Annotated in this window: 114 protein-coding genes and 4 tRNA genes (1 of these 118 running past the window's edge); 56 read left to right on the plus strand and 62 right to left on the minus strand. The window is 61.2% G+C overall.

Annotated features, from left to right (window positions below):
- Position 1 precedes the first annotated feature (1 nt).
- Positions 2-1,177, minus strand: a complete 1,176-nt coding sequence (tuf, locus tag BFN67_RS05120) for an elongation factor Tu (RefSeq protein WP_080918571.1) — start codon at positions 1,175-1,177, stop codon at positions 2-4.
- A gap of 175 nt (positions 1,178-1,352) precedes the next feature.
- Positions 1,353-1,426: transfer RNA gene (locus tag BFN67_RS05125), tRNA-Gly, on the minus strand.
- Between the two features lie 369 nt (positions 1,427-1,795).
- Here BFN67_RS05125 and rnk point away from each other — a divergent pair.
- Entirely contained in the window at positions 1,796-2,236 is a 441-nt protein-coding gene (gene rnk, locus BFN67_RS05135) for a nucleoside diphosphate kinase regulator (RefSeq protein ID WP_080918573.1), read from the plus strand.
- A 164-nt stretch (positions 2,237-2,400) separates the two neighbouring features.
- A complete protein-coding gene (locus BFN67_RS05140) occupies positions 2,401-2,973 on the plus strand; it encodes a GreA/GreB family elongation factor (RefSeq protein WP_080918574.1) in 573 nt (190 codons plus the stop codon).
- Between the two features lie 26 nt (positions 2,974-2,999).
- Here the strand turns inward: BFN67_RS05140 and BFN67_RS05145 are convergent, their stop codons facing one another.
- Entirely contained in the window at positions 3,000-5,351 is a 2,352-nt protein-coding gene (locus BFN67_RS05145; protein ID WP_080918575.1) for a cation:proton antiporter domain-containing protein, read from the minus strand.
- Between the two features lie 146 nt (positions 5,352-5,497).
- Positions 5,498-5,582 (minus strand) — tRNA-Tyr (locus BFN67_RS05150).
- Positions 5,583-5,770: 188 nt separating this feature from the next.
- Here BFN67_RS05150 and BFN67_RS05155 point away from each other — a divergent pair.
- Entirely contained in the window at positions 5,771-6,646 is an 876-nt protein-coding gene (locus BFN67_RS05155) for a TrmH family RNA methyltransferase (RefSeq protein WP_080918576.1), read from the plus strand.
- Positions 6,647-6,699: 53 nt separating this feature from the next.
- Here the strand turns inward: BFN67_RS05155 and BFN67_RS05160 are convergent, their stop codons facing one another.
- From BFN67_RS05160 to gcl, 3 genes are read right to left on the minus strand one after another with little or no spacing between them, the layout of a single operon-like run.
- On the minus strand, positions 6,700-7,602 hold the full coding sequence (locus BFN67_RS05160; protein WP_080918577.1) for a 2-hydroxy-3-oxopropionate reductase: 903 nt from the start codon (positions 7,600-7,602) through the stop codon (positions 6,700-6,702).
- A gap of 33 nt (positions 7,603-7,635) precedes the next feature.
- Complete coding sequence (gene hyi / locus BFN67_RS05165; protein WP_080918682.1) at positions 7,636-8,433, minus strand: hydroxypyruvate isomerase; 798 nt, start codon at positions 8,431-8,433, stop codon at positions 7,636-7,638.
- A gap of 24 nt (positions 8,434-8,457) precedes the next feature.
- On the minus strand, positions 8,458-10,239 hold the full coding sequence (gene gcl, locus BFN67_RS05170) for a glyoxylate carboligase (RefSeq protein WP_080918578.1): 1,782 nt from the start codon (positions 10,237-10,239) through the stop codon (positions 8,458-8,460).
- A 211-nt stretch (positions 10,240-10,450) separates the two neighbouring features.
- Here gcl and bhcR point away from each other — a divergent pair, with 211 nt between their 5' ends.
- The gene (bhcR, locus tag BFN67_RS05175) at positions 10,451-11,269 is read left to right on the plus strand and encodes an HTH-type transcriptional regulator BhcR (protein ID WP_080918579.1); all 819 of its coding nucleotides are present in this window, start codon (positions 10,451-10,453) and stop codon (positions 11,267-11,269) included.
- Positions 11,270-11,272: 3 nt separating this feature from the next.
- Here bhcR and BFN67_RS24475 read toward each other — a convergent pair whose 3' ends face one another.
- Complete coding sequence (locus BFN67_RS24475) at positions 11,273-11,440, minus strand: hypothetical protein (RefSeq protein WP_192856764.1); 168 nt, start codon at positions 11,438-11,440, stop codon at positions 11,273-11,275.
- A gap of 138 nt (positions 11,441-11,578) precedes the next feature.
- On the opposite strand from BFN67_RS24475, the gene BFN67_RS05180 reads away from it, so the two are divergent.
- The 3 genes from BFN67_RS05180 to BFN67_RS05195 all read left to right on the plus strand — a co-directional run bounded on the left by BFN67_RS05180 (position 11,579) and on the right by BFN67_RS05195 (position 14,570).
- Positions 11,579-11,654, plus strand: a tRNA-Thr gene (locus BFN67_RS05180).
- 444 nt (positions 11,655-12,098) lie between these two features.
- Positions 12,099-12,872: an NAD kinase gene (locus BFN67_RS05190; RefSeq protein ID WP_080918683.1), complete on the plus strand. Its 774-nt coding sequence runs from the start codon at positions 12,099-12,101 to the stop codon at positions 12,870-12,872.
- A gap of 189 nt (positions 12,873-13,061) precedes the next feature.
- Positions 13,062-14,570 carry a DEAD/DEAH box helicase gene (locus tag BFN67_RS05195; RefSeq protein ID WP_080918581.1) on the plus strand — a complete coding sequence of 503 codons (1,509 nt, stop codon included), beginning with the start codon at positions 13,062-13,064 and terminating at the stop codon, positions 14,568-14,570.
- A gap of 187 nt (positions 14,571-14,757) precedes the next feature.
- On the opposite strand, the gene BFN67_RS05200 is transcribed toward BFN67_RS05195, so the two are convergent.
- The 4 genes from BFN67_RS05200 to BFN67_RS05215 all read right to left on the minus strand — a co-directional run bounded on the left by BFN67_RS05200 (position 14,758) and on the right by BFN67_RS05215 (position 20,779).
- Complete coding sequence (locus BFN67_RS05200; RefSeq protein ID WP_080918582.1) at positions 14,758-15,405, minus strand: YiaD family glycine zipper/OmpA-like lipoprotein; 648 nt, start codon at positions 15,403-15,405, stop codon at positions 14,758-14,760.
- 158 nt (positions 15,406-15,563) lie between these two features.
- Positions 15,564-16,695 (minus strand): peptide chain release factor 2 gene (gene prfB / locus BFN67_RS05205; protein ID WP_139789034.1). Its coding sequence is split into 2 segments (ribosomal slippage): positions 15,564-16,628 and positions 16,630-16,695, totalling 1,131 coding nucleotides; the frame shifts between segments, so codons are not numbered across the junction.
- 174 nt (positions 16,696-16,869) lie between these two features.
- Positions 16,870-19,326 (minus strand): penicillin-binding protein 1A, encoded by a 2,457-nt coding sequence (locus BFN67_RS05210; protein WP_080918584.1) that lies wholly within the window; start codon positions 19,324-19,326, stop codon positions 16,870-16,872.
- 202 nt (positions 19,327-19,528) lie between these two features.
- A complete protein-coding gene (locus tag BFN67_RS05215) occupies positions 19,529-20,779 on the minus strand; it encodes an N-acetylmuramoyl-L-alanine amidase (RefSeq protein WP_080918585.1) in 1,251 nt (416 codons plus the stop codon).
- 615 nt (positions 20,780-21,394) lie between these two features.
- Between BFN67_RS05215 and BFN67_RS05220 the strand changes: the two genes are divergently transcribed.
- Positions 21,395-24,247, plus strand: coding sequence for an Rne/Rng family ribonuclease (locus BFN67_RS05220; RefSeq protein ID WP_080918586.1), 2,853 nt, complete (start codon positions 21,395-21,397; stop codon positions 24,245-24,247).
- Positions 24,248-24,414: 167 nt separating this feature from the next.
- Here the strand turns inward: BFN67_RS05220 and BFN67_RS05225 are convergent, their stop codons facing one another.
- Together BFN67_RS05225 and BFN67_RS05230 are read right to left on the minus strand one after the other, a co-directional pair.
- Complete coding sequence (locus BFN67_RS05225) at positions 24,415-24,648, minus strand: DUF378 domain-containing protein (RefSeq protein WP_080918684.1); 234 nt, start codon at positions 24,646-24,648, stop codon at positions 24,415-24,417.
- 134 nt (positions 24,649-24,782) lie between these two features.
- Positions 24,783-25,931 carry a pyridoxal phosphate-dependent aminotransferase gene (locus BFN67_RS05230; protein ID WP_080918685.1) on the minus strand — a complete coding sequence of 383 codons (1,149 nt, stop codon included), beginning with the start codon at positions 25,929-25,931 and terminating at the stop codon, positions 24,783-24,785.
- Positions 25,932-26,065: 134 nt separating this feature from the next.
- Between BFN67_RS05230 and BFN67_RS05235 the strand changes: the two genes are divergently transcribed.
- From BFN67_RS05235 to aat, 6 genes are all read left to right on the plus strand, one after another.
- Entirely contained in the window at positions 26,066-27,463 is a 1,398-nt protein-coding gene (locus BFN67_RS05235) for a M48 family metalloprotease (protein ID WP_080918587.1), read from the plus strand.
- Positions 27,464-27,507: 44 nt separating this feature from the next.
- Positions 27,508-28,299 carry a DsbA family protein gene (locus BFN67_RS05240; RefSeq protein ID WP_080918686.1) on the plus strand — a complete coding sequence of 264 codons (792 nt, stop codon included), beginning with the start codon at positions 27,508-27,510 and terminating at the stop codon, positions 28,297-28,299.
- A gap of 143 nt (positions 28,300-28,442) precedes the next feature.
- Positions 28,443-28,904 carry a type II 3-dehydroquinate dehydratase gene (aroQ, locus tag BFN67_RS05245; protein ID WP_080918687.1) on the plus strand — a complete coding sequence of 154 codons (462 nt, stop codon included), beginning with the start codon at positions 28,443-28,445 and terminating at the stop codon, positions 28,902-28,904.
- Entirely contained in the window at positions 28,904-29,368 is a 465-nt protein-coding gene (gene accB / locus BFN67_RS05250; RefSeq protein ID WP_080918588.1) for an acetyl-CoA carboxylase biotin carboxyl carrier protein, read from the plus strand. The genes aroQ and accB overlap by 1 nt, the downstream gene beginning before the upstream one ends.
- Positions 29,369-29,379: 11 nt before the next feature.
- Positions 29,380-30,732, plus strand: a complete 1,353-nt coding sequence (gene accC, locus BFN67_RS05255; RefSeq protein ID WP_080918589.1) for an acetyl-CoA carboxylase biotin carboxylase subunit — start codon at positions 29,380-29,382, stop codon at positions 30,730-30,732.
- Between the two features lie 10 nt (positions 30,733-30,742).
- Positions 30,743-31,360 (plus strand): leucyl/phenylalanyl-tRNA--protein transferase, encoded by a 618-nt coding sequence (aat, locus tag BFN67_RS05260; protein WP_080918590.1) that lies wholly within the window; start codon positions 30,743-30,745, stop codon positions 31,358-31,360.
- Between the two features lie 12 nt (positions 31,361-31,372).
- Here the strand turns inward: aat and BFN67_RS05265 are convergent, their stop codons facing one another.
- Positions 31,373-32,032, minus strand: a complete 660-nt coding sequence (locus BFN67_RS05265) for a DUF2155 domain-containing protein (RefSeq protein ID WP_245295161.1) — start codon at positions 32,030-32,032, stop codon at positions 31,373-31,375.
- Positions 32,033-32,145: 113 nt separating this feature from the next.
- Positions 32,146-32,544: an NADH:ubiquinone oxidoreductase subunit NDUFA12 gene (locus tag BFN67_RS05270; protein ID WP_080918591.1), complete on the minus strand. Its 399-nt coding sequence runs from the start codon at positions 32,542-32,544 to the stop codon at positions 32,146-32,148.
- 180 nt (positions 32,545-32,724) lie between these two features.
- Between BFN67_RS05270 and BFN67_RS05275 the strand changes: the two genes are divergently transcribed.
- Positions 32,725-33,462 carry a 2OG-Fe(II) oxygenase gene (locus BFN67_RS05275; RefSeq protein ID WP_080918592.1) on the plus strand — a complete coding sequence of 246 codons (738 nt, stop codon included), beginning with the start codon at positions 32,725-32,727 and terminating at the stop codon, positions 33,460-33,462.
- A 14-nt stretch (positions 33,463-33,476) separates the two neighbouring features.
- On the opposite strand, the gene gatB is transcribed toward BFN67_RS05275, so the two are convergent.
- The gene (gene gatB / locus BFN67_RS05280; RefSeq protein WP_080918689.1) at positions 33,477-34,976 is read right to left on the minus strand and encodes an Asp-tRNA(Asn)/Glu-tRNA(Gln) amidotransferase subunit GatB; all 1,500 of its coding nucleotides are present in this window, start codon (positions 34,974-34,976) and stop codon (positions 33,477-33,479) included.
- Positions 34,977-35,209: 233 nt separating this feature from the next.
- Here gatB and BFN67_RS05285 point away from each other — a divergent pair, with 233 nt between their 5' ends.
- Entirely contained in the window at positions 35,210-35,863 is a 654-nt protein-coding gene (locus tag BFN67_RS05285) for a dihydrofolate reductase family protein (protein ID WP_080918593.1), read from the plus strand.
- 94 nt (positions 35,864-35,957) lie between these two features.
- Here BFN67_RS05285 and BFN67_RS05290 read toward each other — a convergent pair whose 3' ends face one another.
- Together BFN67_RS05290 and BFN67_RS05295 are read right to left on the minus strand one after the other, a co-directional pair.
- The gene (locus BFN67_RS05290) at positions 35,958-36,389 is read right to left on the minus strand and encodes a CBS domain-containing protein (RefSeq protein WP_080918594.1); all 432 of its coding nucleotides are present in this window, start codon (positions 36,387-36,389) and stop codon (positions 35,958-35,960) included.
- A 272-nt stretch (positions 36,390-36,661) separates the two neighbouring features.
- Complete coding sequence (locus BFN67_RS05295; RefSeq protein WP_080918595.1) at positions 36,662-37,408, minus strand: rhomboid family intramembrane serine protease; 747 nt, start codon at positions 37,406-37,408, stop codon at positions 36,662-36,664.
- 395 nt (positions 37,409-37,803) lie between these two features.
- On the opposite strand from BFN67_RS05295, the gene BFN67_RS05300 reads away from it, so the two are divergent.
- From BFN67_RS05300 to BFN67_RS05310, 3 genes are all read left to right on the plus strand, one after another.
- Positions 37,804-38,433, plus strand: a complete 630-nt coding sequence (locus BFN67_RS05300) for a PAS domain-containing protein (RefSeq protein ID WP_080918596.1) — start codon at positions 37,804-37,806, stop codon at positions 38,431-38,433.
- Between the two features lie 104 nt (positions 38,434-38,537).
- Complete coding sequence (locus BFN67_RS05305) at positions 38,538-39,152, plus strand: PilZ domain-containing protein (RefSeq protein ID WP_080918597.1); 615 nt, start codon at positions 38,538-38,540, stop codon at positions 39,150-39,152.
- A gap of 240 nt (positions 39,153-39,392) precedes the next feature.
- Positions 39,393-39,998 carry a transglutaminase-like cysteine peptidase gene (locus tag BFN67_RS05310; RefSeq protein ID WP_080918598.1) on the plus strand — a complete coding sequence of 202 codons (606 nt, stop codon included), beginning with the start codon at positions 39,393-39,395 and terminating at the stop codon, positions 39,996-39,998.
- A 128-nt stretch (positions 39,999-40,126) separates the two neighbouring features.
- Here the strand turns inward: BFN67_RS05310 and BFN67_RS05315 are convergent, their stop codons facing one another.
- The gene (locus BFN67_RS05315) at positions 40,127-40,654 is read right to left on the minus strand and encodes a gamma carbonic anhydrase family protein (protein ID WP_080918599.1); all 528 of its coding nucleotides are present in this window, start codon (positions 40,652-40,654) and stop codon (positions 40,127-40,129) included.
- 157 nt (positions 40,655-40,811) lie between these two features.
- Between BFN67_RS05315 and BFN67_RS05320 the strand changes: the two genes are divergently transcribed.
- Positions 40,812-41,567 carry a hypothetical protein gene (locus BFN67_RS05320; protein WP_080918600.1) on the plus strand — a complete coding sequence of 252 codons (756 nt, stop codon included), beginning with the start codon at positions 40,812-40,814 and terminating at the stop codon, positions 41,565-41,567.
- A gap of 9 nt (positions 41,568-41,576) precedes the next feature.
- Here BFN67_RS05320 and BFN67_RS05325 read toward each other — a convergent pair whose 3' ends face one another.
- Together BFN67_RS05325 and cysE are read right to left on the minus strand one after the other, a co-directional pair.
- Positions 41,577-41,780 carry a DUF3126 family protein gene (locus tag BFN67_RS05325; protein WP_080918601.1) on the minus strand — a complete coding sequence of 68 codons (204 nt, stop codon included), beginning with the start codon at positions 41,778-41,780 and terminating at the stop codon, positions 41,577-41,579.
- A 108-nt stretch (positions 41,781-41,888) separates the two neighbouring features.
- Positions 41,889-42,737 (minus strand): serine O-acetyltransferase, encoded by an 849-nt coding sequence (cysE, locus tag BFN67_RS05330; protein WP_080918602.1) that lies wholly within the window; start codon positions 42,735-42,737, stop codon positions 41,889-41,891.
- A gap of 127 nt (positions 42,738-42,864) precedes the next feature.
- On the opposite strand from cysE, the gene BFN67_RS05335 reads away from it, so the two are divergent.
- Positions 42,865-43,491: an HD domain-containing protein gene (locus tag BFN67_RS05335; RefSeq protein WP_080918603.1), complete on the plus strand. Its 627-nt coding sequence runs from the start codon at positions 42,865-42,867 to the stop codon at positions 43,489-43,491.
- On the opposite strand, the gene BFN67_RS05340 is transcribed toward BFN67_RS05335, so the two are convergent.
- From BFN67_RS05340 to BFN67_RS05350, 3 genes are read right to left on the minus strand one after another with little or no spacing between them, the layout of a single operon-like run.
- Entirely contained in the window at positions 43,486-44,253 is a 768-nt protein-coding gene (locus tag BFN67_RS05340; protein WP_080918604.1) for an alpha/beta fold hydrolase, read from the minus strand. The two genes, BFN67_RS05335 and BFN67_RS05340, sit on opposite strands and share 6 nt — an antisense overlap.
- A 17-nt stretch (positions 44,254-44,270) precedes the next feature.
- Positions 44,271-44,777: a DUF192 domain-containing protein gene (locus BFN67_RS05345; protein ID WP_080918605.1), complete on the minus strand. Its 507-nt coding sequence runs from the start codon at positions 44,775-44,777 to the stop codon at positions 44,271-44,273.
- 44 nt (positions 44,778-44,821) lie between these two features.
- On the minus strand, positions 44,822-45,418 hold the full coding sequence (locus BFN67_RS05350) for a cold-shock protein (RefSeq protein WP_080918606.1): 597 nt from the start codon (positions 45,416-45,418) through the stop codon (positions 44,822-44,824).
- 208 nt (positions 45,419-45,626) lie between these two features.
- Here BFN67_RS05350 and BFN67_RS05355 point away from each other — a divergent pair, with 208 nt between their 5' ends.
- Positions 45,627-46,067 carry a VOC family protein gene (locus BFN67_RS05355; RefSeq protein ID WP_080918607.1) on the plus strand — a complete coding sequence of 147 codons (441 nt, stop codon included), beginning with the start codon at positions 45,627-45,629 and terminating at the stop codon, positions 46,065-46,067.
- A gap of 5 nt (positions 46,068-46,072) precedes the next feature.
- Here BFN67_RS05355 and ilvA read toward each other — a convergent pair whose 3' ends face one another.
- On the minus strand, positions 46,073-47,329 hold the full coding sequence (gene ilvA, locus BFN67_RS05360) for a threonine ammonia-lyase IlvA (RefSeq protein ID WP_080918690.1): 1,257 nt from the start codon (positions 47,327-47,329) through the stop codon (positions 46,073-46,075).
- A gap of 166 nt (positions 47,330-47,495) precedes the next feature.
- Here ilvA and BFN67_RS05365 point away from each other — a divergent pair, with 166 nt between their 5' ends.
- The 5 genes from BFN67_RS05365 to BFN67_RS05385 all read left to right on the plus strand — a co-directional run bounded on the left by BFN67_RS05365 (position 47,496) and on the right by BFN67_RS05385 (position 51,746).
- The gene (locus BFN67_RS05365) at positions 47,496-48,587 is read left to right on the plus strand and encodes an alpha/beta hydrolase (RefSeq protein ID WP_080918608.1); all 1,092 of its coding nucleotides are present in this window, start codon (positions 47,496-47,498) and stop codon (positions 48,585-48,587) included.
- A gap of 132 nt (positions 48,588-48,719) precedes the next feature.
- Positions 48,720-49,883: an alpha/beta hydrolase gene (locus BFN67_RS05370; protein WP_080918609.1), complete on the plus strand. Its 1,164-nt coding sequence runs from the start codon at positions 48,720-48,722 to the stop codon at positions 49,881-49,883.
- 238 nt (positions 49,884-50,121) lie between these two features.
- A tRNA-Leu gene (locus BFN67_RS05375) sits at positions 50,122-50,207 on the plus strand.
- Between the two features lie 94 nt (positions 50,208-50,301).
- A complete protein-coding gene (locus tag BFN67_RS05380) occupies positions 50,302-51,405 on the plus strand; it encodes an NADH:flavin oxidoreductase/NADH oxidase (RefSeq protein WP_080918610.1) in 1,104 nt (367 codons plus the stop codon).
- Between the two features lie 101 nt (positions 51,406-51,506).
- Positions 51,507-51,746, plus strand: coding sequence for a hypothetical protein (locus BFN67_RS05385; RefSeq protein ID WP_080918691.1), 240 nt, complete (start codon positions 51,507-51,509; stop codon positions 51,744-51,746).
- A gap of 126 nt (positions 51,747-51,872) precedes the next feature.
- On the opposite strand, the gene wrbA is transcribed toward BFN67_RS05385, so the two are convergent.
- The gene (wrbA, locus tag BFN67_RS05390) at positions 51,873-52,472 is read right to left on the minus strand and encodes an NAD(P)H:quinone oxidoreductase type IV (protein ID WP_080918611.1); all 600 of its coding nucleotides are present in this window, start codon (positions 52,470-52,472) and stop codon (positions 51,873-51,875) included.
- A gap of 195 nt (positions 52,473-52,667) precedes the next feature.
- Here wrbA and BFN67_RS05395 point away from each other — a divergent pair, with 195 nt between their 5' ends.
- Both BFN67_RS05395 and BFN67_RS05400 read left to right on the plus strand, forming a co-directional pair.
- Positions 52,668-53,420 (plus strand): competence/damage-inducible protein A, encoded by a 753-nt coding sequence (locus tag BFN67_RS05395; protein WP_080918612.1) that lies wholly within the window; start codon positions 52,668-52,670, stop codon positions 53,418-53,420.
- Between the two features lie 118 nt (positions 53,421-53,538).
- Positions 53,539-54,369 (plus strand): universal stress protein, encoded by an 831-nt coding sequence (locus tag BFN67_RS05400; protein WP_080918613.1) that lies wholly within the window; start codon positions 53,539-53,541, stop codon positions 54,367-54,369.
- Between the two features lie 34 nt (positions 54,370-54,403).
- On the opposite strand, the gene BFN67_RS05405 is transcribed toward BFN67_RS05400, so the two are convergent.
- On the minus strand, positions 54,404-54,721 hold the full coding sequence (locus tag BFN67_RS05405; protein WP_080918614.1) for a DUF1634 domain-containing protein: 318 nt from the start codon (positions 54,719-54,721) through the stop codon (positions 54,404-54,406).
- Entirely contained in the window at positions 54,718-55,578 is an 861-nt protein-coding gene (locus BFN67_RS05410) for a sulfite exporter TauE/SafE family protein (protein ID WP_080918615.1), read from the minus strand. The genes BFN67_RS05405 and BFN67_RS05410 overlap by 4 nt, the downstream gene beginning before the upstream one ends.
- A gap of 162 nt (positions 55,579-55,740) precedes the next feature.
- Here BFN67_RS05410 and gpt point away from each other — a divergent pair, with 162 nt between their 5' ends.
- Positions 55,741-56,238: a xanthine phosphoribosyltransferase gene (gene gpt / locus BFN67_RS05415; RefSeq protein WP_080918616.1), complete on the plus strand. Its 498-nt coding sequence runs from the start codon at positions 55,741-55,743 to the stop codon at positions 56,236-56,238.
- Between the two features lie 3 nt (positions 56,239-56,241).
- Here gpt and BFN67_RS05420 read toward each other — a convergent pair whose 3' ends face one another.
- Entirely contained in the window at positions 56,242-56,685 is a 444-nt protein-coding gene (locus BFN67_RS05420; RefSeq protein ID WP_139789035.1) for a hypothetical protein, read from the minus strand.
- Positions 56,686-57,344: 659 nt separating this feature from the next.
- Between BFN67_RS05420 and BFN67_RS05425 the strand changes: the two genes are divergently transcribed.
- Together BFN67_RS05425 and BFN67_RS05430 are read left to right on the plus strand one after the other, a co-directional pair.
- Positions 57,345-61,112, plus strand: a complete 3,768-nt coding sequence (locus BFN67_RS05425; RefSeq protein WP_080918618.1) for a vitamin B12-dependent ribonucleotide reductase — start codon at positions 57,345-57,347, stop codon at positions 61,110-61,112.
- Between the two features lie 26 nt (positions 61,113-61,138).
- A complete protein-coding gene (locus BFN67_RS05430) occupies positions 61,139-61,735 on the plus strand; it encodes a hypothetical protein (protein ID WP_080918619.1) in 597 nt (198 codons plus the stop codon).
- Between the two features lie 105 nt (positions 61,736-61,840).
- On the opposite strand, the gene BFN67_RS05435 is transcribed toward BFN67_RS05430, so the two are convergent.
- From BFN67_RS05435 to BFN67_RS05445, 3 genes are all read right to left on the minus strand, one after another.
- On the minus strand, positions 61,841-62,878 hold the full coding sequence (locus BFN67_RS05435) for a glycoside hydrolase family 25 protein (RefSeq protein ID WP_080918620.1): 1,038 nt from the start codon (positions 62,876-62,878) through the stop codon (positions 61,841-61,843).
- A gap of 238 nt (positions 62,879-63,116) precedes the next feature.
- Entirely contained in the window at positions 63,117-63,326 is a 210-nt protein-coding gene (locus BFN67_RS05440; RefSeq protein WP_080918621.1) for a hypothetical protein, read from the minus strand.
- Between the two features lie 133 nt (positions 63,327-63,459).
- Positions 63,460-63,708: a ParB N-terminal domain-containing protein gene (locus BFN67_RS05445; RefSeq protein WP_080918692.1), complete on the minus strand. Its 249-nt coding sequence runs from the start codon at positions 63,706-63,708 to the stop codon at positions 63,460-63,462.
- 141 nt (positions 63,709-63,849) lie between these two features.
- Between BFN67_RS05445 and BFN67_RS05450 the strand changes: the two genes are divergently transcribed.
- Genes BFN67_RS05450 through BFN67_RS05465 form a run of 4 tightly spaced genes read left to right on the plus strand, consistent with a single transcriptional unit; the run spans position 63,850 to position 67,706 of the window.
- Positions 63,850-65,232: an aminotransferase family protein gene (locus BFN67_RS05450; RefSeq protein WP_080918622.1), complete on the plus strand. Its 1,383-nt coding sequence runs from the start codon at positions 63,850-63,852 to the stop codon at positions 65,230-65,232.
- Positions 65,233-65,236: 4 nt separating this feature from the next.
- Complete coding sequence (gene kce, locus BFN67_RS05455; protein ID WP_080918623.1) at positions 65,237-66,172, plus strand: 3,5-dioxohexanoate:acetyl-CoA acetone transferase; 936 nt, start codon at positions 65,237-65,239, stop codon at positions 66,170-66,172.
- Positions 66,169-66,678, plus strand: a complete 510-nt coding sequence (locus BFN67_RS05460) for a GNAT family N-acetyltransferase (protein ID WP_080918624.1) — start codon at positions 66,169-66,171, stop codon at positions 66,676-66,678. Before kce ends, BFN67_RS05460 begins: the two co-directional genes overlap by 4 nt.
- Positions 66,675-67,706, plus strand: a complete 1,032-nt coding sequence (locus tag BFN67_RS05465) for a histone deacetylase family protein (RefSeq protein WP_080918625.1) — start codon at positions 66,675-66,677, stop codon at positions 67,704-67,706. Before BFN67_RS05460 ends, BFN67_RS05465 begins: the two co-directional genes overlap by 4 nt.
- A 15-nt stretch (positions 67,707-67,721) precedes the next feature.
- Here the strand turns inward: BFN67_RS05465 and BFN67_RS05470 are convergent, their stop codons facing one another.
- Both BFN67_RS05470 and BFN67_RS05475 read right to left on the minus strand, forming a co-directional pair.
- The gene (locus BFN67_RS05470) at positions 67,722-68,789 is read right to left on the minus strand and encodes an aldo/keto reductase (RefSeq protein WP_080918626.1); all 1,068 of its coding nucleotides are present in this window, start codon (positions 68,787-68,789) and stop codon (positions 67,722-67,724) included.
- 244 nt (positions 68,790-69,033) lie between these two features.
- A complete protein-coding gene (locus BFN67_RS05475; RefSeq protein ID WP_080918627.1) occupies positions 69,034-69,474 on the minus strand; it encodes a hypothetical protein in 441 nt (146 codons plus the stop codon).
- A 104-nt stretch (positions 69,475-69,578) separates the two neighbouring features.
- On the opposite strand from BFN67_RS05475, the gene BFN67_RS23880 reads away from it, so the two are divergent.
- Both BFN67_RS23880 and BFN67_RS05480 read left to right on the plus strand, forming a co-directional pair.
- Positions 69,579-69,899 carry a hypothetical protein gene (locus BFN67_RS23880; RefSeq protein WP_139789036.1) on the plus strand — a complete coding sequence of 107 codons (321 nt, stop codon included), beginning with the start codon at positions 69,579-69,581 and terminating at the stop codon, positions 69,897-69,899.
- Positions 69,900-70,014: 115 nt separating this feature from the next.
- Positions 70,015-71,061, plus strand: a complete 1,047-nt coding sequence (locus BFN67_RS05480) for a DUF1176 domain-containing protein (protein ID WP_080918628.1) — start codon at positions 70,015-70,017, stop codon at positions 71,059-71,061.
- A gap of 4 nt (positions 71,062-71,065) precedes the next feature.
- Here the strand turns inward: BFN67_RS05480 and BFN67_RS05485 are convergent, their stop codons facing one another.
- From BFN67_RS05485 to BFN67_RS05520, 7 genes are all read right to left on the minus strand, one after another.
- Positions 71,066-71,908, minus strand: a complete 843-nt coding sequence (locus tag BFN67_RS05485; protein WP_080918629.1) for an alpha/beta hydrolase family protein — start codon at positions 71,906-71,908, stop codon at positions 71,066-71,068.
- Positions 71,909-72,023: 115 nt separating this feature from the next.
- Positions 72,024-73,637 carry an NTP transferase domain-containing protein gene (locus BFN67_RS05490; RefSeq protein WP_080918630.1) on the minus strand — a complete coding sequence of 538 codons (1,614 nt, stop codon included), beginning with the start codon at positions 73,635-73,637 and terminating at the stop codon, positions 72,024-72,026.
- Entirely contained in the window at positions 73,634-74,338 is a 705-nt protein-coding gene (locus BFN67_RS05495; RefSeq protein ID WP_080918631.1) for an XdhC family protein, read from the minus strand. The genes BFN67_RS05490 and BFN67_RS05495 overlap by 4 nt, the downstream gene beginning before the upstream one ends.
- 228 nt (positions 74,339-74,566) lie before the next feature.
- On the minus strand, positions 74,567-74,905 hold the full coding sequence (locus BFN67_RS05505; RefSeq protein ID WP_080918632.1) for an XdhC family protein: 339 nt from the start codon (positions 74,903-74,905) through the stop codon (positions 74,567-74,569).
- 32 nt (positions 74,906-74,937) lie between these two features.
- On the minus strand, positions 74,938-76,194 hold the full coding sequence (locus BFN67_RS05510; protein ID WP_080918633.1) for a vWA domain-containing protein: 1,257 nt from the start codon (positions 76,192-76,194) through the stop codon (positions 74,938-74,940).
- A gap of 7 nt (positions 76,195-76,201) precedes the next feature.
- Entirely contained in the window at positions 76,202-77,131 is a 930-nt protein-coding gene (locus tag BFN67_RS05515; RefSeq protein WP_080918634.1) for an AAA family ATPase, read from the minus strand.
- Positions 77,128-77,655 (minus strand): flavin reductase, encoded by a 528-nt coding sequence (locus tag BFN67_RS05520; protein WP_080918694.1) that lies wholly within the window; start codon positions 77,653-77,655, stop codon positions 77,128-77,130. The genes BFN67_RS05515 and BFN67_RS05520 overlap by 4 nt, the downstream gene beginning before the upstream one ends.
- 192 nt (positions 77,656-77,847) lie before the next feature.
- Here BFN67_RS05520 and BFN67_RS05525 point away from each other — a divergent pair, with 192 nt between their 5' ends.
- On the plus strand, positions 77,848-78,909 hold the full coding sequence (locus BFN67_RS05525) for a branched-chain amino acid ABC transporter substrate-binding protein (protein WP_080918635.1): 1,062 nt from the start codon (positions 77,848-77,850) through the stop codon (positions 78,907-78,909).
- Positions 78,906-79,913, plus strand: coding sequence for a P1 family peptidase (locus BFN67_RS05530; protein ID WP_080918636.1), 1,008 nt, complete (start codon positions 78,906-78,908; stop codon positions 79,911-79,913). Before BFN67_RS05525 ends, BFN67_RS05530 begins: the two co-directional genes overlap by 4 nt.
- Positions 79,914-79,919: 6 nt before the next feature.
- Here BFN67_RS05530 and BFN67_RS05535 read toward each other — a convergent pair whose 3' ends face one another.
- Positions 79,920-80,174 (minus strand): DUF2171 domain-containing protein, encoded by a 255-nt coding sequence (locus tag BFN67_RS05535; RefSeq protein ID WP_080918695.1) that lies wholly within the window; start codon positions 80,172-80,174, stop codon positions 79,920-79,922.
- Between the two features lie 159 nt (positions 80,175-80,333).
- Here BFN67_RS05535 and purB point away from each other — a divergent pair, with 159 nt between their 5' ends.
- Positions 80,334-81,641 carry an adenylosuccinate lyase gene (purB, locus tag BFN67_RS05540; protein WP_080918637.1) on the plus strand — a complete coding sequence of 436 codons (1,308 nt, stop codon included), beginning with the start codon at positions 80,334-80,336 and terminating at the stop codon, positions 81,639-81,641.
- 68 nt (positions 81,642-81,709) lie between these two features.
- Complete coding sequence (locus tag BFN67_RS24285; protein ID WP_158083474.1) at positions 81,710-81,883, plus strand: hypothetical protein; 174 nt, start codon at positions 81,710-81,712, stop codon at positions 81,881-81,883.
- Positions 81,884-81,901: 18 nt separating this feature from the next.
- Here BFN67_RS24285 and BFN67_RS05545 read toward each other — a convergent pair whose 3' ends face one another.
- Complete coding sequence (locus BFN67_RS05545; RefSeq protein WP_080918638.1) at positions 81,902-82,717, minus strand: VOC family protein; 816 nt, start codon at positions 82,715-82,717, stop codon at positions 81,902-81,904.
- A 220-nt stretch (positions 82,718-82,937) separates the two neighbouring features.
- Between BFN67_RS05545 and BFN67_RS05550 the strand changes: the two genes are divergently transcribed.
- Positions 82,938-83,486, plus strand: a complete 549-nt coding sequence (locus BFN67_RS05550; RefSeq protein WP_080918696.1) for an RBBP9/YdeN family alpha/beta hydrolase — start codon at positions 82,938-82,940, stop codon at positions 83,484-83,486.
- Positions 83,487-83,528: 42 nt separating this feature from the next.
- On the opposite strand, the gene BFN67_RS05555 is transcribed toward BFN67_RS05550, so the two are convergent.
- Positions 83,529-84,308: an HpcH/HpaI aldolase family protein gene (locus BFN67_RS05555; protein ID WP_080918639.1), complete on the minus strand. Its 780-nt coding sequence runs from the start codon at positions 84,306-84,308 to the stop codon at positions 83,529-83,531.
- A gap of 107 nt (positions 84,309-84,415) precedes the next feature.
- Complete coding sequence (locus BFN67_RS05560) at positions 84,416-84,736, minus strand: DUF1476 domain-containing protein (protein ID WP_080918640.1); 321 nt, start codon at positions 84,734-84,736, stop codon at positions 84,416-84,418.
- A 278-nt stretch (positions 84,737-85,014) separates the two neighbouring features.
- Between BFN67_RS05560 and purC the strand changes: the two genes are divergently transcribed.
- The 6 genes from purC (at position 85,015) to BFN67_RS05590 (ending at position 89,893) form a co-directional block, all read left to right on the plus strand.
- Entirely contained in the window at positions 85,015-85,806 is a 792-nt protein-coding gene (gene purC, locus BFN67_RS05565) for a phosphoribosylaminoimidazolesuccinocarboxamide synthase (protein ID WP_080918641.1), read from the plus strand.
- A 146-nt stretch (positions 85,807-85,952) separates the two neighbouring features.
- Complete coding sequence (gene purS / locus BFN67_RS05570) at positions 85,953-86,195, plus strand: phosphoribosylformylglycinamidine synthase subunit PurS (protein ID WP_080918642.1); 243 nt, start codon at positions 85,953-85,955, stop codon at positions 86,193-86,195.
- Between the two features lies 1 nt (position 86,196).
- Entirely contained in the window at positions 86,197-86,865 is a 669-nt protein-coding gene (purQ, locus tag BFN67_RS05575; RefSeq protein WP_080918643.1) for a phosphoribosylformylglycinamidine synthase subunit PurQ, read from the plus strand.
- A 37-nt stretch (positions 86,866-86,902) separates the two neighbouring features.
- The gene (locus BFN67_RS05580; RefSeq protein WP_080918644.1) at positions 86,903-87,316 is read left to right on the plus strand and encodes a hypothetical protein; all 414 of its coding nucleotides are present in this window, start codon (positions 86,903-86,905) and stop codon (positions 87,314-87,316) included.
- A gap of 96 nt (positions 87,317-87,412) precedes the next feature.
- The gene (gene purL, locus BFN67_RS05585) at positions 87,413-89,638 is read left to right on the plus strand and encodes a phosphoribosylformylglycinamidine synthase subunit PurL (protein WP_080918645.1); all 2,226 of its coding nucleotides are present in this window, start codon (positions 87,413-87,415) and stop codon (positions 89,636-89,638) included.
- Between the two features lie 21 nt (positions 89,639-89,659).
- Complete coding sequence (locus BFN67_RS05590; protein WP_080918646.1) at positions 89,660-89,893, plus strand: BolA/IbaG family iron-sulfur metabolism protein; 234 nt, start codon at positions 89,660-89,662, stop codon at positions 89,891-89,893.
- Positions 89,894-90,059: 166 nt separating this feature from the next.
- Here BFN67_RS05590 and BFN67_RS05595 read toward each other — a convergent pair whose 3' ends face one another.
- A complete protein-coding gene (locus BFN67_RS05595) occupies positions 90,060-90,848 on the minus strand; it encodes a phosphodiester glycosidase family protein (RefSeq protein WP_245295162.1) in 789 nt (262 codons plus the stop codon).
- Between the two features lie 195 nt (positions 90,849-91,043).
- Between BFN67_RS05595 and grxD the strand changes: the two genes are divergently transcribed.
- Both grxD and BFN67_RS05605 read left to right on the plus strand, forming a co-directional pair.
- A complete protein-coding gene (grxD, locus tag BFN67_RS05600) occupies positions 91,044-91,397 on the plus strand; it encodes a Grx4 family monothiol glutaredoxin (RefSeq protein ID WP_080918648.1) in 354 nt (117 codons plus the stop codon).
- A gap of 95 nt (positions 91,398-91,492) precedes the next feature.
- Positions 91,493-92,731, plus strand: coding sequence for a multidrug effflux MFS transporter (locus BFN67_RS05605; RefSeq protein WP_139789037.1), 1,239 nt, complete (start codon positions 91,493-91,495; stop codon positions 92,729-92,731).
- Positions 92,732-92,754: 23 nt separating this feature from the next.
- Here BFN67_RS05605 and ttcA read toward each other — a convergent pair whose 3' ends face one another.
- From ttcA to BFN67_RS05640, 7 genes are all read right to left on the minus strand, one after another.
- Positions 92,755-93,606 carry a tRNA 2-thiocytidine(32) synthetase TtcA gene (gene ttcA / locus BFN67_RS05610; RefSeq protein WP_425349748.1) on the minus strand — a complete coding sequence of 284 codons (852 nt, stop codon included), beginning with the start codon at positions 93,604-93,606 and terminating at the stop codon, positions 92,755-92,757.
- Positions 93,596-94,309 carry a hypothetical protein gene (locus BFN67_RS05615; protein ID WP_139789038.1) on the minus strand — a complete coding sequence of 238 codons (714 nt, stop codon included), beginning with the start codon at positions 94,307-94,309 and terminating at the stop codon, positions 93,596-93,598. The genes ttcA and BFN67_RS05615 overlap by 11 nt, the downstream gene beginning before the upstream one ends.
- 275 nt (positions 94,310-94,584) lie before the next feature.
- Positions 94,585-95,202, minus strand: a complete 618-nt coding sequence (gene rpsD, locus BFN67_RS05620) for a 30S ribosomal protein S4 (RefSeq protein WP_080918651.1) — start codon at positions 95,200-95,202, stop codon at positions 94,585-94,587.
- 311 nt (positions 95,203-95,513) lie between these two features.
- On the minus strand, positions 95,514-95,699 hold the full coding sequence (locus BFN67_RS05625; RefSeq protein WP_080918652.1) for a DUF3008 family protein: 186 nt from the start codon (positions 95,697-95,699) through the stop codon (positions 95,514-95,516).
- Between the two features lie 89 nt (positions 95,700-95,788).
- Positions 95,789-96,592, minus strand: a complete 804-nt coding sequence (gene murI, locus BFN67_RS05630; protein ID WP_080918653.1) for a glutamate racemase — start codon at positions 96,590-96,592, stop codon at positions 95,789-95,791.
- Positions 96,585-97,424: an RNA methyltransferase gene (locus BFN67_RS05635; RefSeq protein ID WP_080918698.1), complete on the minus strand. Its 840-nt coding sequence runs from the start codon at positions 97,422-97,424 to the stop codon at positions 96,585-96,587. The genes murI and BFN67_RS05635 overlap by 8 nt, the downstream gene beginning before the upstream one ends.
- A gap of 92 nt (positions 97,425-97,516) precedes the next feature.
- A complete protein-coding gene (locus BFN67_RS05640; RefSeq protein WP_080918654.1) occupies positions 97,517-97,906 on the minus strand; it encodes a barstar family protein in 390 nt (129 codons plus the stop codon).
- Between the two features lie 160 nt (positions 97,907-98,066).
- Between BFN67_RS05640 and BFN67_RS05645 the strand changes: the two genes are divergently transcribed.
- A complete protein-coding gene (locus BFN67_RS05645) occupies positions 98,067-99,278 on the plus strand; it encodes an NADP-dependent isocitrate dehydrogenase (RefSeq protein ID WP_080918655.1) in 1,212 nt (403 codons plus the stop codon).
- Positions 99,279-99,416: 138 nt separating this feature from the next.
- Positions 99,417-100,043, plus strand: coding sequence for a glutathione S-transferase family protein (locus BFN67_RS05650; protein ID WP_080918656.1), 627 nt, complete (start codon positions 99,417-99,419; stop codon positions 100,041-100,043).
- Between the two features lie 20 nt (positions 100,044-100,063).
- Here the strand turns inward: BFN67_RS05650 and alaS are convergent, their stop codons facing one another.
- Together alaS and recA are read right to left on the minus strand one after the other, a co-directional pair.
- Complete coding sequence (alaS, locus tag BFN67_RS05655; RefSeq protein WP_080918699.1) at positions 100,064-102,727, minus strand: alanine--tRNA ligase; 2,664 nt, start codon at positions 102,725-102,727, stop codon at positions 100,064-100,066.
- Positions 102,728-102,886: 159 nt separating this feature from the next.
- Positions 102,887-103,984 (minus strand): recombinase RecA, encoded by a 1,098-nt coding sequence (gene recA, locus BFN67_RS05660; protein WP_080918657.1) that lies wholly within the window; start codon positions 103,982-103,984, stop codon positions 102,887-102,889.
- 284 nt (positions 103,985-104,268) lie between these two features.
- Between recA and BFN67_RS05665 the strand changes: the two genes are divergently transcribed.
- Together BFN67_RS05665 and BFN67_RS05670 are read left to right on the plus strand one after the other, a co-directional pair.
- Entirely contained in the window at positions 104,269-105,213 is a 945-nt protein-coding gene (locus BFN67_RS05665) for a carbohydrate kinase family protein (RefSeq protein WP_080918658.1), read from the plus strand.
- Between the two features lie 54 nt (positions 105,214-105,267).
- Positions 105,268-106,185, plus strand: coding sequence for a pseudouridine-5'-phosphate glycosidase (locus tag BFN67_RS05670; RefSeq protein WP_080918700.1), 918 nt, complete (start codon positions 105,268-105,270; stop codon positions 106,183-106,185).
- A 135-nt stretch (positions 106,186-106,320) separates the two neighbouring features.
- On the opposite strand, the gene BFN67_RS05675 is transcribed toward BFN67_RS05670, so the two are convergent.
- Complete coding sequence (locus BFN67_RS05675) at positions 106,321-106,644, minus strand: TfoX/Sxy family protein (RefSeq protein ID WP_080918659.1); 324 nt, start codon at positions 106,642-106,644, stop codon at positions 106,321-106,323.
- A gap of 115 nt (positions 106,645-106,759) precedes the next feature.
- Between BFN67_RS05675 and BFN67_RS05680 the strand changes: the two genes are divergently transcribed.
- Positions 106,760-107,257, plus strand: coding sequence for a GFA family protein (locus BFN67_RS05680; protein WP_080918660.1), 498 nt, complete (start codon positions 106,760-106,762; stop codon positions 107,255-107,257).
- Between the two features lie 15 nt (positions 107,258-107,272).
- Here BFN67_RS05680 and sufA read toward each other — a convergent pair whose 3' ends face one another.
- From sufA to sufC, 5 genes are all read right to left on the minus strand, one after another.
- Positions 107,273-107,659 (minus strand): Fe-S cluster assembly scaffold SufA, encoded by a 387-nt coding sequence (gene sufA / locus BFN67_RS05685; protein WP_080918661.1) that lies wholly within the window; start codon positions 107,657-107,659, stop codon positions 107,273-107,275.
- Positions 107,660-107,747: 88 nt separating this feature from the next.
- A complete protein-coding gene (locus BFN67_RS05690) occupies positions 107,748-108,134 on the minus strand; it encodes an SUF system Fe-S cluster assembly protein (RefSeq protein WP_080918701.1) in 387 nt (128 codons plus the stop codon).
- A 5-nt stretch (positions 108,135-108,139) separates the two neighbouring features.
- On the minus strand, positions 108,140-109,378 hold the full coding sequence (locus BFN67_RS05695; RefSeq protein ID WP_080918662.1) for a cysteine desulfurase: 1,239 nt from the start codon (positions 109,376-109,378) through the stop codon (positions 108,140-108,142).
- A gap of 13 nt (positions 109,379-109,391) precedes the next feature.
- A complete protein-coding gene (gene sufD, locus BFN67_RS05700; RefSeq protein ID WP_080918663.1) occupies positions 109,392-110,657 on the minus strand; it encodes a Fe-S cluster assembly protein SufD in 1,266 nt (421 codons plus the stop codon).
- 10 nt (positions 110,658-110,667) lie between these two features.
- Positions 110,668-110,849 carry the 3' portion of a Fe-S cluster assembly ATPase SufC gene (sufC, locus tag BFN67_RS05705; protein WP_080918664.1) on the minus strand. It continues 574 nt past the right edge of the window, so only the last 182 of its 756 coding nucleotides appear in the window; its start codon lies beyond the right edge, outside the window; it ends in the stop codon at positions 110,668-110,670.

Here is a 110,849-nt window from a genome sequence, read left to right on the forward strand (position 1 = left end):
CTTACTCAACGATTGCGGCGACGATGCCGGCGCCGACGGTGCGGCCGCCTTCGCGGATGGCGAAGCGCAGGCGCTCCTCCATGGCGATCGGCACGATCAGTTCGACGTCAACCGTGATGTTGTCGCCCGGCATCACCATCTCCGTGCCCGCAGGAAGCGTGACGATGCCCGTCACATCCGTCGTGCGGAAGTAGAACTGCGGACGATAATTGGTGAAGAACGGTGTGTGACGGCCACCCTCCTCCTTCGTCAGAATGTACGCCTCGGCCTTGAACTTCTTGTGCGGCTTGACCGAGCCCGGCTTGGCCAATACCTGGCCGCGCTCCACGCCCTCACGATCGACACCGCGCAACAGCGCGCCGATATTGTCGCCAGCCTGACCCTGGTCAAGCAGCTTGCGGAACATCTCAACGCCCGTGCAGGTCGTCTTCGACGTCGGACGGATGCCGACGATCTCAAGCTCTTCGCCAACCTTGACCACGCCGCGCTCAACGCGACCCGTCACAACCGTGCCGCGGCCCGAAATCGAGAACACATCCTCGATCGGCATCAAAAACGGCTTGTCGATCGGACGCTCCGGCGTCGGAATGTACTCATCCACAGCCGCCATCAGTTCGCGAACCGCATCCTCGCCAAGCTTCTTGTCCGAATCCTCCAGCGCCGCAAGCGCCGAACCCTTGATGATCGGCGTGTCGTCACCCGGAAACTCGTACTTCGACAGAAGTTCGCGAACTTCCAGTTCCACCAGTTCCAGAAGCTCAGGGTCGTCAACCTGATCGCACTTGTTCAAAAACACCACAATCGCCGGAACGCCAACCTGACGGGCAAGCAGAATGTGCTCGCGCGTCTGCGGCATCGGACCGTCAGCCGCAGAAACAACCAGGATCGCGCCGTCCATCTGCGCCGCACCCGTGATCATGTTCTTCACATAGTCGGCATGGCCAGGGCAATCGACATGCGCATAGTGACGGTTCGGCGTCTCATACTCCACATGCGATGTCGAAATCGTGATGCCACGCGCCTTCTCTTCAGGCGCCGCGTCAATCTGGTCATACGCCTTGAAGTCACCAAAATACTTCGTAATCGCCGCCGTCAATGACGTCTTGCCATGGTCAACGTGACCAATCGTGCCAATGTTCACATGAGGCTTATTGCGCTCGAATTTACCTTTTGCCATTGCTTCTTTCCTTGGACGGCCTGGACCATAAGTTCAGTCGAATGCGGGGCGATTAGCGACAAAGGCCTTAAAACACAAGTGCCTTTTGGCCCGAACGCCCACCCGACCTCATAGATCGGCCCAGATTGCGGGATGTGACACCAATATAGGCGTATGGCACTGCAATTGGTAGGGCTGGAGCGGGTAGCGGGAATCGAACCCGCACCAAGAGCTTGGAAGGCTCATGTGATACCATTTCACCATACCCGCGAGCGAGCGCCTAGCTATGCGAGGTGAAGGAAAAGGTCAAGAGATTTGGCGTGTGAGTTGTGGCATCGCCGCTCTGGAACCAGCCGTGACAAACGCCAAGGTGGCGCTTGACTTCCTTGAGGTCATACCCAACTATCATGCCATGAACACGGCCATAAAAATCTTTGGCGATTTCCTTTTCCGGGTTTCTCCCATCGCGGGAGCCTAGCCCCCGGCTCGGCCGTTTGCGCCCCCGAGCCGAGGGGCGAAGTATCCAAAATCTACAGAATTAAACGGAACCGCGGTTCCGTAAACGGCGCTCTCTCACATTGTACCGATATTCAGCCCGGCCCATGCTGTTGCCGGCGCATTGCAACCATGAGCATTCAAATGCAGAGCAACATAAAAGCCCGGCGCAAGCCAAACATCCGTATCATGCGCACCGACCACGCCCGCCTGTCGGCCCTAGCCGAGGCAACGGCGGCGCGCAATCCCGACATATCAGACGAGCTTTTCGCCGAGTTGGACCGGGCGCGTGTCATCAACGACGCCGATGCGCCGGCCGACCTGATTCGCATGGGTTCGGTCGTGACCTACAAGCCCGATAGCAGCGAAGCACGCACCGTCACCCTGGTATTTCCGGTCGATGCAGACATCGAGCAGAACAGAATATCGATCCTAACGCCAATCGGCACGGCTTTGATCGGTCTGTCTGCCGGTCAGGCAATCAATTGGATCGCCCGCGATGGTCGCCGGCATGAACTGTCGGTCGTCGCGGTCACACAATCGCAGACGGAAGATAGGCCGCAACCGATCTCCGCACACGCGTAATCGCGCTATGGGTAACGCACTCCGTCTTCTCACACGCGCGGGCAGACTGGCCGCAGGAGCCTGACCCTGCACCGAAGCAGCAGCTTCGGTGCAGGGTCAGGCTCGCGGATCAGATCAATCTTTCATGCCGAGGCAGCACATGCAGCCCGGCGGGAGACAAGCCCATGCCCGGCAAAGACGCCTGTGTGCTCACGACCAAGGACTATTCCATTCTTGAAATGATGCTGGAACGCCAACCAGCCGACACCGCTCTTGCGATGCTTCTGCGGCACAAAATTGACACTGCCCAAATCGTATTCGGACAGGACATCGACCCGGCAATCGTGACGCTCGGCAGCCGCACCACCTATCGCGTCGACGACCAGCCGGCGCAAACCCGTGTCGTCACCCACGACCATATGCGGGGGCTTGTCGGCCTTCTTCTGCCGATCACGAATTTGCGTGGGCTCGCCCTGCTCGGCCTCGCCGAAGGAGAATCAATCACGATCATAAGTAACGACGACAACGAAGAGACGATCACCGTGCAGGCGGTCGTCTATCAGCCGGAGGCATCCAGGCGCGAAGCAGCTAATCTCAAAAAAAAGGGAGATTTCACACAATCTGCCGGGCGGCCATTCCTGCAACTCATTCAAGGATCACTGGGCGACGATCCAAAGCCCGTGAGAGCGCAACGGCTCGTTCACGCCAATCCCGACGGGGAACACGAAGACCCCGACCCCGGCCCTTCGGCGGCTTGACTGCCCCTGTTGCCCGCAGAGGCAATTCACTCGTCTGCCGTAGTCGTCCGCCCGTCGGCGACGCCGCTGCGGCGCGCTTCCGCCTCGGTTTCGTCGAGACGCACGCGCTCTCCGGCGAGAAAGACGACCGCCCCGCGATAGCCGGTCAGGATTGCAGTTGCGGTCTCACCGAAAAGCAGTTCGTCACCGGGCCGGCGCGCCACACCCATGACAAGCAATGAAACGCCTTTGGCCGCCCGCTTGGTTATCGCGGTTCCCGGCTCGCCTCGCGCCTGCATTTCCGTGGAAATCGTCAGCCCGTAGCGTTCGCCCAATTCGACAATGTCCTTCAGCACCGCTTCCTCGCTGCGGTGCGAGATAGACGTGAACGGGCTGTTCTTGCCGCCTTGAGCTACATAAAGCACCTTGATGCGCGCCCGCGTCGGGCGGGCTATGGCGAAGGCCAGTTCGGCCGCGCGCCGGGAAACCTCGGTGCCGTTGACGGGCACGAGGATGGTTGTCCGGCTGTCGAGCCGAGGCAGTTCGGTGGCGCCGCTGCCCGCCTTCATCACCAGGCAGAGCGGGCCGTCAAAACCGGACGCAAGATCGTTGAGCTTTCTGGTGAAGGCTCCCTTGAGCGTCAGCGCCCGGCCGAAGCCGATGAAGAACATGCCGTAACCCTTGCGCGCCTCCGCCGCGATGGTTTCGCCGCTGATCTCCATTTCAGTTCGCGCACTGAGATGCGCTTTCTCTACCGGCGTTTCCTCACCATGCTGCACGGCGGCGGCACTTGCTCGGACCCCTTCCTTGAGCTGTTCCAGATGACTATCGACGCCATTACCTGCTTTCTCCGCGGGCCGACGTACATCGGAGAATCGCAAAAGCGTGGTCGGCATGCCGGAGCTGCCGCCGACAAGGCCAGCAAGATAGGCGGCAAAGGCGCCGACCTTGCTTTCGTCAGCCGCGACGAGAAGCCGCTCGAGCTTGGAGATGAAACCACGCCGGTCGAGTTCCTCACGCTCCACGCGCTGCCTTTCTTCCGACCCCATCGGCAGACGAGCCAGCGCCCAGCGCAACATCGGCGGCATGGCGAGCGTGGTGACTACCGCCATGGTGACGATCATGGTGAACAGGGTCGGCGACAGGATGTTCATGGTCAGGCCGATGCTGGCGACGATAACTTCCGTCGAACCGCGCGCATTCATACCGCAGCCTATGGCGGTCGCTTCTTTCATTGACAGTCCAGCAAGCCGGCCACCGAGAAAAGCGCCACTGAACTTGCCGATGCTGGCAATCAGAACCAGGCCCGCCGTGAGCGACGCCAGTGTCGGATCGGCCAGCACCGTGAGGTCGGCGGATAGCCCGGCCATGCCGAAGAAGACCGGCATGAACAAGGCCGTGATGATGCCGCGCAACTGACTTTCGATATGACCCGACAGGATCGGGGATTCGCCGACCAATATGCCGGCGACGAAGGCGCCGAGAACAGTATGCACGCCAATCATATCGGTGATCAGCGCCATCAGGCCCATGATGATGAGGATCATGGTGATAACCGCGTATTCGCTGCGGAAAACGTCGTTGGTCCAGCGGATCAGGGTGAAGACGATGCGGCGGCCAAGCGTGAAACTGAAGAGCATGAACAGGCCGACCTCGACCACGGTGAGGATAAGCGGCATGATCTCCAGCCTGCCCTGCGTGGCGATCCCGAAGGTAACGGCGATAATCACCCACCCGATCGTGTCCTCGATGATCGCCGAGGAGACGATGATCTGGCCAAGGTTACGGCGCATGAAATTCATCTCGCGTATCACCATGGCGACGATCTTGACGGAGGACACCGAAAGCGCCGTGCCGAGGAACAGGCCGGCGACGATGCGCTCGTCGGGCTCCGGCAGGAGCGACGCCGGCAGGAGCTGCGCCAGCGTGAAGCCGCAAATGAAGGGAACAATGATCCCGGTAGTAGAGATCGAGACGCAAGCCGCACCGACACGACGCACCAGTTTCAGGTCGGTTTCCATGCCGGTGAGCAACAGCAGAAGTAGAATACCGAGCTGGGAAACAGCATCGATCATGCTCTTGTGCGCCGGATCGGCCGGAAAGATCAGATGCTGCGCCGATGGCCAAACCCAGCCGAACAGCGACGGACCGAGCAGGATGCCACCGATCAGTTGCCCCATCACCGCTGGCTGACCGAACCTTTGCAGAATTTCACCGAACCCACGACCCACAATCAGTAAGATCACGATAGTGGCGATGAACGCCCCTTCGCCGGCCCCGCCTACGCCGGACGTTCCGGTTTCAGCGGCCAAAACGGGTACGTCCGCTGCAAGCAGGGCAACCAGGACAGAAATGAGGACGACGAAAAACGGCCGTCCGGGTGCATCGACTCGTTGCATGCAACTCCCTCTACAGGCCGAAATACGCGACTGCAAAAGGCAAAGACAACACTTTGCGTTGCACCGCCATGATTTTCACAAAACCCCGAGGAAGTGTTGCAAGACCCGCGACACTGACGCCGCCCTCGTGCGCTCCGGTCCGGCAGTGGTGGAGGAGGTTGGATTCGAACCAACGTAGGCTAAGCCAACGGATTTACAGTCCGTCCCCTTTAACCACTCGGGCACTCCTCCAGTCTGCCGACGGAGCCTTGCTGCGAGGCTTTCGCGATGCAGGGAGCGATGCCCGCCGCAATCAGCGATGCGCTTATGGCGGGTGGGCGAGTGGGTGTCAACCGCGCACCGGCGCTTTTTCGCAGCTTGTATCGCGACGGTGCCCGCCGGCCATATCCAAAGCCGGCGCGCGAGGTTATAGAGCGGCGATGACAGACAAGAAAAAGCCGGGCACGCCACCCTCAGGAACGCCAAAAGACCAGCATTATGCAAGGTTGCGCCGCACACATCGCGACCAGAAGGCAGGCGGCCCGCCGCCGCACAGGCCGCGCGAGCGGATAGCGCCGGGCGGAATGCCAGCCGATGGACTGGTGCGGCTCTACGGGCTGCATACGGTGCGTGCCGCTCTCGACAATCGCAATCGCAAGGTTCGCCGCATGGTGGTGACGCGCAACGCGGCCGAGCGGCTCGATCTGCGCGACCTTGCCGCCCTGCCCTTTGCGGCCGAGATGGTCGAGCCCCGCGACATCGACCGTATCACGGGGTCGGATGCGGTCCACCAAGGGGTTATGATCGAAGCTGAACCGCTCAAGCCAAAGCCGCTTGACGCGCTCAGCGAGGCGAATCTGGTTCTGCTGCTCGATCAGATCACCGATCCGCACAATGTCGGCGCCATATTGCGTTCAGCCGTGGCCTTCGGCGCGGGTGCCCTGATCACCACGGCACGCCACAGCCCACAGGAGAGCGGGGTTCTGGCGAAATCCGCTTCCGGCGCGTTGGAACATATCGACCATATCGAGGTGCGCAATCTCGCCGAAGCCCTGCACAAGCTGCACGACGCAGGCTTCCAGACGATCGGTCTCGATTCGAATGGACCGGCAGAACTTGAAAAGACCTTTTCGGGCAAAAAGATCGCGCTGGTGCTGGGCGCGGAGGGCAAAGGCCTGCGTCAGAAAACACGCGAGACGGTAACCGCCCTCGCACGGCTCGACATGCCCGGTGCGATCCGCTCACTCAATGTGTCGAATGCCGCCGCGGTCGCGCTTTATGCAGCGGGAAAATTTTTGGACGGCAGTCGGCAATAGACAGATCGGCAGTAGAAAGGCCGCTCCACGTCACCATCCATGTTTTCGACTGCCTATTGCCGATCTGCCGACTGCCCGATTTCATGCCCCGCCATGCGCTCCAGCGCGCGCACCAGTGCCGAATGATCTTCCTTCGCGCCGCCATTGCCCGCGCAGGAGTTGAAAAGCTGCTGTGCGAGAGCGGTACTGGGCAGGGCAACGCCCAGCGATCGCGCGCCCTCCAGCGCCAGGTTCAGGTCCTTCTGATGCAACTCGATGCGGAAGCCCGGCGCGAAGGTGCGCCTGATCATGCGCTCTCCATGCACTTCGAGGATGCGCGAGGACGCCAGCCCACCCATCAGCGCCTGCCGCACCCTGGCCGGGTCCGCGCCGGCCTTGGCGGCAAACACCAATGCCTCGGCAACGGCTTCGATGGTCAGCGCCACGACGATCTGGTTGGCCACCTTGGTCGTCTGACCGACGCTGTTGCCCCCGACCAGCGTGATGTTCTTGCCCATTTTTTCGAAGATCGGCCTCGCCCGTTCGAACGCCTCTTCCTCGCCGCCAACCATGATGGTCAGCGACGCCGCCTTGGCGCCAACCTCGCCGCCGGACACCGGCGCATCGAGATAGGCACAGCCGAGATCATTGATCTTCTTTGCGAAGTCCTTGGTGGAAATCGGCGAAATCGAGCTCATGTCGATCACCAGCTTGCCCTTGGAAAGGCCTGAAGCAACACCATTTTCGCCGAACAGAACCTCCTCGACCTGCGGCGTGTCCGGCACCATGATGATGACGATATCCGCCGCCCTGGCGACAGCCGCGCTGCCGGCGACTGCCTTGAGCCCCTTGGCGACGAGATCAGCCGGCAACGGCGTATGGTGATCCGTCGAGATCACTGAATAGCCCGCGTCGAGCAGATGTCCCGCCATCGGCGTGCCCATAATGCCTAATCCGATGAAGCCGATATTTTCCATTTTTTGTCCTTCCAAATGACTGTGCGGCCACACTCAGGCTGCGGCGCTGTCCCTGCCGGCGAAGGGCTTGAACCAACCCAGTCCCGCCTGCGTACCGGCCTTAGGCTTGTATTCAGCCCCGACCCAACCGGCATAGCCGATGCGGTCGAGGTGGTCGTAGAGGAAGGGATAGTTGATCTCGCCCGTCCCCGGTTCGTGACGGCCGGGATTGTCCGCAAGCTGGATATGCGCGATGCGGTCGAGATTTTTCTCGATGGTTCGGGCGAGATCCCCCTCCATGACCTGCATGTGGTAGATGTCGTACTGAAAATAGAGGTTTTGCGAGCCGACACGGTCGATAATGCGCAAGGCCTGCTCCGAATTGGCCAGGAAGAAGCCAGGAATGTCGATGGTGTTGATCGCCTCGATCAGCAGCTTGATGCCGGCGTACTCCAGCCTGTCGGCGGCGAATTTCAAATTCTCCACGAAGGCATTCTCGATAACCTCCGGCGCGGCGCCTTTCGGGGCGATACCGGAGAGGCAGTTGACCTGGCTGCACCCGAGCGCCTTGGCATAGGTGATCGCAGTATCGACGCCGGTGCGGAACTCCTCGACGCGGTCCGGCAGGCAGCCGATGCCGCGCTCTCCGCCAGCCCAGTCGCCGGCGGGCAGGTTGAACAGCACCTGCGAAAGCCCGTTCTTCTTCAGGCGCGCGGCAACGGCATCGGGCGCGTGGTCATAGGGACCGATATATTCGACGCCCTTGAAGCCGGCCGCGGCCGCTGCATCGAAACGATCGAGGAAATCGTGCTCGGCGAAGAGCATAGAAAGATTGGCTGAAAACCGTGGCATGGCCATATTCCCTGATAAAATGAATCAGTCGAGCAGAGCGATTGCTGTGGGTGCATCCTCGTTGCGCTCGGCAAGGTCCTCGAATTCGGTGATATTGTCGATCTCCGTCCCCATCGAGACATTGGTGACGCGCTCGAGAATGAACTCCAACACGACGGGAACGGAAAACTCCTTCATCAATCGCTCGGCTTCCTTGAAGGCCCCGGCGAATTCCTCGGGCTTGGTAACGCGCACGGCCTTGCAACCCATGGCCTCGGCGACCGCGACGTGATCGACGCCGTAACCGGCTTCCCGGTCATCCTTGCGGTTGATATTCTCGAAGGCGAGGCTGACTTCATAGTCCATCGAGAACCCGCGCTGTGATTGGCGGATCAGGCCGAGATAGGCGTTGTTCACGACGACATGGATGTAGGGCAGTTTGTGCTGCGCCCCTGCCGCCAGTTCCTCGATCATGAACTGGAAGTCGTAATCACCGGAAAGCGCGACGATATTGGCTTCCGGCCGGGCAGCCCGAACGCCCAGTACTGCCGGCAGTGTCCAGCCGAGCGGGCCGGCCTGGCCGCAGTTAATCCAGTTGCGCGGCTTGTAAACATGCAGGAACTGCGCGCCGGCGATCTGGCTTAGGCCGATAGTCGAGACATAGGTGGTGTCGCGTGGAAAAGCCCGGTTCATCTCCTCATAGACGCGCTGCGGCTTGAGCGGAACATTCTCGAAATGCGTCTTGCGCTTCATGGCTTTCTTGCGCGCCTGGCATTCCTTCGCCCAGCCCGACCAATCGTGCAGTTTGCCGGCGGTCTTCCATTCGGTGGCGACATCGAGCAACATCTTCAACGCCGCGCCGGCGTCGGAAACCACGCCAAGGTCCGGCGCGAAGACACGACCGATCTGCGTCGGCTCGATGTCGACATGAACGAATTTTTTGCCCTTGGTATAGGTCGCAACTGATCCCGTATGACGGTTGGCCCAGCGGTTGCCGATACCGAAGACGAAATCGGCTTCCAGCATGGTGGCATTGCCATAGCGGTGCGAGGTTTGCAGGCCGCACATACCGGCCATCAGCCGATGATCGTCGGGGATCGTGCCCCAGCCCATCAGGGTCGGAACGACCGGGACTCCGGTGATCTCGGCGAATTCGATCAAAAGGTCGGACGCATCGGCGTTGATGATGCCGCCGCCGGCAACGATGAGCGGCTTATCGGCCGCATTCAGCATGGCCAACGCCTTTTCGGCCTGGCCTCGCGTCATTGCCGGCTTGAAGACAGGCAACGGCTCATAGGCATCGATGTCGAACTCGATCTCGGCAAGCTGAACGTCGATCGGCAGATCGACCAGAACCGGCCCCGGCCTGCCCGAGCGCATGAGATGAAACGCCTTCTGCAAGGTCATCGGAACCAGATAAGGCTCCATGACGGTAACCGCCCATTTGGCGACCGGCGAAGCGATTGCCGCGATATCGACCGCCTGGAAATCTTCCTTCGTCAGCCTGGCACGCGGCGCCTGGCCAGTAATGCAGAGAATGGGAATGGAATCGGCAGACGCCGAATAAAGCCCGGTAATCATGTCCGTGCCAGCCGGCCCGGACGTGCCGAGACACACGCCGATATTGCGGGCGCTGGCGCGGGTATAGCCCTCTGCCATATGCGACGCCGCCTCGACATGCCGGGCCAGCACATGACGGACGGTTCCCCTCGCCTTTAGCGCGGAATAAAGCGGGTTGATCGCGGCGCCCGGAACGCCGAACGCGGTCGAGACACCTTCCTTTTCTAGAACGAGAACCGCCGCATCAACGGCGCGCATCCTGGCCATGTCAGCCTCCTGCCGGCTAGATCGTTGTTGATGCAGCGACCTTGCCAGCGGAGCGAAGATTTATCAATTTTTTCAAAATATTTTTTCATTTTCAAAATTTTATCTCTACGCATTGATTTTACATCGATTACCGTTTTCCGAGTTTTCATAAGATGCACCCGTCAAAATATTTTTTCATTGCATTCAAACCAAATTTCACCAGTATCGCTGCATGGAACAGTCTGAAAAGCGGCAGCGCGGCCGACCCCGCGCCTTCAACGGGCCAGCCGAGCCGGCATCAGTCCAGTCGCTCGACCGCGCCTTGCGCATCCTTGCTCTTGTCGCGGAAGACAATGGCCTGTCCCTCAGTGAGATCGCCACGGCTTCAGGCGTCCCTGCGCCTACCGCCTATCGCATGCTGACCACACTGGAGAGCCACGGCATGGTCGAGTTCGACAAGGCCGGCCAACTCTGGTCGATCGGCGTCGAAACCTACCGCATGGGCTCCGCCTTCCTGCGCGGCCGCAAGCTGGTCGACCGCGCACGCATTGTCATGCAGGAATTGATGGAAAAAACCGGCGAGACCGCCAATCTTGGCGTGACGGAAGACGACTGCGTGGTTTTTGTCAGTCAGGTTGAAACCCACCAGGCGATTCGCGCCTTCTTCAGACCGGGCACGCGTAGCCCTCTCCATGCCTCTGGCATCGGCAAGGCCGTGCTGGCTCATCTGGATGCCGCCCGGGTGGCCATGATCATCAACAAGACCGGATTGCAGATATTTACGGAAAAAACCCTGACCACCCTGCCGACATTGACGCGCGATCTGGCGCAAACGAAGGTCCGGGGTTGGTCCGTAGATGACGAGGAACGCAATATCGGAATGCGCTGCGTGGCCGCGGCGATCTTCAACGAGTTCGGCGAACCTGTCGGCGGTGTTTCGGTTTCCGGGCCGACGGTGCGGGTGACGCCTGAACGCCTTAACCAGATAGGCCCTCTGGTGCATGAAGCCGCACAGCAGGTGACTATCCTGATCGGCGGCGCCGCGCCTTAAGCACTAGCCAATCCCCGTGATGTGCCGGAGCCAGAAGGCTATGGCAATAAAGCCGACAGCGAATGTCACGCCGGTCCAGTCGATCGCCGCGCCGCGCGCCCATCGGAGCAGCCTCGACAAAATCAACCAAATCGCAATAGCAATCAGAACGACGAACAGAAGCCGGATCATGCCCTACTCCCTGCCTGTGGAATGTCCTCCGCGAATATGGGGAGCGGTTCAGGTGTTAAAAGCGCGCCATGGCCAATCGCAACCAATCCGCTGACAATTTGCTTTACTGGCGTGCCAGATATGCTAACGGGGCGCCAAGCCCTTGTAGCTCAGCTGGTAGAGCAGCGGTTTTGTAAACCGAAGGTCGCGGGTTCGATCCCTGCCGGGGGCACCAGTTCCAGCAAACGAATTCGTCAACCAACCGGCTCCTGCCCTTTGCCAGGCGCGCTCTACATCATCGTCGCGCGAGTCGGACAAGGTGTCCCTGCGGCCTCGCCGCAGCTCGCCTCATTCGTCTGGGGCCGCTCGCTCAGCGCGTCGGCCTGATGCACCAATACAGAAAACGCGGCAGCGAAGCCGCCGAGCATCAAGACAACAATGAACATTCGAAGAAACGGCAATGGTTGACCTGCCTTTGCTTGGCCCCACACCATCCATTCCCGCAACTAGCATGAATGCCACAGGTTGACGAGGGTTTAAGAGAATTCTTAACCGGACAAATTCGAACTCGGCGCCGCTTTCGCGAGACATGCTTCATGTCGACTTTGCACCTGGCGTAAGCCCATGCTACCTGCTCGCCCAGGCGACCAGCGGAGGAACCGTCGCCGCTATGGGAGCCATGAGACAAGCCACCAGCCGTTTCGCTTTCATTTCATCCGAAACGAGCGATGCAGATGCAGCGCTCGAAACTCTGTCGGCGCGTTACGGACAGGCCAGCGTCGACGAGGCCGATATCATCGTCGCCCTCGGCGGCGATGGTTTTCTTTTGCAAACGCTGCGCGAGACGATGGGAACCGGCAAGAAGGTGTACGGGATGAACCGTGGCACAATCGGCTTCCTGATGAACGAATACAGGGCGACAGGCCTACCGGAACGTGTCGCCTCGGCGATCGCCGAAACCATCCGCCCGCTGGAGATGCAGGTGGTCACCACCGCCGGCGAAAGCGTCAAGGCTCTCGCAATCAACGAGGTCGCGCTTTGGCGGCAATCCTATCAAACCGCCAAGATACGCATAACCGTCGATGACCAGATGCGCATGGCTGAATTGAGTTGCGATGGAGTGATGGTGGCAACGCCGGCGGGCTCGACCGCCTACAATCTTTCCGCGCACGGACCTATATTGCCGCTGGACGCGCCGCTGCTGGCGCTGACGCCGGTCAGTCCGTTTCGGCCAAGAAATTGGCGGGGCGCGCTTCTGTCCAACAAGGCTACCGTGCGCTTCGATATACTGGAGGCCAAAAAGCGACCGGTGAACGTGGCGGCGGACCACACCGAAGTCAAAAATGCGGCCTCGGTGACAGTGCGGGAATCCCCGGACCAGACCGCGACATTGCTGTTCGATCCCAGTCATTCCTGGAACGAACGCATCCTCACCGAACAATTCAGATATTGAAGGCACGGCGTCCTGCCTCCATATTAAGGTTCAAAGTTAAGGTTACGAGCGCACAATCGCGGCATTATAGCCCGTTTGTGTTGACAAATCGCGGCCTTGCGCCTATCGCCATCCACGATATTGCAGGCGCGAGGCGCTTGCCGCGACGGTAGCCGCCGCGCTTTCCGAACAGCCAAAGACAGCAGCAATTTGTCCTCAGACATACAGACCGCCGAAAAGGCGTTGAGTTTCGCAGAACTGGGCCTTTCGCAAAAGGTGCTTTCAGCAGTCACCGACGCCGGATACACCCAGCCGACCCCCATCCAGGCAGGCGCCATCCCCTATGTTCTTGCCGGCAAGGATGTATTGGGCATTGCCCAGACCGGCACCGGCAAGACCGCCTCCTTCGTGCTGCCGATGCTGACGCGCCTGGAAAAGGGCCGTGCCCGCGCGCGCATGCCGCGTACGCTCATTCTCGAACCGACGCGCGAACTCGCCGCACAGGTCGAGGAAAATTTCAACAAATATGGCAAGAATCACAAGCTCAACATCGCGCTGCTGATCGGAGGCGTCTCCTTTGACGAGCAAGATCGCAAGCTGGAGCGCGGTGCTGACGTGCTGATTGCCACACCCGGCCGCATGCTCGACCATCGCGAGCGCGGCAAGCTGCTTCTCAATGGCGTGGACATCCTGGTCATCGATGAAGCCGACCGCATGCTCGACATGGGTTTCATCCCCGATATCGAGCGTATCTGCGAGATGATTCCCTTTACGCGTCAGACGCTGTTCTTTTCGGCCACCATGCCGCCCGAAATCACCAAGCTTACGGAAAAGTTCCTGCAGGCGCCGGTTCGGGTCGAGGTCGCGCGTGCCGCGACTACCGCGGAAACCGTCACCCAGAGGCTCGTCAAATCCGGCACAAAGCCGTGGGACAAGCGCGCGGCCCTACGCGACCTGATCCAGGAGGAAGATGAAAGTCTGAAGAATGCGATCATCTTCTGTAACCGCAAGGTCGATGTGTCCGAACTGTTTCGTTCGCTGACCAAGCATGATTTCAATGCCGGTGCATTGCACGGTGACATGGATCAGCGCGCGCGCATGACCATGCTTTCCAATTTCCGTGACGGTAAGTTGAAGCTACTGGTTGCGTCGGATGTCGCGGCGCGCGGCCTCGATATTCCCGATGTCAGTCATGTCTTCAATTACGACGTGCCGATCCACGCAGAAGACTACGTCCACCGCATCGGCCGTACCGGCCGGGCCGGCCGCTCCGGCAAAGCGTTCACCCTTGTGACACGCGCCGACGCCAAGCATCTCGACGCCATAGAACAACTTACGGGGCAGGCGATCGAATGGAAAAGCGGCGATCTTTCAACGCTCGCCGTCACCGACAGCGAGGATGAAGCGCCTCGCCGCGGCCGAGGTAATGCCAAGCGCGGTGGTAGGCGCCGGAGCGACAATGAACGCCATGCGCGGCGCGGAACAAAGAGCACCGAAGCGGCAGAACCGGTCGCCGCCCGACCGGATGATGCCGAGAACGAACGGCGGGGGCGCAAGGACGCTATCCGCTCCCACAATGACGAACGCAAGGCCACTAGGGGCGAGAGCAAAGCTCGTGGCGCAAAGCGCCCTGCCCGCAATACCGATGACGATCATGAAATCGTGCTCGGCTTTGGCGACGACGTGCCGGCTTTCATGCGCATTCCGGCTAAGGTTTGATCGCGTCCCGAGCATCGGATCGGAAAATGGAAGCCGGTTTGCGGCTATTCCGATCAGTGTTTAACTCATTTATCGGCAAAAATGTCTCGCGTTCGGAACGCGGAAGCAAATGGATAGGATGCGGTCCATCTACATGAAACGGCCCCGAACGGGGCCGTTTTCAGTTTGGGATGAAGCTTTCGCCAAGTCAGGTGAGCGGCGAGAGTTGGATCTCCACACGGCGGTTCTTTGCCCGCCCTTCTTTCGTGTCATTGGAGGCGATCGGGCGCGTCTCGCCGAAGCCGGTGACGGCGAAGCGACGTGAATCCACACCTTGGCTGCCGAGATAATTGGCGACCGATATCGCCCGGCGCTGTGAAAGATCGAAATTGTGCTGCTCGCTGCCGGTGGAATCGGTATGGCCATAAACGTCAACCAAGGTTGACTTGTACTTCTTGAGAACGAGAGCCACCGAATTCAGGACCGGGTAGAAATCCGCCTTAACGGCGTCCTGATCGACATTGAAGGTGATGTCGGACGGCATGTTGAGGACGATCTGATTGCCGACGCGCGTCACGCTGACGCCCGTGCCCTGCAACTGGGCGCGCAATTCAGCTTCGTTGCGGTCCATCACCGAGCCGACGGCACCACCGGCAAGCGCGCCGATGCCTGCGCCGATCAAGGCATTGCGGCGGTCGTTACCGCCAGCAAGCGTGCCGAGCGCTGCACCTGCGAGACCGCCAAGCACCGCGCCGCCGGCTGTATTGGAAACCTTCTGCTGGCCGGTATAGGGGTCTGTCGTACATCCAGCCACAGCGAAAGCAACGGCCACAACCGCAAGCACGGTCTTCTTCATGAAATATCCCTCTCTTGATCCTCTGCCGATTCGGCGGAGCTATGGCCCCTCGCGGCGCCTTGTAACATGAAATGCTGCAAAAAAGCGGAGCCTGAACGCACGCTGATTCGGTCCTACTATAACAAAAGGGCGCTTCGTGCGCGCCCCAATGGCCTCAGCTAATCGATATCTGCGATCGGCTCGCCGCTGCCACCCTCAATGCGTTGTGACAGCGAGGCCTCCATGAAGTCGTCGAGGTCGCCGTCCAGCACATTCGATGGGCTGGTGGATTCCACCCCGGTGCGCAGATCCTTCACCAATTGATAGGGTTGCAGAACATAGGAACGAATCTGATGTCCCCACCCAATGTCGCTTTTGGAAGCCTCGGTCGCGCTGGCGGCGGCTTCGCGCCGCTTCAACTCTTCTTCATAGAGACGCGAGCGAAGCATTTCCCAAGCCTTGGCGCGGTTCTTGTGCTGTGAACGTTCTGCCTGGCAGGCGACGGCGATGCCGCTTGGAATATGGGTAATGCGCACGGCCGAATCGGTAGTGTTGACGTGCTGACCACCGGCGCCCGACGAGCGATAGGTATCGATCCGCACTTCCGATTCAGGAATATCGATGGCGATCGAATCGTCGATCACCGGATAGACCCAGGCACTGGCAAACGAGGTGTGGCGCCGCGCATTGCTGTCATAGGGAGAAATGCGCACCAGACGGTGAACGCCCGATTCTGTTTTCAGCCAACCATAGGCATTGTGACCCTTGATAAGAACCGTCGCGGACTTGATGCCGGCTTCCTCGCCGTCATGGATTTCCAACACCTCGACCTTGAAGCGCCGCCGCTCGGCCCAGCGTGTGTACATACGCAGCAGCATGGAGGCCCAGTCCTGACTCTCCGTACCGCCGGCACCGGCATGGATTTCGAGATAGGTGTCGTTGGCATCTGCCTCGCCGGAGAGCAGCGTCTCGATCTGCCGAGCCTTGACCTCGCCCTGCATGGAGCGCAGCGCCGCCTCGGCCTCGAAGACGACGCTTTCGTCGCCCTCTTCCTCGCCAAGGTCGATCAGCCCGATATTGTCTTCGAGGCCCTGTGTCAGGCCCTTGACCGCGCCGATGCCTTCCTCAAGGCTCTGGCGCTCGCGCATGAGTTTTTGGGCCTCCAGGGGGTCGTTCCAGAGGCTCGCGTCCTCGGCGCGAACATTGAGGTATTCAAGCCGCTTTACAGCCTGATCCCAGTCAAAGATGCCTCCTCAGCAGGGTGATGGCCTGCCTGATCTCGTCGATGATAGTTTGCGTTTCCGCGCGCATGAAAAGCTGTTCCTGTTCGTCTTTGCCGTTATGTCGGCGCGATACATAGAACATCGGACCGAAAAGTGGAATCCGGTTTTCGGATTATTCCGATGCTCGCTCCAAGTGTCGGGCCGGCCGCGCCTGTAGCCGAGCGGGCCGGCCTGAAGCCGCCCCACCGATCGATGCGAAAGCTCAGTAAAGACCGCCGCCGCCTGACTGGATGGCCTGGTTGGCCTGCGGCGACAGTGATCCGCCGTAGCCATTCGAGCCGTCTTCTCCCATGCCGATCACCCAATAGCTGTCGGCAGGCCCGGTTCCGGGCTTGAAGGCTTCGATGATGGTATTGGGATCGCCGGGGTGCGCACGCATGCCGGTCTTGCGGTCGATGGCGATGAGTTTCATGCCCGCCGGCACCTTGAAGTCGACATCAGGCTTGCCATCGAGAGCAACGCGCATGAAGTTCTTGAAAACCGGCGCGGCCAAGCCGCCACCCGTCGCACCATGGCCGAGACCTTTGGGCTGGTCGTAGCCGATATAGAGGCCGACGACGAGATTCGGCGTGTAGCCGACGAACCAGGCATCCTTTTCATCATTGGTCGTGCCGGTCTTGCCGGCGATGTGACGGCCAAGTTCGCGGATGGTCGCTCCCGTACCGCGCTGCACGACCCCCTCCATCATGGAGGTGATCTGGTAAGCGGTCATCGGATCGAGAACCTGCTCGGAATTGTCGATCAGTTCCGGCTCTGGTTGTTCGTGCCATTCCTTGGCATTGCAGCCCTCGCAGGTGCGCTCGTCATGCTTGAAGACGGTCTTGCCATAGCGGTCCTGAATGCGGTCGATCAGCGACGGCTTGATGGATTTGCCGCCATTGGCCATGATTGAATAAGCGGATACCATGCGCATCACGGTCGTTTCGCCCGAACCCAACGCCATAGGCAGATAAGGTGCGAGATGGTCATAGAGGCCGAAACGCTCCGCATATTCCGCCACAAGTTTCATGCCCATGTCGTTGGCCAGCCGCACGGTCATCAGGTTTCGCGACTTTTCGATGCCGGAACGAAGAGTCGAAGGACCGGCGCTACGCCCGCCATAGTTTTTCGGCGTCCACACCGTATTGCCGGACTTGATGGTGATCGGCGCGTCCATGATGACGGAAGCCGGCGTGTAGCCATTGTCGAGCGCCGCCGAATAGACGATCGGCTTGAAGGCCGAACCCGGCTGGCGCATGGCCTGGGTGGCGCGGTTGAATTGCGAGACCGAATAGGAAAAGCCGCCGACCATGGCCAGCACGCGCCCCGTATGCGGATCCATGACCACCATGCCGCCCTCGACCCTCGGCACCTGGCGCAACTGGTAGGCGCTATCGGAATCGGCCTTCTTCTCGACATAGATGACGTCGCCAGGCTTGAGTACGTCCGCCGGGCTCTTGGCTTTCAAGGTCTTGCCATCGACGATGTGGCGCATCGCCCAAGCCATATCCTTCTTGCTGACGGCGCCCTCGACCCGCTCCTTGACCTGCGTGCCGGATTCCTGGCGTGCAGGCTGCAAACCGATGGTCAGGCCGTCGGCATCGCTGGAAAGCACGACTGCAACCTTCCATTCGGGGACGTCCCCGAGATCATCGACCTCCCCGAGCGGTTTGCCCCAGTCACCAGAAATATCGACGGTCTTGATCGGTCCGCGATAGCCGCGCAGCGTATCGTATTTGATAAGGCCGCCCTGCATGACCTTGCGGGCAAGGCGCTGGAGAGACGGATCGAGTGTGGTGCGGACCGAAAGTCCGCCCTCGTAAAGTGCCGTCTCGCCATAACGAGCGATGATTTCACGGCGCACTTCCTCGGTGAAATATTCCGAAGCGAACAGATAGGTGCCGCCGCGGCGCAAATTGACGCCAAGCGGTTCGGCCTTGGCCTTGACGCCTTCTTCCGATGTCACATAGCCATTGTCCACCATCTGGCCGATGACCCAATTGCGGCGTTCAAGCGCGCGTTCGGTATGCCGGAAGGGGTGGTAGTTGGCAGGCCCCTTCGGCAACGAAGCCAGATAAGCGGCTTCGGACACGGTGAGTTCGTTCACCGATTTGTCGTAATAGGTGAGTGCGGCTCCGGCGATACCATAGGCGCCCATGCCGAAATAGATCTCGTTGAGATAAAGCTCGAGGATACGATCCTTGGAATAGGCCTGCTCGATGCGGAAGGCCAGGATCAGTTCCTTGATTTTGCGCTCATAGGTCTGGTCGGATGACAGCAGGAAGTTTTTCGCAACCTGTTGGGTAATCGTTGAGGCGCCGACCTGTCGCCGCCCCGTGCCAAAATTCTGCAGATTTGTAATCACGGCACGCATCAGGCCCGTGATGTCAACACCGGGATGGTTGTAGAAATTCTTGTCTTCGGCCGAAAGGAACGCCGCCTTGACGCGGTCTGGGATAGCCTGGATCGGCAAATAAAGGCGCCGCTCATGAGCATATTCAGCCATCAAGGAACCGTCCGAGGCGTGGATGCGCGTCGTTACCGGCGGCTCGTATTTGGCCAGCACCTCATAATCGGGCAGATCCTCCGTCAGATGGCTGACATAGATCGCAGCACCTGCGGCCACCAGAAGAGCCAGCATCGTGCCGATACCGAAGAAATAACCGATAAGACGAATCATGCTTGCTCCAGCCGGAAGTCCAGACCTGTCCTAAACCATGCGGCATAGCGCGCAAGGTTTGCCAACGGTCCCATCCGCAATCGTGCACCCATGTCGCCCTCATGTGGGCAAAATGCGGCAAGGCCCCTTTTTGGCTTCATGCCGCTCCGAAACAGGGCCGCTGTTGCGCTGCCGCCACGCCAATGGGCGCATCAACACCCTCTCAGCCGCCCATCGCAGTCCGGCGCGTGGCGAACAACGCAATCGCGTCGGCAATGCTTTGAGCCGTCTTGTCGCGCCATGCCGGATCGTTCAATTGCGCCTCATCCTTGGCATTGGACAGATAGCCGAGTTCGACCAGAACCGAGGGAACATCAGGCGCCTTGAGCACCCTGAAGCCCGCATAGCGGTGCGGATTGTTGATCATCCCGATGACGTCCGACAGTTTGTGGACCAGAGTATCGGCAAACCGCATCGAGAATTTATGCGTCTCGCGACGGATGAGGTCGATCAGGATATCCGCGACTTCCCGTCTTTCCTCTTTGACCTCGATGCCCGCAAGCTGGTCGGAAAGATTTTCACGATTGGCCAAGGCTTCCGATTCCGCATCGGACGCCTTGTCGGAAACGGTATAAACTGTGGCCCCGCGCAGGCTTTTCACACGGATCGTATCGGCATGGATGGAGATGAAAAGATCGGCGGCGTGCCGGCGCGCAATGTCCACGCGTTCGTCGAGTCCGAGGAAAATATCGCTGTCGCGCGTCATGAACACGTCATATCGGCCGGTCGCGGCGAGCTTGTCGCGCAACTGAGCGGCAAATGCCAGGGTGACATCCTTCTCGATCGTCCCGTCGGGGCTTTCCGCGCCCCCGTCGATGCCGCCATGACCGGGATCGATGACGACGGTAAAGCGATGACGCTCGTCCGCAGCCTTACCGATGCGAGCACCCTTATCGGTCGAAACGGTCGAACCGGTGGTCTGCGCCTGCACCGAAAGCGCTTCGGCGAACTCACGCTCCGACGCGGCCTTGATGTCGGCCGTCACACGATAACCGGAGTCGTCCTCATTCTTCAGTACATCCACCCGATCGACGACGAATGGCCCCTCGCCGGTAATAATCAGCCGGGACGCGCCATGGGCGACGGTGCCGTAGCGCACCGTCTTGATCAAACCGTGAGACTTGAGAGCTTTCGGATCCAGCGCAAGCCTTGTATCGGGCAGATCGATGACCATACGGTGCGGAGCGCGTAGCAGAAACCAGCGAATATTCGGCTCACGGTCGAAATTCATCGCCACGCGCATGCGGCTGGCATCTCCCGTAATGCTAAAGGCGGTGCCGTGAATCGGCGCTTCGGCGGCACTTGCCGACGCGCAAAAGGAAGCAAACAGGGCCGTGATCAGGCAAAGCATGGCGGCCAGGCGCAATAAGCCACCCGGGCGTCCATCCTTGTTAACGATCGCTGTCAACCCCATCTCCAAAGTGGTCGCTTCATTGTCGGTGCCATATCTCCATCGCCCGGAGCAGCGGATCGCCAATGCGATTAACGATCCGTAACCAGAGAAGGTTAACCAAGCCTTTTCATTTACCCGGCATCGGAAAACGGGTTGCCTTCGATCCCGCCAAATCATAAAAGCGACATCGGACCACTGCAATGCTGGAACCGCCTTGTCCGCAGCTTCCTGCATCATGCAGGCCGGACGAGAAGAGGGTCGCTCTTCATATCGACGGTTAACATTGCCGGTGGCCATATTGATTTTCGCAGCCGTGATCCCGTGGCGGGGGAAATGGTTGCGTCAGGAAAACGGCGAGGGACAGCCCCGCGCCGGCTCTTGCTCAGAGCAAACAAGCTGGCCCGGCTTCCGGGCTTTGGTTCAAAAGGTTTCGCTGGGTGACGATCGCTCTAGACGCAAAAAAGATGGAAAGATCCGCATTGAACCGCGCCGTTTCGGCTGCGGGCGGCACCGTCATCGTGTCAGAACGGCGACCAGCGAACATTCAATTATCCGGCATCCATTTCCTTACAGTCCCAGGACGGCGGGCCTTGCCCGACCGGTCATCGCTGACGGCTGCCGGCAGGAAACATCATAATGCCCAACAAAATGCTCATAGACGCCTCCCACCCGGAGGAAACACGCGTTGTCGTCGTTCGCGGTAACCGTATCGAAGAATTCGACTTTGAATCTCAGGACAAGAAGCAACTTAAAGGAAATATCTATCTCGCCCGCGTAACTCGGGTCGAACCATCCCTTCAGGCCGCTTTTGTCGAATATGGCGGGAACCGGCACGGCTTTCTCGCCTTCAGCGAAATCCATCCAGACTATTATCAGATCCCGATCGCGGACCGTCAGGCGTTGCTGCGCGCCGAGGCTGAAGAGGCCGAAAACGACGATCATGACGAGCATGACGGCGAGGAGCGCCATGAGCGCGGCCGTGGCAGGCGCGGGCGCCGGCGGGGCAGCAAGGCACGGCCCACAAGCGACGACGAGACAAATGTCGAAGCGCAGAACGCCGATTCCAACCCCGATGAAGTGACCGGCGAAGGCGAATCGGATGCCGCAGCCGCCTCGGAACATGCCGAGGGTGCGACCGAGGATGCTCAAGACGCGGCTCCCGACGCCGAGCACGACACGACCATAGCCGCGAAAGCCGATGCCGATGTGGTATCGGAGGAGCCCGGCGAGGACGCATTCGAGGCCAGCGACGAAAACCAAGCCAGCGACAATGGCGAGAACGGCCACGACGGCAATGGATCCAACGACAACGGCAACGACCATCACGAGGTCGAATCCGTCGGTGCCGAGGACGCTTTGGACGAAGCGCGCAGCCGTCGCAAGCCGCTTCGTCGGCAATACAAAATTCAGGAGGTTATCAAGCGCCGCCAGATTCTTCTGGTGCAGGTGGTCAAGGAGGAGCGCGGCAACAAGGGGGCGGCGCTCACCACCTATCTGTCGCTTGCCGGCCGCTATTCGGTTCTGATGCCCAATACTGCGCGCGGCGGCGGCATCTCGCGCAAGATCACCAATGTGCAGGATCGCAAACGGCTGAAGGAAGTGGTCGCCGATCTTGAAGTTCCGCAGGGTATGGGCGTCATCCTGCGTACCGCCGGCGAAAGCCGCACCAAGGCCGAGATCAAGCGCGATTACGAATATCTGATGCGGCTATGGGAGAATGTGCGTGGTTTGACGCTGCACTCCACCGCCCCTGCCCTCGTCTATGAGGAAGGTTCGCTCATCAAGCGGTCCGTGCGCGACCTCTACAACAAGGACATCAACGAAATCCTGGTCGCCGGTGAAGACGGCTATCGCGAGGCCAAGGATTTCATGCGCATGCTGATGCCGAGCCACGCCAAGGTGGTGCAGCCCTATCGCGAGGCAACCCCTATCCTTGTGCGTAGCGGCATCGAGGCGCAACTCGACCGCATGCTGCAACCGCAGGTGACGCTGAAAAGCGGCGGCTACCTCATCATTAACCAGACCGAGGCGCTGGTTGCCATCGACGTCAATTCCGGTCGCTCCACCAAGGAACACTCCATCGAGGAGACCGCGCTTCACACCAATCTGGAAGCGGCCGAGGAAGTGTCGCGCCAGTTGCGGCTGCGCGACTTGGCCGGGCTCATCGTCATCGATTTCATCGACATGGAAGAAAACCGCAACAACCGGGCGGTGGAAAAGAAGCTCAAGGATTGCCTGAAGAACGACCGGGCACGCATCCAGGTCGGTCGCATCTCGCATTTTGGATTGATGGAGATGAGCCGCCAGCGCATCCGCGCCTCGGTGCTGGAATCGACCATGAAGCCATGCCCACATTGTGGCGGCACTGGTCATGTGCGCTCCGATTCCTCGGTGGCGCTGACTGTAGTGCGTGGCGTCGAAGAGTTCCTGCTGAAAGATTCACACCATCACATCGTTGTGCGCACGCCCGCGGCAACGGCTCTCTACGTGCTCAACCACAAGCGCAGCACATTGGTCGAACTGGAAAATCGCTTCGGCCTGACAATCTCCGTCGAAGCCGACGAATCGGTCGGCTCGCAATATTATGTCATCGCCCGTGGAGCGGTGGCGGAAAAGCCTGAGGGCTTCGTCGCGACACCCGCCCTGCCCGTCTATGACGAGCCTGAGGAGCCCGACGTCGCGGTCGAAGAGGAAGAAGACGAGGTGATCGCCTCGGATGAACAGCCACGGCAGACGCGCTCAAGTGAGGATGGCGAAAGCAGGGATGGCGAAGGCAGAGATCGCAAGCGTCGCCGTCGGCGCAGGCGCCGTGGCGGTAAGGACCGCGATCACGATGCCGCCGCGCAGAATGAAGAAGGAAACGCCGTTTCGGAAACTGTAGAGGCGAATACGGCCGAGACGGGTGCCGCAGGTGAAGCCGAACCGGAAGGTGAAGCGACGGATGCGGCCGCCGCCGATACCGATGGCTCCGAAGCCAACCCCACCAAGAAGCGGCGGCGTGGCAAGCGCGGCGGCAAGCGCAATCATCGCGAAGGCGAAGACGAAGCGGTCGTGAGCGAAACGGCAACGGGCGAAACCGATACTGACGCGGAAGTCAGCCAGCCTGTCGCTGAAGTTGCGGAAGCTACCGCACCGGTGGCGGCGCTCGAAGATCAGCCCGTCGAGGAGCCGGCCGAAGAAAAGCCGAAGAAGCCGCGCCGAACCCGCTCGAAAAAAGCGGCCGCCAGCACCGAAACTGGTTCAGAACCGGCAACCGGACAGCAGGCAGAGGCCACGCCAGCCACCGAGAATGGCGCGGCTGTCCAGCCAAAAGAGGCGGAAGCAGCCGAAACTGAACCCGCGAAGCCGCGCCGTACGCGCCGCAAGCCTACGGCAGCGGCATCCGTGGAGCCGGTCGTCTCCTCGATCACTGTCGGAGAGCCGGAAGCCAAGCCGGCCGAAGAAAAGCCGAAACGCGCCGGTTGGTGGCAGCGCAAGGGATTCTTCTAACATTATATTACGAATGCAAATCGGGGCGGCGGCATAAAATGCCGCCGCCCTTTTTCATTGCAGGTAAGAGCATCGGGCCGAAAAATGGGATCCGGTTTTCGGGTTATTCCGATGCTCCATCAAAGTGTTAGAGCGTCCTTTGTGCGTCCAGTTGAACGCACGGCGCTCTAATGGTGAGCATGACGTTCCGCCGAGACTTCAGTTTCGGTGAAGCTTTGGACGAACGGCATGAGTTGCCATATCGCCGACAGCCCGATGATCACATAGGCAATGCGGGCCACCGCATCCCCGGAGCCGCCGAAAATGGCACCTAGAATGTCGTAGCCGGCCAAGCCCATCGACAGCCAGTTCAGGCCACCGATGATGATCAGGATGAGAGTAATCAGGTTCATCGCGCGCATGTTTGCCTCCGCGAGTTGTGTTACCTGCATTGAAAATATGATTCTTTTCGCGGGCTTCCATGGCAATCGCGAGATTGTGACAAGCCTTGCCTCACCGTGACGGACCGGCTTGTTTCCCCGCGTAGAAAATCGACTCAGGACAGCCAGCGTTCGATACGAGCCAGAGCCTCGCTCATGTCGTCATGGGAGCCGGCATAGGAAAAGCGCATGGTTCGATGCCCCTGCAGCGGGTCGAAGTCCCGGCCGGGCGTCGCCGCGACATGCGCCTCGGTCAGCATTTTGCGTGCGAAATCCATGCTGTCATTGGTGTGCCGCGTGACATCGCAGAAGGCGTAGAAGGCGCCATCCGCCGGTGCGGCAAGCGGCAAACCGAGTTCCGGCAGTCTTTTCATCAGGAGATCGCGATTCCAGGCGTAACGGGCCTTGATCACGTCCAGCTCGTCCGTCGCGGAAAAGGCCTCGATAGCGGCAATTTGCGAAAGCTCCGGCGCCGAGATGTAGAGACTCTGGCCGATGCGCTCCACCGCCCGCACCAACGGCTGTGGCAATACCATCCAGCCAACACGCCATCCGGTCATGCAGTAATATTTGGAAAACGAGTTGATGACCGTGACACCGCTGCCATAGGCGAGCGCGGACGTATCGGGCGCACCGTAGGCGAGCCGATGATAGATTTCATCCGAAATCACTGCAATGCCGAGGCTTTCGGCCGTCTCGACCAGTGCCTTCAGTTCAGCCGGCGGGATGACCGCGCCGGTCGGATTGGCGGGGCTGGCAAACAGCACGCCCTTGAGCGGCTTTTCTTCATGGGCGGCGCGCAGATGGCCGGCATGCAGCCAGGCATCCTTGCCAAGCTCGATCTCGACCACCTCGATGCCGAGTGCCGCCATGATGTTGCGATAGGCTGGATAACCGGGCGCGGCGATGGCGACACGGTCGCCGGCATCGAACATGGCGAGAAAGGCAAGATTGAATGCCGCCGATGAACCGGTGGTCACCGCAATGCGCTCGGGCGCGATGTCGAGATTGTAATGCTCGCCATAGTGGCTGGCGATCGCGCGCCGCAATTCGGCAAGGCCGAGAGCGTCCGTATAGCCAACACGGCCATGCTCCAGTGCCCTGGCCGCAGCCCGGCGCACACGCTCAGGCGCGGGATCGGACGGTTGGCCGACAGCCATGGAGATGACCGGCACGCCCTGCGCCTTCAGGCGATTCGCCTGAGCCAGAACATCCATGGCGTGAAACGGCTCGACCTCGCCGCGCCGTGAAAGCGAAACAACCATGGAATACCGATCCTTGTCCGTGCTGCTATGGCCTGCGCCGCACAAATGCCTGATTGGTATGAGGATCACAAGTTCAGGAAGTTTTCGCGGCCGCCTTTCCATCAAGCACGGCGTCGGCTACGAGTGGACAAATCATGTTGAGCTTGTCACGACCCGCAACCCCATTCGGAAGGGCCGCGCGCACGCTGGCCACGCTCTCGTTCGGCCTGGCGATGGTTTTTGCCGCCGCGCTGCAGGCAGCGGCGCGAAATGTGCCAATTGTGCGCGACGCCGAAATCGAGGCACTGGTACGCGACTATGCGAAGCCGATTTTCAAGGCTGCTGGCCTTTCCAACGCCGGCATCCGTATCGTGCTGGTCAACGATCCGAGCTTCAACGCCTTCGTCGCCGGGCGGCGCCTGTTCATCAACACCGGCGCGCTGATGCAGGCAGAGACACCGAACGAGATCATCGGCGTGATCGCGCATGAGTGCGGGCATATTGCCGGTGGGCATCAGCAGAAACTGCGCGACCAGTTGGAGCGCTCCAAAACCATGGCGATCGTGGCCACGTTGCTTGGTGCAGGCGCGATTGCCGCCGGAGCCGCCAGTCACAGCCGTGGCCTGGCCGGGGCCGGCATGGGGCTGGCGACAGGCGGCGGCGAGTTGGCGCAACGCAGCCTCATGCACTACCAGCGCGGCGAGGAAATGACCGCCGACCGCTCGGCAATCATCTATCTCAACGCCACCGGTCAATCCGGCAAGGGCATGCTGGATACGTTCGAGCGCTTCCAGAGCGCCCTCTCCCTCTCCGGCGCCCAGATCGACCCATACCGCATCAGCCACCCGATGCCGCGCGAGCGCATCTCCAATCTCCAGGCGCTCGTGAAAAAGAGCCCATATTACAACAAGACCGATTCGGCTTCCCTGCAACAGCGCCACGACATGATGCGCGTCAAGATTGCCGCCTTCACCGATGGTCAGGGCGCGGTCTCCCGCCTGACGCGCAAACAACTCGATCCTCTGGCGTTGAAATACAGCTCCGCGCTGATGGCCTATCTCTACGGCGATCCCCGTTCCGCGCTGACGAAGACGGAAAGCCTCATCAAGACACAGCCCAAGAACCCGTATTTCCGGGAGTTGCGCGGTGACATTTTGATGAAGGTCAACAGGCCGAAGGACGCAGCCGGTGCTTATGCCAAGGCGGTCAATCTCGACCCGGCCGGCTCGGGCCTGCTGCCGGTGTCCTACGGGCAGGCCTTGCTCGCCGTTGGCACGCCCAGTTACGTCAAGAAGGCGATTGCCCAGATTTCCAAGGGCTTGCGGCGCGACCGCGAGAATGTCGCCGGTTACCGCTATCTGGCCCAAGCCTATGGCGAACTGGGCGATGTGGCCGATGCGGAACTGGCCACGGCCGAGGGCCACTATTATGCCGGCGCCTACAAGGACGCGAAGATTTTCGCCATGCGGGCGCAACAAAGAATGAAACGCGGCACACCGGGATGGGTGCGCGCGCAGGACATCATCAACACCCGACAAATCGGGCGAGAATGAATGAGATACCGGCAGAACTGACCGGCAGTCAAAAGGACAGGACCATGAAGAAGGCAAACTTGCTCGCAACCGGAGCCGCCCTTGCCATGCTCACGCCCGGTTTCGTGGCGGGCACGGTGCGGATCGCCAATGCCGACGGCGCAGCAACGACCCAAAGCGCGACAGGCACCAAGATCGACCGCAAGGAGGTCGAAGGCATTATTCGCGATTATCTGCTGAAGAACCCGGAATTGCTGCTGGAGGTGCAGGACGCTTTGGAGACCAAGCAGCGCGAAGAGCAACGCCTGGCCAGCGAAGGCGTCATCGAGGAAAACAAGGCGGAGATATTCAACTCGACCTTCGACGGCATTGTTGGCAACCCGAACGGCAAAACTACCATTGTCGAGTTCTACGATTACAATTGCGGTTTCTGCAAACGCGCCATGGAGGACATGCAGGCGCTGACCAAGGCCGACCCCGATCTGCGCTTCGTGCTGAAGGAATTCCCGATCCTGAGCCCCGACTCGCAGAAGGCCAGCGTGGTTTCCATGGCCTTCCACATGATGCATCCTGAAAAATACGGCGAGTTCCACAAGGCGCTGCTTGGCGGCCAGGGCCGCGCGACGGAAGCCACGGCCATCAAGGTGGCGCTGTCGCTCGGGGCCGATGAAAAGGACCTGCGGGAAAAGATGAAGGACCCTTCAATCCCCGAAGCCATTTCCAAGACCTATGATCTTGCCAACAAGCTGATGATCACCGGCACGCCGTCTTATGTGATCGGCAACGAAGTGGTGTTCGGCGCGCTCGGCGAACAGGTTCTGGCCGAGAAGATCGCCAGCGTCAAGGCGTCGCAGTAAAGCGGACGTTCGCTTTTTGCGCCTCTCGCTGTGGACAGAGGCGGGAATGGTCTTGCGCTCTTTTCGCAGCGGCCTATGCCCGCTATAGAGAACCTGCGCCTCGGCCGGATTCTATGGCTTGGAGCGCGGAAAAGGTTTGTGTTTTGTCAACGGTTTTCGTCCTCAACGGTCCCAACCTCAATATGCTCGGCAGGCGCGAGCCCTCCATCTATGGCGTCGCCACGCTTGAGGATATTGCCGAAGATTGCCGCAAGGCTGGCGCCTCGCTTGGGCTGACGATAGATTTCCGACAATCCAACCATGAAGGCGAACTGGTAGGATGGATCCAGGAGGCGGCGGAGGGCGCCAGCGGGATCGTGCTCAATGCCGCCGCCTATACGCACACATCAATTGCCATCCACGACGCGATCCGGGCAGCAGCCCCCCTGCCGGTCGTCGAGGTGCATCTTTCCAACATTCATGCGCGGGAACCTTTCCGTCATGTTTCCAAGGTCGCTCCGCACGCTGTCGGCATGATCTGCGGCTTCGGCCCGCTTGGCTACCGGCTTGCGCTGCAAGCGCTTGCCGCCCGCTTCGCAGCGGACGGAGAAAAGAAGGAAGTATAATGAGCACGAAAAATTCTGGTGTTGACCAGCAATTGATCCGCGATCTTGCGGGCATATTGAACGACACCAATCTGACCGAGATCGAGGTTGAACTGGGCGACCTCAAGCTGCGCGTGTCGCGTCATGCGCCGGCGGTTCACGCCGTCGCCGCGCCGCAGCCAATGCCTGCCCCGGTGGCGGCACCGCAACCGGTGGCCGCAGTGGCGCCAGCGCCCGCGGCCGAGCAATCGAAGAACGCCGTGCCGTCGCCGATGGTCGGCACCGCTTATCTGGCTCCCTCGCCCGACGCCAAGGCCTTCATCGAAATCGGCCAGCAGGTCAAGGAAGGTCAGACCCTGCTTATTATCGAAGCGATGAAGACGATGAACCAGATTCCCTCGCCGCGCTCGGGCACGGTCAAGGCCGTTCTCGTCGAAGACGCGCAGCCGGTCGAATTCGGCATGCCGCTCGTCGTGATCGAATAGGCCGAAGCGGGATGTTTCAGAAAATCCTTATCGCCAATCGGGGCGAAATCGCACTGAGGGTGCTGCGCGCCTGCAAGGAACTCGGCATTCAGACAGTCGTGGTGCATTCGACCGCCGACGCCGACGCCATGCATGTGCGCCTTGCCGACGAAAGCGTGTGCATCGGCCCGCCGCCTTCGCGCGACAGCTATCTGAACATCCATCAGATCGTCGCGGCCTGTGAAATCACCGGCGCGGATGCCGTGCACCCCGGCTACGGCTTCCTGTCGGAAAACGCCAAGTTCGCCGATATCCTCGCTGCCCATAACATCACCTTCATCGGCCCATCCGGCGATCATATCCGTGTCATGGGCGACAAGATCGAGGCCAAGCGCACGGCAAAGCGCCTCGGTATTCCGGTCGTTCCGGGTTCGGAAGGCGCGGTCACCGATGAGAAGGAAGCCAAGCGCGTCGCCGCCGAAATCGGCTATCCCGTCATCATCAAGGCATCCGCCGGTGGCGGCGGCCGCGGCATGAAGGTGGCGCATTCGGAAGACGATTTGGAAGTGGCGCTGGCGACGGCGCGCTCCGAAGCCGGCGCCGCCTTCGGTGACGACGCCGTCTATATCGAGAAATATCTGGAAAAGCCGCGTCACATCGAATTGCAGGTGTTCGGCGACGGTGCCGGCAAGGGCGTGCATTTCGGCGAGCGCGACTGCTCCCTGCAGCGCCGGCACCAGAAGGTTTGGGAGGAGGCCAATTCGCCGGCCCTGAACACGGAGGCGCGCGCGCGCATCGGCGGTATCTGCGCCAATGCGGTTGCCGATCTAGGCTATTCGGGCGCTGGAACGGTCGAGTTCCTTTATGAGAACGGCGAATTCTACTTCATCGAGATGAACACGCGTCTGCAGGTCGAGCACCCGGTGACGGAAGCGATCACCGGCATCGATCTCGTGCATGAGCAGATCCGCGTCGCCTCCGGCGGTGGCCTGTCCGTCACCCAGGACGACATCAAGTTCAACGGCCATGCCATCGAATGCCGAATCAATGCCGAGGATGCGCGCACCTTCGTTCCCTCTCCCGGCACGATCACCCATTTCCACACGCCGGGCGGGCTCGGCATCCGCGTCGATTCGGGTGTCTATTCCGGCTACAGGATCCCGCCTTACTATGACAGCCTGATCGGCAAGCTGATCGTGCATGGCCGCAACCGTGTCGAATGCATGATGCGGCTGCGCCGGGCGCTGGACGAGTTCGTCGTGGACGGCATCAACACCACGCTGCCGCTGTTCCGCGATCTTGTCGGCAATCCCGACATCGCCAATGGCGACTATGATATCCACTGGTTGGAGAAATATCTGGCCGCGGAAGCCGCAACGCACTGAGGCGAAATCCATGACCCGCCCGTTTGCGCCGGGTTACAGCATCCCGACCGACCTGTTGCTCAAGGCCTACGCCACGGGCGTATTCCCGATGGCTGAAAGCGCGGCCGACCCGGAAGTCTTCTGGGTCCGGCCGGAAAAGCGCGGTATCATCCCGCTCGACGGCTTCCATGTGCCGAAGAGCCTTGCCAAGACGCTGCGCAAGGGCCTGTTCGACATCCGTTTCGACTTCGATTTCGAAGCGACCATCGACGGTTGTGCCGAAAAGCGCACCGAACGCGCTTCGACCTGGATCAACGCGCCGATCCGCGAGGCCTATATACGGCTTTATCGACTGGGCCACTGCCATTCGGTCGAGGCATGGCAAGGCGATCAACTCGTCGGCGGACTTTATGGCGTGACGCTGGGCCGCGTTTTCTTCGGCGAAAGCATGTTTTCGAAAAAGACCGACGCCTCCAAGATCTGCCTGGTGCATCTTGTCGAGAGATTGAAAGAACGCGGCTTCGCGCTTCTCGATACCCAGTTCACCACCGAGCATCTGAAACACTTCGGCGCGCTAGATGTGCCGCGCGCGAAATATGAAATCATGCTGGCAGAGGCACTGAAAGGCGAAGCGCGCTTCTACCCGTAAGCGGCAATCGTCTCAATTGGCCTTGGATGCGTCGTCATTCACCGTTGTGGTGGCCGGCGCCGCATCGTCGGATGCCTTGGCCGACGTCGGCGGCGGCACCTTGGACTTCTGCTTGCAGTCCTTCAGCCATACGTCATAGACGGGATGCTCGACGGCATTGAGGCCGGGACTCTGCGCAAACATCCAGCCGGTGAAGATACGGCGGATCTTGCGATCGAGAGTGATCTCATCGACCTCGACGAAGGAGTCGGTTTTGGCGACCTCAGCTTCGGGCCGCGAATAGCAGACGCGCGGCGTCACCTGTAAGGCGCCGAACTGCACCGTCTCGTTGATATAGGCATCGAAGGTGATGATACGGCCGGTGATCTTGTCGAGCCCGGTAAATTCGGCAACCGGGTTGGAAACACGCTCGACCTTGGGTTCGGGCGCCGGCTTCTCGGTAATCACGTCCTGATTCTGTTGCTCGTCCTGACTCGCCGCCGGCGGCTGCGTTTGTGCCGGCGGGGTCTCTGGTGGTGGGGTGCCCTGATCGTCCGGCAGAGAATCCCAGTCCTGCACATTCCACGTCGGGTCTTGCCCCTGTACATCCTGCGCAAGAAGCACCGTCGGGAATATGAAAGCCGCAGCAAAAGCGGCCGCCGCGAGGATCGTGCTATGGCTGAAACGTGTCATGCGGCTACCGGTCGTGCGTCTCGGTTGATTCGCGATCGCCCAAGCTAAAGCACGCTAGGCGTGCCAACCAGCTAAACGGCAATTGTGGCGATAAAAGACCCGGCAGCAGCGCCTCAGGCACCCGGCGTCCAGGCGTCATAATCCCCGGTCACCTGCGGGCGATGCTGGTTGCCCAGCACCGAACCCTTCGGTCGGTAGGCGGCGGGTGTGCCGGTCAAATTTGGCTTATGCGGCTTCTGCCATTCGCGCGGCGCATAGTTTTCGTCCGAAGGCGCCACGTCTACACGATGATGCATCCAGCCGTGCCAGCCGGGCGGAATGGCAGAAGCCTCGGAATAGCCGTTATAGATCACCCAGCGCCGCGTCTGGCCGTCGGAGTTGATTCCGCCCTCGTAATAGACGTTGCCGGCGGCGTCCTCGCCGACCTTCTTGCCGTGCCGCCAGGTGTGGAAGCGCGTGCCCCAGGTCTGGCTGTTCCACCAGGTGAAAAACTGTACGATCAACGTCTTCATCGCTATACCCGCGGCGCGAATGGCTTTGCCTGCTTATGGCGTCCGATGGCTGCAATGGCAAGGGTTTTACCGTCAGCCTTCGCCTGAACTCCCCGAACTGCCGCGAAGTTGAAAGCAGGAAACGGGTGGGCCGCCGACCTCAACCTTCCTAGATTTCTCCTTCAGATCTACGGAGGCAGCATGGACACCCAAGCCGACACCATTCCCCTCGCCCAGGCCGATGAGCGGATCAGCCGCTATGACTGGCCGCTGCTGGCCACCGACCTGGACAGCCATGGCTGCGCGATGCTCCAAAATCTTCTTACCGCAGACGATTGCGACCGAATTGCCGGGCTTTACGACACCCCGCAGCATTTCCGCAGCCACGTCGTGATGGCGCGGCACGGCTTCGGCAAGGGCGAATATCGCTATTTCAGCTATCCGCTGCCGTCGCTGTTGGACGACTTGCGCACCGCGCTCTATCCAAGGCTGGCACCCGTCGCGAACGCATGGAACGAGCGCATGGGCATTACCGCCCGCTATCCGGGCTCGCATGAAACGTTCCTCAAGCTCTGCCACGATGCCGGCCAGGTGAAGCCGACGCCGCTTCTGCTGCGCTACATAGCCGGCGATTTCAACTGCCTGCACCAGGACCTTTACGGCGACCTCGCCTTTCCCTTGCAGGTGGCCATCCTGCTTTCCCGGCCGGGCGAGGATTTTTCAGGCGGCGAATTCGTGCTGACCGAACAGCGCCCGCGCATGCAAAGCCGCGTCGAGGTGGTGCCGTTCAGCCAGGGCGACGCCGTGATCTTCGCCGTGCATAACCGGCCGGTCAAAGGCACGAAAGGCAATTACCGCGTCAACCTGCGGCACGGCGTCAGCCGCATACGCTCCGGCCAGCGTCATACCGTCGGCATCATCTTTCACGATGCGAAATAGGCTGCCGCCTGCGGCTATTCGAGCCCGAGCTTGGTCTTGACCAGATCGTTCACGGCTTGCGGGTTGGCCTTGCCGCCGGTCGCCTTCATCACCTGCCCGACGAACCAGCCCGCCATTGTCGGCTTCGCCCTGGCCTGCCCCACCTTGTCCGGGTTGGCAGCAATCACCTCGTCCACCGCCTTTTCGATAGCGCCGGTGTCGGTGACCTGCTTCATGCCGCGCGCCTCGACGATTTCCTTCGGATCGCCGCCTTCGTTCCAGACGATCTCGAACAGATCCTTGGCGATCTTTCCCGAAATCGTTCCTTCCCTGATAAGGTCAACCACCGCGCCGAGTTGGTCGGGCGAAACCGGAGTCTCTTCAATGGTTTTGGCGGATTTGTTCAACGCCCCCAATAGATCGTTGATGACCCAGTTGGCCGCGAGTTTGCCGTCGCGCCCACTCGCGACCTTCTCGAAATAATCGGCAATGGCCTTTTCGGAAACGAGGATCGAGGCATCATAGGCCGACAGGCCGAGTTTCTCGATCAGCCGCGTCCGCTTGTCGTCGGGAAGTTCCGGCAAGTCCTTCGCCAGTTCATCGACATAAGCCTGGTCGAACTCCAGCGGCAAAAGATCGGGGTCGGGGAAATAACGGTAGTCGTGTGCTTCTTCCTTGGAGCGCATCGAACGCGTCTCGCCCTTCACCGGGTCGAACAGCCGCGTTTCCTGATCGATCTGGCCGCCGTCCTCCAGAATGGCGATCTGGCGACGTGCCTCGGCCTCGATGGCCTGGCCGACAAAGCGGATGGAATTGACGTTCTTGATCTCGCAGCGCGTGCCGAATTCGCTGCCCGGCTTGCGCACCGAAACATTGACGTCGGCGCGCATGGAGCCTTCATCCATATTGCCGTCACAGGTGCCGAGATAGCGCACGATGGTGCGCAGTTTGGTGAGATAGGCCTTGGCCTCGTCGGCCGAGCGCATATCCGGCTTGGAAACGATCTCCATCAGCGCCACGCCCGAGCGGTTCAGATCGACATAGGACATGGTCGGGTGCTGGTCATGCATCGACTTGCCGGCATCCTGTTCCAGATGCAGCCGCTCGATGCCGATCTCGATATCCTCGTATTCACCCTTCTTGTCCGGACCGACCGAAACGATCACCGTACCCTCGCCGACGATCGGCTGCTTGAATTGCGAAATCTGATAGCCCTGCGGCAGGTCGGGATAGAAATAGTTCTTTCGGTCGAAGACCGATTTCAAATTGATCTCGGCCTTCAATCCAAGCCCGGTGCGGATCGCCTGCTTGACGCATTCCTCATTGATGACGGGCAGCATGCCGGGCATCGCCGCATCGACCAGCGACACGTTGGCGTTGGGAGCGGCGCCAAAGGCGGTCGAAGCGCCGGAAAACAGCTTGGATTGCGACGTCACCTGGGCATGTACTTCCAGCCCGATGATGATTTCCCAATCGCCTGTGGCGCCGGGAACGAGGCGCTTGGCTTCGGGCGTGCGGGTATCGATGATGGTCATGGCGGCCTGCAAACAGCGAAGATAACAACACCCGCTCGATGGCAATGCCCCGAACGGCTTGATCGTCTTTCGCTAGTGCAAAGCGGCCCGATAGGCAAGCGCGCCGGCCTTTCGCTATGAAGCCGCCCGCCGGTAAACGACCGCAAGTTCGCCGCTCAATGCGGCACTGGTTTTCCTGATTGCAGACATTAGTTCTGCAAGGCAGCATGTTGTAAGCAGTCGAGGAGGCTAGGATGGGACGTGTCAGAGTCGCAGGGTTTTCGGTGTCCCTGGATGGGTTCGGAGCAGGCCCGGAACAGAGTCTTCAGGATCCTCTGGGAAAGCGCGGAAAGGAACTCCACAGTTGGTTCTTCGGAACCAAGACGTTCAAGGCCATGTTCGGCGAGGGCGGCGGCTCGGAGGGCGTGGACGAGACCTTTGCCCACCGCTCGATGGACGGTTTCGGTGCCTTCATCTTGGGCCGGAACATGTTCGGCCCTGTGCGTGGGGAGTGGCCGGACGACAGTTGGAAGGGCTGGTGGGGAGACAATCCGCCCTATCACGCTCCGACGTTCGTCCTGACGCACCATGCCCGCGAGCCGATCGTGATGGAGGGCGGCACCACGTTCCACTTCGTCACGGACGGAATCCAGGCCGCGCTCGACCGCGCCCGCGACGCCGCGGGAGCACGCGACGTCAAGATCGGAGGTGGCGTATCGACCGTTCGCCAATACCTGCAGGCCGGCCTGATCGATGAACTGCACTTTGCGCTTTCGCCTGTGCTACTCGGACGAGGCGAGGCGATGTTCGAGGGCCTGGATTTCCCTGCTCTCGGCTACCGCGTGATGGAATCCACGGCCACAGACCTCGCGACGCACGTCGTTCTCGGACGCGAGGCGCGCGAATGAACGTCCGCTTCTGCGACATCCTTGCCTTGGAACTGCCGGGCAGTTTCCCACCCGGTCACGCCCAATCTATGGGCTCAAAGCCTGATATGGCCCGTCAGGCCGTCGCGATATAGGCCTTGATCTCCTCGGCCTCGCGCTCGGCGTCCTGAATGCGTCTCTTGACCACATCGCCAATGGAGATGATGCCGTAAAGCATCCCGTCCTTTTCCACCGGCAGATGACGGAAACGGCCTGCCGTCATGATCTCCATCAACTCGTTGACCGTATGGTTCTCGTTGCAGATATTGACCTTCGGCGTCATGGCGGTGCGCACGGAGCGATCCAGCGCGCCCGCGCCTTCCCGGTCGATGACGCGCACGATATCGCGCTCGGAGAGGATGCCGACGATCTTCCGGTCCTCATTGGTGATGACCAGCGCGCCGACGCGATTCTCGGCCAGGATGCGAATCGCAACGGACAATTTTTCGTTCGGCCCAAGCGTCAGTACGTCATGGCCTTTGCTGTCGAGTATGGCCTTAACAGTCATGGCGTCCTCCTCTGTGCTGTCAGACCGCCCTCCCGGCGTTCGCTCTGGTAACGATATCGTGCGCCGCACCGGAGCCGTTTTCAAGAGCGGCTCAACTCCTCAAAACGCACCAGCGCGACAAACGATCCGCGCAGAACAAAGCAAGCGGATTCAAATTTCTCTATTGGACTTTGGCACTGTCCGGTCGTTTGACGCATTTCCGGACGCAAAACTGCTACACACTTTTGCTGGAAATGCTCTGTTGTTGTGACGCATTTCCGAACGCGAAACCGCTACACACTTTTGCTGGAAATGCTTGACCCACGGTCAAAGAACCGCAGGCAGAAGAAGCCGATCAGGAAGCCGCCGATATGCGCTTCCCAAGCGATCTGCGCATCGTTGCCCGGCGCGAAACCGATCACGCCGGTGACCAGATTGATGACCATCCACACCGCCAGAAAGGCAACGACGGTGCGTGAGCGAAAGGTCAGGGACATCGGGATCGGCGCACCGGCGAAGGCCGGCCTGCCGGACGAGCGGTCGATGTGGAAAGCAAAGCGCGCGGCTGCTCCCATCATACCCGAGATCGAACCGGAAGCGCCGACCAGCGGCGATTGTGAGAGCGGATGTATGGCCCAGAACAGCCCCGCCGCTGCCACGCCCGTGACAGCATAAAACAAAGCAAAGCGAAGCGCGCCGAAGCGATTGGCGAGCGGCGACCCGAACGCAGCAAGCCAGATCATGTTAACGGCAAGATGGGCAATGCCGCCATGCAGGAAGGTGTAGGTAAATGGGCTGGAAAATGACCAGAAATCAAGAATATACTGGCCAGAGTAACGAACCGGGATGAAGGCTGTGGCAATCAGAAGCTCAAGATCCTGGCCCGGCGTCAACAGATAGGTGCGCAGCACATGCACGCCGACGCACAAGCCGATAATCGCCAGCACGACGGCGGGCATATTGAACATCGGCTCGCGCCGGCGCGGCGGCGTGGAATATGGCTCCTGCTCATCGATAAACGGGCCTGCAGGTTCGTTCATGGCTTTTCATCCCGTGTTTCAGCCGCATGTAAGGCCCCACCGGGCGATTCACAAAGCACCTTCGCCACAGCCCTGCCGATTCGCACCTGAATGATACAAAGAAGCCGCCCAGGGTTTCCCCGGACGGCTCTGGTCGAGTCCCCACTCTCCCCGAAAACTTGACTGGAAGTCCGCCGCAGGGTGGCGAACAGCCAAAATCGAAGTGTTTTCAATATCCCACAGGCGCGCGCGCCCGACAATGTAAACCATCTGTTAACCTTAACGGCCCCGAACGGTGAACAAGGCGTTAACGAAGCTGGCACGCATCCTGCTCCGACCTGCATGTAGATGATCAGGGCGCACCCTTCTGTTCCTCTATGGGACACTGGAGCGCCGGGGTACGAAACGGAATGAGCATGAGACTGAATGGATCGATCGCACTGTTCCAATACTGGAATCGGCTGCGCGACGGACGACCGGCACCCAGGCGCAACGAAATCGAACCGGCCGATATCAGAGCACTGCTTGCCGATACGTTCATTCTCGAAAAGGACACGCGCGGCGAAGCGGTGTTCCGACTGGCGGGCACGCGCCTGTGTGCCTCGTATGGGCGCGAGCTGAAAGGCTTCTCCTTTCCCTCTCTTTGGCGCGAGCGGGACCGGCGCGTGGTTGCGCGACTGGTGCAAGAAGTTTTCGACCGGAAATCCCTTGTATTGGTGTCCTTTGAAGGCATCAGCCTGGCCGGGCGTTCGGCCAATTTCGAGTTGCTGGTGCTGCCGCTCGACGGCGGCACTTCGCATCCGCGCTGCCTCGGCGTGGCCTCGACAGCGGACCGGCCGTTCTGGCTGGGCAGCGACCCGATCGTCGACGCGGTGATCGACGCCGTGCGCACGGTCGATCCGAACGAGAAAACGGCAGCGCGCGTCGAGATCGCCGTGCCCGCGCTGGACCCGAGTGAACCCGGCGCGCCGCAGGCCATAGAGGATTATGGGCGCGCGCGTCGTATTCGCCACCTTCTCGTGCTTGACGGCGGCCGTGAGGAATAGACCGTCACCGACGTGTCGTTTCCCGGTTGTTAATCTTTCTTGACGTAACTTGCTCACATGTTTCCCCGGCAGGGCCGGGAACGACCAACGGGGTGTGAGCGGCTATGGGATCAACGGCGGTCAATCATGCGCCGTTACGGACCGAACGGCGCAATTTTTCGCGCGTTCGGGTGAAGATTTATGGCCGTTTCATGTTGGAAGACCGCACCGAGCATCCTTGCCAGGTGATCGACATGTCACCGGGCAGTGCGTCCCTGCGCACGGATCGCAGCGGCGATCCCGGTGAAAAGGTGATTGCCTATATCGATCATATCGGCCGCATCGAAGGCGTCATCACGCGGGTCCTGCAGGATGGATTCGCCATCACAGTCATTGCGTCGGAGCGCAAGCGCGACAAACTCGCGGCGCAATTGACCTGGCTCGCCAACAAGCACGAACTCGACCTGCCCGAGGATCGCCGCCATGAGCGCGTCGCGCCACGCAACCCGCTGAGTGTCCTCCACCTGATGGATGGGCGGCAATACCAGTGCCGCATCGTCGACCTGTCGCTGTCGGGTGCGGCCATCGAAACCGCGGTCAAGCCCGCCATCGGCGTGCAGGTGATGCTCGGCACGATGCGCGGCCAGGTGGTGCGCCATTTCGAAGATGGCGTGGCGATCGAATTCGCTGCCGTCCAGCGTCCCGACACGCTGGATGAATTCAACAAGCCGCACAACTGATCACCTTATCGATTGTCTCGTCGTGGCCGGCACCGGCACGAATGCGAGACCTTGCGCATGCATTCCGGCAATAAGTAAACATCGATTAAGTTGCGTTATAGATTCATTTAAAAACTGTTCAAAATTCCATAATTCGTCTGGTTTAAAATCTATTCCAAGTTTTATTTAAACTCTACAGCGCAGCTTTGCGTCAAATAAATCCCGCCGTGTCATTGTCGTCTCAAACGGGGAGACGACATAATGATCCGGAGATGGGGAAAGCTGTTGCTTCTGGCAATAGCGATGCAGTTCGGTGGCTTCGGGGCAGCCAATGCCGGCGCATCCTTCATGCCCACGGGAAGCCGCACGACACAGCCGGTCGGCCATTACGAATTCTGCCGCCAGCAGCCGCAGGAATGCAGCCAGAAGACATCGAAGCGGGCACCGATCGAACTGACCCGTAAACTGTGGGCAAAGATCATCGACGTCAATAACGCGGTCAACACAAGCGTTGCCCCACATACGGATATAGAAATCTGGGGCAAGGAAGAAGTCTGGTCCTATCCGGCCAACGGCCTGGGCGATTGCGAGGATTACGCGCTGGAAAAGCGCCGCGAACTGATGCGGGCCGGCGTGCCCGCCGGCGACCTTCTGATGACGGTTGCCCGCCAGCCGAATGGCGAAGGCCATGCGGTGCTGACGGTTCGTACCAGCATGGGCGATTTCATTCTCGACAATCTGGAACCCAAGGTGCGGGCGTGGAACGACACGCCCTACACTTACCTCAAGCGCCAATCGACGACCAATTCAGGCGTGTGGGTGAGCATCAGCGACGGACGCGCCGAGGCGGTCGCCAGCGTTCGCTGAGGGACAATCTCCGACACTTATCAAAACAGAAAACCCGGTCGAGTCCCCCCCGTCCCCACGACCGGGTTCCAGGAGCCGGCTCTTCCCCAGGGTCGGCTCCGCCATTTTCCGACATCGGCAAACGCGCGTCAGAGCTTTTCCAGGCCGGCCCTGAAGCGCTGGCCGTTGGCGACATAGTGCGCCGCCGAGGCGCGCAGCGCGGCAACCGACGCCTCGTCCAATGTACGCACCACACGCGCCGGTGAACCGACGATCAGGGAATTGTCGGGGAACTCCTTGCCTTCGGTCACGAGCGCCCCTGCCCCGACAAGACAGTTCCTGCCGATCCGGGCTCCGTTCAGGACAATCGCGCCCATGCCGACCAAACTGTTGTCGCCGATGGTGCAGCCATGCAGCATCGCACGATGACCGATCGTGCAACCGGTGCCGACAGTCAGCGGAAAACCGACATCGGTGTGCATGACGACATGCTCCTGCACATTGGTGTCGGCGCCGATGACGATCGGGTCGTTGTCGCCGCGAATGACGACGCCGAACCAGAAGCCGGCGTTGCGGCCGATGTCGATATCGCCGATCAGCACCGCGTCAGGCGCAATCCAGTTGCTGGCTTCATCCTCGAAGCGTGGTCTCCTGCCGCCGATGGCGTAGATGGGCATGACTGTTCCGATCTCTCGTTGAATATCGCGACGACTCTAAAGGACTCATCGCCAGCGGCGCAACGCCCATGCAGATCGCCGATTTACCGTTCATTTACCATGACGCAGCAAAGTCCAGAGGCGGCGACAGACCGCCTTTTTGAGCCGGGAAACCGCCATGTACGATACCCAAACCGCCAGCGAGCCCGACTTCAGGGTCGTCGATTCGCGGTTGATGGTAAAAGTGTTCATCTGTTTCGCCGTTCTGGCATTGCTATCGGTCGCGATCGCGCTCGGCGGCAAATGGGTTGGTCACCGGGTCGCCATGGCCGGCAACACCACCGACACGACGCAGCGCGAGATCGTTATCGGCAACAATGTCATTGCCGTGCCCTCCAACACCATCCGCTTCGCCCAGGCGCGTCGCGACGGCATTGCCCAACGCCTCGACCTCTATCTGCGCTATCCACAGATGGACGGTTACAGCGAGATCGCCAGTGACGCCTTCAACCACGCCAATGGCGCGCGCAAAACCATCCTGTTCCTGAGCTTCGCCGAGCAGGCGATGTCACACGACATGAGCGGCCGCTTCGCGCCCATCTACAGCAAGCTGATCGAAAAGCCGGGCACGCCGGGGCCAGCCGGCATCACCTTCTACGACTTTGCCGAAAAAACGGGCTATCTGAACGAGAGACTTGCGGTGGCGGAAAGGCCTGGTGAAGAGCCGTTCGTCGCGCGCTGCCTTGCCGAGCTCGAGGCCGAAGATTCGCTCGCACCGTGCGAGCGCGATGTTCTGGTGGGCGACGGCCTCAGCCTGACCTACCGCTTCCCGCTGGAACTCCTCGGCGACTGGAAGGCGCTGGATGCGGCGCTTGCCGCCGAAATGCGGCGCATTGTCAGGACCGGCGCGGAACCGCGCACGCCGGCCGGATGAGCCTGGCTCTTAATCGAGGTCCACGTCGAGGATGGCCATCGAGAAATTGTAGTCGCCGTCGTCCTCGTCCTTGAAAACGATGCCGAGGAACTCGTCGCCGACATAGACTTCCGCTGAATCGTCCTTGCGCGGCCGTGCCTTGACCTCAAGCCGCGGGTTCTGGAACACGCGTTTGAAAAAGGCATCGAGCTTTCTGATTTCGTCAGGCTTCAAAGGTCTTCTCCAAGTACGATAAAAACGAATGCCATGAAGCAGTCGCTCGGTTCGCTGCTTCTGGCATGCGAAAGACTGACCTGTAAAGCCGGTCTTGCGGCCGGTTGTTCAGATGTCGAAGGAGACGACCTGATCCATCGCCTGCGATGGCAGCAGTTGGTCCATCTGCCGCGAAGGCTGTTCGCAGCCGCTCTCGCCGACCACGCGCGCCGGAACCCCGGCAACGGTCTTGTTGTGCGGAACCGCCGAAAGCACCACCGAACCGGCGGCGATCTTCGAGCAATGACCGACCTCGATATTGCCGAGGATCTTGGCGCCGGCGCCGATCAATACGCCGCGCCTGATCTTGGGATGGCGGTCGCCGCCGGCCTTGCCGGTGCCGCCAAGCGTGACGCCATGCAGGATAGATACGTCATCCTCGATCACGGCCGTCTGCCCGACGACGAGCCCGGTAGCATGGTCGAGGAAGACGCCCTTGCCGATGCGCGCTGCCGGATTGATGTCGGTCTGGAAGATCGACGAAGAACGGCTTTGCAGGTAGAGCGCGAAATCCTGCCGGTCATTGTTCCACAACCAATGCGCCAGACGGTGCGTCTGGATGGCGTGAAAGCCCTTGAAATAGAGCACTGGCATGATGAAGCGGTCGCAAGCCGGATCGCGGTCGTAATAGGCCTGGATATCCACCCGCATCGTGTCCGACCAGGACGGCTCGTCCGCCAGCATCGCCTTGAATGTCTGGCGCAAAAGATCGGCGCCGATGTCCTGATGCGCGAGCCTTTCGGCAAGCCGATGGATCACCGCTTCTTCCAGGCTTTCCTGGTTGATGATGGTCGAATAGAGAAAGGCAGCTAGCAGCGGATCACGACTGACCGCATCGAGCGCCTCCTCGCGAACCGAGCGCCAGATCGGGTCAACGGGCTGCACAGCACCATGGCGCGCAACGGTGATGCTGTTCATCAACGGCCTCCGCCTGTCGGCTTGATTGTCATCGGGTCGCACCTATAAGCCAGATGGTAGCATGGGTGAATTCAATTTTCCTTAGTGCTTCGTCAAATGGCCATGAATACCCGAGATTCAACCCGCTATGGAAAATGAAGGCTTGATCGACACGGCCCTGAAAAATGAGCTTCGCGCGTTATATCGCGCCAAGGACCGGCATTATCACGGTCTTGCTCATATCGAGGCGCTGCTGGAACTGGCGCGCGAATATCGTTCCGCCGTCTCTGATCCCGAGGCGTTGGAAGCGGCGATCTGGTTCCATGACGCGATCTACGACAGCCGCGCCAAGGACAATGAGGCCAAAAGCGCCGAACTGGCGAGAACGCGCCTCGCCGGGAAAACGACAGTAGCACGGTTCGAGCGCATTGCCGCGATGATCGAGGCAACCGCGACGCATATCGTTCCCGAACTCACCGATGCCGGCACGAAAAGCGATGCCGCGCTGCTGCTCGACATGGACCTTTCGATCCTTGGCGCGGCGCCGGCCATCTATGACGCCTATGAACAGGCGGTGCGCCGCGAATATGGTTGGGTGGATGAACCGGCATGGGGGATCGGCCGCGCCACCGTGTTGAAGACTTTTCTTGCCCGTCCGCATATCTTCCACACGCAGCCGTTTCGCGAGCGCTACGAACGCCGGGCGCGAGACAACATGCAGCGATCGCTGGAACAGTTGACGACTCCCCGCGAAGGGAAGGAGAAAAGCCTATAGCGGGTGCTCGGCGTAGAACTCCAGCACACGCGCCTTGAAGGTCTTGTCGCCGACAGACAGCATATGATCGCGGCCTTCGATGGGGAATGCGGTGGCGCTCGGCATCAAGGCGGCCAGTTCTTCGGCCGATCCGGCGATGTCGTCTTTGGTGCCAACGCCGATCAGAGTCGGCTGGGCGATACGCGCCACGTCGTCTTCCGGCAGTTCGTCACGCGAACCAATGATGCAGGCGGCAAGCGCGCGCCTGTCGCTGCGCGTCTGGTCGGCGAAGGCGCGGAAAGTCCGTCCGCGCGCATGCGCGATCGACGCCGGATCAGGCGCCAGCAATGCGTCGGCAATCGGGTCCCAATCGCCCACGCCGTCGACCAGGCCGATGCCAAGGCCACCCAGTACGAGAGTTGCCACCTTGTCGGGATCGGACAGCGCCATGAAAGCCGAGACGCGCGCGCCCATGGAATAGCCCATGACATGTGCGCGGCCAATGCCGAGATGATCGAGAAGTGCCGCCGCATCCGAGGCCATCTTGCCCGGCGTATAATCGGTGCCTTCATAGCTTTTGGTGGAGGCGCCGTGGCCGCGATTGTCGAGCGCAATCACCCGATAGCCTGCATCGTTCAACGTCTTGAACCAGCCGGGAGAAACCCAATTGACATAGTGGCTGGAGGCAAAGCCGTGGATCAGCAGCACCGGATCGCCATGGCCGGAATCCGGGGCGCGGTCGAGAAACGCCAGATCGAAGCCATCGTGAGTGAAGAACTGCATGGTCCGTCGAAAATTCCTCAATTGCCGCTGAGCGCCGGATGGCGGACAAGATCACCCCTGGCGATGCCGCCGCGTGCGGCGGTCCCGGCTTTCAGTTCCAGAACGAAACGCACCGGCTCGCTTGAGGGTATGATCGCCACCGACTGCGGCTCACCTTGGCGAATGGTCTTTACCCGGCCGTCGTCGCCAATGAACAGCAGATCGAGCGGCATGGGCGTGTCCTTCATCCAGAAGGTGACATCATGTGTCTTCTCAAACACGAACAGCATGCCACGATCGTCGGGCATCGCCGTGCGATACATCAGGCCGGCTGCTCGTTCATTCGGCGCTCTGGCGATTTCGATCTGAAAGCTGCGCTCGCCACCGGTCGTGACCACCACCAGCGGCGTTGGATCGACCGGCAAGGCCATTGGCTGGCCATCGGCGATGGCGCGCCCCGGCACAGTGGAAAGCGCGAATGCGACGAGAAATGCGGCAAAAAGGGTAAAAAGACGTGGCACTGCCGGCAAAATCCTGCGGGTCATGACATCACCTCGCCGGCAATTCTTGAAAACCAATAATTGGCAGTTCAATGCGAGACCGGCAATGTGCCCATATCGGGGTGAATTTCGGCAGCCATAAGGCCTTTCTCGCCCTTGCCGAAACGCACCAGAACCACCTGCCCCGGCCGCAATTCGGTCACGCCATAGCGGCGCAGCGTTTCCATGTGGACGAAGATATCCTCGGTGCCCTCACCGCGTGTCAGGAAGCCAAAGCCCTTGGTGCGGTTGAACCATTTCACCAGCGCGCGCTCCAACCCGCTTTCGGCCACCACAGAAACATGGGTGCGCGGCTCCTGCATTTCGGCCGGATGCACGGCCGTCGTAAGGTCCATGGAAACAACGCGGAAAGCCTGCATTCCACGTTCGCCCTGCCTGGCGAGGCAGACCACGCGCGCGCCTTCGGGCGCCGTCTGAAAGCCATCGCGCCGAAGGCATGTCACATGCAGCAGCACGTCCCCGGACGTGCCACGGTCAGGAAGTATGAAGCCATAGCCCTTGGCGACATCGAACCACTTGATGGCGCCCGAAACTTCGACGACGCCAGCGGCCTCGCCGGTTTCGTCATGTGAGGCGGTATCGCCAAGGGTCGTGTCCCGCCCCATAGAAGCGGCTTTTTCCCCCATCAGACGCCCCCTTTCGCGAACATGCTGCAAATGATTCTTCAGCCAAGATTAACACTTGCCTTTCGGCTGTGCGCAAGACCCGGCGTGCCTTTTTTCACGCCTCACTCAAACAACGGCCGATCCGCATTCCGGTTGCCTGCCGGCGTGTTTGGCGGTTGCCGTCACGCCGGCCCGCCCCTATGTTGCGCCCACAAGCCGGAGAAAAGACATGCGCTATCTGCACACAATGGTCCGTATCGCCGATATTGACCAGTCGCTCGACTTCTATTGCAACAAGTTCGGTCTCAAGGAAGTGCGGCGCCACGAAAGTGAGCAGGGTCGTTTTACGCTGATCTTCCTGGCGGCCCCCGGCGACGAACAGAGCGGGATCGCGGACAAGGCGCCGCTTCTGGAACTCACCTACAATTGGGACCCGGAAGCCTATCAGGGCGGCCGCAATTTCGGCCATCTTGCCTATGAGGTTGACGACATCTATGCCACCTGCCAGCACCTGATGGATCAGGGAGTGACCATCAATCGGCCGCCGCGCGACGGCAATATGGCCTTCATCCGCTCGCCCGACGGCATTTCCATCGAATTGCTGCAAAAGGGACCGGCGAAGGAAAAGGCCGAGCCCTGGGCCTCGATGGCGAATACGGGAAGCTGGTAGGCTGGCTAAATAATAAACTCCGCCAACGTCTCGTTGTCGGTAATGTCCTGATATTGTACGCCCTCGGCCTCGAAGCTGGCGACCAGCCGGTCGAAATTGCGGCGGTCTTTCGTCTCGATGCCGATCAGCACCGAACCGAAATTGCGCGCCGATTTCTTCAGATATTCAAAGCGGGCGATATCGTCGTCCGGGCCGAGCATTTCGAGGAAATCGCGCAGCGCGCCGGGGCGCTGCGGAAACCGGATGATGAAATATTTCTTCAGGCCGGCGAAACGCAGCGCCCTCTCCTTCACATCCGGCAGGCGCTCGAAATCGAAATTGCCGCCCGAGACGACGCAGACGATCGTCTTGCCCCGAAGTTCCTTCCGTGAAAAATCCTTCAGCGCATCGAGCGCCAGCGCGCCGGCCGGTTCCAGCACCACGCCCTCGATATTGAGCATCTCGAGCATGGTCTCGCAAAGCCGGTTTTCCGGCACCAGCCTCACGCTTTCGGCTGAAAAGCCTTTCAGCAGGCGCAACGGTTCGCGGCCGATCTCGGCCACGGCAGCGCCATCGACGAAATTGTCCACCCTGGGAAGCTTCGCACGCCTGCCGGTGGCAAGGCTCCGCTCAAGGCTCGGCGCTCCGGCCGGTTCGCAAAAGACGAAACACGGCTTCTGTAACATCCCGGCCATGTAATGGGTGACGCCGGCGGCAAGCCCGCCGCCGCCGACCGGCAGCATGACCAGATCAGGCAGAACACCGTCCGGCATCTGCCGGGCAATCTCGAAGGCAACAGTGGCCTGCCCCTCGATAATGTCCTTGTGGTCAAAGGGCGGAACCATATGCGCGCCCTGCTCTTCCGTAAATGCCTGGGCAGCCGCGAGGCATTCGTCGAAGAAATCGCCGACCAGCCTGATCTCGACGAATTCGCCGCCGAACAGCCGCGTCTTGTCGATCTTCTGCTGCGGCGTCGTCACCGGCATGAAAACCACGCCCTTGCGGCTGAAATGGCGGCAGACGAAGGCAAAGCCCTGCGCGTGGTTGCCGGCTGAGGCGCAGACGAACAATTCGGCGCTGTTGCCGGCGGCAAGCGCCTTGCGGAAGAAATTGAAGGCGCCACGGATCTTGTAGGAGCGCACCGGCGTCAGATCCTCGCGCTTCAGGAACACATGAGCGCCGAACTTCCTGGAAAGATAGGCGTTTTTCTGCAGCGGCGTTTCGGGGAAGATACCGCGCACGGCCTCGGCGGCGTTGCGGACGCTGTCGGCGAAGCTGGTCATGATGCGGTTTCCGGTTTCTCGATGCCCGTTCCTGCCGCGATTTCGGCTTTCGCGCAACACCTGGCCATAACCGGCGTGAAAGAGCCCCGGTTTGCCGGGCATTGACTTACTTCCGCCGCACTCTCCTGCCGGAAGCCTTTCATACCCTGTAAAAGTCCGGTGTGCCTTGAAACTCCTGCTTGTCACCGCGCTGGCCCTGCTCGTCGCAGGCTGCGTCAGCCAGAAAACCGATGAAATCCTCGGCAGCGCCATTGTCACGGCTTCCGTTTCGGATATTGCCGGCAATCACTCCATCTTTGTCGCCACCACGCGGCAGCGTTCCAAAGACCCCGGCAAGGTGTTTGACGGCGGCCGGGCGGGCGATCTGAATTTCGCCCGCGTCAATGTGACGGTGCCGAAAGCGCACGAGACCGGCGAGATCGAGCGCCGCAGCCGCGGCAATTCCGACGATCCGGCGAAATATTTCATGGCAACCGATGTCGCCGGCTACGACAGTGAGCCGACATTCCAGGCCGCGCTGAACAAGGACATCAGCGCGCGCGGCGATCGCGTCATGGTTTTCGTGCATGGCTACAACACGAGCTTTGACGACGCGGTCTACCGCCTGACCCAGATCGTGCACGACACCGGCTATGCCGGCACGCCGGTACTGTTCTCATGGGCCTCCGGAAACAGGATGCGCGACTATGTGTACGACAAGGAAAGTGCGGCGGCGGCGCGCGACAAGCTGGAAGAGACGCTGAGAATGCTGGCGCGCACCAATGCGCGGCGCATCGACATCGTCGCCCATTCGATGGGCACATGGGTGACGATGGAGGCGTTGCGGCAACTGGCGATCCGCGGCAATCGCGACCTCGGCGGCAAGCTCGGCGACGTGATCCTGGCGTCTCCCGACATCGACGTCGATGTGTTCAAGAGCCAGATGGAACGCTATGGCAAGCCGGACAAGCCGTTTATCGTGCTGTTCTCCGACGATGACCGCGCCCTGCGGCTCTCCGGCCTGATCGCCGGCGCCCAGCCGCGCCTCGGCGATTACAAGAAGGCCGGCGACCTGGCCAGGTACGGCGTGATCGTCGTCGATCTGTCCGACGCCAAGAGCGCCGACCGCTTCAATCATTCCAAATTCGCCGACAATCCGAAACTGGTGAAGGAACTGGGGCAACGCCTGCGGCAGGATAGTGGCTTTGCCAGCAGCCATGAAGTGACCGACCGTATCAGGCTGCTGAACGCCAATCTTGGCGGCGAAACGGCAATGTAGCTTTAGTGGCGAATTGGCGACAGCCCGTCGCAACCTTGCATGCCGGGTTCGCATAGCAGGGTGGACCGCAGGCGCTTCTGCCTCTATTCCATGATGCGTCGTTCATCGACGCCGTGAGGGAGTGTACCGGTCGTGCGTCCAGGGGCCTTGTTCGTTATCGCCACCGCCCTGCTTGTTGCCGGTTGCGCCGGGCCGCGCACGCATGATCTCCTGAACAAGACGGCCATCGAAGCGCCGCAGTCGGCAATTGCCGCCACCCACGAGATTTTCGTCGCGACAACGCGCGGCAAGGCAACCAAGGACCCGCGCCGGGTCTTTGACGCGCAACGCTCACTTGCGACCAATTTCGCCAGCATCGAAATGACCGTGCCGAAGATCCACAAGGTCGGCGAGATCGAGCGGGCGAAAGGCCGGGCCGCCAGCGATCCCGCAAAAGATTTCGCGGCCCGGCGCGTCACCTTCTATGGCGATGCGGCACAGTTCGAGAAAGCCGTGAACGCCGATATCGCCAGGCGCGACGGCCGGGTCCTGGTCTTTGTCCACGGCTTCAACAATGGCTTCGACGATGGCGCCTATCGGATCACACAGGTCGTCCACGACATGCAATATCCCGGCACGCCGGTGCTGTTTTCCTGGGCTTCGGCGGGCACGGCGACCGGCTACATCTACGACAAGGAAAGCGCCAACGCGGCCCGCGACAACCTTGAGGCGACGCTCAAGATGCTGGCCGGAACGAAGGCGAAAAGCATCGACATCATCGCCCATTCCATGGGTACATGGGTGGCGATGGAAGCGTTGCGCCAGCTTGCCATCGAGGGCAATCGCGATCTCGACGGCAAGCTCGGCTATGTCGTGCTTGCATCACCCGACATCGACGTGGACGTGTTCAAGAAGCAGATGGAGCGTTACGGCAAGCCGGACGAACCATTCACCGTGCTGCTTTCCGGCGACGACCGGGCGCTACAGATTTCCAGTTTCATCTCCGGCGCCAAGCCGCGCGTCGGCGATTATGGCAATGCGAAAGATCTCGCCGGCCTTGGCGTCACGGTCGTGGATCTGACCAACGCCAAGGGCAGCGACCGGCTGAACCACGCCAAATTCGCCAACAATCCGTTGCTGGTGCAGTTGATGGGCGAGCGGCTCAGCGTGCCCGCCAGCCTTTCCTCCAACCATCTGGACGGCGACAGGGCGATCGAAACGCTTGGCAGGGGCATCGGCCAGACCGTCGGTTCGGTCGCCGAAATCGTGATCACCACACCGTTCAAGGTGCTGACGGTGGTGGCCGGTGGAGAATGAATGGGCCCGCACAGTTCCGGCGTGGTTAAGGTTAAGCAATGGTTTCATTGGCGCGCGTGCTGCGTTTGCGCCACAAGGAATCGGGGCGCGGGGTGACCGGCGAAGAGCATAGGGACCAGAGGGGTATGCCCCCAGTCGCTCCGCGTTCCACTTTCCCGCAATGTTCAACGTCGACGCCGGATCGCCGACGCATTGCGGGCTTGCAATCCCGGCAGGCTCGATTACGAGTGCGCACCATGCGGACGTGGCGGAACTGGTAGACGCAAGGGACTTAAAATCCCTCGATCCATGATCGTACGGGTTCGATTCCCGTCGTCCGCACCACAACGAGATCTCAGATTCCCCTTGTATAGCGACGACAAGCCGTCATCTTTAAGGGGCTTTTTCGACCGCAGATTTTCCCGCCCGGAGCCATTTCATGACAGCACCGCTTTTCCAGCCGATTTCGCTCGGCAATCTCGACATGCCCAACCGCATCGCCGTGGCGCCGATGTGCCAGTATTCCGCCGATGACGGTTCGGCGAGCGACTGGCATTTGCAGCAGTGGATGAGCTACGCGCTTTCGGGAGCCGGCATGGTCACGCTCGAAATGACCAATGTCGAGCGCCGCGGCCGCATCTCGCATGGCTGCCTCGGCCTTTACTCCGATCACAATGAGGCGGCGGCCAAGCGCGCGCTCGATGCCGCGCGCCGCGTCGCGCAACCCGGCACGAAGTTCGGCACCCAGCTTGCCCATGCCGGCCGCAAGGCCTCCTGCCAGCGGCCATGGGAAGGCGGCGGGCCATTGAAAGCCGATCAGGACCCGTGGCAAACCGTGTCGGCCTCGGCGCTGGCCTATGACGAGGGCTGGCATGTGCCGCATGCGCTGGAAGACGAGGAAGTGCTGCAAGTCATCGAGCGTTTCGCCGATGCCGCGCGCCGCGCCAAACGCGCCGGGTTCGATTTCATCGAACTGCATGGCGCGCATGGCTATCTGATCTTCCAGTTCCTCTCCCCGCTTTCCAACCAGCGCACCGACCGCTGGGGCGGCAGTCTGGAAAACCGTATGCGCTTCATGGTTGAGGTCGCCCGCGCGGTGAAGAAAGCCGCGCCCGGACTGATGCTCGGCGCCCGGCTCTCGGTAAAGGACTGGGTCGATGGCGGGTTCGACACCGACGAAGCCATCGAAGTGGCCAGGGTGCTCAAGGCCGAAGGGCTTGCCTATCTGTGCTGCTCCAGCGGCGGCAATTCGCCCTTGCAGAAACTGCCGACCGGCGCCGGCTATCAGGTGCATCTGGCCGAAGCGGTCAAGGAAGGGGCCGGCATCCCCGTCCGTGCTGTCGGCCTCATCGACAATCCGGCACAGGCCAATTCCATCGTCGCCGATGGCCGGGCCGATATGGTCGCGCTGGGACGAGCCTTTCTGGCGGATCCGCGTTGGGTATGGCGAGCGGCTGCGGAACTCGGCGAGGAGATTCCGGCCGCGCCACAGTTCGTTCGTTCGGAAACGACCATCAAGCACTGGATGAAGGCAGCCGGCTGATCCTTGTCAGGGCATGCAACCAACTGCATTGTGCGGCATTGTTGGTTGCAAGCCACAGCCACGCGCCCATGCGCGCCAAGCCATTATCACCGGAGGACCTCATGGCGAAACTGACCTACAAGATCATCGAGCATGATGGCGGCTGGGCGTACAAGGTCGGCGACACGTTTTCCGAAACCTTCCCGAGCCACGCAGATGCGTTGCGCGCGGCCGAGATCGCTTCGGCCGAGCAGCAGGTCGCCGGTAACACCGATGGCATCCAGTACGAGGATTCCGAAGGCAAATGGCACCAGGAACTGGCAGATGGCCGCGACCGGCCGCAGACCGAAATCTCGGACTGATCTTTTCCCAACGCGCGAACTTTTCTGCAAAAACGGGAGGGCGTTGATAGCCCTCTCCGTAAGTCCGCCGCTCAGGCTTCCGCGCATGATCTTGTCCGAAAAGTCTGCAACTTTTCGGGATCAGGCTTAGCCGTGCAGCTTGGCCGCGATTTCCGCCACCCGCTTGCCCTGGAAGTGCGCGCCTTCCAGTTCCTGCGCCGAAGGCTGGCGCGAGCCGTCGCCGTCGGAGGTCGTGGTCATGCCGTAGGGCGCGCCACCGCGCACCACGTCATTGCCCATCTGGCCCTGATAGGCATAGGACAACGGCACGATGATCATGCCGTGATGCTGTAGCGATGCCTGAGTCGAAAGCAGCGCGATTTCGGCGCCGCCATGCTGGGTGGCAGTGGACACCATGACCGATCCGACCTTGTTCAGCAGCGCGCCACGCGCCCAGAGCGGACCTGTCTGGTCGAGGAAATTCTTCATCTGCGAAGCGATCGCGCCGTAACGGGTCGCGGAGCCGACAATGATGGCGTCGTAATTTTCCAGTTCCGCCGGGTCGGCGATCTGCGCTTGCTGATCGAGCTTGTAGTGCGAAGCCTTGGCGACGGCCTCCGGCACCAGTTCTGGAACGCGCTTGATGGTGACGTCCGCGCCCGCTTCGCGCGCGCCTTCGGCCGCCGCCTTCGCCATCTGTTCCATATGACCGAAGCTCGAATAATAGAGCACCAGAACCTTTGCCATTTCATTCTCCTTGATACGAAACCTGTCGGCCTAGATCGCCGCCCTTCTTATGTAACGGGTACAACGTTCACCGGAAGTCACCCAATGCAGCACAGATCGTTCACTATCCTGCGCGGAACCGGCGGGCGCATTGCGGCATTGCCGCCCGCCCGCAGCGGGGCTATGTGAGAAGAACCTTCCCGCCGGAGTTTTTCCATGACCGAAATCGTCACCGCCGCCATGGTCGTCATTGGCGACGAAATCCTCTCCGGCCGCACGAAGGACAAGAACATCGGTCATCTGGCCGATATCATGACCGCAGTCGGCATCGACCTGAAGGAAGTGCGCATCGTGCCCGACGAGGAGGCTGAAATCGCCGCTGCGCTGAACACGGTGCGTGCCCGCTATACCTATGTGTTCACCACCGGCGGCATCGGCCCGACGCATGACGACATCACCGCCGATTCGGTCGCAAAGGCTTTCGGCGTCCCGTGCGAATACGATGCGAAGGCCTATGCCATGCTGGAAGAAAGCTATGCCAGGCGCGGTATCGAATTCACCGAAGCGCGCAAGCGCATGGCCCGCATGCCGCGCGGTGCCGAACATATCGACAACCCGGTCTCGCAGGCGCCCGGCTTCCGTATCGGCAACGTGCATGTGATGGCCGGCGTGCCGTCGATATTCCAGGCAATGCTCGACAATGTGGTGCCGACATTGAAGACCGGCACCAAAATGCTGTCCGCGACGGTGCAATGCCCGTTCGGCGAAGGCGTCATCGGCGGGCCGCTGGCCGACATCCAGAGACGGCATCCGGACACGATCATCGGGTCCTACCCAAAATATGGCGAAGGCCGGTTCTGGACCGAACTGGTGGTGCGCGCCCGCTCCGACGAGGCGCTTGAAGCGGCGCGCGCCGAGGTCGAGGCCATGGTTGCCGGACTTGCCGCCGCATCAGGCGAAGCAAGCTGAATAAGGCTCGCGCATTGGAACCGTAATCCTTGCCCGCCCGTTTTCTTTCATGCGAACGTCAGGCCATCATGACGAAGCCGCTGTGACTGCGGCTAACGCCGAAGGAGGGAACAGAGCCATGGATTTCAAGACAATCGCCGCCATTCTCCAGACCGAGCAGGATGCGGGGCGCGTGCTGGACTGTGTCGTGCCGCTGGCAAGTGCGTCCCGGAGCCATGTCGTCGGCATCCATGCCGAGGCCGTGCCGGTGCCCTATACGTCCGCTACCGGCTTTCCCGATACCGAATTCCTGCAGGTTTCGTCCGAACTCAACAAGGAACGCTCCGACAAGCTCAAGGCGCTTTTCACGCAACGCACGCAAAGCGCCGGTCTCGGCTCCACCTGGCAGGGGCTTGAAAGCTTTTCCGGCGACAGCGGGCTGTCCGGCCTTGCCAGTGTGCGCGCCTCCGATCTGGTGATCGCGGCACAGCGCGAACAGGGCGACGGCAGCGCCGATATCGGCGCGCTGGTCTACGATGCCGGCAGGCCGGTGCTCGTCGTGCCGAGCGACGGGCCGATCGTGACCAGTTTCAAGCGTATATTGCTGATATGGAACGGCAGTCGGGAGGCCGCGCGCGCCACCTTCGACGCCCTGCCCTTCATCGTCAAGGCCGAGCAGACCACCCTGTTGATCATCGATCCGCCGGAAACGTTCGACGAGAGTTCCGATCAGGCCGGCGCCGACATTGCCGCCAGTCTTGCGCGCCACGGCGCAAATGTAAGCGTCTCGGTGCAGAAATCGAACGGCGACTCGGTCGAGGATATCATCCACAGCCGGATGGATGCCAGCGGCGCCGACCTGATCGTGCTTGGCGCCTACAGCCAGTCCTGGTTGCGGCGGCTGTTCTTCGGCGGCGTCACCAATTCCGTGCTGCGCTCCGGAAAGGCGGCGGCGTTCCTGTCGCGCTGAGACCCTGCGCAGCCGTGAGAAGAACGGTCGTGCGTCAAAGGGCGACGAGGACACCGACTCCGATGATCGCCAGAACGAGTGCCGAAATCGCCGTGTAAACATAGTCGCGCTCACGCAGGAAAATGACCAGCATCAGCCCTACCCGCGCGATCGGCAGCAGGATAAAGAGCGCAACACCCGCTTTCACGACATCATAGCCGCTGAGAGCGAAACCGGGCGCGATGCCGGCCTTCTCCAGCATGGCGAGAGCGATGCCCGCGGCGATGACGGCTGAGGCAAGCCATGTGCCGTACCACAAAAGGCCGGCAATGAGCTGTTCGCGGCGCTCGTAATTGTCGGTCCCAGACCTCACGCCGAACCTCCGGGAAGATCAATACCGAGGGCGCTTAGCAGCATCTGGACAGCAAGCAGCGCGAGGACGACGACAAAGAAGAGGCGCAATCTTTCGGCGGGAAGCCCCATCAGGAGGCGCGCGCCGACGAGTGCCCCGATGACAGAACCGAGCGCGACAGGGCCGGCAACGTCGATGTCGATATCGCCGCGCACGAAATATGCGCCCGCGCTCGCGGCAGCCGTCACCCCGATCATGAAATTCGACGTGGCGGAAGAGACCTTGATCGGCAACCGCAGGGCGGTGTCCATCGCGGGGATTTTGAGCACGCCGGAACCGATGCCGAGCAAGGCCGAGATCAGGCCCGCGCCATACATCAAGGAGAGGCCGAGCGGCACGCGACCGACCCGATAGGGTACGTCCTTCCCCGAAGTCCGGTCGGGAAAGCTCGAATGCAGGCGCAGCACTGTCGCCCAACTCCTGTCATCGCAAGGGCTCGCATCGACCGTCTCACGGCGGCGTGCCAACATCTGCTGCGCGGAAACGGCCAAAATGACGGCAAACAGGCCGTAGAGAAAAGACGTCGAGACGATGCCTACGAGAAACACGCCGCTGAGCGCGCCAAGCGTGGTCGCCGTTTCCAGGACGACGGCGAGCCGGATATTGGTCAGGCGGCCTTTCAGGAACGGGGCCGCACTTCCGCAGGAACAGGCGATGACCGAGACGATGCTTGCACCGATCGCAACATGAATGTCGATGCCGAACAGCAAGGTGAGGATCGGCACGATGAAGATGCCGCTCGCCATGCCGAGCACGCCGCCGAGGGCGCTCGCACCGAACGCCGCGACGAACAGCCAGAGAATCGTTGAGGTTTCCATTGCGACAACCCGGTCGCGTCCGCGGGCGTGATTGTCAAGGCGCCGCCATTATCGAGATGACGCACCACTTCCACCCTTGCCAACCCCCGGCCTTTCCGGTTAATTCCGCCCGCATTCCCTTCAGCTTAGCGCGACTGCCGCGCGTTTCGGAGTGCGCAAGCAATGTCCCTTCCCGACAAAGCCTTCCCGGTATCCTGGGACCAGTTCCATCGTGACGCGCGGGCGCTGGCCTGGCGGCTTGCCGGGCAGAACACCCCATGGAAGGCGATTGTGTGCATCACCCGTGGCGGGCTGGTGCCGGCAGCCATCATCTCGCGCGAGCTTGGCATCCGCGTCATCGAAACGGTGTGCGTCGCCTCCTATCACGACTACAGTTCGCAAGGGCAGCTCACCGTCCTCAAGGACGTGACCCCGTCCCTGCTCGTCAATGACGGCGCCGATGTGCTTATCATCGACGACCTGACCGACACCGGCAAGACCGCCGGCATCGTGCGCGCGATGATGCCCAAGGCGCATTTCGCCACCGTCTACGCCAAGCCGAAGGGCCGGCCGCTGGTCGATACATTCGTGACCGAGGTCAGCCAGGACACCTGGATCTACTTTCCGTGGGATATGGGCTTCACCTACCAGAAGCCGATCGCCGACGATCACGCCGGCTGATCGTCACCGGCCCAGCGAAGCGATCATCGCGCGGGCGGCACCAGCCAGCGGCTTCCAGTCCAGCGTGCCGTCGGCGCGCGACAGATCATCCTGCCATTGCTGGCTCAGGACCGCGTCTTCCAACCCGCTTCCGGCACTGGCTTCGTCGAGCGGCCATGTCGCCCCGGTCGCGGCAGGCACCAGCAGGCCGCCCGTATGAACCGGCGCATATTCGCAGACCGTCGGGTCACAGCACTCGTCGACGAGCGCCGCCAGCAGCCCGAGCGAGGGGGCGGCGAAAAGGCCCACGACCTCGCGGCCCGCTGCCTTGCGAACGAAATATGTCTTCAAAGCCGTATGCAGGCGTGAGGCGCGCCTGATCCCCAAAACGATGGCGAGCCTGTCTTTCACCCAGACGAGCGCGCCGCAAATCACCAGTTCGTGAAGATAACGCGGCTTTCGTGGCATTGCCAACATGCCAAGCCGCTTTTTCCGCCATTGCCAAGGCGCCCACTCTCGCGGCGCTGAATAGCGGTTTTCCGGTGCATGAACGGGTGCCGGTTTTCGCGACAGGTTCTCCCCGTTATCCACATGAGTGACACACAACATATTGGGGGTCACAAAAACTACTTAAACGAATCCTTGACGGTTGGAACCGAGTCGCTTTTTAATCGGGCCTACGCTCCTGTTGCGGGCGTGGCCGGTAAGTCTGGTCGCCGGTCTTTTTCCCGGATTTGTGCGTTTCGCTCGTGTACCGCCTGTTTACGAGGCTGGTGGTGTGCAAGCATTTCAGTGCTTGAGAACGGCAAAAAAGGAGAATTGTCGGACTGGAAAAAATCATCTGTTAACACTACATTTAGTGTTTGCAGTTAAGTTCGACGCTAGATAGTGTGGATTTCGCCCGGTCGCTGATCGCGGCAAGTTTCAAGTACAACGGACCTCCGGTCCGCGTCGCAATCCGGGTCAGCGCGCTTGTCGCGCGTGAGGCCGGCAGGCATGGCGGGAACCGGAAACAGGAGAGAAAACCGGGCGTGCAAGAGCACGTTCGGAACAGGCGGACTTGCGCATTTCGACAGGCTGGGACCAGCCGCAGGAAATGTGCTACATATAGACATAAGGACAGACCGATGCGCATCGAGCGGCATTTCACCAAAGCGGGCCAATCTCCCTATGCGGAGATCGAATTCCGCAAGGCGCTTTCCGAGATCAAGAATCCGGACGGCTCGGTGGTGTTCCGCCTCGACGATATCGACGTGCCGGTGCAGTTCTCCCAGGTCGCGGCCGACATTCTGGCCCAGAAATATTTTCGCAAGGCAGGGGTGCCGGCGCGTCTGAAGAAAATCGAGGAGAACAGCGTCCCCTCCTTCCTGTGGCGGTCGGTGGCCGACGAGGCCGAACTCGCCAAGCTGCCGGAAGACGAGCGCTATGGCTCGGAAACCGATGCGCGGCAGGTTTTCGACCGGCTTTCGGGCACCTGGACCTATTGGGGCTGGAAGGGCGGCTATTTCGCTTCCGAAGACGACGCGCTGACCTTCCGCGACGAGCTTGCCTATATGCTGGCCACCCAGCGCGTCGCGCCCAATTCGCCGCAATGGTTCAACACCGGCCTGCACTGGGCCTATGGCATCGACGGCCCCGGCCAGGGCCATTTCTACGTCGATCCCTTCACCGGCAAGCTGACCCGGTCCAAATCGTCCTATGAACATCCGCAGCCGCATGCCTGCTTCATCCAGGGCGTCGGCGACGACCTCGTCAATGAGGGCGGCATCATGGACCTTTGGGTGCGCGAGGCGCGGCTGTTCAAATATGGTTCGGGCACCGGCTCCAACTTCTCGCAGCTTCGCAGCGAGGGCGAACGGCTTTCGGGCGGCGGCAAGTCGTCGGGCCTGATGAGCTTTCTGAAGATCGGCGACCGCGCCGCCGGCGCCATCAAGTCCGGCGGCACGACGCGCCGCGCCGCCAAGATGGTGATCGTCGATGCCGACCATCCCGACATCGAATCCTTCATCGACTGGAAGGTGAAGGAGGAGCAGAAGGTCGCCGCGCTGGTGACCGGCTCCAAGATCGTGCGCAAGCATCTCGACGCCATCATGAAGGCCTGCGTCAATTGCGAGGGCGAGGACGGAGATTGCTTCGATCCGGCGATCAACACCGCGCTCAAGCGCGAGATCAAGGCGGCGAAGAAGAACGCCGTGCCGGAGAACTACATCCAGCGCGTCATTCAGTTCGCACGCCAGGGCTATACCTCGATCGAGTTCAAGACCTATGACACGGACTGGGATTCGGAGGCCTATCTCACCGTTTCGGGCCAGAACTCCAACAATTCCGTCTCGTTGAAGGACGATTTCCTGCGCGCGGTCGAGAATGACGGCGACTGGAACCTGATCCGCCGCACCGACGGCAAGGTCGCCAGAACGATCAAGGCCCGCGATTTGTGGGAAAAGATCGGTTACGCCGCATGGGCCTCGGCCGATCCGGGCCTGCACTTCAACACCACGATGAACGACTGGCACACCTCGCCGGCGGCCGGCCCGATCCGCGCGTCCAACCCGTGCTCGGAATACATGTTCCTCGACGACACGGCCTGCAACCTCGCCTCGATCAATCTGCTGCCGTATCGCAACGCCGACGGCACCATCGACATAGCGGCCTATGAGCATACGGTGCGGCTGTGGACCATCGTGCTGGAAGTCTCGGTGATGATGGCGCAGTTTCCGTCGAAGGAAATCGCCAGGCTCTCCTACGAATACCGCACGCTCGGCCTCGGCTACGCCAATATCGGCGGCCTTTTGATGACCGCCGGCATCCCCTACGATTCCGACGAGGGCCGCGCGCTGTGTGGCGTGCTGACCGCGCTGATGACCGGCGTTGCCTATGCCACCTCGGCTGAAATGGCCTCCGAACTCGGCGCCTTCGCCGATTACGACCGCAACGCCACCAATATGCTGCGGGTGATGCGCAACCATCGCCGCGCCGCCTATGGCGACAAGGATGGTTACGAGAAGCTGGCCGTCAACCCGGTGCCGCTCGAGGCATCGCATGTGTGGCAGCAGGATCTCGTCACCCATGCCCGCGCCGCTTGGGACCGCGCCATCGAGCTTGGCGAGGAGCACGGCTATCGTAACGCGCAGGCCACCGTGATCGCGCCGACCGGCACGATCGGCCTCGTCATGGATTGCGACACCACCGGCATCGAGCCCGATTTCGCGCTGGTGAAATTCAAGAAGCTGGCCGGCGGCGGCTATTTCAAGATCATCAATGCCGCCGTGCCGGAAGCGCTGCGCACGCTGGGCTATTCCGAGAGCCAGATCGCCGAGATCGACGCCTATGCCGTCGGCCATGGCAATCTGAATCAGGCTCCCGGCATAAACCCTTCAACGCTCAAGACAAAAGGCTTTACCGACGAGAAGATCGCGGCGCTCAACGCGGCGCTGAAATCGGCCTTCGACATCAAGTTCGTCTTCAACCAATGGACGCTGGGCGCGGATTGGGTGAAGGAAACGTTCGGCTTCACCGACGAGCAGCTCGCCGATTTTTCCTTCGAAATGCTGCCGGCGCTGGGTTTTTCGAAGAAGGAAATCGAGGCCGCCAATATCCATGTCTGCGGGGCGATGACGCTGGAAGGCGCGCCGTTCCTGAAGGAAGAGCACTATCCGGTGTTCGATTGCGCCAATCCGTGCGGCAAGATCGGCAAGCGCTATCTTTCGGTCGAATCCCACATCCGCATGATGGCCGCTGCCCAGCCCTTCATTTCTGGCGCCATTTCCAAGACCATCAACATGCCGAACGAGGCGACCGTCGAGGACGCCAAGAACGCCTATCTGCTGTCGTGGAAACTGGCGCTGAAGGCCAACGCGCTCTATCGCGACGGTTCCAAGCTGTCGCAGCCGCTCAATGCCTCGCTGATTTCCGATGACGACGAGGACGAAGACGATGCCGTCGAGCAGCTTGTCGCAGCACCGGCCGCGAGCCAAGCCGTGCAGGTGACGGAAAAGATCGTCGAGCGCGTGGTGGAGCGCCTCTACCGCGACCGCGAAAAGCTGCCGAACCGGCGCAAGGGCTACACCCAGAAAGCGGTCGTGGGCGGCCACAAGGTTTATTTGCGCACCGGCGAGTTCGACGACGGGCGGCTAGGCGAAATCTTCATCGACATGCACAAGGAGGGTGCTGCCTTCCGCGCGATGATGAACAATTTCGCCATCGCGATCTCGCTCGGCCTGCAATATGGCGTGCCGCTGGACGAATATGTCGAGGCCTTCACCTTCGTCAAATTCGAGCCGGCCGGCATGGTGCAGGGCAACGACGCCATCAAGAGCGCGACCTCGATCATCGACTATGTGTTCCGGGAACTGGCGATCTCCTATCTCGGGCGCAACGATCTCGCTCATGTCGAGACCGACTTCTCCAACACCTCGCTCGGCCGCGGCATTCACGAGGGCAAGGCCTTCGCCTTCTCGAAGGGCCTCACCCGCGGCGTCTCGCCGGTCAAGCTGGTGTCGGGCATGGGCAACGAACCGAAAGGCCTTGCCGGGGGGGCTGCGACAGAGAAATCCTCCCCTCAGCGCGCGGCCCCCTCGGCCTTTTCGGGTTCCAACGTGCTGGCCCTGAAACCGGCCGGCGACGAAGTCACCGCCTACAAGCGCGATTATGAGGAGCGCGCCCGCGAACTGGCCGAGGAAGCGGTGGCCGAGGAAGCGGCAGCGACGGACCTGTTCACCGATGCGGCGGCCAAGGAGGCGGCGGATGCCAAGGCGCTCCACGCCGCGCGGCGGCAGCAATCGCTGATGCAGGGCTATACCGGCAACGAATGCTCCGAATGCCACAACTTCACCATGGTGCGGAACGGGACATGTGAGAAGTGCGACACTTGCGGCGCGACAAGCGGGTGTAGCTGAGGGAGCAAAGCGACAACAGCAGCAGAATGGTCATATCGAGTGATTCCCAGCGCGACCTGTTCTCCGACACAGGCGCACTGGGTTTTGTTCAGATTCTGCTTGCCGAAATGCATGACGATCTCCTCGGCAAGGTCGCTCGCTTCCGACAACTGACAGATTTATCAAAGACGCTCGGTCCAGGTGGCACCATGATACATGGTGGCGAGGTTGCCTATACGGCTTGGACTGAAGCTCGAAACAGTTTCATTCATGGCAATTACATCGCCACTGTCATGCTATGTCAAAGCTTGGCAGAAAATCTCCTAGCCGCCTATATCGACACAGATTTGGAAGCTGAAAAATTACCAAAACGCGTTTCATTCAATGACACTATACGACGCTGTGTCTCCAAAGGGGTCTTTGATAAATCTTTTTCGGGCGAACTCATCACTATGATGAATATTCGCAATCCATTGTCGCATTATCGAGATCTAGAAGATCCTAGTAATCTTTCACGTCGCGTTTTGGATAGCCGGCTACCCGCAATTGCTCACCTTATGGGCGATGCATCTTTTGCATTGGCGATTGCCATCAAACTATTATCTCTCCCACCTTTTTGGCTCAGTGGAGAAACGCTCAAATAGTTGTTTCCATTGCCTCTGCGGATAATGGAAAACTGCCCTGCAAAGGAAAGTCCCTTTGGTGTATGCCTCTACCCTTTGGCTCTCGCACTTAGGGTGGCAGCCTCTTCAATCCGCGTCGGCCACTATCAGGCTGCCGCCATGGCTGTGGCGGTTGAGCCAGCGCCACCAGTCGGATTCCGTGCCGTTGAAGACGTTCAGGTCGATGCGTCCGGTCACGCCGTGCGACAGGCCGGAGCCGGAATACTGCCAAAACACCCAGTCGCGATCGCCATAAACCTTGGAAGGATGCTCCGCCGTCGAGCGCAGCCAGAACGGATAATCCTTGAAGGCGCCTTTCAGATTGTCGGCATAGAAGTCGGGCGAGGTGTAGATGATCGGACGCTGGCCGTAATGCCGCTCCAGCCTGTCCATGAAGACCTGCATCTTTTCCAGCACGGTCGCGCGCGACGGATTGCGCTTGCAACTGGACTGGTGGTTCCACTCCACATCGAGCACCGGCGGCAGAGCGCCGGGCACCTTCGGCACATTGCGGATGAACCAGTCGGCCTGCGAACTGGCCGTGCGGCACCAGTAGAAGAAGTGATAGGCACCGCGCTTCAAGCCGGCCTGCGCGGCATCGCGCCAGTTTTCACGGAACATCGGATCGAGATGATCGCCGCCGTCGGTGGCCTTGATGAAGACGAAATTGGCGCCCTGCCGGCGCAGCTTGTTCCAGTCGATATCGCCTTGCCAGCGCGAGACATCGACGCCGTGCACGGCCAGATGCTTGGGAGAGCGCTTGCCGAAATTGATCGGATGGGCGTCACGGAAGCGCCGCTCATGGACGACGCCGCGCCGCGCCGGCGGCGCGGACGGCTTAGCCATGGGGATGGCGGCCAGCATGTCGAGCGCCGGGCGGGCCGTATTGCCGCCGCCGCTGGGCTCGGAGCCGGCCAATGCCTCGATCTGCGGGGCCCCGACCGGAAAACCGGCATCGGCGCTGACTGTCGATGCGACCTCACGCACCGGCACGTCGGGGCGCGGCCCGATGGCGCTGGTCGTTTCCATCGACGGACGCGGCACCAGATCTTCAAGCCCGGCGCTCGACGAGCAACCGGCGGCAAGGCAAGCCAGAACTGCAGCGAAAACGCCCGACGAACGCATCCTGGAACCCGTACTCGATACAAGCGGGCCGACGGCGGTTGCCGCCGGAACAACAACGCGCTTTATGAACGGGCAATTACCAAGAAAGATTGAATCGATTCGTAAATGTCAGGGTGAAAGCGGCACAAGCTCTTAACAGATGCGGATTTTCCCCGCATTGCGCTGAAACGAAACGCGCCCCGAAAGCGGTGTTTCGAGGCGCGCACAACCCGTTGCGGAGAATTGGGGAAACTGCCAGTTACCGGCACAGCCAATTGGGGCAGCGGCTTTCGGCGATGACATGAGCGGGCGGAACGGCGGGTTCCTCGGCCTCGACGGCAAGCATCGGTTGCGCTGCGCGTTCGAGCATGAGGCGCAATTCGGTCGGCTCGACACGATCGCGTTCCATCACCAGTTGGACCATAGGGTCGCCCAGCAGCTCGTCCAGTTTGCTTGTCGTCTCACTCATATCGCGCCTCCTTCGTCTTTCGTACCATGTGCTTTAGATAGGAACGCGATGATGGCCTGCCAATGATGGTTCGGCGGCTATCTTGTGGCGATTGTTGGAATTTTCGTCCAAACGGGCGGGAAAACCCGGCGTTTCAGTGCTTTCTGGCCTGCACCAGATAGGCCTCGATTATTTCCTCGCCGAGCCATTTGGCGGCTTCCATGCGGTGCAGACCCTCGACCAGCACATAGCGCTTGCCGTCATGGCGCACCTGGATCGGCGTCTTCATGCCGTTCTCGACAATGTCCTCGGCCAGATGCCGCACTGTCTCAGGATGCAGCGTCTTGCGCCGCGCCGCCGGCACATAAATGTCGTCGAGCCTGACCTCCACCACGCGCAGCATGCCCACTCCTCTCTGATTGCCTCTGTCATAGATAAGGGCATCCGTGCGCACGGCCAAGTGCGGTTTCGCTGGACCGATGGTTTCCGGTTGACGCCTTGCGCGCAGGCCGTTGAAATGCCGACCGATTGAACGGAACACCTCATGCACGCCAAAGCCCCCTCGCCGATCGCCCGGACTGAACAGCCGGCCTCGCATCTGTTTTACGGGTCGCGCCAACGCCGGCCGCTGGTGGAGCGCGCCGAAGGCATCTATGTCTGGACGCAGGATGGGCGGCGCTTCATCGACGGTTCGAGCGGGCCGATGGTCGCCAATATCGGCCATGGCAACCGCAACGTCATTGCGGCGATGCAGCGGCAGATGGAAAAAGCCACCTTCGCCTACCGCCTGCATTTCGAGAACGAGCCGGCGGAAGAGCTGGCGCGGCTTCTGTCGCAAAAAATGCCGGGCGATCTCGACCGCGTGTTCTTCGTTTCCGGCGGCTCGGAAGCGGTGGAATCGGCCATCAAGCTGGCGCGGCAATGGGCGGTCGCCACCGGCCAGCCGAAACGCTGGAAGGTGATTTGCCGCATGCCCTCCTACCATGGCGGCACGATGGGTGCGCTGGCCGTGACCGGCGATCTGGCGCTGACCGAAACCTTCGCGCCGCAGACCCTGGCGATGCCCGCCATTCCCGCGCCAACCGCCTATCGCGACCGCGACAACCTCTCCATGGAGCAGCGCGGCATCCGTTATGCCGACATGCTGGAGGAAAAAATCCTGGCGGAGGGGCCGGAAAGCGTCGCTGCCTTCATCATGGAGCCGATCGGCGGGGCGGCCACCGCCGCACTCGTGCCGCCGGACAGCTATTTTGCCCGCATTCGCGAAATCTGCGACCAATACGGCATTCTCTTGATCCATGACGAAGTGATGAGCGGGGCCGCGCGCACCGGCAAATATCTCGGCGGCGACCACTGGGCCTGCCGGCCGGACATCATCACCATGTCGAAGGGCATCGGCTCCGGCTATGCCCCGCTCGGCGCGATGATCGCGTCGCGCCGGGTGGTGGAGCCGGTGCTCGACATGGGCGGCTTCCAGCACGGCTATACCTATGCCGGCAATCCGCTGGCCTGTGCCGCAGGCCTTGCCGTGCTCGACGAAATGGAACTGCTGGGCTGCGAGGAAAACGCCGCCGCCATGGGCGATTTGCTGATCGCCGAATTGCAGGGCCTGACCGAGCGTTTCCCCTTCATTGCCGGCGTGCGCGGCAAGGGCCTGCTGATCGGCGCCGACATGGTGGCCGACCCGCAGGATTTTACGCCGTTGCCGAAGGACAAGCACGCCAACCAGCGCCTGCTCGATCTCGCCTATGAGCGCGGGCTGATCGTCTATTCGCGCCGCATCCGGGGCGACGGGCTCGGGCTCGACAATTTCATCCTCGCGCCGCCGCTCATCATCACCAAAGAGCAGGTCGGCGAGATGGTCGGCGTGCTGGGCGATTCGCTGGAAGCCTTGGCGAAAGAACTCGACCTGCCGGTACGAGGCTGAAGGCATGGCATCCGCGCCCCGCAAGGTCATCATCACCTGTGCCGTTACCGGCTCGGTTCATACGCCGACCATGTCACCGCATCTGCCGGTGACGCCGGACCAGATCGCAGCGGAGGCCATCGCAGCGGCCGAAGCCGGGGCCTCGATCCTGCACCTGCATGCCCGGGACCCCAAGGACGGCCGACCGACCGCCGACCCCGCCGTGTTCATGCAATTTTTGCCGCGCATCAAGCAAGCGACCGATGCGGTGGTGAATATCACCACCGGCGGCTCCTCGCTGATGACACTGGAGGAGCGCCTGGCCGCGCCGCTGCAAGCGCAGCCGGAAATGTGCTCGCTCAATATGGGATCCATGAATTTCGGCCTGTTCCCGATGCTGGACCGCCCGCGCGAATGGCGGCACGAATGGGAACCGAAGCTGTTGGAGGCGACCCGCCACACCATCTTCAAGAACACCTTTGCCGACATGGAAACGATTCTCGAAAAGCTCGGCAAGAGTTGCGGCACCCGCTTCGAATTCGAATGTTACGATGTCGGCCATCTCTATTCGCTGGCGCATTTCCGCGACCGCGGGCTGGTGTCGGGGCCACTGTTCATCCAGTTCGTGCTGGGCATATTGGGCGGCATCGGCGCCGATCCGGAAAACCTCGTCCACATGAAGCGGATTGCCGACAAGCTGTTCGGCGACGATTACCGCTTCTCGGTTCTGGCCGCCGGCCGCCATCAGATGCCGCTGGTCTCGATTGCCGCAAGCATGGGCGGCAATGTGCGCGTCGGGCTGGAGGACAGCCTCTATGACGGGCGGGCATTGGCCAAATCCAACGCCGATCAGGTGCGCCGCATCAGGAGCATTGTGGAAAACCTGTCGCTGGACGTCGCCACGCCCGCCGAGGCACGCGCCATGCTGGCCCTGAAAGGCGGCGACCGGGTGGCGTTTTGAGGGATCCAAAACTCGCCATTCGCCCGGCGCGCGCCGAAGACGCCGACAATATCCTTGCAGGCCTGCGCGGCATCGCCGAAACCATCGGCAAACCGCACAAGGTCAAGGCGACGGCGGACGACATTCGCCGCTGCGGCTTTGGCGACAGGCCGGCTTTTTCGGTGCTGATTGCAGAAACCGATTCAACATTCGCCGGCATGTGCCTGTATTTCCCGATTTTTTCGAGTTGGCTGGCGCAGCCCGGCGTTTATGTGCAAGACCTTTTCGTCGATGAAAAATTCCGCGGCCTGAATATCGGGGAGAAGCTGCTGCGTCATCTGGCACGCAACGTCGCCGCGCAAGGCGGCGCCTATCTGGAACTGGTCGTCGATAGCGAGAATTTTCGCGCGCAACGCTTCTACGAGCGCATCGGCCTGCCGCATCGCGATGACGACCATGTGCACCGGATCACGGGCGAAGCCTTTTTGGATTTCGCCAATAACGACAAGCCCGAGGGAGAACAATGAAAGCCTTTTATGCCGACGAACAGAAACGTCACAATCCGAAGATGTTTTTGTCCAGCGGCGCGCAGAAGCCCAACCCGGAACAACCGGAACGCGTCGAACGCCTGAAAGCCGGCGCCAAGGCAGCCGGCGTCACCATCGAGCGTCCGCGCAACCACGGCCTCGGACCGGTTTCCGCCGTGCATACGCCCGAATATCTCGATTTCCTCGAACATATTTTTATTCGCTGGCAGCGGATCGAGGGCGCATCCGAGGAGGTCATCCCCAATATCCACGCACTCGCGCGCGGCGGCTCATATCCGGCTTCCGCCGTCGGCCAGGCCGGCTATCACATGGCCGACACCGCCTGCCCGATCTCGGCCGAGACATGGGAAAGCGCGCTGTGGAGCGCATGGAGCGCCGTGGAGGCGGCGGAGACGGTGATGGCGGGTGCGCCCGCCGCCTATGCGCTGTGCCGCCCGCCCGGCCATCACGCCTTCACTGACGCCGCCGGCGGCTTCTGCTTCATCAACAATTCGGCGGTGGCCGCGCAATCCTTGCGCAAATCCGCGGCGCGGGTCGCGATCCTCGACGTGGACCTGCACCACGGCAACGGCACGCAGGGCATCTTCTATGCCCGTCCGGATGTGCTGACCGTCTCGCTGCATGCCGATCCGGTGCGCTTTTATCCGTTCTTCTGGGGACATGCCGACGAGCGTGGTGAAGGCCCCGGCCTCGGCTACAATCTCAACCTGCCCTTGCCCCGCAAATCCGGCGACGAGGCGTTTCTCGCTGCGCTCGAACCGGCCTTGCGCCGCATCCGCGCCTTCGCGCCCGACGCGCTGGTCGTGGCGCTGGGGCTGGATGCCTTCGAGGGCGACCCATTCGGCGGGCTTTCGGTAACGACGCCCGGATTTTCCCGCATGGCCGAGGTAATTGCCGGGCTGGGCCTGCCAACGGTAATCGTGCAGGAAGGCGGCTATCTGTGCGATGCGCTGGGCGACAACCTCACCGCCTTCCTCACCGGCTTCGGCAGCGCGATGAAAACCTGAGCGCGCGCCGCTACCTTACGGACAGGGATTGCCGACCCGCTGGTGCACGGCATCCACCGCCGTCTGCATCTCCTCGGTCCAGGTCACGTCGGCCGCCGAAAGCGCCACTTCCAGTTGCGCGATGCTGGTCGCGCCGATGATGCTGGACGCAACGAACGGCCGGTTCAGCACAAAAGCACCAGCAAACAGGGCCGGCTCCATGCCGAAGCTGCGCGCCAGTTCGTTGTATTCGAGCAGCACCTCGGCGGCATTGGGCGTCTCATAGCGCGCGCCTCGGTTGAACAGTTGCGTGCGCGATCCCTCCGGCCGCGCGCCGTGGTCATACTTGCCGGTCAGATAGCCTTGTGCCAGAGGCGAATAGGCAAGCAGCGCGACGTCCTCCCGCTCGCAGGCTTCGGCCAGATTCACCTCGAAGGTGCGATTGACGAGATTGTAGGCGTTCTGGATCGACACGGGGCGCGGGCCGATGCCCTTCCCGGCCTCGGCAGTAAAGCGCATCAGGCCCCAGGTGCTTTCATTGGAAAGCCCGTAATGCCGGATCTTTCCGGCCTTCACCAATTCGTCGAACACCGAAAGCGTTTCGGCAATCGGCGTTTCGCCCGCCGGCGCGGCCACGGCATCGGCACGCGGCGGCACCGCGCCGATCCGGTTGGGATTGGCGCCCCATGGCGTGTCGCGCTCCGGCCAATGAATCTGGTAAAGATCGATATAGTCGGTCCTCAGCCGCTTGAGCGACTTCTCGACGGCATCAAAAATATCCGCGCGCACCAGCTTTGACGGACGTCCGCCGCGAAACCATTCATTCGCCGTGCGCCCGACCACCTTGGAAGCCAGCACCACCTTGTCGCGATTGCCGCGCGCCTGCATCCAGCTTCCGATGATCTCCTCGGTGCGCCCCTGCGTCTCGGCCTTGGGCGGGATCGGATAAAGTTCGGCCGCGTCGATGGCGTTGACGCCGCGCGCGAAAGCCAGGTCCATCTGCGCATGGCCCTCGGTCTCGCTGTTCTGCTGGCCCCAGGTCATGGAACCGAGACAGATGCGCGAGACAAGAAGATCGCTCCGGCCAAGGCGGCGTTTGTGCATTGAAGTGCTCCGGGATTGTGGGCGCGCGCGGCGCGGGGAAGGAGGGCGAACATAGCCATAGGCCGCATGTGCGCCAACCCCTGACGCAACAAATGCGCTCAACAATCAAGCCAACAATCGGTTATGCCAAAAATCGGGCCAGCAAGCCGCGATCAACGCCTTGAAGCAGCCGAAACCTTGGCGAATCCCGCATCGATCGGCTGGATTGGCGCATATGGCCCAACAATCGAAACAACAATGCGATTCAGCGCCTCGCGGCGGACAAGGCCTTGCGGCGCGCCTCGTCGATCAGCATGTTGGCGATCTGCATGCGCACCGCCGCGCGCTGGCGCAGATGCGGCGAAACCCGGTCAGGATGATTGGCAAAGGCGAAATCGCGCCGCAGGCGCTTGAGATCGGCATTGGGCCGGTCAAGACCGAGTTCGGCGGCGATCGTATGGGGATCGACGGACGGCAAGGCCTCGTGGTCATTGCCGGGACCGGACAGGTCGGCATCCGCCAAAATGGCTGCAAAATCAGTGGCAAGGCCGGCTCCGGACTCGCGATAGTGCTCGGCCAGCACCTCGCCCGACACCTTAATTCGCCCCGAATGAAGCTCGTCCACCACGGCCAGATAATCGAAGGGAATAGACGGCTTCGCCGCGCCCTCCTCTCCTTTGGAGGCGACGAACAGGTCGTCCAGCAAAGACGCAAAATCCTGCTTCGGTCCGGTAGCGATCCTGGCCTCCTGCCTGCTTCTTCGCCTGATCCACAGGCATTTCGGCGGACCATAAAAGCGGCGCGTTAAAAATGAATGCCCGCAGCGAATCCAGTTTTAGAAACTGGCGCGGCGCAGGTGCGGCGAAAAGAACCGGTGGCCATCGCCAACCGCGACGATGTTGCACCGCACAATCGTCGCAAATCACCTATATGCAGCATGAGGGAGGACAAACACGGGGCCTGATCATGGGGTTCTTTACTGAAATGTTCTCTCGTCCACGTCCGCAGGAGTCTGTGCGCACCGGCGTGGTGCTTGTCCTGCAATATGCGATGAGCCATGGCGAGCGCCGCGAAATCACCGTCAAACCGGCGGATTTCCCGCGCATCGCCCGCGCGCAAGCCTTGCGCTGATCCGGCGAACCGATGGGCTTCCCGGCAAAGCCGGAGGCCGATTTGCAGCCGCTTTCCGCACGCCACCGCGCCGCCTTATTCCATGCTAGACTCTTCGCATCGAACGGAGATTTTGATGCGAAACCCGCTTTTTGCCGCGACGGTCTCAACCGGCCTTGTCGTGCTTTTGAGCAGCACGGCAATGGCAGCCGAGGCGCCTTACATCGACAACCGGTCAGACCCGGCCGCCGTGGTACGCTCGCTGTACAGCGCCATCAACCGGCACGAATATGCCCGTGCGTGGAGTTATTTCAGCGATCCGAAACCCGCCAAGGACTTCGACACGTTCGTCAAGGGCTATGACGGCACCGACCATGTCGAGGTCGATATCGGCAATGCCGGCGAAGAGGGTGCCGCCGGCAGCATCTATTACCAACTGCCCGTCGCCATCCGCGCCACCGCCAAGGACGGGAGCCAAGCGGTGTTTGCCGGCTGCTATACGCTGCGACAGGTGAATGCGCAGATCCAAGGGCCGCCCTTCAATCCGATCCATATCGAAAAAGGTTCGCTGAAGCCTTCCAAGGCACCGTTCGAAAAAGCGCTTCCCGAAAGCTGCGGCGACGGGCCGCCGCCGCCGAAAAAGGATACGTCGCTGGATGCCGCACGCGCGCAGTTCATGCTGGCCTATGGCGGGCAATGCCAGGACCCTCCGGATGGCCCCAAGGGCGAGCCGCAGGCCTATGCGATCCCGTACCAGAATGCGGAAAGCGACACCAATCAACCCGAACGCACAATGCGCCTGTTCCGCTTCTTCTGTTCGATGGCCGCGTATAACGAGAGCGCCGTCTACTACATCGACGACAGTAGCGGCCATGTCAGGCAATTGCAGTTCACGGTGCCCGAACTCGATATCCGCTACGCAAATGGCGACACGCAGGGCGAGGTCGAATCTGTCAATGTCATCGGCTTCCAGACCGAGGACCGGCTGATCAATTCAGGCTATGACGAACAGGCGCGCACCATCACCTCCGACGACAAATGGCGCGGTGTCGGCGATGCGTCCTCGCAAGGCACCTATCTGTTGCGCGACGGCCATTTCTCCCTGGTGCAGTATGATGTCGATGCCTCCTATGACGGCCAGGTCGATCCGCAAACGGTGATCGACTACAACACACCGCCCTGAGACCTTACCTCGAAACCGACAGCATCCAGTTGAGCGCCTCACGCCAGTCCGCCATGCGGATCGGCGTGCCGTGCGTACCGGTTTCGAAACGCACGAAGCGGGTCGGATAGCCCGGCGACTTGGCCAGAATGGAGCGAAAGAACGCTTCCTGATGCTCCACTGGAAACACCTTGTCGTGGCTGCCCTGCGCGAAAAACACCGGAATGCGCCGCTTGAAAGCCGGGCTTTCAAAGAAGCTCTGATCCCACAGAGAACCCAACAACAGCAACCCGTCGATGCGATTGCCGGTATCCTTGCGGCCGGCTAGTTTCCAGCATATCGCGCCCCCCATCGAGCCGCAGGCGACGAAGATTTCCGCCTTGGGCGACTGCGCGGCGTAGTGAGCGATTAACGCGGCGATTTCGGCGGTGCCCCTGTCGCCGAAATCGGAGAAATCCGGCGACAGATAAAGCCCGCCATTTTGCGCCATCAGATTCTTGATGCGGTTGAAATTGCCGCCAAAGGTGAAATCGTCCACCCCCTGCCGGCGCGAACCGCCCTGCCCGTGCAGGTAAATCGTGATGATGGCAGCGCCTTCTGTCTTGCCCACCGCGACGTGGCGGATGGAGCCGGCGTCTGTTTTCAGCACCAGATCCTGCTGCACGCCGCGCACCCCTGTCGAGACGTATTTCGCCTGCACGCGGCGTTCTGGAATCTGGTCGCGGCCATTGATATCGCGCATCTCGCGATAATCGAAGACGCGATAGAGTTTTCCCTTCTCCGACGAAAGCAGCGCCGGATAGGCAAAGAGTTCGTCCTTGAAGGGCTTGAGGGTGAGGGTTCCGGCGGCCATGGCAGGCCAGGCCATGATTCCGGCAGCCAATATGAGGACCGCACAGAATCGCGAAATCCGTGAGAAACAGCCTGACCAAATCATGTCCAAGGCATGGATTGCTTCGGCATGATTTGTCAATGTGGAGGCGTCAACCCTGCGGCACCCCACCGGCGCGCGCCAGCGCCTCGGGCGTATCAACATCGACGGCGGCACCCGCACCGATCTCGACATCCACCACGTCCAGCCCCTCGGCCTCGACCAGATGGCGCGCGCCCGTATCGCCTTCCAGCTTTGCGACTGCCGGAAACAGCGAGCGCGGCAAGATGACCGGATTGCCGCGATGGCCTTGATGCGCGGCCCGCACCACGGCAAGACCGCCGGATTTGCGGAACGCTTCGATCAGCAGGTCAAGATCGGCACTTGAAACGTCCGGCATGTCGCCCAAAACGACCAGCGCGCCGGCGGCCTGCTGGGGAAGCACCGCCACGCCGGCCTTGAGCGAAGACGCAAGACCGATCTCAAAACCGGGATTGTCGGCCATGGATACGGCAAGGCCGGACAGGGCCTCCCGCACACGCGTGCTTTGATGGCCGGTGACCACTACCGTTCCTGCCGCCGTGGATGCAAGCGCACGCTCGGCGGTGCGGCGCACCAGCGGCTTGCCCTCGAACAGCGCAAGCAGTTTATTCGGGCCGCCCATGCGGCTGGAGCGCCCGGCGGCGAGCAGCACGACATGAATTTCGGGATGCAGCGGAACCGGTGCCGGTTCGCGCGGTTGCGGCCGGGTCGGAATTTCCATCAACAGGCCGCCGACTCCCATGCCGGCAATGTCTTCCTTGGTGACACCGACGCCAGAGACGATGCGGTCGAGCACCCAGTCGAAGCCGTTTTCCTTGGGACTTCTGGCGCAGCCAGGCGCACCGAGCACCGGCTTGCCGGCGCGCTCGCCGAGCACGAACAGATTACCCGGATCGACCGGCATGCCCGAGCGAAAAACTTCACCGCCGGAAGCGCGGATCGCGGCGGGAATCACGTCCTCGTCCGGGTCGCTCATGGCGGACGCGCCGAAGACCAGTACCATGTCGCTGTCGGCGGCCAACTCGGTAATCGCCTTAGCCACCTCCGCTGCGGCATGCGGGGTGCGGATTTCGTTCGAAACACTGCTGCCGGTGCGCCCCAGCCGCGCTTCGGTGACACGCAGCGTCTTGTCCAGAACACTGTCCTTGATGCTGGGCAGGACGGTTTGCACCACCCCGACGCGAAACGGCTTGTAGGCGTGCATGCGAAACGCCTCGTGCTGGCGGGCCAGCGCCAGCACCTGTTCAAGCACAGCCTCCGAAATGGCGAAGGGGATGATCTTGATCGTCGCCACCATCTGGCCTTCCACCATCGGCGCGAAGGGTGGCATGGTGGCAACCGTGATATCGGGATCGACCGTATTGACGGCGTCGATCAGCGGCTTGTCGACGGTGAAGATTCCCGAAACCGTGGCATGCAGATTGACCCGGCCCGTTGCAGCCGGGCGAGCCTCGATACCGGCGAAATGCAAAGCGCCGGCGATGCGCTCGGCGGCGGTATTTTCGTCCACGTCATCGTCGGCCAACGTCGCGACGATGACCTCTTTCAGCCCGACGGCACGGAAGGCGGCGATATCGTCGGAGCTGAGCCGGATTGCCTTGCGCAACCTCTTGTCTCCAACAACAGTGGAGTGCGCCAATATCGCGCCTTCAGCTTCATCGAGTGGAACGGGACCGAATTTCATGCTGCTGCCTCTTGTGCCTCCATGCCACGCTCGTGGAAGGCACGGATGATCTGCGCCAGCACCGCCACTGCGATTTCGGACGGGCTTGCCGCGCCGATCTCGATGCCGATGGGAGCATGAATGCGCTGGATTTGTTCTTGCGTCGCGCCAAGGGCGGCAAGCCGGTCAACACGCTTTGCATGCGTTTTCCTACTGCCCAGAGCGCCGACATAGAAGCACCCGGCATCAAGCGCGGCCTTCAGCGCGAAGTCGTCGATCTTGGGATCATGGGTGACGGCAGCTATCGCGGTATAGCTGTCGAGCGGGCGGCGCTCCAGCACCTCCTGCGGCCATTCGGCATAAAGCGTGGTGTCGGGGAAGCGATCTTCGGTGGCAAAGGCGGTACGCGGGTCGATGATTTCGACCGGGTATCCGGCGATCCTCGCCATCGGCGCCAACGCCTGGCTGATATGAACCGCGCCGATCACCACAAGGCGTGGCGCCGGCAGATGGGCGTTCAGGAAAAACGTCTTGCCATCGGCCTCGACCGAACCGGAGCGGCCGGTCTGGAAGGCACGCATAATGGCCGTGCCAAGTTCGCCTTCGACACTTTCACCCGCATGCACCAGCCTGTCGCCGCTATCGGCAAGGTCGGTGACAAGCACGACGGCGCGGCGTTCGCGGCGCGCCGCGTTCAGGGCTTCAAGGGTCTTGAGATTCATTGGTATGTGCCCTCTGTTGAAGGCTGGCGCCCAAAATTACCCCTCTCTGTCCTGCCGGACATCTCCCCCACAAGGGGGGAGATCAGCAATTTCAGCCACACCGCCCCTTCTGCAACCTTGAAGATTGGCGAAAGATATGAAGCAGGCCGTTCTCCCCCCTTGTGGGGGAGATGTCCGGCAGGACAGAGAGGGGCAACGTAGAGAGGCAAACCGACAAAATTATCCATTTCAGCCAAGCCGCTCGACATAAACCTTGATCTTGCCGCCACAGGAAAGCCCCACGCGCCAGGCCGTTTCGTCGGCGACGCCGAACTCCAGCAGGCGCGGCTTGCCGCTGCCCAGCACGTCCATGGCTTCGGTGACCACCGCCCCTTCGACACAGCCGCCTGAAACCGAGCCATGGAAATTGCCCTCGGCATCGATGACCAGATGGCTGCCGGTCGGGCGCGGTGCCGAGCCCCAGGTTTCAACAACCGTGGCAAGCGCGACCTCGCGCCCCTCTTTCGCCCAGGCCTCGGCGATAATCAGCGGATCGCGAGCCGCATCGAGATGAACATCGTTTTGCATCTTCGTTTCTCCCTACGCCCCTTCCTATATGGTCACGCCGCGCGCGACGTGCCAGCCTCCAGCCAACGGCGCGGGTCGGCGGCATGCGGTGACGCCCCACCCAGCGAGGCGACAAGATCGGCCAGCGCATCCAGATTGTGAACCGCGCGAAACTCATCGACATGGGGCAGCATGGCCACCACGCCGCGCGCTTTCGCCTCAAAACCGTCGAAGCGCAGCAATGGGTTGAGCCAGATCAGCCGGCGGCAGGATTTTTGCAACCGCTCCATCTCCTGCGAAAGCCCGGTGATGTCGTCGCGCTCCAGCCCGTCGGTGATGAGCAGCACCACCGCGCCCTGCCCCAGCACACGGCGCGACCATAAGCGATTGAACTCGCCCAGCGTATTGCAAATGCGCGTGCCGCCCGACCAGTCCTGTACGGCAGCCGCGCAATCCGCCAGCGCCGCGTCCGGATCGCGATGGCGCATCTGCCGCGTGATATTGGTGAGCCTTGTGCCGAAGACGAAGGCATGGACACGCCGGCGTTTTTCGGTCAACGCATGCAGGAAATGCAGGAAAATACGCGTGTACTGGCTCATCGAGCCGGAAATGTCGGCCAGAACGACCAGCGGCGGATGCATCTCGCGCGGCGAACGGAATTTCGGCAGGATCAGTTCGCCGCCGGTGCGGGCGGCCGCGCGCATCATGGCACGCGGGTCAGCCCGCCGACCACGCGGATCCGGCCTGAAGCGGCGCGTCGCCACCCAATCGAAGGGCAGGCGCAGTTCGGCAATCGCCTTACGCGCTTGAGCAAGTTCAGCCGCGCTCATTTGCGCGAAATCCTTGGCCCGCAGCACCTCATTTCCGGAAACCGCGAAGCGCGCGTCCACCTCGATCTCGGGAATCTCGCGTGGCGGGCGGTCCTTCTGGTGGCCCTCGAACAACGCCTGGCTGACCCGGTTTTCAGCGGCGCGCGGTTTCTGCTTCTCGCGATGGTCGGGCGCGATCGGAGAGAACATGGCCAGCATCTTCTCGACCAGTTCGCGCGACTTCCAGAACAGCCGGAAAGCCTCGTCGAACGTCGCGTGATCCTCGTGCCGCGACACCAGGACGGCGTGCAGTGTCCAGTAGAAATCGTCTCTGCTGCCGATGCCGGCGGCCAGCACCGCCTCGATGGCCTCCTTGACCGAGGCCGGGCCGACACGCATGCCCGCCTTCCGCAACGCTCGGGCAAAAAACACGATATTGTCGGCGATGCGGCCTTCCGGTGGGGCCGCCGCAGTCACGACTGAACCAGTGGAAGAAGTCATGGCGCTGCTACTCGGCCGCTGCGAGCTCGGCCTTGACCTCGTTGAGGATGCGCCGGCCCTCGCCCTGCCCGATACGGGCGATATCGTCCTGATACTTCAAAAGCACGCCAATCGTGTCGGAAACGGTTTCGGGATCGAGCGCGATCTTGTCGAGTTCAGTCAGCGCGCCGGCCCAGTCGATGGTTTCGGCCACGCCAGGCACCTTGAACAGTTCGATCTCGCGCAATTTCTGCACGAAGGACACCACCTCGGCCGAAAGCCGGCTGTTGGCCTGCGGCACCTTGCGGCGCACGATCTCCAGTTCGCGTTCGGCATCGGGGTAATCGACCCAATGGTAAAGGCAGCGGCGCTTCAGGGCGTCGTGAATCTCACGGGTGCGATTGGTTGTGATGATTACGATCGGCGGTTCTTTCGCCTTGATCGTGCCAAGCTCGGGCACCGTCACCTGAAAATCCGACAGGATTTCGAGCAGGAACGCCTCGAACGCCTCGTCCGTGCGGTCGAGTTCGTCGATCAGCAGGACCGGGGCGGCACCCTTCTTGCCGGTCAGGGCATCCAGCACCGGGCGGCGTATCAGGTATTTTTCGGAAAACACGTTCCGCTCCATGGCGGAACGCTCGACCTTGCCGGCGGCTTCCTCCATGCGTATCTCGATCATCTGCCCGGCATAGTTCCACTCATAGACGGCCGAGGAAACGTCGAGGCCCTCATAGCATTGCAGGCGGATCAGGCGGCGACCGAGCGAATTGGCCAGCACCTTGGCAATCTCGGTCTTGCCGACGCCCGCCTCGCCTTCGAGGAACAGCGGCCGCTGCATACGCAACGCCAGAAACAGCACCGTCGCCAGCGCACGATCCGCGACGTAATCCGCCCCGGTCAGGAGATCGAGCGTCTCGTCGATCGTCCCCGGCACGGCGCGCGGTTTCACCTCGGTCATTCCTTCTCCGCAAATGCAGGCACACGCCCGGTCAGCACATGATAGGCGCGGTCGTGATAGATGAGCGGCTCGAGGTTATCGCCGGTGCGCAAGCCTGTCACCTTGCCAAAAAGCACACGATGGGTGGCAATATCCTTGGTGTCCATCAATTCGCAGTCGAATACGGCAAGCGCGTCAGTGAGCGTCGGTGCGCCGGTGGAAATGGTCTCCCATTGGCCAAGCGCAAAACGTTCATCCGGTGCAAGGCCGGTCAGGCCGGAAAAAGCGACCGAAAGCGGCCTGTGGTGCGAGGCCAGCGTGTTAAGCGCGAAACGGCCATTCTTGAGGAAGGCGTCATTCTTGATGTTTTCGCGGTTGAGGCAGACGAGGATCGTCGGCGGCGTGTCCGACACCGAACAGGCCGCGATCACCGTCGCGCCGCGCCGGCCTGCCGGCCCGTCGGTGGTGACGATATGCACATGACCGGCGAACTGGCTCATCGCGTCGCGATAGGCCTGCGGCCCTATGTCGTTTTTCTTCAGCACCGACAAATTCCCATATCCCTGCTCCGCAGGTCCAAAACCAACCATACCGCTATATATGGCCGTATAATCTATGCCACAAGCAAGCGGGCGATGCGGCACGGCCGATTGGCCATGTTGCGTCGCCCACGCCCAGCCTTTAGGTCTTGAGCGATATGATGAAGTGTGCGCGGTGAAAGGGGCTACGTCCAGCGAATGCGACTCGTCGTCTTAACCGTAGCCGCGCTGGCAGCCTTGTGCGCCGATAGCGCCGCCGAGGCGTTGACCATCGGCGTATCCGCACCGCTGTCGGGGCCGAGCGCCATTCTCGGGCGGCAGATCGATGCCGGCTCAAGGCTTGCCGCCGATGCCGGCGGCGCATCGCTGAAAGTGGTGGACGATGCCTGCACAGCCGAGGGCGGCGCGGCAGCGGCAAGGGAATTCGCAACGGAAAAAGCCGACGTGGTTGTCGGATTCCTGTGCAGTGAAGCCATCGAGGCGGCGCTGCCTATCCTGAAAGACGCGGGCATCCCGGTCATCACCGTTGGCGTGCGCACCGACAGCCTGACCGATGGGCGCGACAAGACCGGCTGGCCGATCTTCCGGCTGGCGCCACGCGAGGATGCCGAGGGTCGGGCAGTAGCCGAGATGGTGACACGGCAATGGCGCAACGACTTCTTCGCCATCGTCGATGACGGCACCATCTATGGCCGGGGCATAGCCGAGACGGTGCGCGCGGCGGCTGAGCGGAGTGGTTTGAAACCGGTCTTCATCGATACGTTCCGGCCGGGCATGGACAACCAGATCGGCCTGATCGGCCGGCTGAAGAAGGCAGGCGCTGCCCGCGTGTTCGTTGGCGGTGACGGGTCCGATATCGCCATCATGGCCCGCGACGCCGGCAAGCTCGGTGCGGACATGGTGTTCGCCGGCGGCGAAAGCCTGCGCATCGCTTCCGGCGACGTTGCCTACACGCAAGGCACGCTGATGGTCGCCCTACCCGAATGGAGCCAGACAGCGGACAAGGCCGCGCTGGACGCCTTTTCTGCCGCCAAGATCATTCCGGACGGCTATGCCCTGCCGGCCTTTGCCGCGGTGCAAATCGCCACGCAGGTTGGTGCGGAAGCCTCGGGGACGCCGCTGGGCGAGGCATTGACCGGGCATGACTTCAACACCGCAATCGGCCCCATACGCTTCGACGACAAGGGCGACCTTGCCCAAAATCCCTACCGGGTCTTCCGCTTCGATGGCCAGAATTTCGTGCCGCTGGAGGAAAAATGAGCTTTCGCGCCGCCCCCCGCAATCTCATCACCGACGTCGCCGGGCTGAAAATCGGCAATGCGCAGGATGCGCGGCTGAAATCCGGTGTCACGGCGGTTCTGTGCGACGAACCGGCGGTGGCCGGCGTTCAAGTGCTGGGCGGTGCGCCCGGCACGCGCGAGACCGACCTGCTGGAGCCACACAATCTGGTCGAGACGGTCAACGCCATCACGCTTTCGGGCGGTTCGGCCTTCGGCCTCGACGCGGCGTCCGGCGTGCAGGCCGCATTGCGCGAAAAGGGCATCGGCTTCAACGCTTTCGGCCATATCGTGCCGATCGTACCGGCGGCGATCCTGTTCGACCTCGCCAATGGCGGCGACAAGGATTGGGGCCGCTATCCGCCCTATCGCGAACTCGGCTACGAGGCCGCGCAAAACGCCGGGCTGGACTTCACGCTCGGCACGATTGGCGCCGGAACCGGCGCCACTACCGCCGGCCTCAAGGGCGGGCTGGGCTCGGCTTCGACGGTGCTTGCCAATGGCATCACCGTCGGCGCGCTGGCCGCCGTCAACGGCGTCGGCTCGGCCACGGTCGGCACAAGCCGGAATTTCTGGGCAGCGGCGCAGGAGATCGGCACGGAGTTCGGCGGCCTTGGCTTGCCGCATCCTCTGCCGCCCGAAAGCCAGGACATCGTGCTGAAACATCGCCGCAACGGCCCGGTGGAAAACACGACGATCGCCGTCATCGCCACCGACGCCGTTCTGACCAAGGCCGCCGCCAAACGGCTGGCGATCGCCGCGCATGACGGCTTTGCGCGCGCCATATGGCCGAGCCACACGCCGTTCGACGGCGATCTTGTTTTCGCGCTGGCCACCGGGAAAAGCGGCATCGCGCCAGATCCGATCGCGGCCATCGAACTTTATGCCGCCGCCGGCGCCACCATGGCCCGCGCCATTGCGCGCGGCGTCCATGCGGCCACGCCGGCCGAGGGCGATCTTCTGCCGGTATGGTCAGCGCGAATGTAACTGAGGTCAAACCGGATCGGATTTTTCCTCTTCGAACATCACCGCCACGTCCGAATTGGCGGACAGGCGCACCCTGTCCCCCTCGACCTCGGCGACGAGACTCAAGGGGATGTAATGGTGATGGCCTTCATGGCGACCCTCGCCGCTGTCCTTCTTCGTCAGCTTGATGCGCTCACCTTCCACGCCGTCCACCGTGCCGACATGGACGCCATCGGCGCCGATCACTTCCATATGTTCGCGAATTCGTGCCGTATCGTTCATGATGCTTCTCCATTCGATGCCCACCACAACGAACGGGGTGGCATTTGGATGCGCCGCGCATTTGTGAAAAAGCGAGTTTCAACGGCGTGTGCGCTACGTTGAGCATTGCGCCCCGTTCTGTTAGGAGGCGGCATCTTCCGCTGCAATCAGGACTGATCGATGATCCCTCGCTATTCGCGGCCCGAAATGGTCGCCATCTGGTCGCCCGAGACCCGCTTCCGCATCTGGTTCGAGATCGAGGCGCACGCCTGCGACGCGCTGGCCGAGCTTGGCGTCATACCGAAGGAGGCCGCGAGGACGATCTGGGAAAAGGGCGGCGCTGCGGAATTCGATGTGGCGCGCATCAACGAGATCGAGGCCGTCACCAAGCATGACGTGATCGCCTTCCTCACCCATCTGGCCGGATTCGTCGGGCCGGACGCCCGCTTCATCCATCAGGGCATGACGTCGTCGGACGTGCTCGACACCTGCCTTGCGGTGCAACTCACCCGCGCCGCCGACCTTCTGCTCGCCGACATCGACGCCCTTCTGGCGGCGCTCAAGCGCCGCGCCTTCGAGCACAAGGACACCGTCACCATCGGCCGCAGCCACGGCATCCATGCCGAGCCGACGACGTTCGGCATAAAACTGGCCGAAGCCTATGCAGAATTTTCGCGTGCCCGTGAACGGTTGGTGCACGCACGCGAAGACATCGCCACCTGCGCCATTTCCGGCGCGGTCGGCACGTTCGCCAATATCGACCCTTACGTGGAAGAGCATGTCGCGAAAAAGCTCGGCCTGAAGCCGGAGCCGGTTTCGACGCAGGTCATCCCGCGCGACCGCCACGCCATGTTCTTTGCCACGCTCGGCGTCATCGCTTCGTCCATCGAACGGCTTTCCATCGAAATCCGCCATTTGCAGCGCACCGAGGTGCTGGAGGCGGAAGAGTATTTCTCGCCCGGCCAGAAGGGCTCGTCGGCCATGCCGCACAAGCGCAACCCGGTGCTGACCGAGAACCTCACCGGTCTGGCACGCATGGTGCGCGCCTATGCCATGCCGGCGATGGAGAATGTGGCGTTGTGGCACGAGCGTGACATTTCACACTCGTCCGTCGAACGCATGATCGGTCCGGATGCCACGATCACGCTGGATTTCGCACTGGCGCGGCTGACCGGCGTCATCGATAAATTGCTCGTCTACCCGCAGAACATGGAAAAGAACCTCAACAAGTTCCGCGGGCTGGTGCATTCGCAGCGCGTGCTTCTGGCCCTCACGCAAGCTGGCGTTTCGCGCGAGGACGCCTACCGCCTGGTGCAGAGAAACGCCATGAAGGTGTGGGAGGAAGGCAAGGATTTCCTTGAGGAATTACTTGCTGACAAGGACGTGACAGCGGCGCTATCGGTGGCCGATATTCGAGAAAAATTCGATCTCGGCTACCACACCAAGCATGTCGATACCATATTCAGGCGGGTATTCGGCGAGGGTTAGGCTCAGCGCCATCGTCGGAACCCGCATCACCTGCCCGCGTTTAAGGGCACCTTGTGTGAGAACTGAACATGGCTGAACACGAACTCGATCACGACAATAGTCGCGGCCACGCAGGCTGGTTCATGCGCGGCTTCGCGACGGCGGTGCTGTTATGTGCCGCCCTTCTCTATTTCGGCGGCTTCTTCGATCCGGCCGGGTCGCAGGATCTCGATCATTCCCGCACCATTATCGTCGGCAAATAGCCGGCGCGGCAGGCCGCCTCAACCGGGCTGCCCCGGCACCGTCCTGATGACCGTGCCCCACGGATCCTGTGTTGCCGTTTCTTGCTTTGCCGTCGCGGAGCGCATCTCGACCCAGGCAAGACCGCTGCGACCGGGATCGCGGTGATCCGCACCGGCACTCTGCCAGGCATTGGCGCCGATGTGGTGATGGTAGCCTCCAGACGACAGGAACACTGCCTGCGCACCGTAGCGCGCCACCGTATCGAAGCCGAAACTGTCATGCCACCAGGCCTCGGCCTGCCTTGGATCGCCGACCCGCAGATGGACATGGCCGACAACGGTGTTTTCTGGCGCCCCTTGCCAACCGGCATCGCCAGCCGGAACGCTGCCGACGACCGCGGGAATATCCATCCGTTCGGTGCTCATTGCGACCTGCGAACCGTTCCATGACCAGCTTTCACGCGGGCGATCGACATAGATTTCAATGCCGTTGCCTTCCGGATCGGTCAGGTAGACGGCCTCGCTGACAAGGTGATCCGACGCGCCTTCTATAGCGATACGGTGTTCGACGGCATGGTTGATCCAGCGGCCGAGATCGGCCCGCGAAGGCAAGAGAAAGGCCGTATGGAAAAGGCCCGCAGAGCGCGGGGCGTCCGGCCTGGCTGCCGGATCGTTCTCCAGCAACAACAAAGGCCGGTTTGCAGCGCCGAGTGTGATCGTCTCACCGTCCCGGTTCAGTTCATCGAGCCCGACGACGGTGCGGTAATAAGCCGCCAGCGCGTCAGCATTTCGGGCTTTCAGGCCGACACGGGCGACGCTGATAGGCGTGGTGGCGGCAAAAGGCAGTTCACTCATCGAGCTATTCTCCTGGCAATTGGATTGGGCAGCCGGCAATCGGAAGGAACCTTTCAACAAGTTCCCGCTGCCGATCGCCTTTCGCCTGCTGCCATAGAAAATCGTCGCTTAGCATCGTTCACACAAGTACGCATTATATGAACATCATGTTCATTATTTGTGACCTATGGTCGACCAAGCGGCGTTGCAACACGCTATCTTCGCGGCTACATGCGGCACCATGAAGGTCAAGGACGCAGATATTCTCATCGTGCCGGGCTACACAAATTCCGGCCCCGATCATTGGCAAAGCCGATGGCAAGCCAGGCTGTCCACGGCCCGCAGGGTCGAGCAGGCGGAATGGTCGAAGCCGGTTCGCGAGGACTGGACCGCCAGCGTGGCGAAAGCCGTCAACGAAGCCAGCCGGCCGGTGGTCTTCGTCGCCCATTCGCTCGGCGTGGCAAGCGTCGTGCAAGCGATGCAGAATTTCCGCAACCGGGTCGCCGGTGCTTTCTTCGTCGCGCCGCCGGATGTGGCCAATCCAAAAATCAGGCCAAGACACCTGATGACATTTGGGCCGTACCCGCGCGATCCGCTGCCCTTTCCGTCGATCACCATAGCCAGCCGAAACGACCCTTACTGTCCGTTTCCTGTCGCGGAGGATATTGCGTCGGCATGGGGTTCGCTGTTCATCGATGCCGGCGAGGCCGGCCATCTCAATGCCGAATCCGGCCATGGGCCATGGCCGGAAGGCTCCATGACTTTCGCGCAGTTCATGACACGGCTGTGAACAGAAGGGCAGTTGGCAATCGAAGCAATTTGCTCCGGTTGGCTACTGCCGATTGCCGATCGACTTCTTTACATCGGCCAGCAGGACCGAGGCGCCCAGCGCAATCAGCGCATGCTCGGAACCCATGGCAAGCAACTGGTAGCCCATCTTTACCACCCGTCCCGCGACGGCTGGGTCGACCACAAAAATAGCCGCGTATTTGCCGGCCGCGTGGGCACGCGCCGCCACGTCCGCGATCGTCTCCATCATGTCCTCATGCGTGGAATCGACCGTGCCGCCCTTGGTCCAGGCGATGGAAAAATCCGACGGCCCAAGGAAGATACCATCAATGCCGGGCGTTGCCAGTATCCCGTCGAGCACGTCGAGCGCCGCGCGCGTCTCGATCATGGCGAAGGCCAGTGTGCGCTCGTTGCTCTTGCGCAGCCAGTCCTGCTGGCTGCCTTGCCCATGGCGGGGGAAGGCATAGGTCGGCCCCCAGGAGCGCGCGCCAACCGGCGGGTATTTCATCGCTGCAGCGAACTGCCTGGCGTCCTCGACGGAGTTGACCATCGGTGCGATCACCGCCTCGGCGCCGAAATCAAGCGCCCGGCTGGCCATATCGAAACGGCCGACCGGAATGCGCACCAAAGACGGCTTGCCGGCGGCAAGCACCGGTGCCAGACCGCGCAGAACGCTGTCCTCATGATGGCCGCCATGCTGCATGTCGAGCGTCACGCAGTCGAAGCCCTGTTGGGCGACGAGTTCGACCGTCAGCGCATCGGGCACCCCAGACCAGGCGGTGCAAAGCGTCTCGCCGGCGGCAAGGCGTGATTTCAGTGACATTGGCACGCTCCTCATTGATCGATTCCAGTTTCAACCGGGAACCGCTGAGAAGGCAAAGGAAAAGCCGCCGCACAGGCCGCAGCCGATTGGTCCAGCGGCTTGAACCGTCAGGCGCCTCGGGCCTGCTCGATGGCCTTGGCCATCAGTTCATCCATGGTACGCCGGATCTGGTGATCCGACTGCTCGACGCCGGCCGCGTCGAAATCCTTGCGGATCTTGCGGAAAACATCGTGATCGCCGGCCTCCTCGATATCGGCGACGACAACTTCGCGCGCATAGGCCTCGGCATCGGCGCCGGCCTTGCCCAGTTTCTCGGCTGCCCACAGGCCAAGCGCCTTGTTGCGCCGGGCCATCGCCCTGAACCGCAACTCCTCATCGATCGCGAATTTGCGTTCGAACCCTTCTTCGCGGTCTTTCAGATTATTCATCGTTTCCCTCCAGAGTCGGATGCCGATTCGGCGACGGTGAATTAAGTTGCGATGACGCTCAAATCAAAAGGACGTGGGTCGGTCAATATCCTTTCCCCCTGTTGAGACAGGTCTTGCGGCATTTCCATGGCGAAAGCGGTTGACCGGCCATATTTGTCGATTGAGCAAAGCCCGCGATTGCGCTAGAGACCCGGCTTGAGACCCATGGTGGCCGCCGGTTGCGCGGCAGAAAGAGGCCGGTTGCCGCCGCCTGCCCCTACAACCAGAGAAAAAATCCGATGAAATCACGCCGCCGCATCTATGAAGGCAAGGCCAAGATCCTTTACGAAGGGCCGGAACCGGGCACGCTGATCCAGTTCTTCAAGGACGATGCGACTGCCTTCAATGCCAAGAAGCATGAGATCGTGGACGGCAAGGGCGTGCTCAACAACCGCATCTCCGAGCACATATTCAACCATCTGAACCGCATGGGCATCCCGACGCACTTCATCCGCCGGCTCAACATGCGCGAGCAACTGATCAAGGAAGTCGAGATCATTCCACTGGAAGTCGTGGTGCGCAACGTCGCCGCCGGCTCGCTGTCGAAGCGCCTCGGCATCGAGGAAGGCACGGTGCTGCCGCGCTCGATTATCGAATTTTACTACAAGGCCGATGCGCTGGACGACCCGATGGTGTCGGAAGAGCACGTCACCGCCTTCGGCTGGGCCAGCCCGCAAGAGATCGACGACATCATGGCGCTGGCCATCCGCGTCAACGACTTCCTCTCCGGCCTGTTCCTCGGCGTCGGCATCCAACTCGTCGATTTCAAGATGGAATGCGGCCGCCTGTTCGAAGGCGACATGATGCGCATCGTCGTCGCCGACGAGATTTCACCCGACTCCTGCCGGTTGTGGGATGTCGCCACGCAGGACAAGCTCGACAAGGATCGGTTCCGCCGCGACATGGGCGGACTGGTCGAAGCCTATCAGGAAGTCGCGCGGCGTCTCGGCATCATGAACGAGAACGAGCCGCCCCGGCCGACCGGCCCCGTGCTGGTCGCCTCCACCGACCCGAAGACCACCAAGCATTGAGGTAGAACAGTGCGTCCTTCGAGGCTCGCTCCGCTCGCACCTCAGGATGAGGAAGGTCGGTTGCTCTGTGGTCCTCATCCTGAGGTGCGAGCGGAGCGAGCCTCGAAGGACGCACAACCGGAATGCAACGGAGAAGCCGAAACCACATGATCAAGGCCCGTGTCACCGTCACCCTCAAGAACGGCGTGCTCGATCCGCAAGGCAAGGCGATCGAGCACGCGCTGACCGGCCTCGGTTTCGACGGCGTCGGCCAGGTACGGCAGGGCAAGGTGTTCGACCTCGAGCTTGAAGGTGCCGATAAAGCCAAGGCCGAAGCCGACCTGAAAGCCATGTGCGACAAACTGCTGGCGAATACGGTGATCGAGAATTACGCGGTGGAGATTGCCTGAGGTGAAATCCGCCGTCGTCCTCCTTCCCGGCCTCAACCGCGACCGCGACATGATCGCGGCGCTAACCAAGATTTCCGGCCATGCACCCGTAACGGTGTGGCAGACCGACACGGAAATTCCTGACGTCGATCTCATCGCCATTCCGGGCGGTTTTTCCTTCGGCGATTATCTGCGCTGCGGCGCGATCGCCGCGCGCTCGCCCGTCATGCGGGCGGTGGCCGAAAAGGCCGCCAGGGGGGTCATGGTCGTCGGCGTGTGCAACGGCTTCCAGATTCTGGTCGAGGCCGGCCTGTTGCCCGGCGCGCTGATGCGCAACGCCTCGCTGAAGTTCGTCTGCCGCGAAGTGAAGTTACAGGTCGTCAACGCCAACACCGCGTTTACGCGCGGCTATCGGCCCAATCAGGTGATCCGCTGCCCGGTCGCGCATCACGACGGCAATTATTTCGCCGATGCTGAAACGCTGGCCCGCATCGAAGGCGAAGGCCAGGTGGTGTTCCGTTATGCCGAAAACACCAATCCGAACGGCTCGATCAACGACATTGCCGGCATCGTCAGCGCGGGCGGCAATGTTCTCGGCCTGATGCCGCATCCCGAAAACCTCATCGAAGCGGCACATGGCGGCAGCGACGGGCGGGCTCTGTTCGAGGGCGCGCTGGAGCTGGCCGCCTGATCTTTCCCACGCTTGCCGAAGCCGGAGCCTGGATGCCATGTCGAAACCTCTTTCCATCGCCGGCGCAATTGCCTTGGGTTTCGTGGCACTTGGCCTGGCTGCCTGCCAATCCGGTTCAAAGAACGACGCGCCTTCGGGCAAAAGCGCCTCGCTGCGCGCCATGGAGCAGGTGGCGATCGCGGCGCACAAATGCTGGATCGCCAGCAAGGACCCGGCGTTCAAACCGTACCAGATGGCCAACGAACTCAACAATTTCGGCGGCACGCCGCGCTTCCTTCTGGTGCCGGCGAAGCATTATGGCGGCAAGCCGCTGCTGGTGGTGCAGGCCACCGGCAATTCCAGCCGGGTCGAGGCATTCGGGCCGTTGATGGGCGAGACGCTCGGTTCGCGCATCGGCGCCGACATTGCCCGCTGGCAGAGCGGCGACGGCACCTGCGCGGCTAAAGCCTGACAGACCGGTTTCCTGTTCCTGCAATGCCGCAATCCTTGCGGATCGCCGCATTTCAGGCTTTAGGAAAGCCTACATTGGTGGAGCGACTGAAGTTCGATGACCGTTTCCAACACCCGCCCGATCACGCCCGAACTGATTGCCGCGCATGGGCTGAAACCGGAAGAATATCAGCGCATCCTCGAACTCACCGGGCGCGAACCGACCTTCACCGAACTTGGCATCTTCTCGGCGATGTGGAACGAGCATTGCTCTTATAAATCATCGAAGAAATGGCTGCGCACCCTGCCGACGACGGGCGAGCGCGTCATCCAGGGTCCCGGTGAAAATGCCGGAGTGGTCGATATCGGCGATGGCGACTGCGTTGTCTTCAAGATGGAGAGCCATAACCACCCCTCCTATATCGAGCCTTATCAGGGGGCTGCGACCGGCGTCGGCGGCATTTTGCGCGACGTCTTCACCATGGGCGCGCGTCCGATCGCGGCGATGAATGCGCTGCGCTTCGGCGAGCCGGATCACCCCAAGACGCGGCATCTGGTGGCCGGCGTGGTTTCCGGCGTCGGCGGTTATGGCAATTCCTTCGGCGTGCCGACAGTCGGCGGCGAAGTCAATTTCGACCGCTCCTATAACGGCAATATCCTGGTTAATGCCTTTGCCGCGGGCCTTGCCAAGACCGATGCCATTTTCTTGTCGCAAGCCAAGGGGGTCGGCCTGCCGGTGGTTTATCTCGGCGCCAAGACCGGCCGCGACGGTGTCGGCGGCGCGACCATGGCTTCAGCCGAGTTCGATGACAAAATCGATGAAAAGCGCCCGACCGTGCAGGTCGGCGACCCGTTCACCGAAAAATGCCTGCTGGAAGCCAGCCTCGAACTGATGGCGTCGGGCGCAGTCATCGCCATTCAGGACATGGGGGCCGCCGGCCTCACCTGCTCGGCCGTGGAAATGGGCGCCAAGGGCGATCTCGGCATCGAACTCGATCTCGATACCGTGCCGGTGCGCGAGGAGCGGATGAGCGCCTATGAGATGATGCTGTCCGAAAGCCAGGAACGCATGCTCATGGTGCTTCGCCCGGAAAAGGAGGCCGAGGCCAAGGCGATCTTCGTCAAATGGGGATTGGATTTCGCCATTGTCGGCAAGACCACCGACGATCTGCGCTTCCGCGTCCTGCACCAGGGCGAAGAGGTCGCCAATCTACCGATCAAGGAACTGGGCGACGAAGCGCCGGAATATGACCGGCCATGGGCGGAGCCTAAAACGCACAAGCCGCTTGCGATGGACGACATTCCGCAAGCCGATATTGCCGATACGCTCCTCAAGCTGCTTGCCGGGCCGGACCTTTCTTCACGGCGCTGGGTATGGGAGCAGTACGACACGCTGATCCAGGGCAATTCGCTGCAACGGCCGGGCGGTGACGCCGGCGTCGTGCGCGTCGAAGGCCATGCGACCAAGGCGCTGGCCTTTTCCTCCGATGTCACGCCGCGCTATTGCGAGGCCGACCCGTACCGGGGCGGCAAGCAGGCGGTCGCCGAATGCTGGCGCAATCTGACAGCCACCGGCGCTGTGCCGCTGGCCGCAACCGACAATCTGAATTTCGGCAATCCGGAAAAGCCGGAGATCATGGGGCAGCTTGTCAAGGCCATCGAAGGCATCGGCGAAGCCTGCCGCAAGCTCGATTTCCCGATCGTGTCCGGCAACGTCTCGCTTTACAATGAAACGAATGGCCAAGGCATCTTGCCGACACCCACCCTCGGCGGCGTCGGGCTGATCGACGATTGGTCGAAAATGGCGCGTGTCGGCTTCGCTGCCGAAGGTGAGATGATCCTGCTCATCGGCGCGCCGTCAAGCTGGGGCACCCATCTCAGCCAGTCGATCTATATGCGCAACATCCATGAGCGCGTGGACGGCCCTCCGCCCTCAGTCGATCTCGACCACGAAAAGGCGGTTGGCGATCACGTGCGCGGCCTGATCCGGTCGGGTGTGGCAACGGCCGTGCACGATCTGTCCGATGGCGGGCTGGCGGTGGCGCTGGCAGAAATGGCGATGGTTTCCGGCATCGGCGCAACCATCGGCGCTCCGGAAGAATCCGACCCCGTCCCCGTCTTCTTCGGCGAGGATCAGGGGCGTTATCTCGTCACCATCGCGCTGGACCCGCAAAGCGCCGAATGGCACGCTTTGCGCAAGCAGCAGGAGAAGCTTGGCATTGCCTGTGTGCAAATCGGCTCCACCGGCGGGGCCGATTTGAAACTGGGTGAGGCGCATGCCATATCTGTAACGGACTTGAAGGCCGCCCACGAATCCTGGTTTCCACGCTTCATGGAAACCTGAGACGGAACCAAGGAATACAGCATGGCAATGGACGCGCGCGACATAGAAAGCCTGATCAAGGAAGGTATCCCGGACGCCAGGGTGACGATCCGCGACCTTGCCGGCGACGGCGAGCACTATGCCGCGGAGGTGGTGGCCGAAAGCTTCCGTGGCAAGACCCGCGTGCAGCAGCACCAGATGGTTTACAACGCCCTGAAAGGCAATATGGGCGGCGTCCTGCACGCCCTTGCCCTGCAAACCAGCGCGCCGGAATAAGACCCCGCCGCTTTCCCCTGCGTGCTTGGCCGCCCTGTGTCGTTCGAGGCGGCAACTCACGCTGCTTCCTCAAACAAGAGGAGCGTTCTTTGAAATGGCCAGGGCCGCAAGGCAGCGTGGCAACGGTGAAGTATAGCCTCGCCTCGCCACCACGGGTCCATGCAGCCTACTGCCGCGCCCGCACGGCCAGTATCGGCCCGACCGGAAATCTGCCGCCCACGATCAGCCGGCGACCATTGGACAATGCCGAAATCGCGCCGTCGAGGAAGAGCGCATCGGGACATGCCAGTTCGTCGCGAAACAGCCGCGCAAAGCTGCCGAAGCTAACCGGCGTGCGCGAGATCGCCAGCACGACCGTGCCGTCCGCGCGCACGCCGACGCCGTTGCGGACATAGCGCGAGGCACCGTCTTCCTCGAAGCGCGGATGCAATTGCCCGCCGATGACCAGCATCGGCCCCGATTGGGTGGCGAGTTCAGCTTCGGGCTGGTGCTGTGCATAGACCGTACTTTCCATCACGACCGCACAGCCGGCGCGGTCGATGAAGAACACGCCGTTGGGCTTCATGAAGAAATTTCCGGCGCCTTCGGAAAGATTGAGCGGCGCCGTCTCGTGGCCGTTCTCGACAAAAAGCCCGACCGGCGAAAAATCCTTGTGATACATGCCGGCATTCATGGCCAGCAGTACCGGCGTGCCGCGCGCAGCCATGTCTGTGTCGAAGGCCTTCAGCGTGCCATAGGGCTTGCCATTGGCATCCGTGCGCGCCAGCGTAATCTCGTAGGTCCTGAGGTCGATCTCGCAGGTGACATAGCCGACGCCTTCAAAGACGCTATCGTGGCAAGGTGGTGGCAAGGCTTCCGATGGCGGCGTTGCCGACCGCCGCAACCACAGCGCCAACGCCAGCCCGGCGATAACCAGAATGCCGATGAGAATTGCCATCGAAAGCCGTCGCGTCATCCGTTCATGCGCTCATCGGGTGGGTAGAAACATCGGCATGCTCTCGCCTGAACCGGCCCTGGATTTGGCCCACTACGGCACCATTCTTTGCGCCATTTCCGCGAGAACCAGGCAAGCGTCTTGTTTCGGACGGCATGGCGGGCTATTTGAAGGGCATGCTTCGGCCTGCAACGAACGGGCGTGAAAGGATTCTCCATGAGCGGTATCAACGACTACATCAACGGCGAAGTGAAGAGCAATGACGTGGTGCTCTTTATGAAGGGAACACCTGATTTTCCGCAGTGCGGTTTCTCCGGACAGGCCGTGCAGATCCTCGATTATGTCGGCGTCGATTATAAAGGCATCAATGTGCTCGCCTCGAACGAGCTTCGGCAGGGCATCAAGGATTATTCCAACTGGCCGACCATCCCGCAGCTTTATGTGAAGGGTGAGTTCGTCGGCGGCTGCGATATCCTGCGCGAGATGTTCCAGGCCGGTGAACTGCAAGGTTTCTTCTCGGAAAAAGGCATAAGCGCCAAGGCGCAGCCTGAAGTACGATCCGAGGCTTAACGCCTCGGAACTTCTTTCTCCGGCCTGGCCGGGGCTTTGAATGTCAATGCGCCGGTTTTCCGGCGCATTTCTTTTCAGTATCGGATTTTTTATACATGGAACAGAAATCAGAACCGCAGACATTGAACCTGCGCATTCCACGGTGGGAATTCATTGCGTTGTGCGCGGCCCTGATGGCGCTCAACGCTCTGGCCATCGACATCATGCTTCCCGCCTTGCAGCAGATCGGCGGCTCGCTCGGCGTCGAGAACGCCAATCATCGCCAATTCGTCATCACGGCCTACATCGTCGCGTTTGGCATCGCACAACTCGGCTTCGGCCCGATCTCCGACCGCTTCGGGCGGCGCCCGCCACTGATCGTCGGCCTGCTCATCTATATCGTCGGCGCGTTGGCGGCGGCCGTCGCGCCCAGTTTCGCCACGCTGCTCATCTGCCGTTTCGTGCAGGGCATAGGTGCCGCCGCAACCCGCGTGATCGCCATCTCGGTCGTCCGCGATTCCTTCGGCGGCCGGCGCATGGCCGAGATCATGTCGCTGATCTTCATGATTTTCATGGCAATTCCGGTCGTGGCGCCAGGGCTTGGCCAGGTCATCGTGATGTTTGCAAGCTGGCACCTGATTTTCGTCGCCATGGGCGTCGGGGCGCTTCTAGTCAGCCTGTGGGTGCTATTTCGCCTGCCCGAAACACTGCATCCCGAATACCGGCGCAGCCTCACCGTACAGTCGGTGACGGGTGGCTTTCGTATCGTGCTCTCGAACCGCATCGCCCTTTGCTACACACTGGCGTGCATGTTCATCTTCGGCGCGCTGTTCGGCTTCATCAACTCGGCGCAGCAGGTCTATGTCGATGTCTACGGACTCGGCGTCTGGTTTCCCGTCGTATTCGCCGCGATCGCCAGCATGATGGCGCTGTCCAACTACCTCAACTCACGGCTGGTGGGCGCGATCGGCATGCGCCGGCTTTCGCAGGGCGCGCTCGTCGCCTTCATCGTCGTCAGCACGATCTGGTTCGCGCTTTCGCTTGTCGGGCCGGTATCGTTCCCCATCTTCATCACACTGTTCACGCTCGATATGTTGCTGTTCGGCCTGCTCGGCTCGAACTTCAACGCGCTGGCGATGGAGCCGCTCGGCCATGTTGCCGGCACGGCCTCCTCCGTGCTCGGCTTCACCCAGACTTTTGGCGGCGGCATCATCGGCACGGTCATCGGCCAGGCTTTCGACGGCACGGTCATGCCGCTGGCGGCCGGTTTCTGCGGCGTATCGATCGTGGCGTTGCTGATGGTCATCATCGCGGAGCGTGGCAAGCTGTTCCTGCCGCACAATGCACCAGTATGATGGGCACCGGTGTGATCGCCTTCTCAGCCGGCGGCTGAAAGTGCGGCGAAATCGAACAGCTTGCGGTCGAGCAGATGCGAGGGGCGCACATTGGTGAGCGCCCTTATCATCGTGTCCTTGCGGCCCGGCATGCGGCGCTCGATATCGTCGAGCATCGCCTTCATCATGTTGCGCTGCAATCCGTCCTGACTGCCGCAAAGGTCGCAGGGGATGATCGGAAACCGCATCGCCGTGGCAAATTTCTCCAGATCGGCCTCCGCGCAATAGGAGAGCGGGCGCAGCACCATGACGTCGCCTTCGTCATTGAGCAGTTTCGGCGGCATGGCGGCCAGCCGCCCGCCATGGAAGAGGTTCAGGAAAAAGGTCTCCAGAATATCCTCACGATGGTGGCCGAGCACCAGCGCCGAACACCCCTCCTCCCGCGCCACACGATAGAGATGCCCTCGCCGCAGCCGCGAACAGAGCGAACAATAGGTGCTCGCCTCCGGCAGCTTGTCTGTGACGATCGAATAGGTGTCCTGATATTCGATGCGGTGGGCAATGCCGTTGGTGTCGAGGAAATCGGGCAGGATATGCTTTGGGAAATTGGGTTGGCCCTGGTCGAGATTGCAGGCAAGCAGGTCCACCGGCAGCAGGCCGCGCCATTTGAGGTCCAGCAAAAGGGCCAGCAGCCCATAGGAGTCCTTGCCACCGGAGAGCGCCACCATCCAGCGCTGGCCCGGCGTCACCATCGCGAAATCGTCAATTGCCTGGCGCGCCTGGCGCAGAAGCCGCTTGCGCAGCTTGTTGAATTCTACAGACGCGAGAACCTCCCGAAACAGCGGATGGCAACCGCTTTCCGGCAAACCCGGCTCTATTGATGCTTCATGTTTCAAATTTTCGATCCGTAGCATCCCGACGCGTGCCGAAATACGCCCAGATTGCCAGGAAGGCAAATACGGGAATGCCCAGTTCGAGCGTTTCCTCGAGCGCGCCAAGCCAGTTGATGGCGGGGCGATCGAGTGTGATGCCGACCATCGCCAGATAACGCCGCGCGCCGTCGAGCCATTCGGACGACGCGATCAGCATGAGAGCGATGACGGTCGCCAGGCTCGTCGGCTCCAGGCGCATCATGCCCTTCAAGACCGGGCGTGCGTAGGTGCGCAGGAGCGCAAGCACGAGCCATACCAACAGCCCGAGCACGATGACACCTGCAATTTTCTCATGCAGAGGCACCGTATCCGAAATATAGAATTTCATCTTGGTGATGCTCATCGTGGTGAAGCGGGCATGGAAATCCAGTTCCCGCAATGTGAGAACCAGCAGCATCAGGAGCAGGCTGCGCCCGCGTGTGAGGCCAAACCGAACGCCGCCCATGCCGAGGATCAGCAGGATGCAGGCGCCGTAGAGGACCGGCGAAAGCTGTTCGACCAGTCCATCCTCCTTGAAAAGAGGGTTCTGATGGCCATCAATGGTGGTGGGATTGAAAATGACGATCGCAGCCAGCGCCGCAAATGCCAGCCCCATCAGGGCGAAATAACGTCCGGCGCCATCCGAGAACCGGCGGCTTTCAGCGAATACCAAGGGAGAATCTGTCATACGAGCAGCATAGAATTATTGCATTTTTAGTTGTTTATCCCCATTCGCCGAAGAGCTGCTGGGGCATGTCATCTCGAAGGCGTGCACGGTTCGAAGCAAAGACATGCGAAGTCGGCAAACTAAAGCGCAGGGAGCGCGTCCGAAAGATCAGGATGGGCTCGAATGACCCAATTCCACAATTTTCATCCGGGCCGCCAACCTAAAAAAGAAGCCACCCCGGAAAACTTCCCTCCGGGGTGGCTTACTGGTGTTTGCAACCGAGGCGCGGGCGCGGATCAGCGCGAATAATATTCGACGACCAGATTCGGTTCCATTTGGACGGCGAACGGCACGTCCGAGAGGCTGGGCACGCGCGTATAGGTCGCGGTCATCTTGTTGTGGTCGGCCTCGATATAATCGGGCACGTCGCGTTCTGCGAGCCCGACCGCCTCAAGCACCATCACCAACTGCTTCGACTTTTCGCGAACTTCGATGACATCGCCCGGCTTGCAACGGTAGGAACCGATGTTGACGCGCCTGCCATTGACGTTGACGTGGCCGTGATTGACGAACTGGCGAGCCGCGAAAATGGTCGGCACGAACTTGGAACGATAGACAACGGCGTCGAGACGCGATTCCAGCAGGCCGATCAGGGTCTCGGAGGTGTCGCCCTTGCGGCGGTTGGCCTCCTCATAGGTCTTGCGGAACTGCTTTTCCGAAATGTCGCCATAATGGCCCTTGAGCTTCTGCTTGGCGCGCAACTGCAGGCCGTAATCGGAAAGCTTGCCCTTGCGGCGCTGACCGTGCTGGCCGGGACCATATTCACGCTTGTTGACCGGGGATTTCGGGCGACCCCAGATATTCTCGCCGAGACGGCGGTCGAGTTTGTACTTCGCGGATTCGCGCTTGCTCATCGCATTCCCTTTCAAAACAATACACCCGGACCATCATGCTCCGGGTGAAGGAAACGCGCCCTCCTCTGGCTTCCGTTTTCGAAGCCTGACAGGATTTCCACGCACGCTTTGCGGAAAATCCACGGGACACGTCAATAAAGAGCACCGGACGTTGCCGCCCAATGTTCGGCGTTTCGGTAAACTGCGACCGGCAGCCTGTCAAGCTGGAAAGCTGAAAGCCCGGTTCCGCCGGTGTCACTGGACCGATTATCCGAATTTTTCAGCGTCCAATATCCACGGGTATCGGTTTTTGTGACCGTGGGGACTTACGGTTAGTCCGACTTCTTGTCTGGCAGACCCTTGCGGTCGGTTTCAGCGAGTTCCTCAAGCTCCTTTTCGGTCATCGATTCGTACATTCCTTTCGACGCGCCGCGAAGCTCGCTTTTCTTGGTGTCACCACGTTTGGCGGAAAGGGCAGCACCCGCTGCCTTTTGCTGAGCCTTGGACTTGGCCGGCATTGGCATTTCTCCTTTCGAAAGGAAAACAACGCCTGCCGTCGAGAGGTGTTCCCAATCGTGAAGCCGCGATCCGCGGTCATGCTCCGGAGTCAGGCAATGGCGAGACCAAAGCCCTGCATCAGCCGCCGGGTGGCGAAATCGGTACGCCCGGAGGTGAAGACCGCACGATCCGGTCCATTCGACAACGGGTCTTCACATGGCGCGGTTTTGCCATCGGCAATCAGCGAATGCGCGCGTCGCGCGATTGCCTCTGCCGGGTCGAGCCAGTCGACGGGCCAGGGTGCCGTCTTGCGCATGCGGTTAGCGATGAAAGGATAGTGCGTGCAGGCCAGCACCACGATATCGGTACGCCGGCCGTCCTGCTCGATGAAGCAAGGTGCGATCTCGGCCCGTACCGCCGCCTCGTCCACGAAACCGTCGCGCATATAGATTTCGGCAAGACCGGCCAGCCGGTTGCTGCCAACAAGGCGGACATGGCATTTGCTCGCCCATTGATGGATCAGGTCTCGGGTATATTGCCGCTTTACGGTGCCCGGCGTCGCCAGAACCGAGACGAGGCCCGAACGCGTCCGCTCGGCCGCCGGCTTGATGGCCGGCACGGTGCCGACAAACGGGTGGCCGGGAAATGTCTCCCGCAAAGCCTCGATGACCAGGGTCGAGGCGGTATTGCAGGCAATCACCGAAATTTCAGGCTTAAAGCGGTCGAGCAGATCGGCAAACAGGCCAAGGATATGTGTCTTCAGCGCTGGCTCCTCCCAAGCGCCGTAAGGAAACGCGGCGTCATCAGCGACGTAAACGAAAGGCCGATCCGGCATCAACACGCGCGCCTCGCGCAGCACGGTAAGACCGCCAATGCCGGAATCGAACATCAGAACCGGCGGCCTGTCACTCATCGGCGGGCCTTCTGTCGGTATGCGTGTTGCGATCGGCCCTGGCCTTGCGCTCCGGATAGCCGGCCCCGCGCGGCTCCCTCGGGGAGAAATAATCGAGCGAGGAAACCACGCCGCGCAAAACCTTCAACTCCTGCTCGGCAAAGCCGGCACGGGTAAGCACCGCGCGCAGATTGTCCACCATCTTGGGCTTTTTCTCGGCAGGCCGGAAATAGCCGCGGGCCTCAAGGGCCGCTTCCAGATGCGCAAACAGGCCGTGGAGTTGGTCCTTGGTGGCCGGCTGCCTTTCGGGGCCGGTAAAATTGGTATCGGTTTCAGCTTCCAGGCCCGATTTCATCCATTCATAGGACATCAGAAGCACGGCCTGGGCTATATTCAACGACGCAAAGCCCGGATCTACGGGAAAGGTGACGATCTCGTCGGCAAGCCCAACCTCTTCATTGTATAGGCCGAAGCGTTCACGCCCGAACAATATGCCTGTGCGTTGACCGGCACTTGACCGGCCGCGCAGCATGCGGCCGGCATCCACAGGCCCCCTCACCGTCTTGAAACCGTCGCGCTGACGCGCAGTGGTGGCAAAGATGAAATTAAGGTCGGTCACTGCCGATGGCAGATCGTCGAAAACCTTCACCGCGTCGATGACATGGTCTGCCCGGCTTGCCGCTGCCCTTGCCTTCTCGCTCGGCCAGCCATCGCGCGGATTGACGAGCCGCAATTCGGACAGGCCGAAATTGGCCATGGCGCGCGCCACCATGCCGATATTCTCGCCAAGCTGTGGTTCGACAAGGATGATGGCCGGGCCGCTGGAGGACAAACTGTTATGTGCTTCGGACATGCGTTTCTCATAATCGGCCTGCAAAATGAAGCAATCGCAAAAAAGCCGGCCCGTAAATGCCCGCTACCGCTATTCGCGTCGCAATCGCCGACTCAGCCGGGCCGCAGCTCGATTTTTGGATGGCCGGCGACAATGTCCATGACGATCTCGAAAAAGGTCGGACCGATGCCGTTTTCCAGATCGGCCAGATCATTGCTGATGCGGTTGACGTCGTATCGGTGCGGTTGCTGCAACTTGTCGCGATAGAATTTCCGGGTCGCCTCCAAACCGAGAGCCGCCCTGCTTTTCTCCATGTCCCGCCAGATGAGTACGACCGCGCCGCAGCCGATCAGCGCGCCGTATCCGCCATGGAACATGTCGTTCAGCCCATCCAGGCTTCCAATCTTCCAGTCTTCGCCCGCCATGAATACGCGATTGATCTCTTCGTAGAAGGAGGGAATATCGGTGATATTGCAGCCATCGATCGAAAAGAGCGTCTTCAAACCTTGTCTCCATCCGCAGGCCGACGACAATACGCATTTCTTCAATGACGCGAAGCCCGTTTGCGCCCTCTCCGTCCCTTTGATATAGGGGCGACATCTTTCGAGGCTGGCGATTGCGCGGCCATTTTCATTTCATTGTTGGCAGCGAGGCACTCTTTCCATGGCGAAGATCAAGGTGGCGAACCCGGTCGTAGAACTCGACGGCGACGAGATGACCCGCATCATCTGGCAGCTTATCAAGGACAAGCTGATTCACCCCTATATTGACCTCGATCTTGAATATTATGATCTCGGCATCGAGCATCGCGACGCTACAGGCGACCAGGTGACGATCGACGCGGCCAACGCCATCAAGAAACATGGTGTCGGCGTAAAATGCGCCACCATCACGCCGGACGAGGCACGCGTCGAGGAATTCAAGCTCAAGAAGATGTGGAAGTCGCCCAACGGCACGATCCGCAATATTCTTGGCGGCACCATCTTCCGCGAGCCGATCATCATGAAGAACGTGCCGCGCCTGGTGCCGGGCTGGACCAAGCCCATCATAGTCGGCCGTCATGCTTTCGGGGACCAGTACAAGGCAACCGATTTTCGTTTCCCCGGCAAAGGCAAACTATCGATCAAGTTCGTCGGAGAAGACGGAAATGTCATCGAACACGATGTGTTCGACGCACCGGGTTCAGGTGTCGCCATGGCGATGTATAACCTCGACGAATCGATCCGCGAATTTGCCCGTGCCTCGCTGAACTACGGGCTTTTGCGCAATTATCCCGTCTATCTCTCGACCAAGAACACCATCCTGAAAGCCTATGACGGCCGCTTCAAGGACATCTTCCAGGATGTCTATGAGCAGGAATTCAAGGCCGAATTCGAAAAGCGCAAGCTCACCTACGAGCACCGTCTGATCGACGATATGGTGGCATCCTCGCTGAAATGGTCGGGCGGCTATGTCTGGGCCTGCAAGAACTATGATGGCGACGTGCAGTCGGACACGGTGGCGCAAGGCTTCGGCTCACTCGGCCTGATGACCTCGGTGCTGATGACACCCGACGGCAAGACCGTTGAGGCCGAGGCCGCGCACGGCACCGTCACCCGCCACTATCGCCAGCACCAGAAGGGGCAGGAAACCTCAACCAACTCCATCGCCTCGATCTTTGCCTGGACGCGTGGCCTGGCGCATCGCGCCAAGCTGGACGACAATGCGGACCTCAAGCGTTTCGCCGAAACGCTGGAAAAAGTCTGCATCCAGACCGTCGAGTCCGGCAACATGACCAAGGATCTATCGCTGTTGATCGGCCCCGACCAGCCGTGGCTTTCCACCACCGGCTTCCTCGACAAGGTGGACGAGAACCTCCAGAAGGCCATGGGATGAGAGACGATTCGCAGAGCAAACTCATCACGCCGGTGGCGCGATGAAACTCTGCGAACGAAGGGGACTTGCGGCGCAAGAAGAGCCCGGCGGAGGCGCTGAACATGCGCGCGGACGTATAGCCGAAAGCGGATTTCAGCCATGAGCCGCCCTATCCTTTATGGCGCCGACTACAGCGTCTATGTACGAATCGCGCGCATGGCGCTTGAGGAGAAGGGCGTCGGCTACGACCTGGTGCCGGTAGACATCTTCGCCGAGGGCGGCTCGCCGGCCTGGTATCTGGAGCGTCATCCGTTCGACCGCATCCCGGCCTTCGAGCACGGGACTTTCCAATTGTTCGAAACGGCTGCAATCACCCGCTACATCGATGAGGCGTTCAAAGGTCCGCCCTTGCAGCCGGCCGATGCGAAAACCTCTGGCGTAATGAACCAGGTCATCGGCCTGATCGATTCCTACGCCTATCGCGCCATGGTGTGGGATGTCGCCGTCGAACGGCTGGAGCACAATCCGCCCGACGAGAAGCGGATATCGGCGGGTCTTTGCACGGCCGAAACGGCATTGCAGACGCTGGCGGCGTTGAAGGCCGACAATGACTGGCTGATCGCAGATCGGATCAGCCTTGCCGACCTGCATGCCGCCCCCGTCATCGCCTATTTCATCAAGGTCGAGGAAGGACAGAAACTGGTAGCAGCCTTCCCGAAACTCAGCGACTGGTGGGCACGGATCAGCACGCGCCCGAGTTTCCTCGCCACCGAAAAAGCCGGTTGAAGACCAAAAGCAGCCTTCCGTCAGGCTGCTTGCAGCGCGGTCTTGACCGCCGCAATGGCATCATTTGCCTTCGAGGCGTCCGGCCCGCCAGCCTGCGCCATATCCGGCCGGCCGCCGCCGCCCTGCCCGCCGAGTGCGGCGGACGCCTTGCGCACTAGATCGACCGCGGAGAAACGCGCGGTCAAATCATCGGTGACGCCAACCACCACGCTGGCCTTGCCTTCCGTCTCGCCGATCAGAACGACCACGCCGGACCCCAGGGTCTTCTTGCCCTCGTCGACGAGGGACTTGAGATCCTTTGGCGCCACGCCCGAGACGGCTCTGCCCATGAAGCCGATGCCGGAAACGGTTTCGCTCGCAACCTCCGCTCTGGCACCGCCACCGCCGCCCATGGCGAGCTTCTTGCGCGCGTCGGTCAGTTCGCGTTCCAGTTTCTTGCGCTCTTCCAGCAGCGCCTCGATGCGCGCCGGCACATCGGCGGGCGAAATCTTAAGCACTGTCGCCGCGGCCTTCAGACGGCGGTCCTGTTCGTCGAGATGGCTGCGCGCCGCCTCGCCGGTCAGCGCCTCAATGCGGCGAACACCGGCTGCAACCGGGCTGTCCGAAAGAATGCGCACCAGGCCGATATCTCCGGTGGCGCGGACATGAGTGCCCCCGCAAAGTTCGATCGAATAGGGCCGGTTGACCTTTTCGCCGTGAAGTGAGGTGCCCATCGAGACGACGCGTACCTCATCGCCGTATTTTTCACCGAACAGAGCCATGGCACCCTCGGCGCGTGCATCGTCCACCGACATCAGCCGGGTCGTCACCGCGCCGTTCTGACGGACAATCTCATTGGCCATCTTCTCCACCTGTTCGAGTTCGTCGGCCGAAACAGGCTTGTTATGCGAAATGTCGAAGCGCAGGCGGTCGGGCGCAACAAGCGAACCCTTCTGTGCGACATGGGTGCCCAGCACCTCCCTTAGAGCCTCATGGATCAGGTGCGTGGCCGAGTGATTGGCACGAAGCCTGGAACGCCGGGCATGATCAACCGCCAGTTCGACCGCGACGCCGACCTTGACGTCGCCTTTGACGACCTTGCCGAGATGTATAAAGAGGCCATCGGCCTTTTTTTGTGTGTCGGTGACGACGACTGAGAAGCCTTCGCCGGAAATAATGCCGGTATCGCCCATCTGGCCACCGGATTCACCATAAAAAGGCGTCTGGTTGACGACGACCGCAACGGCGTCGCCGGGCGACGCGCTCGCCGTTTCCTTACCATCTGCAACGAGCGACAGCACGATGCCTTCGGCCTTCTCGGTGTCGTAGCCGAGGAATTCGGTCGCGCCCAGTTTCTCGCGCAGCGCAAACCAGATCGTCTCCGTCGCCGCCTCCCCGGAACCGGCCCAATTCGCCCGCGCCTCGGCGCGCTGGCGCTGCATGGCGTCGTTAAAACCGTCGAGATTGACCGAGATATTGCGTTGGCGCAGCGCATCCTGCGTCAGATCGAGTGGAAAACCATAGGTGTCGTAGAGCTTGAAAGCGGTTTCTCCGTCCAGCATGTCACCGGCGGAAAGGTCGCCGGTTGCCTCCTCAAGCAGGGTCAGGCCGCGCGCCAATGTCTTGCGAAAGCGCGTTTCCTCCAGCTTCAGCGTTTCGGTGATCAGCGCCTCACCACGCACCAGTTCCGGATAGGCCTGGCCCATCTCGCGCAGGAGCGCCGGCACCAGCTTCCACATCAGCGGCTCACCCGCCCCGAGCAACTGACCATGGCGCATGGCACGGCGCATGATGCGGCGCAGCACATAGCCCCTACCCTCGTTGGAAGGCAGCACGCCATCGGCGATGAGGAAGGAGGCCGAGCGCAAATGATCGGCGATGACACGGAACGAGGCGGTGTTGTCCTTGGTCGGAGCATGCCCGAGCGCCGACGCGGCAGCGTCAATCAGATGCCGGAACAGATCCGTTTCAAAAACGCTCTCGACCCCCTGCAGGATAGAGGCCATGCGCTCCAGGCCCATCCCGGTGTCGATGGACGGGCGCGGCAGGTCAACGCGCTCTTCCTTCGTCACCTGCTCGTATTGCATGAAGACAAGATTCCAGAATTCGAGGAAGCGGTCGCCGTCTTCCTCGGGACTGCCGGGCGGGCCACCCCAGATGTGCTCGCCACGATCGATGAATATTTCCGAACACGGCCCGCAAGGGCCGGTGTCGCCCATCGCCCAGAAATTATCCGAGGTCGGAATGCGGATGATGCGGTCGTCCGGGAAACCGGCGATCTTCTTCCAGTAATCGGCCGCCTCGTCGTCGGTGTGATAGACCGTGACCAGCAATTTGTCCTTCGAAAGGCCGAACTCCCTGGTGATGAGGTTCCAGGCGAGTTCAATGGCGCGGTCCTTGAAATAATCGCCAAAGGAGAAATTGCCGAGCATCTCGAAATAGGTGAGATGGCGCGCGGTATAGCCGACATTATCGAGATCGTTGTGCTTGCCACCAGCCCGGACGCATTTCTGCGATGTCGTTGCCGTCGAATAGGGACGCTTTTCCAGACCGGTGAAGACGTTCTTGAACTGCACCATCCCGGCATTGGTGAACATCAGCGTCGGATCGTTGCGCGGCACCAGAGGGCTTGAGGCAACGACCTCATGTCCGTTCTTCCGGAAATAATCGAGGAAGGTTGACCGGATATCGTTGACGCCACTCATCGAGATTGCCTTTTGCATGAAAAAACGCCGGTCAACCCGGCGGAACAGAACATGGCCTTTTAGCCGCAGCCTCGCACCCTGTCCAGAAATGCAATCGCCGGCCACAGGGCCGGCGATGCAATACTCAAAACAACACAAAAGTCCGACGAGGCCGGGCGGTTACATCGCCCCGGCTTCGCTGTCCGAGCCGTCATCGTCATCCTTTGCGCCGCCGTCCTCAAGGAATTTCTCCGCGATAAGGCCGGCATTCTGCCTGAGCGCCAGTTCGATCTCGCGCGCGGTTTCGGGATTGTCGCGCAAAAACTGCTTGGCGTTCTCGCGGCCCTGGCCAAGCCGCTGCGAATTATAAGAGAACCAGGCTCCCGATTTCTCGACCACGCCCGCCTTGACGCCGAGATCGACCAGTTCGCCGGTCTTGGAAACGCCTTCGCCATACATGATGTCGAACTCGACCACCTTGAAGGGCGGCGCCAGCTTGTTCTTGACCACCTTGACGCGGGTCTGGTTGCCGACAACCTCGTCACGATCCTTGACCGACCCGATACGGCGAATGTCGAGGCGCACCGACGCATAGAATTTCAGGGCGTTGCCGCCCGTCGTCGTCTCGGGCGAGCCGAACATGACGCCGATCTTCATTCGAATCTGATTGATGAAGATGACCATGGTGTTGGAGCGCGAGATCGAAGCGGTGAGCTTACGCAGCGCCTGGCTCATCAGACGGGCCTGCAAGCCGGGCAGCGAATCTCCCATCTCACCTTCGATTTCGGCACGCGGCGTGAGGGCCGCGACCGAATCGACCACCAGAACGTCGACGGCACCCGAACGCACCAGCGTGTCGCAAATCTCCAATGCCTGCTCGCCAGTGTCCGGCTGCGAGATCAGGAGGTTCTCCAGATCGACACCAAGCTTGCGGGCATAGACGGGATCGAGCGCATGCTCGGCATCGACGAAGGCGCAGATACCGCCCTTCTTCTGCGCCTCGGCCACGGTGTGGAGCGCCAGCGTGGTCTTGCCCGAGCTTTCCGGCCCATAAACTTCAATGATGCGTCCGCGCGGCAGACCACCAACACCGAGTGCAATGTCGAGGCCGAGCGAACCTGTCGGCACCGTCTCGATCTCGACAACCTGCTCATTGGCTCCCAGCCGCATGATCGAGCCCTTGCCGAAAGCACGCTCGATCTGTGACAACGCCGCGTCCAGAGCCTTCGATTTGTCCACTGATCTTTCCTCTACAAGCCGCAAAGCATTCTGAGCCATGATACATCACCCCTTGATCGTCAATGGACGCCTGATCGCGCCGTGAGCTTTTTTTGTTTGTACCTTTTTTGTTCCGATCTTGCAAGATGCGCAGCGCATTGATAAGATTAGGCAATTCATATTTGTTCTTTTTTTGTACCATGAATTCAGAGGCATGAAGTGGCTGCCATCGATATCATCGCCAGTACAGAAATGCGGCGAATCGGAGAACGCAACGCCTGTCCGGCGCGAATGTGCTCTCCATTTGGCTTGCAGGTGCGAGGCATGAGATAAAGACGCGATAGATGAGGACAAAACCGGACATTCTGGCCGTCGGCGGCGCCCATATCGACCGGCGTGGCCAGATTTCGGACGCCTATGCGCCTGCTGCGTCCAATCCCGGCACGATGCGCGAGGATGTCGGCGGCGGTGTCTTCAATGCGCTACGCACCGCTGTCCGGCGCGGCGCCTCCGCCTCGCTGCTGTCCATGCGTGGCGGCGATGCAGCCGGGGAGACGGTGGCCATGGCCATCACGCGCGCCGGCATCGCCGATCTGTCGGCGGTGTTCCTCGACCGTGCCACACCGAGCTATACGGCGCTGATCGATCGTGAAGGCGAATTGATCGTCGGCCTTGCCGACATGAGCCTTTACGATCTTGCCTTCCCCAAACAAATCCGGCGTTCGAAGATACGCGAGGCGATCGCGACTGCCGATGCGCTGTTCTGTGACGCGAATTTGCCACAAGCCGCCCTGGAACGGCTGGCATTATCGGCGGAGGGCAAGCCCATCTTCGCCATTGCCATTTCACCGGCCAAGGCCGTTCGCCTTGTTCCTGTCTTCAGCCGGCTGACAACGATCTTTCTCAATCGCCGTGAAGCAGCCGCCCTGACGGGTCAGGAGCAGGAGGCATCCATGGCGGTTTTCATGGCCGATCTTCGGCAGGCGGGCCTCAATAGCGGCGTGATAACCGATGGGAGCAATCCAGTTTTCGGTTTCGACGCCGATGGCGGCTTTACGCTGGCGCCGCCACCCCTGCCCCAAATAGCCGATGTGACAGGCGCGGGCGATGCGCTGGCGGGGGCCACGGTGGCGGCGATGTTGCGCGGTCTGCCCTTGCGCGCGGCGCTGCGCGAAGGTGTGGCAGCAGCGGCCCTTGCCATAGGAAGCCCGCTTGCCGTGCCCGAGTTCACTGAAAGCGATTTCGAGACGGCACTGGCCCTTGTGCCGAGCGCACGGGAAATGGCATAGGGCGGCAACCGCCCGGACAGGCTTATGCGGGCCACCGGGCCGCGGAGACAGGACATGACGCTGGATACGGCACGCCCCTTCATCGACATCCGCCCGGCCGTGGCGGAGGCGCTTGCGGCAAAGCGCGCGGTGGTGGCGCTGGAATCCACCATCATCACCCATGGCATGCCTTATCCCGACAACGAGGCCATGGCGGCCAATGTCGAGGCGATCGTCACGGCGCAAGGCGCTGTGCCGGCAACCATCGCCGTTATCGGCGGGCGCATCAAGATCGGGCTTTCCGACGAAGAGCGCGAAGCCTTGGCGAAAACCACCGACGCCATGAAGCTTTCGCGCGCCGATCTCGCCTTTGCGGTGTCGCAGGGGCGCACCGGCGGCACCACGGTGGCGGCGACAATGATCCTCGCCGCTCTTGCCGGCATCCGCGTCTTTGCCACCGGCGGTATTGGCGGCGTGCACAAGGGAGCAGAAAAGAGCTTCGACATTTCGGCCGATCTGGACGAACTGGCACGCACGCCCGTCATCGTGGTTTCGGCCGGCGCCAAGGCGATCCTCGACATCGAAAAGACGCTGGAAGTGCTTGAGACAAGAGGCGTTCCGGTCGTTGTCCATGGCTCAGACACGATGCCGGCTTTCTGGTCGCGGCAGTCTTCTTTTCAGGCGCCGCTGAGACTGGAGACGCCGGACCAGATGGCCGATCTTTTCAAAACGCGCCGCGCGCTCGGCCTCGAAGGCGGCATGCTGGTGGCCAACCCTGTGCCGCAGGATCAGGAAATAGCCGCGCATGAGATGGCCGAATATATCGCCGCTGCGCAGAAGGCGGCGAAGAGCCAGGGCATCAGCGGCAAGGCGGTGACGCCCTTCCTTCTCGGCAATATTTTGGAATTGACCGGCGGGCGGAGCCTGAAAACCAACATTGCGCTGGTGGAAAACAATGCGCGGCTGGCAGCGGCGATCGCCAAGGCATTGTGATTTTTAGTTTTAGGTGCGTCCTTCGAGGCTCGCCTCTTGGGCTCGCACCTCAGGATGAGGGGGGGGGTAGCGCAAAAGGTCCTCATCCTGAGGTACTCGCGAAGCGAGCCTCGAAGGACGCACCAACAAAATCGATTACTTTTCCACCCGAAGGCCTGCCGCATAGGCCTTGCACGCCCAAATAGTCATTTCGTCCGGATCGTCCAACGCGCTTTCGGGTGCTGTCCAGTAAGGCATGGCGACGTCCTTGCCGTGGCGCTTGTTGCGGTAGGTCCAGCGCCTGCCGCCCGCCGCCTCATATTCGGCGGCGATCTCGCCATCGCCCTTCAACATAAATTCCCCGCGCAGGAAAAGCGCGAAGATTACACCATTGTGGTAGATGCCTTTGCCGCTGAACATGCGACGGATCGAGACCGGTCCCAGCCCTTCAAACAATTCACGAATACGTTCGTCATCCATGCCGCGATCATCTCACGACACCATGCCGCTGTCATGTCGCTGATGCGGCAAGCGAACCTCCCTGACACATTGATAGCGCATGGTATCATCTCTTTCTCGTCAAGGAGTCCTGCTCATGCCCGTTCTGCTCAAAGGATCGTGCCGCTGCGGTGCCGTCCGCTTCGAAGTGCAAAGCCACACGCCCGTGCCCTACCAGCTTTGCTATTGCTCGATCTGCCGCAAGCAGCAGGGCGGCGGTGGATATGCGATCAATCTCGGCGCGGATTCCGCGACACTCAAGATAACCGGCGAAGACAATCTCGGCGTCTATCGCGCGGAAATTCAGGATGACGAGCGGCCGGTGTGCGAGCTTTCCACGGGCGAGCGCAATTTCTGCACCCAATGCGGATCGGCGCTGTGGCTCTATGACCCGACATGGCCGGACCTCGTGCATCCGTTCGCATCGGCGGTGGATTCGGACCTTCCCGCACCGAAGGAACGCACGCATCTGCTATTGAAATACAAGGCCAACTGGGTCGAGCCGGAAATCAGGCCCGGCGACAAGGCATTCGATATCTACCCCGACGAATCGATCGCCCAATGGCACAAGAGAACGGGCATGTGGGTGGAGTGAGCCTCGAAGGACGCACTATACCGCGCTCTGCGCCCTCGCCTCGGCAAGCGCCTTCAAATCGGCGGGTTTCAACTCGACCGATTCGCCGCAGCCGCAGGCCGACGACTGGTTCGGGTTCCTGAAGGTGAAGCCGGTGCGCAGCGTCGTCGCCTCGAAATCCATCTCGGTGCCGAGCAGGAACAGCGCCGCCTCCGGCGCGACATAGACATGCGCGCCATCGCGTTCGACGTGATCGTCCTTGAGGCTCGGCTCGGTCACGAGATCGACCGTATATTCCATGCCCGCGCAGCCGCCCTTCTTGATTCCCAGGCGGATACCATGAGCATTCTCGCGGGCGCCCACGATTTCAAGCACACGCGCGGCAGCCTTTTCACTCATCGATATGACGGCAAAGCGACCCATACTTCCTTCTCCATGCCATGCAGGTTCAAGGCCTGCCGGATGATTCATCCAATAAGATGGTGAAGATTCGCCACTTTCGCAAGTGAGGTCAGTACCACCCCACCGCGATCTGGGCTTCCTCCGACATGCGGTCCGGCGTCCATGGCGGGTCGAACACCATCGAGACCTCGACGCCGGAAACGCCTTCCACGGCACCGACGGCATTTTCCACCCAACCGGGCATTTCGCCGGCCACGGGGCAACCCGGCGCCGTCAGGGTCATGTCGATCTTGACGGAGCGGTCGTCCTCGATGTCGATCTTGTAAACGAGGCCGAGTTCATAGATGTCGGCCGGGATTTCCGGGTCATAGACGGTTTTCAGCGCCGAAACGATGTCATCGGTCAACCGCGCCAGTTCATCGGGATGGATGCTCGTGGCGGCGGCCGACGTATTGGCCGCTGTATCCTCAGTCATGTTGGTGGCAGCATCATCCATGATCTTCACCCGAAAAATTTCCGCGCTTTTTCCAGCGCATCGGCCAAGGCGTCAACTTCGGCCCTGGTATTATACATGCCGAACGACGCCCTGCATGTGGAGGTCACGCCGAAGCGTTTCAACAGCGGTTGGGCGCAATGGGTGCCCGCGCGGACGGCAACACCTTGCCTATCAATGACCATCGACACGTCATGCGCGTGGATGCCCTGCAATTCGAACGAGACGATGGCGCCCTTGCCCGGCGCATCGCCGAAGATGCGCAGCGAATTGATGGCGCGCAGACGCTCATGCGCGTAAGCCTTCAGATCGGCCTCATGGGCTGCGATACGGTCGCGCCCGACCGACTGCATGTAATCCAGCGCAACACCGAGCCCGATCGCCTGCACGATGGGCGGCGTGCCGGCCTCGAAGCGGTGCGGCGGGTCGTTATAGGTGACGATATCCTCGTTCACCTCCTCGATCATCTCGCCGCCGCCCATGAAGGGGCGCATGGCTTCCAGCCGCTCCGCCTTGCCATAGAGGACGCCGATGCCGGACGGCCCATAAACCTTGTGCCCGGTGAAGACGAACCAGTCGCAATCGAGGTTCTGAACGTCGATGGGCATATGGACCGCGCTTTGCGAGCCGTCCACCAGCACCGGAATGCCGCGCTCATGCGCGATGCGGCAAATCTCCTTGATCGGCGTAACCGTACCCAACGCATTCGACATATGGGTGATGGCGACGAGTTTGGTCTTTTTCGTCAGGCTTTTTTCAAAATGCTCGATATGAAAACCGCCGAGATCGTCGACCGGCACCCAGACCAGCTTCGCGCCCTGCCGCTCGCGGATGAAATGCCACGGCACGATGTTGGAATGGTGTTCCATGATCGAAAGCGCGATCTCGTCGCCCTCGCGCAGATGCGTCATGCCCCAGCCATAGGCAACCGTATTGATGGCGGCAGTCGAATTCGAGGTGAAGATGATGTTGTCGGTGGACGGCGCGTTCAGGAAGCGGCGCACGCTTTCGCGCGCCTTTTCATAGGCGTCCGTCGCCGCGTTCGACAGGAAATGCAGGCCCCGATGAACGTTGGCATATTCCTTGGCGTAGGCGTGCTGGATGGCGTCCAGCACCACCTGCGGCTTTTGGGCCGAAGCGCCATTATCGAGGTAAACCAGCGGCTTGCCGTAAATCTCTTGAGCAAGGATCGGGAAGTCGCGCCGGATCGCATCGACGTCGTAGCGGATGCTTGCGGTCTGATCCATCTTCAACGCTTATTCATCCATGGGTGGCGAACCAGCGGTCAAGCTTGGCTTCCAGCGCCTCGACCAACTGCTCGTCTTCCAGTTCCTCGATGACCTCGGCCAGAAACGCCTTGACCAGCAACCCGCGCGCCGATTTCTCCGAAACACCGCGCGCCATCAGATAGAACAGATGACCGTGGTCGATCTCGGTGACGGTGGCGCCGTGCCCGCACTGGACGTCATCGGCGAAGATTTCCAGTTCCGGCTTGGTCGAGAACTCGCCGTCGTCCGAAAGCAGCAGCGTGTTGCACGCCATCTTGGCGTCGGTCTTCTGGGCGTATTGATGCACGTTGATGCGGCCCTGGAAGACGCCCTTCGCCTTGCCGGTCACGACATTGCGCACGATCTCGCGCGAACCGGTATGCGGCACCTCATGGTCAAGCACCATGGTTACATCGGTGTGCGTGTCGCCGGAGAGCAGGTTGACGCCGCGCAACTGGAAGTCCGAACCCTCGCCCTTGGCGGCGACGCGGATTTCCTGGCGCACCAGCCTGCCGCCGGCATTCATGAAGAACAGCGTCAGCTTGGCGTCCTTGCCTATCCAGGCATTGAACTGGCCGAGATGCGTCGCGCTTTCGGGCTGCTCCTGCACGATCACCCAGGTGACGTGGGATCCGTCGCCGACGACGACATTGTCGACGCACGAAACCAGCGCGTCCCCGCTGCCCGTCTGGCGCTCGACGATTGTGGCGGTGACGCCCGCGCCCACCTTTGCCGCAAGCCGCGCATGGACCTGCCCGCCGGCCTGCACGTTCTGCAGTTCGATCGGCTTGTCCAGCACCGTGCCGTCGGCAATGTTCAAAAGCCAGCCATCGGCGACAAAGGCGCTGTTCAGCGCGCCGATGGCATCGTCAGCACCTTGGGGGCCGAGTGCGGGCGCATAAGTGCCGTCACCCAGTTTCTCCGATATCCGCTCGACATCGACGCCCTCGATGGCGACCGGCCTGGCGGCGACGCCGTTCAGCAGCGCAAGTACCGGCGATCCCTCGATCAAGGGCGCGGCCGGCTTGCCAGCCAGGGTCGCATCAAACTCCGGAACGGCCGTCAGCAACCGGCGCAGATCCGTATAGTGCCATGTCTCGATGCGCCGCGTCGGCAGACCCCGCTTCAACGCCTCGACCGACTGGTCGCGCTTGAGCGCAACTTCGCCGTCGCCGGGCAAATGCGACAGGCGCTCGCCGAACGCGTCGATCAGCGCGGTCTCGGCGGGCGTGCTTTGAGGTTGGGCATGCATGTTCATGGTGTCCTCCTCAGGCCGCCTCGCCGATCACGCCGGCATAGCCGTTGGCTTCAAGCTCGAGCGCCAGCGACTTGTCGCCAGACTTGATAACCTGGCCCTTGTAAAGCACATGCACGGCGTCCGGCACGATGTATTCGAGCAGCCGCTGGTAGTGGGTGATGACGACGATGGCGCGGTCCGGCGCGCGCAGCG

Origin of the sequence: Manganibacter manganicus (genome assembly GCF_002075885.1) — a bacterium.
Taxonomy (GTDB): domain Bacteria; phylum Pseudomonadota; class Alphaproteobacteria; order Rhizobiales; family Rhizobiaceae; genus Mesorhizobium; species Mesorhizobium manganicum.

Excerpts from the sequence above, each read along its gene's own strand:
- tuf (WP_080918571.1), bottom strand. The coding sequence starts at position 1,177 with ATGGCAAAAGGTAAATTCGAGCGCAATAAGCCTCATGTGAACATTGGC.
- rnk (WP_080918573.1), top strand. The coding sequence starts at position 1,796 with ATGCAGAGCAACATAAAAGCCCGGCGCAAGCCAAACATCCGTATCATG.
- BFN67_RS05140 (WP_080918574.1), top strand. The coding sequence starts at position 2,401 with ATGCCCGGCAAAGACGCCTGTGTGCTCACGACCAAGGACTATTCCATT.
- BFN67_RS05145 (WP_080918575.1), bottom strand. The coding sequence starts at position 5,351 with ATGCAACGAGTCGATGCACCCGGACGGCCGTTTTTCGTCGTCCTCATT.
- BFN67_RS05155 (WP_080918576.1), top strand. The coding sequence starts at position 5,771 with ATGACAGACAAGAAAAAGCCGGGCACGCCACCCTCAGGAACGCCAAAA.
- BFN67_RS05160 (WP_080918577.1), bottom strand. The coding sequence starts at position 7,602 with ATGGAAAATATCGGCTTCATCGGATTAGGCATTATGGGCACGCCGATG.
- hyi (WP_080918682.1), bottom strand. The coding sequence starts at position 8,433 with ATGCCACGGTTTTCAGCCAATCTTTCTATGCTCTTCGCCGAGCACGAT.
- gcl (WP_080918578.1), bottom strand. The coding sequence starts at position 10,239 with ATGGCCAGGATGCGCGCCGTTGATGCGGCGGTTCTCGTTCTAGAAAAG.
- bhcR (WP_080918579.1), top strand. The coding sequence starts at position 10,451 with ATGGAACAGTCTGAAAAGCGGCAGCGCGGCCGACCCCGCGCCTTCAAC.
- BFN67_RS24475 (WP_192856764.1), bottom strand. The coding sequence starts at position 11,440 with ATGATCCGGCTTCTGTTCGTCGTTCTGATTGCTATTGCGATTTGGTTG.
- BFN67_RS05190 (WP_080918683.1), top strand. The coding sequence starts at position 12,099 with ATGAGACAAGCCACCAGCCGTTTCGCTTTCATTTCATCCGAAACGAGC.
- BFN67_RS05200 (WP_080918582.1), bottom strand. The coding sequence starts at position 15,405 with ATGAAGAAGACCGTGCTTGCGGTTGTGGCCGTTGCTTTCGCTGTGGCT.
- BFN67_RS05210 (WP_080918584.1), bottom strand. The coding sequence starts at position 19,326 with ATGATTCGTCTTATCGGTTATTTCTTCGGTATCGGCACGATGCTGGCT.
- BFN67_RS05215 (WP_080918585.1), bottom strand. The coding sequence starts at position 20,779 with ATGGGGTTGACAGCGATCGTTAACAAGGATGGACGCCCGGGTGGCTTA.
- BFN67_RS05220 (WP_080918586.1), top strand. The coding sequence starts at position 21,395 with ATGCCCAACAAAATGCTCATAGACGCCTCCCACCCGGAGGAAACACGC.
- BFN67_RS05225 (WP_080918684.1), bottom strand. The coding sequence starts at position 24,648 with ATGCGCGCGATGAACCTGATTACTCTCATCCTGATCATCATCGGTGGC.
- BFN67_RS05230 (WP_080918685.1), bottom strand. The coding sequence starts at position 25,931 with ATGGTTGTTTCGCTTTCACGGCGCGGCGAGGTCGAGCCGTTTCACGCC.
- BFN67_RS05235 (WP_080918587.1), top strand. The coding sequence starts at position 26,066 with ATGTTGAGCTTGTCACGACCCGCAACCCCATTCGGAAGGGCCGCGCGC.
- BFN67_RS05240 (WP_080918686.1), top strand. The coding sequence starts at position 27,508 with ATGAAGAAGGCAAACTTGCTCGCAACCGGAGCCGCCCTTGCCATGCTC.
- accB (WP_080918588.1), top strand. The coding sequence starts at position 28,904 with ATGAGCACGAAAAATTCTGGTGTTGACCAGCAATTGATCCGCGATCTT.
- accC (WP_080918589.1), top strand. The coding sequence starts at position 29,380 with ATGTTTCAGAAAATCCTTATCGCCAATCGGGGCGAAATCGCACTGAGG.
- aat (WP_080918590.1), top strand. The coding sequence starts at position 30,743 with ATGACCCGCCCGTTTGCGCCGGGTTACAGCATCCCGACCGACCTGTTG.
- BFN67_RS05265 (WP_245295161.1), bottom strand. The coding sequence starts at position 32,032 with ATGACACGTTTCAGCCATAGCACGATCCTCGCGGCGGCCGCTTTTGCT.
- BFN67_RS05270 (WP_080918591.1), bottom strand. The coding sequence starts at position 32,544 with ATGAAGACGTTGATCGTACAGTTTTTCACCTGGTGGAACAGCCAGACC.
- BFN67_RS05275 (WP_080918592.1), top strand. The coding sequence starts at position 32,725 with ATGGACACCCAAGCCGACACCATTCCCCTCGCCCAGGCCGATGAGCGG.
- gatB (WP_080918689.1), bottom strand. The coding sequence starts at position 34,976 with ATGACCATCATCGATACCCGCACGCCCGAAGCCAAGCGCCTCGTTCCC.
- BFN67_RS05285 (WP_080918593.1), top strand. The coding sequence starts at position 35,210 with ATGGGACGTGTCAGAGTCGCAGGGTTTTCGGTGTCCCTGGATGGGTTC.
- BFN67_RS05290 (WP_080918594.1), bottom strand. The coding sequence starts at position 36,389 with ATGACTGTTAAGGCCATACTCGACAGCAAAGGCCATGACGTACTGACG.
- BFN67_RS05295 (WP_080918595.1), bottom strand. The coding sequence starts at position 37,408 with ATGAACGAACCTGCAGGCCCGTTTATCGATGAGCAGGAGCCATATTCC.
- BFN67_RS05300 (WP_080918596.1), top strand. The coding sequence starts at position 37,804 with ATGAGACTGAATGGATCGATCGCACTGTTCCAATACTGGAATCGGCTG.
- BFN67_RS05305 (WP_080918597.1), top strand. The coding sequence starts at position 38,538 with ATGGGATCAACGGCGGTCAATCATGCGCCGTTACGGACCGAACGGCGC.
- BFN67_RS05310 (WP_080918598.1), top strand. The coding sequence starts at position 39,393 with ATGATCCGGAGATGGGGAAAGCTGTTGCTTCTGGCAATAGCGATGCAG.
- BFN67_RS05315 (WP_080918599.1), bottom strand. The coding sequence starts at position 40,654 with ATGCCCATCTACGCCATCGGCGGCAGGAGACCACGCTTCGAGGATGAA.
- BFN67_RS05320 (WP_080918600.1), top strand. The coding sequence starts at position 40,812 with ATGTACGATACCCAAACCGCCAGCGAGCCCGACTTCAGGGTCGTCGAT.
- cysE (WP_080918602.1), bottom strand. The coding sequence starts at position 42,737 with ATGAACAGCATCACCGTTGCGCGCCATGGTGCTGTGCAGCCCGTTGAC.
- BFN67_RS05335 (WP_080918603.1), top strand. The coding sequence starts at position 42,865 with ATGGAAAATGAAGGCTTGATCGACACGGCCCTGAAAAATGAGCTTCGC.
- BFN67_RS05340 (WP_080918604.1), bottom strand. The coding sequence starts at position 44,253 with ATGCAGTTCTTCACTCACGATGGCTTCGATCTGGCGTTTCTCGACCGC.
- BFN67_RS05345 (WP_080918605.1), bottom strand. The coding sequence starts at position 44,777 with ATGACCCGCAGGATTTTGCCGGCAGTGCCACGTCTTTTTACCCTTTTT.
- BFN67_RS05350 (WP_080918606.1), bottom strand. The coding sequence starts at position 45,418 with ATGGGGGAAAAAGCCGCTTCTATGGGGCGGGACACGACCCTTGGCGAT.
- BFN67_RS05355 (WP_080918607.1), top strand. The coding sequence starts at position 45,627 with ATGCGCTATCTGCACACAATGGTCCGTATCGCCGATATTGACCAGTCG.
- ilvA (WP_080918690.1), bottom strand. The coding sequence starts at position 47,329 with ATGACCAGCTTCGCCGACAGCGTCCGCAACGCCGCCGAGGCCGTGCGC.
- BFN67_RS05380 (WP_080918610.1), top strand. The coding sequence starts at position 50,302 with ATGACAGCACCGCTTTTCCAGCCGATTTCGCTCGGCAATCTCGACATG.
- BFN67_RS05385 (WP_080918691.1), top strand. The coding sequence starts at position 51,507 with ATGGCGAAACTGACCTACAAGATCATCGAGCATGATGGCGGCTGGGCG.
- wrbA (WP_080918611.1), bottom strand. The coding sequence starts at position 52,472 with ATGGCAAAGGTTCTGGTGCTCTATTATTCGAGCTTCGGTCATATGGAA.
- BFN67_RS05395 (WP_080918612.1), top strand. The coding sequence starts at position 52,668 with ATGACCGAAATCGTCACCGCCGCCATGGTCGTCATTGGCGACGAAATC.
- BFN67_RS05400 (WP_080918613.1), top strand. The coding sequence starts at position 53,539 with ATGGATTTCAAGACAATCGCCGCCATTCTCCAGACCGAGCAGGATGCG.
- BFN67_RS05410 (WP_080918615.1), bottom strand. The coding sequence starts at position 55,578 with ATGGAAACCTCAACGATTCTCTGGCTGTTCGTCGCGGCGTTCGGTGCG.
- gpt (WP_080918616.1), top strand. The coding sequence starts at position 55,741 with ATGTCCCTTCCCGACAAAGCCTTCCCGGTATCCTGGGACCAGTTCCAT.
- BFN67_RS05420 (WP_139789035.1), bottom strand. The coding sequence starts at position 56,685 with ATGCCACGAAAGCCGCGTTATCTTCACGAACTGGTGATTTGCGGCGCG.
- BFN67_RS05425 (WP_080918618.1), top strand. The coding sequence starts at position 57,345 with ATGCGCATCGAGCGGCATTTCACCAAAGCGGGCCAATCTCCCTATGCG.
- BFN67_RS05430 (WP_080918619.1), top strand. The coding sequence starts at position 61,139 with ATGGTCATATCGAGTGATTCCCAGCGCGACCTGTTCTCCGACACAGGC.
- BFN67_RS05435 (WP_080918620.1), bottom strand. The coding sequence starts at position 62,878 with ATGCGTTCGTCGGGCGTTTTCGCTGCAGTTCTGGCTTGCCTTGCCGCC.
- BFN67_RS05440 (WP_080918621.1), bottom strand. The coding sequence starts at position 63,326 with ATGAGTGAGACGACAAGCAAACTGGACGAGCTGCTGGGCGACCCTATG.
- BFN67_RS05445 (WP_080918692.1), bottom strand. The coding sequence starts at position 63,708 with ATGCTGCGCGTGGTGGAGGTCAGGCTCGACGACATTTATGTGCCGGCG.
- BFN67_RS05450 (WP_080918622.1), top strand. The coding sequence starts at position 63,850 with ATGCACGCCAAAGCCCCCTCGCCGATCGCCCGGACTGAACAGCCGGCC.
- kce (WP_080918623.1), top strand. The coding sequence starts at position 65,237 with ATGGCATCCGCGCCCCGCAAGGTCATCATCACCTGTGCCGTTACCGGC.
- BFN67_RS05465 (WP_080918625.1), top strand. The coding sequence starts at position 66,675 with ATGAAAGCCTTTTATGCCGACGAACAGAAACGTCACAATCCGAAGATG.
- BFN67_RS05470 (WP_080918626.1), bottom strand. The coding sequence starts at position 68,789 with ATGCACAAACGCCGCCTTGGCCGGAGCGATCTTCTTGTCTCGCGCATC.
- BFN67_RS23880 (WP_139789036.1), top strand. The coding sequence starts at position 69,579 with ATGAATGCCCGCAGCGAATCCAGTTTTAGAAACTGGCGCGGCGCAGGT.
- BFN67_RS05480 (WP_080918628.1), top strand. The coding sequence starts at position 70,015 with ATGCGAAACCCGCTTTTTGCCGCGACGGTCTCAACCGGCCTTGTCGTG.
- BFN67_RS05485 (WP_080918629.1), bottom strand. The coding sequence starts at position 71,908 with ATGGCCTGGCCTGCCATGGCCGCCGGAACCCTCACCCTCAAGCCCTTC.
- BFN67_RS05490 (WP_080918630.1), bottom strand. The coding sequence starts at position 73,637 with ATGAAATTCGGTCCCGTTCCACTCGATGAAGCTGAAGGCGCGATATTG.
- BFN67_RS05495 (WP_080918631.1), bottom strand. The coding sequence starts at position 74,338 with ATGAATCTCAAGACCCTTGAAGCCCTGAACGCGGCGCGCCGCGAACGC.
- BFN67_RS05505 (WP_080918632.1), bottom strand. The coding sequence starts at position 74,905 with ATGCAAAACGATGTTCATCTCGATGCGGCTCGCGATCCGCTGATTATC.
- BFN67_RS05510 (WP_080918633.1), bottom strand. The coding sequence starts at position 76,194 with ATGACTTCTTCCACTGGTTCAGTCGTGACTGCGGCGGCCCCACCGGAA.
- BFN67_RS05515 (WP_080918634.1), bottom strand. The coding sequence starts at position 77,131 with ATGACCGAGGTGAAACCGCGCGCCGTGCCGGGGACGATCGACGAGACG.
- BFN67_RS05525 (WP_080918635.1), top strand. The coding sequence starts at position 77,848 with ATGCGACTCGTCGTCTTAACCGTAGCCGCGCTGGCAGCCTTGTGCGCC.
- BFN67_RS05530 (WP_080918636.1), top strand. The coding sequence starts at position 78,906 with ATGAGCTTTCGCGCCGCCCCCCGCAATCTCATCACCGACGTCGCCGGG.
- BFN67_RS05535 (WP_080918695.1), bottom strand. The coding sequence starts at position 80,174 with ATGAACGATACGGCACGAATTCGCGAACATATGGAAGTGATCGGCGCC.
- purB (WP_080918637.1), top strand. The coding sequence starts at position 80,334 with ATGATCCCTCGCTATTCGCGGCCCGAAATGGTCGCCATCTGGTCGCCC.
- BFN67_RS24285 (WP_158083474.1), top strand. The coding sequence starts at position 81,710 with ATGGCTGAACACGAACTCGATCACGACAATAGTCGCGGCCACGCAGGC.
- BFN67_RS05545 (WP_080918638.1), bottom strand. The coding sequence starts at position 82,717 with ATGAGTGAACTGCCTTTTGCCGCCACCACGCCTATCAGCGTCGCCCGT.
- BFN67_RS05550 (WP_080918696.1), top strand. The coding sequence starts at position 82,938 with ATGAAGGTCAAGGACGCAGATATTCTCATCGTGCCGGGCTACACAAAT.
- BFN67_RS05555 (WP_080918639.1), bottom strand. The coding sequence starts at position 84,308 with ATGTCACTGAAATCACGCCTTGCCGCCGGCGAGACGCTTTGCACCGCC.
- BFN67_RS05560 (WP_080918640.1), bottom strand. The coding sequence starts at position 84,736 with ATGAATAATCTGAAAGACCGCGAAGAAGGGTTCGAACGCAAATTCGCG.
- purC (WP_080918641.1), top strand. The coding sequence starts at position 85,015 with ATGAAATCACGCCGCCGCATCTATGAAGGCAAGGCCAAGATCCTTTAC.
- purS (WP_080918642.1), top strand. The coding sequence starts at position 85,953 with ATGATCAAGGCCCGTGTCACCGTCACCCTCAAGAACGGCGTGCTCGAT.
- BFN67_RS05580 (WP_080918644.1), top strand. The coding sequence starts at position 86,903 with ATGTCGAAACCTCTTTCCATCGCCGGCGCAATTGCCTTGGGTTTCGTG.
- purL (WP_080918645.1), top strand. The coding sequence starts at position 87,413 with ATGACCGTTTCCAACACCCGCCCGATCACGCCCGAACTGATTGCCGCG.
- BFN67_RS05590 (WP_080918646.1), top strand. The coding sequence starts at position 89,660 with ATGGCAATGGACGCGCGCGACATAGAAAGCCTGATCAAGGAAGGTATC.
- BFN67_RS05595 (WP_245295162.1), bottom strand. The coding sequence starts at position 90,848 with ATGACGCGACGGCTTTCGATGGCAATTCTCATCGGCATTCTGGTTATC.
- grxD (WP_080918648.1), top strand. The coding sequence starts at position 91,044 with ATGAGCGGTATCAACGACTACATCAACGGCGAAGTGAAGAGCAATGAC.
- BFN67_RS05605 (WP_139789037.1), top strand. The coding sequence starts at position 91,493 with ATGGAACAGAAATCAGAACCGCAGACATTGAACCTGCGCATTCCACGG.
- BFN67_RS05615 (WP_139789038.1), bottom strand. The coding sequence starts at position 94,309 with ATGACAGATTCTCCCTTGGTATTCGCTGAAAGCCGCCGGTTCTCGGAT.
- rpsD (WP_080918651.1), bottom strand. The coding sequence starts at position 95,202 with ATGAGCAAGCGCGAATCCGCGAAGTACAAACTCGACCGCCGTCTCGGC.
- BFN67_RS05625 (WP_080918652.1), bottom strand. The coding sequence starts at position 95,699 with ATGCCGGCCAAGTCCAAGGCTCAGCAAAAGGCAGCGGGTGCTGCCCTT.
- murI (WP_080918653.1), bottom strand. The coding sequence starts at position 96,592 with ATGAGTGACAGGCCGCCGGTTCTGATGTTCGATTCCGGCATTGGCGGT.
- BFN67_RS05635 (WP_080918698.1), bottom strand. The coding sequence starts at position 97,424 with ATGTCCGAAGCACATAACAGTTTGTCCTCCAGCGGCCCGGCCATCATC.
- BFN67_RS05645 (WP_080918655.1), top strand. The coding sequence starts at position 98,067 with ATGGCGAAGATCAAGGTGGCGAACCCGGTCGTAGAACTCGACGGCGAC.
- BFN67_RS05650 (WP_080918656.1), top strand. The coding sequence starts at position 99,417 with ATGAGCCGCCCTATCCTTTATGGCGCCGACTACAGCGTCTATGTACGA.
- alaS (WP_080918699.1), bottom strand. The coding sequence starts at position 102,727 with ATGAGTGGCGTCAACGATATCCGGTCAACCTTCCTCGATTATTTCCGG.
- recA (WP_080918657.1), bottom strand. The coding sequence starts at position 103,984 with ATGGCTCAGAATGCTTTGCGGCTTGTAGAGGAAAGATCAGTGGACAAA.
- BFN67_RS05665 (WP_080918658.1), top strand. The coding sequence starts at position 104,269 with ATGAGGACAAAACCGGACATTCTGGCCGTCGGCGGCGCCCATATCGAC.
- BFN67_RS05670 (WP_080918700.1), top strand. The coding sequence starts at position 105,268 with ATGACGCTGGATACGGCACGCCCCTTCATCGACATCCGCCCGGCCGTG.
- BFN67_RS05675 (WP_080918659.1), bottom strand. The coding sequence starts at position 106,644 with ATGGATGACGAACGTATTCGTGAATTGTTTGAAGGGCTGGGACCGGTC.
- BFN67_RS05680 (WP_080918660.1), top strand. The coding sequence starts at position 106,760 with ATGCCCGTTCTGCTCAAAGGATCGTGCCGCTGCGGTGCCGTCCGCTTC.
- sufA (WP_080918661.1), bottom strand. The coding sequence starts at position 107,659 with ATGGGTCGCTTTGCCGTCATATCGATGAGTGAAAAGGCTGCCGCGCGT.
- BFN67_RS05690 (WP_080918701.1), bottom strand. The coding sequence starts at position 108,134 with ATGGATGATGCTGCCACCAACATGACTGAGGATACAGCGGCCAATACG.
- BFN67_RS05695 (WP_080918662.1), bottom strand. The coding sequence starts at position 109,378 with ATGGATCAGACCGCAAGCATCCGCTACGACGTCGATGCGATCCGGCGC.
- sufD (WP_080918663.1), bottom strand. The coding sequence starts at position 110,657 with ATGAACATGCATGCCCAACCTCAAAGCACGCCCGCCGAGACCGCGCTG.